104 protein-coding genes, 3 tRNA genes and 1 pseudogene (1 of these 108 running past the window's edge) are annotated in these 115,343 nt (G+C 64.3%); 60 read left to right on the top strand and 48 right to left on the bottom strand.

What is annotated here, in order from left to right:
- Window positions 1–740 carry the 5' portion of an ABC transporter ATP-binding protein gene (locus tag H578_RS0105610; RefSeq protein ID WP_022872713.1) on the bottom strand. It extends 196 nt beyond the left edge of the window, so 740 of the gene's 936 nt are visible here — the first part of the coding sequence; the start codon lies at window positions 738–740; its stop codon lies off the left edge, out of view.
- Between the two features lie 174 nt (window positions 741–914).
- On the bottom strand, window positions 915–2,246 hold the full coding sequence (locus H578_RS13580) for a DUF418 domain-containing protein (RefSeq protein ID WP_022872712.1): 1,332 nt from the start codon (window positions 2,244–2,246) through the stop codon (window positions 915–917).
- Window positions 2,247–2,327: 81 nt separating this feature from the next.
- On the opposite strand from H578_RS13580, the gene H578_RS13575 reads away from it, so the two are divergent.
- Window positions 2,328–3,872, top strand: a complete 1,545-nt coding sequence (locus H578_RS13575) for a glycosyltransferase family 87 protein (protein ID WP_022872711.1) — start codon at window positions 2,328–2,330, stop codon at window positions 3,870–3,872.
- Window positions 3,873–3,896: 24 nt separating this feature from the next.
- Here H578_RS13575 and H578_RS0105595 read toward each other — a convergent pair whose 3' ends face one another.
- The gene (locus tag H578_RS0105595; RefSeq protein WP_022872710.1) at window positions 3,897–5,321 is read right to left on the bottom strand and encodes a CCA tRNA nucleotidyltransferase; all 1,425 of its coding nucleotides are present in this window, start codon (window positions 5,319–5,321) and stop codon (window positions 3,897–3,899) included.
- 116 nt (window positions 5,322–5,437) lie between these two features.
- Here H578_RS0105595 and H578_RS0105590 point away from each other — a divergent pair, with 116 nt between their 5' ends.
- The 6 genes from H578_RS0105590 (at window position 5,438) to H578_RS0105565 (ending at window position 11,442) form a co-directional block, all read left to right on the top strand.
- The gene (locus H578_RS0105590) at window positions 5,438–5,932 is read left to right on the top strand and encodes an NUDIX hydrolase (RefSeq protein WP_022872709.1); all 495 of its coding nucleotides are present in this window, start codon (window positions 5,438–5,440) and stop codon (window positions 5,930–5,932) included.
- Window positions 5,933–5,962: 30 nt separating this feature from the next.
- Window positions 5,963–7,756 carry a murein biosynthesis integral membrane protein MurJ gene (gene murJ, locus H578_RS0105585; RefSeq protein ID WP_028463979.1) on the top strand — a complete coding sequence of 598 codons (1,794 nt, stop codon included), beginning with the start codon at window positions 5,963–5,965 and terminating at the stop codon, window positions 7,754–7,756.
- Window positions 7,757–7,837: 81 nt separating this feature from the next.
- On the top strand, window positions 7,838–9,748 hold the full coding sequence (locus H578_RS0105580; protein ID WP_022872707.1) for a discoidin domain-containing protein: 1,911 nt from the start codon (window positions 7,838–7,840) through the stop codon (window positions 9,746–9,748).
- A gap of 98 nt (window positions 9,749–9,846) precedes the next feature.
- The gene (gene trxB, locus H578_RS0105575; protein ID WP_022872706.1) at window positions 9,847–10,794 is read left to right on the top strand and encodes a thioredoxin-disulfide reductase; all 948 of its coding nucleotides are present in this window, start codon (window positions 9,847–9,849) and stop codon (window positions 10,792–10,794) included.
- Window positions 10,795–10,832: 38 nt separating this feature from the next.
- Window positions 10,833–11,159: a thioredoxin gene (gene trxA / locus H578_RS0105570; protein WP_022872705.1), complete on the top strand. Its 327-nt coding sequence runs from the start codon at window positions 10,833–10,835 to the stop codon at window positions 11,157–11,159.
- Window positions 11,160–11,262: 103 nt separating this feature from the next.
- Window positions 11,263–11,442 (top strand): hypothetical protein, encoded by a 180-nt coding sequence (locus tag H578_RS0105565; RefSeq protein ID WP_022872704.1) that lies wholly within the window; start codon window positions 11,263–11,265, stop codon window positions 11,440–11,442.
- A 55-nt stretch (window positions 11,443–11,497) separates the two neighbouring features.
- Here H578_RS0105565 and H578_RS0105560 read toward each other — a convergent pair whose 3' ends face one another.
- The 8 genes from H578_RS0105560 to rpmH form a co-directional block, all read right to left on the bottom strand.
- Entirely contained in the window at window positions 11,498–12,676 is a 1,179-nt protein-coding gene (locus H578_RS0105560) for a ParB/RepB/Spo0J family partition protein (RefSeq protein WP_022872703.1), read from the bottom strand.
- A gap of 112 nt (window positions 12,677–12,788) precedes the next feature.
- Entirely contained in the window at window positions 12,789–13,769 is a 981-nt protein-coding gene (locus tag H578_RS0105555) for a ParA family protein (protein ID WP_084709987.1), read from the bottom strand.
- A gap of 20 nt (window positions 13,770–13,789) precedes the next feature.
- Window positions 13,790–14,434, bottom strand: coding sequence for a 16S rRNA (guanine(527)-N(7))-methyltransferase RsmG (gene rsmG / locus H578_RS0105550; protein WP_028463977.1), 645 nt, complete (start codon window positions 14,432–14,434; stop codon window positions 13,790–13,792).
- Window positions 14,428–15,009, bottom strand: coding sequence for a Jag family protein (locus tag H578_RS0105545; RefSeq protein WP_022872700.1), 582 nt, complete (start codon window positions 15,007–15,009; stop codon window positions 14,428–14,430). The genes rsmG and H578_RS0105545 overlap by 7 nt, the downstream gene beginning before the upstream one ends.
- Window positions 15,006–16,010: a membrane protein insertase YidC gene (yidC, locus tag H578_RS13570; protein WP_022872699.1), complete on the bottom strand. Its 1,005-nt coding sequence runs from the start codon at window positions 16,008–16,010 to the stop codon at window positions 15,006–15,008. The genes H578_RS0105545 and yidC overlap by 4 nt, the downstream gene beginning before the upstream one ends.
- An 88-nt stretch (window positions 16,011–16,098) precedes the next feature.
- The gene (gene yidD / locus H578_RS13565) at window positions 16,099–16,560 is read right to left on the bottom strand and encodes a membrane protein insertion efficiency factor YidD (RefSeq protein WP_084709985.1); all 462 of its coding nucleotides are present in this window, start codon (window positions 16,558–16,560) and stop codon (window positions 16,099–16,101) included.
- Between the two features lie 16 nt (window positions 16,561–16,576).
- Window positions 16,577–17,002: a ribonuclease P protein component gene (gene rnpA / locus H578_RS13560; protein ID WP_022872697.1), complete on the bottom strand. Its 426-nt coding sequence runs from the start codon at window positions 17,000–17,002 to the stop codon at window positions 16,577–16,579.
- Between the two features lie 68 nt (window positions 17,003–17,070).
- Window positions 17,071–17,208 (bottom strand): 50S ribosomal protein L34, encoded by a 138-nt coding sequence (rpmH, locus tag H578_RS15895; protein WP_084709957.1) that lies wholly within the window; start codon window positions 17,206–17,208, stop codon window positions 17,071–17,073.
- A gap of 271 nt (window positions 17,209–17,479) precedes the next feature.
- Here rpmH and dnaA point away from each other — a divergent pair, with 271 nt between their 5' ends.
- The 14 genes from dnaA to H578_RS0105465 all read left to right on the top strand — a co-directional run bounded on the left by dnaA (window position 17,480) and on the right by H578_RS0105465 (window position 32,423).
- Window positions 17,480–18,979, top strand: coding sequence for a chromosomal replication initiator protein DnaA (dnaA, locus tag H578_RS0105525; protein WP_022872696.1), 1,500 nt, complete (start codon window positions 17,480–17,482; stop codon window positions 18,977–18,979).
- Between the two features lie 198 nt (window positions 18,980–19,177).
- Window positions 19,178–19,330 (top strand): hypothetical protein, encoded by a 153-nt coding sequence (locus tag H578_RS16175; protein ID WP_156837224.1) that lies wholly within the window; start codon window positions 19,178–19,180, stop codon window positions 19,328–19,330.
- 393 nt (window positions 19,331–19,723) lie between these two features.
- On the top strand, window positions 19,724–20,851 hold the full coding sequence (gene dnaN, locus H578_RS0105520) for a DNA polymerase III subunit beta (protein WP_022872695.1): 1,128 nt from the start codon (window positions 19,724–19,726) through the stop codon (window positions 20,849–20,851).
- Between the two features lie 19 nt (window positions 20,852–20,870).
- Window positions 20,871–22,079 (top strand): DNA replication/repair protein RecF, encoded by a 1,209-nt coding sequence (gene recF / locus H578_RS0105515; protein ID WP_022872694.1) that lies wholly within the window; start codon window positions 20,871–20,873, stop codon window positions 22,077–22,079.
- Window positions 22,076–22,630, top strand: a complete 555-nt coding sequence (locus tag H578_RS0105510; RefSeq protein WP_022872693.1) for a DciA family protein — start codon at window positions 22,076–22,078, stop codon at window positions 22,628–22,630. Before recF ends, H578_RS0105510 begins: the two co-directional genes overlap by 4 nt.
- 444 nt (window positions 22,631–23,074) lie before the next feature.
- Window positions 23,075–25,162 carry a DNA topoisomerase (ATP-hydrolyzing) subunit B gene (gene gyrB / locus H578_RS0105505; protein WP_022872692.1) on the top strand — a complete coding sequence of 696 codons (2,088 nt, stop codon included), beginning with the start codon at window positions 23,075–23,077 and terminating at the stop codon, window positions 25,160–25,162.
- 58 nt (window positions 25,163–25,220) lie between these two features.
- Window positions 25,221–27,800, top strand: coding sequence for a DNA gyrase subunit A (gene gyrA / locus H578_RS13555; protein WP_022872691.1), 2,580 nt, complete (start codon window positions 25,221–25,223; stop codon window positions 27,798–27,800).
- An 86-nt stretch (window positions 27,801–27,886) separates the two neighbouring features.
- Window positions 27,887–28,534 (top strand): DUF3566 domain-containing protein, encoded by a 648-nt coding sequence (locus tag H578_RS13550; RefSeq protein ID WP_022872690.1) that lies wholly within the window; start codon window positions 27,887–27,889, stop codon window positions 28,532–28,534.
- Window positions 28,535–28,613: 79 nt separating this feature from the next.
- A tRNA-Ile gene (locus tag H578_RS0105490) sits at window positions 28,614–28,687 on the top strand.
- 127 nt (window positions 28,688–28,814) lie between these two features.
- A complete protein-coding gene (locus H578_RS16475; RefSeq protein WP_022872689.1) occupies window positions 28,815–28,931 on the top strand; it encodes a DLW-39 family protein in 117 nt (38 codons plus the stop codon).
- Between the two features lie 12 nt (window positions 28,932–28,943).
- Window positions 28,944–29,016, top strand: a tRNA-Ala gene (locus tag H578_RS0105480).
- Window positions 29,017–29,302: 286 nt separating this feature from the next.
- A complete protein-coding gene (locus H578_RS0105475) occupies window positions 29,303–30,910 on the top strand; it encodes an AlkA N-terminal domain-containing protein (protein ID WP_028463975.1) in 1,608 nt (535 codons plus the stop codon).
- Entirely contained in the window at window positions 30,907–31,428 is a 522-nt protein-coding gene (locus tag H578_RS0105470; RefSeq protein WP_022872687.1) for a methylated-DNA--[protein]-cysteine S-methyltransferase, read from the top strand. The genes H578_RS0105475 and H578_RS0105470 overlap by 4 nt, the downstream gene beginning before the upstream one ends.
- A 59-nt stretch (window positions 31,429–31,487) precedes the next feature.
- Window positions 31,488–32,423 (top strand): DMT family transporter, encoded by a 936-nt coding sequence (locus tag H578_RS0105465; RefSeq protein ID WP_022872686.1) that lies wholly within the window; start codon window positions 31,488–31,490, stop codon window positions 32,421–32,423.
- A gap of 124 nt (window positions 32,424–32,547) precedes the next feature.
- On the opposite strand, the gene H578_RS15505 is transcribed toward H578_RS0105465, so the two are convergent.
- Together H578_RS15505 and H578_RS0105455 are read right to left on the bottom strand one after the other, a co-directional pair.
- Window positions 32,548–33,207 carry an MFS transporter gene (locus H578_RS15505; protein WP_342664307.1) on the bottom strand — a complete coding sequence of 220 codons (660 nt, stop codon included), beginning with the start codon at window positions 33,205–33,207 and terminating at the stop codon, window positions 32,548–32,550.
- Between the two features lie 19 nt (window positions 33,208–33,226).
- Entirely contained in the window at window positions 33,227–33,733 is a 507-nt protein-coding gene (locus tag H578_RS0105455; protein ID WP_156837222.1) for an MFS transporter, read from the bottom strand.
- Between the two features lie 82 nt (window positions 33,734–33,815).
- On the opposite strand from H578_RS0105455, the gene H578_RS13540 reads away from it, so the two are divergent.
- The 3 genes from H578_RS13540 to H578_RS15890 all read left to right on the top strand — a co-directional run bounded on the left by H578_RS13540 (window position 33,816) and on the right by H578_RS15890 (window position 35,975).
- Complete coding sequence (locus tag H578_RS13540) at window positions 33,816–34,715, top strand: LysR family transcriptional regulator (protein WP_022872685.1); 900 nt, start codon at window positions 33,816–33,818, stop codon at window positions 34,713–34,715.
- Window positions 34,716–34,917: 202 nt separating this feature from the next.
- A complete protein-coding gene (locus tag H578_RS0105445) occupies window positions 34,918–35,550 on the top strand; it encodes a hypothetical protein (RefSeq protein WP_022872684.1) in 633 nt (210 codons plus the stop codon).
- Window positions 35,547–35,975 carry a type II toxin-antitoxin system PemK/MazF family toxin gene (locus tag H578_RS15890; protein WP_084709955.1) on the top strand — a complete coding sequence of 143 codons (429 nt, stop codon included), beginning with the start codon at window positions 35,547–35,549 and terminating at the stop codon, window positions 35,973–35,975. Before H578_RS0105445 ends, H578_RS15890 begins: the two co-directional genes overlap by 4 nt.
- A gap of 552 nt (window positions 35,976–36,527) precedes the next feature.
- On the opposite strand, the gene H578_RS13535 is transcribed toward H578_RS15890, so the two are convergent.
- Entirely contained in the window at window positions 36,528–40,616 is a 4,089-nt protein-coding gene (locus tag H578_RS13535; protein ID WP_033420321.1) for a helix-turn-helix domain-containing protein, read from the bottom strand.
- 678 nt (window positions 40,617–41,294) lie between these two features.
- On the opposite strand from H578_RS13535, the gene H578_RS0105430 reads away from it, so the two are divergent.
- Entirely contained in the window at window positions 41,295–42,122 is an 828-nt protein-coding gene (locus H578_RS0105430; RefSeq protein ID WP_022872680.1) for an undecaprenyl-diphosphate phosphatase, read from the top strand.
- 80 nt (window positions 42,123–42,202) lie between these two features.
- Here H578_RS0105430 and H578_RS0105425 read toward each other — a convergent pair whose 3' ends face one another.
- Together H578_RS0105425 and H578_RS0105420 are read right to left on the bottom strand one after the other, a co-directional pair.
- Window positions 42,203–42,505 carry a metal-sensitive transcriptional regulator gene (locus tag H578_RS0105425; protein ID WP_022872679.1) on the bottom strand — a complete coding sequence of 101 codons (303 nt, stop codon included), beginning with the start codon at window positions 42,503–42,505 and terminating at the stop codon, window positions 42,203–42,205.
- 62 nt (window positions 42,506–42,567) lie between these two features.
- Entirely contained in the window at window positions 42,568–44,772 is a 2,205-nt protein-coding gene (locus tag H578_RS0105420; RefSeq protein ID WP_211215181.1) for a heavy metal translocating P-type ATPase, read from the bottom strand.
- A 284-nt stretch (window positions 44,773–45,056) separates the two neighbouring features.
- Here H578_RS0105420 and scpC point away from each other — a divergent pair, with 284 nt between their 5' ends.
- The gene (scpC, locus tag H578_RS0105410; RefSeq protein WP_022872677.1) at window positions 45,057–46,562 is read left to right on the top strand and encodes a succinyl-CoA:acetate CoA-transferase ScpC; all 1,506 of its coding nucleotides are present in this window, start codon (window positions 45,057–45,059) and stop codon (window positions 46,560–46,562) included.
- Window positions 46,563–46,673: 111 nt separating this feature from the next.
- On the opposite strand, the gene H578_RS0105405 is transcribed toward scpC, so the two are convergent.
- Window positions 46,674–47,357: a rhomboid family intramembrane serine protease gene (locus H578_RS0105405; protein ID WP_245554915.1), complete on the bottom strand. Its 684-nt coding sequence runs from the start codon at window positions 47,355–47,357 to the stop codon at window positions 46,674–46,676.
- Between the two features lie 209 nt (window positions 47,358–47,566).
- Complete coding sequence (locus H578_RS0105400; RefSeq protein ID WP_022872675.1) at window positions 47,567–48,112, bottom strand: peptidylprolyl isomerase; 546 nt, start codon at window positions 48,110–48,112, stop codon at window positions 47,567–47,569.
- A 143-nt stretch (window positions 48,113–48,255) separates the two neighbouring features.
- Here H578_RS0105400 and H578_RS0105395 point away from each other — a divergent pair, with 143 nt between their 5' ends.
- A complete protein-coding gene (locus H578_RS0105395; RefSeq protein WP_022872674.1) occupies window positions 48,256–49,026 on the top strand; it encodes a hypothetical protein in 771 nt (256 codons plus the stop codon).
- 191 nt (window positions 49,027–49,217) lie between these two features.
- On the opposite strand, the gene H578_RS0105390 is transcribed toward H578_RS0105395, so the two are convergent.
- The 3 genes from H578_RS0105390 to H578_RS13530 are packed head-to-tail and all read right to left on the bottom strand — an operon-like array spanning window position 49,218 to window position 50,987.
- Complete coding sequence (locus tag H578_RS0105390) at window positions 49,218–49,913, bottom strand: aminodeoxychorismate/anthranilate synthase component II (RefSeq protein ID WP_022872673.1); 696 nt, start codon at window positions 49,911–49,913, stop codon at window positions 49,218–49,220.
- Window position 49,914: 1 nt separating this feature from the next.
- Entirely contained in the window at window positions 49,915–50,079 is a 165-nt protein-coding gene (locus H578_RS16410; protein ID WP_022872672.1) for a hypothetical protein, read from the bottom strand.
- A gap of 2 nt (window positions 50,080–50,081) precedes the next feature.
- Entirely contained in the window at window positions 50,082–50,987 is a 906-nt protein-coding gene (locus H578_RS13530; protein ID WP_022872671.1) for a class E sortase, read from the bottom strand.
- Between the two features lie 102 nt (window positions 50,988–51,089).
- On the opposite strand from H578_RS13530, the gene H578_RS15495 reads away from it, so the two are divergent.
- Entirely contained in the window at window positions 51,090–51,425 is a 336-nt protein-coding gene (locus H578_RS15495; protein ID WP_022872670.1) for a cell division protein CrgA, read from the top strand.
- A 27-nt stretch (window positions 51,426–51,452) separates the two neighbouring features.
- Here H578_RS15495 and H578_RS13520 read toward each other — a convergent pair whose 3' ends face one another.
- The 9 genes from H578_RS13520 to H578_RS0105330 are packed head-to-tail and all read right to left on the bottom strand — an operon-like array spanning window position 51,453 to window position 63,262.
- Complete coding sequence (locus H578_RS13520; RefSeq protein ID WP_022872669.1) at window positions 51,453–52,208, bottom strand: type 1 glutamine amidotransferase; 756 nt, start codon at window positions 52,206–52,208, stop codon at window positions 51,453–51,455.
- Complete coding sequence (locus H578_RS0105365; protein WP_022872668.1) at window positions 52,205–53,623, bottom strand: Mur ligase family protein; 1,419 nt, start codon at window positions 53,621–53,623, stop codon at window positions 52,205–52,207. The genes H578_RS13520 and H578_RS0105365 overlap by 4 nt, the downstream gene beginning before the upstream one ends.
- Window positions 53,624–53,626: 3 nt before the next feature.
- Window positions 53,627–55,669, bottom strand: a complete 2,043-nt coding sequence (locus tag H578_RS13515; protein WP_022872667.1) for a protein kinase domain-containing protein — start codon at window positions 55,667–55,669, stop codon at window positions 53,627–53,629.
- Window positions 55,666–57,408 (bottom strand): protein kinase domain-containing protein, encoded by a 1,743-nt coding sequence (locus H578_RS13510; RefSeq protein ID WP_022872666.1) that lies wholly within the window; start codon window positions 57,406–57,408, stop codon window positions 55,666–55,668. The genes H578_RS13515 and H578_RS13510 overlap by 4 nt, the downstream gene beginning before the upstream one ends.
- A complete protein-coding gene (locus H578_RS0105350; protein ID WP_022872665.1) occupies window positions 57,405–58,862 on the bottom strand; it encodes a penicillin-binding transpeptidase domain-containing protein in 1,458 nt (485 codons plus the stop codon). Before H578_RS0105350 ends, H578_RS13510 begins: the two co-directional genes overlap by 4 nt.
- Complete coding sequence (locus H578_RS0105345; protein ID WP_022872664.1) at window positions 58,859–60,316, bottom strand: FtsW/RodA/SpoVE family cell cycle protein; 1,458 nt, start codon at window positions 60,314–60,316, stop codon at window positions 58,859–58,861. Before H578_RS0105345 ends, H578_RS0105350 begins: the two co-directional genes overlap by 4 nt.
- Window positions 60,313–61,977 (bottom strand): PP2C family protein-serine/threonine phosphatase, encoded by a 1,665-nt coding sequence (locus tag H578_RS13505; protein ID WP_022872663.1) that lies wholly within the window; start codon window positions 61,975–61,977, stop codon window positions 60,313–60,315. Before H578_RS13505 ends, H578_RS0105345 begins: the two co-directional genes overlap by 4 nt.
- A 1-nt stretch (window position 61,978) precedes the next feature.
- The gene (locus H578_RS0105335; RefSeq protein ID WP_022872662.1) at window positions 61,979–62,482 is read right to left on the bottom strand and encodes an FHA domain-containing protein FhaB/FipA; all 504 of its coding nucleotides are present in this window, start codon (window positions 62,480–62,482) and stop codon (window positions 61,979–61,981) included.
- 12 nt (window positions 62,483–62,494) lie between these two features.
- Complete coding sequence (locus tag H578_RS0105330) at window positions 62,495–63,262, bottom strand: FHA domain-containing protein (protein WP_022872661.1); 768 nt, start codon at window positions 63,260–63,262, stop codon at window positions 62,495–62,497.
- 362 nt (window positions 63,263–63,624) lie between these two features.
- Here H578_RS0105330 and H578_RS0105325 point away from each other — a divergent pair, with 362 nt between their 5' ends.
- From H578_RS0105325 to mutM, 3 genes are all read left to right on the top strand, one after another.
- Entirely contained in the window at window positions 63,625–64,164 is a 540-nt protein-coding gene (locus H578_RS0105325; RefSeq protein ID WP_022872660.1) for a YceI family protein, read from the top strand.
- A gap of 195 nt (window positions 64,165–64,359) precedes the next feature.
- A complete protein-coding gene (locus tag H578_RS15490; protein WP_022872659.1) occupies window positions 64,360–64,923 on the top strand; it encodes a GNAT family N-acetyltransferase in 564 nt (187 codons plus the stop codon).
- Window positions 64,916–65,911 (top strand): bifunctional DNA-formamidopyrimidine glycosylase/DNA-(apurinic or apyrimidinic site) lyase, encoded by a 996-nt coding sequence (mutM, locus tag H578_RS0105315; protein WP_022872658.1) that lies wholly within the window; start codon window positions 64,916–64,918, stop codon window positions 65,909–65,911. The genes H578_RS15490 and mutM overlap by 8 nt, the downstream gene beginning before the upstream one ends.
- Window positions 65,912–65,928: 17 nt before the next feature.
- On the opposite strand, the gene H578_RS13495 is transcribed toward mutM, so the two are convergent.
- From H578_RS13495 to H578_RS13480, 8 genes are read right to left on the bottom strand one after another with little or no spacing between them, the layout of a single operon-like run.
- Window positions 65,929–66,501 carry a Na+/H+ antiporter subunit E gene (locus H578_RS13495; protein ID WP_169558502.1) on the bottom strand — a complete coding sequence of 191 codons (573 nt, stop codon included), beginning with the start codon at window positions 66,499–66,501 and terminating at the stop codon, window positions 65,929–65,931.
- Window positions 66,498–68,282 (bottom strand): proton-conducting transporter transmembrane domain-containing protein, encoded by a 1,785-nt coding sequence (locus tag H578_RS0105305; RefSeq protein WP_022872656.1) that lies wholly within the window; start codon window positions 68,280–68,282, stop codon window positions 66,498–66,500. Before H578_RS0105305 ends, H578_RS13495 begins: the two co-directional genes overlap by 4 nt.
- On the bottom strand, window positions 68,279–69,973 hold the full coding sequence (locus H578_RS0105300) for a complex I subunit 5 family protein (RefSeq protein ID WP_022872655.1): 1,695 nt from the start codon (window positions 69,971–69,973) through the stop codon (window positions 68,279–68,281). The genes H578_RS0105305 and H578_RS0105300 overlap by 4 nt, the downstream gene beginning before the upstream one ends.
- Window positions 69,967–71,460: a complex I subunit 5 family protein gene (locus H578_RS0105295; protein ID WP_051130806.1), complete on the bottom strand. Its 1,494-nt coding sequence runs from the start codon at window positions 71,458–71,460 to the stop codon at window positions 69,967–69,969. Before H578_RS0105295 ends, H578_RS0105300 begins: the two co-directional genes overlap by 7 nt.
- Window positions 71,461–71,465: 5 nt before the next feature.
- Window positions 71,466–71,768: an NADH-quinone oxidoreductase subunit K gene (locus H578_RS13490; protein ID WP_022872653.1), complete on the bottom strand. Its 303-nt coding sequence runs from the start codon at window positions 71,766–71,768 to the stop codon at window positions 71,466–71,468.
- On the bottom strand, window positions 71,765–72,724 hold the full coding sequence (locus tag H578_RS0105285; RefSeq protein WP_022872652.1) for an MnhB domain-containing protein: 960 nt from the start codon (window positions 72,722–72,724) through the stop codon (window positions 71,765–71,767). Before H578_RS0105285 ends, H578_RS13490 begins: the two co-directional genes overlap by 4 nt.
- Window positions 72,717–73,049, bottom strand: a complete 333-nt coding sequence (locus H578_RS13485; RefSeq protein ID WP_022872651.1) for a cation:proton antiporter — start codon at window positions 73,047–73,049, stop codon at window positions 72,717–72,719. The genes H578_RS0105285 and H578_RS13485 overlap by 8 nt, the downstream gene beginning before the upstream one ends.
- Window positions 73,046–73,324 carry a hypothetical protein gene (locus H578_RS13480; RefSeq protein WP_022872650.1) on the bottom strand — a complete coding sequence of 93 codons (279 nt, stop codon included), beginning with the start codon at window positions 73,322–73,324 and terminating at the stop codon, window positions 73,046–73,048. Before H578_RS13480 ends, H578_RS13485 begins: the two co-directional genes overlap by 4 nt.
- 256 nt (window positions 73,325–73,580) lie before the next feature.
- Here H578_RS13480 and H578_RS0105270 point away from each other — a divergent pair, with 256 nt between their 5' ends.
- From H578_RS0105270 to H578_RS0105260, 3 genes are read left to right on the top strand one after another with little or no spacing between them, the layout of a single operon-like run.
- Window positions 73,581–74,567, top strand: coding sequence for a carbohydrate ABC transporter permease (locus H578_RS0105270; RefSeq protein WP_022872649.1), 987 nt, complete (start codon window positions 73,581–73,583; stop codon window positions 74,565–74,567).
- Window positions 74,564–75,409 carry an ABC transporter permease subunit gene (locus H578_RS0105265; protein ID WP_022872648.1) on the top strand — a complete coding sequence of 282 codons (846 nt, stop codon included), beginning with the start codon at window positions 74,564–74,566 and terminating at the stop codon, window positions 75,407–75,409. Before H578_RS0105270 ends, H578_RS0105265 begins: the two co-directional genes overlap by 4 nt.
- A gap of 27 nt (window positions 75,410–75,436) precedes the next feature.
- Complete coding sequence (locus tag H578_RS0105260; protein ID WP_022872647.1) at window positions 75,437–76,765, top strand: ABC transporter substrate-binding protein; 1,329 nt, start codon at window positions 75,437–75,439, stop codon at window positions 76,763–76,765.
- A gap of 193 nt (window positions 76,766–76,958) precedes the next feature.
- Here the strand turns inward: H578_RS0105260 and H578_RS0105255 are convergent, their stop codons facing one another.
- Window positions 76,959–77,564, bottom strand: a complete 606-nt coding sequence (locus H578_RS0105255) for a metallophosphoesterase (RefSeq protein ID WP_022872646.1) — start codon at window positions 77,562–77,564, stop codon at window positions 76,959–76,961.
- Window positions 77,565–77,681: 117 nt separating this feature from the next.
- On the opposite strand from H578_RS0105255, the pseudogene H578_RS0105250 reads away from it, so the two are divergent.
- Both H578_RS0105250 and H578_RS0105245 read left to right on the top strand, forming a co-directional pair.
- A pseudogene (locus H578_RS0105250) lies at window positions 77,682–78,401 on the top strand (dienelactone hydrolase family protein); the annotation flags it as partial.
- Between the two features lie 25 nt (window positions 78,402–78,426).
- Window positions 78,427–79,134 (top strand): LysR family transcriptional regulator substrate-binding protein, encoded by a 708-nt coding sequence (locus tag H578_RS0105245; protein ID WP_022872644.1) that lies wholly within the window; start codon window positions 78,427–78,429, stop codon window positions 79,132–79,134.
- Here H578_RS0105245 and H578_RS16725 read toward each other — a convergent pair.
- From H578_RS16725 to H578_RS0105230, 4 genes are all read right to left on the bottom strand, one after another.
- On the bottom strand, window positions 79,082–79,192 hold the full coding sequence (locus H578_RS16725) for a methionine/alanine import family NSS transporter small subunit (protein WP_084709947.1): 111 nt from the start codon (window positions 79,190–79,192) through the stop codon (window positions 79,082–79,084). The two genes, H578_RS0105245 and H578_RS16725, sit on opposite strands and share 53 nt — an antisense overlap.
- On the bottom strand, window positions 79,192–80,763 hold the full coding sequence (locus tag H578_RS13475; RefSeq protein ID WP_022872643.1) for a sodium-dependent transporter: 1,572 nt from the start codon (window positions 80,761–80,763) through the stop codon (window positions 79,192–79,194). The genes H578_RS16725 and H578_RS13475 overlap by 1 nt, the downstream gene beginning before the upstream one ends.
- A 123-nt stretch (window positions 80,764–80,886) precedes the next feature.
- Entirely contained in the window at window positions 80,887–81,612 is a 726-nt protein-coding gene (gene thiE, locus H578_RS0105235) for a thiamine phosphate synthase (protein WP_022872642.1), read from the bottom strand.
- 82 nt (window positions 81,613–81,694) lie between these two features.
- Complete coding sequence (locus H578_RS0105230; protein ID WP_022872641.1) at window positions 81,695–82,252, bottom strand: type 1 glutamine amidotransferase domain-containing protein; 558 nt, start codon at window positions 82,250–82,252, stop codon at window positions 81,695–81,697.
- Between the two features lie 289 nt (window positions 82,253–82,541).
- Between H578_RS0105230 and H578_RS0105225 the strand changes: the two genes are divergently transcribed.
- Together H578_RS0105225 and H578_RS0105220 are read left to right on the top strand one after the other, a co-directional pair.
- Complete coding sequence (locus H578_RS0105225) at window positions 82,542–83,633, top strand: NAD(P)/FAD-dependent oxidoreductase (RefSeq protein WP_028463963.1); 1,092 nt, start codon at window positions 82,542–82,544, stop codon at window positions 83,631–83,633.
- 56 nt (window positions 83,634–83,689) lie between these two features.
- Window positions 83,690–83,760, top strand: a tRNA-Gly gene (locus tag H578_RS0105220).
- A gap of 6 nt (window positions 83,761–83,766) precedes the next feature.
- On the opposite strand, the gene H578_RS0105215 is transcribed toward H578_RS0105220, so the two are convergent.
- Window positions 83,767–84,774 (bottom strand): alpha/beta hydrolase, encoded by a 1,008-nt coding sequence (locus tag H578_RS0105215; protein ID WP_022872639.1) that lies wholly within the window; start codon window positions 84,772–84,774, stop codon window positions 83,767–83,769.
- Between the two features lie 129 nt (window positions 84,775–84,903).
- Here H578_RS0105215 and thiO point away from each other — a divergent pair, with 129 nt between their 5' ends.
- From thiO to H578_RS0105170, 9 genes are all read left to right on the top strand, one after another.
- Window positions 84,904–86,103: a glycine oxidase ThiO gene (gene thiO, locus H578_RS13470; RefSeq protein ID WP_022872638.1), complete on the top strand. Its 1,200-nt coding sequence runs from the start codon at window positions 84,904–84,906 to the stop codon at window positions 86,101–86,103.
- 71 nt (window positions 86,104–86,174) lie between these two features.
- On the top strand, window positions 86,175–86,414 hold the full coding sequence (gene thiS / locus H578_RS0105205) for a sulfur carrier protein ThiS (RefSeq protein WP_022872637.1): 240 nt from the start codon (window positions 86,175–86,177) through the stop codon (window positions 86,412–86,414).
- A 56-nt stretch (window positions 86,415–86,470) separates the two neighbouring features.
- Complete coding sequence (locus H578_RS0105200) at window positions 86,471–87,271, top strand: thiazole synthase (protein WP_022872636.1); 801 nt, start codon at window positions 86,471–86,473, stop codon at window positions 87,269–87,271.
- Complete coding sequence (locus H578_RS0105195) at window positions 87,268–88,566, top strand: ThiF family adenylyltransferase (protein WP_022872635.1); 1,299 nt, start codon at window positions 87,268–87,270, stop codon at window positions 88,564–88,566. Before H578_RS0105200 ends, H578_RS0105195 begins: the two co-directional genes overlap by 4 nt.
- Window positions 88,567–88,635: 69 nt before the next feature.
- Window positions 88,636–89,583 (top strand): carbohydrate kinase family protein, encoded by a 948-nt coding sequence (locus H578_RS0105190; protein WP_022872634.1) that lies wholly within the window; start codon window positions 88,636–88,638, stop codon window positions 89,581–89,583.
- Window positions 89,576–90,427 (top strand): Cof-type HAD-IIB family hydrolase, encoded by an 852-nt coding sequence (locus H578_RS0105185; RefSeq protein ID WP_022872633.1) that lies wholly within the window; start codon window positions 89,576–89,578, stop codon window positions 90,425–90,427. The genes H578_RS0105190 and H578_RS0105185 overlap by 8 nt, the downstream gene beginning before the upstream one ends.
- Window positions 90,424–91,257 (top strand): glycerophosphodiester phosphodiesterase family protein, encoded by an 834-nt coding sequence (locus H578_RS0105180; RefSeq protein ID WP_022872632.1) that lies wholly within the window; start codon window positions 90,424–90,426, stop codon window positions 91,255–91,257. Before H578_RS0105185 ends, H578_RS0105180 begins: the two co-directional genes overlap by 4 nt.
- Before the next feature lie 180 nt (window positions 91,258–91,437).
- On the top strand, window positions 91,438–92,067 hold the full coding sequence (locus H578_RS0105175; protein ID WP_156837221.1) for a hypothetical protein: 630 nt from the start codon (window positions 91,438–91,440) through the stop codon (window positions 92,065–92,067).
- 135 nt (window positions 92,068–92,202) lie between these two features.
- Window positions 92,203–92,571 (top strand): PLDc N-terminal domain-containing protein, encoded by a 369-nt coding sequence (locus tag H578_RS0105170; protein WP_022872630.1) that lies wholly within the window; start codon window positions 92,203–92,205, stop codon window positions 92,569–92,571.
- A gap of 43 nt (window positions 92,572–92,614) precedes the next feature.
- On the opposite strand, the gene H578_RS0105165 is transcribed toward H578_RS0105170, so the two are convergent.
- On the bottom strand, window positions 92,615–93,928 hold the full coding sequence (locus tag H578_RS0105165) for an ABC transporter permease family protein (protein WP_022872629.1): 1,314 nt from the start codon (window positions 93,926–93,928) through the stop codon (window positions 92,615–92,617).
- Window positions 93,925–94,683: an ABC transporter ATP-binding protein gene (locus H578_RS13465; protein WP_022872628.1), complete on the bottom strand. Its 759-nt coding sequence runs from the start codon at window positions 94,681–94,683 to the stop codon at window positions 93,925–93,927. Before H578_RS13465 ends, H578_RS0105165 begins: the two co-directional genes overlap by 4 nt.
- 176 nt (window positions 94,684–94,859) lie before the next feature.
- Here H578_RS13465 and H578_RS13460 point away from each other — a divergent pair, with 176 nt between their 5' ends.
- The 8 genes from H578_RS13460 (at window position 94,860) to cydC (ending at window position 106,751) form a co-directional block, all read left to right on the top strand.
- A complete protein-coding gene (locus H578_RS13460; RefSeq protein WP_022872627.1) occupies window positions 94,860–96,155 on the top strand; it encodes a sensor histidine kinase in 1,296 nt (431 codons plus the stop codon).
- On the top strand, window positions 96,152–96,829 hold the full coding sequence (locus H578_RS0105150; RefSeq protein ID WP_028463959.1) for a response regulator: 678 nt from the start codon (window positions 96,152–96,154) through the stop codon (window positions 96,827–96,829). Before H578_RS13460 ends, H578_RS0105150 begins: the two co-directional genes overlap by 4 nt.
- Before the next feature lie 93 nt (window positions 96,830–96,922).
- Complete coding sequence (locus tag H578_RS0105145) at window positions 96,923–97,675, top strand: ABC transporter ATP-binding protein (RefSeq protein WP_211215180.1); 753 nt, start codon at window positions 96,923–96,925, stop codon at window positions 97,673–97,675.
- A 26-nt stretch (window positions 97,676–97,701) separates the two neighbouring features.
- The gene (locus tag H578_RS0105140) at window positions 97,702–100,461 is read left to right on the top strand and encodes an ABC transporter permease (RefSeq protein WP_156837220.1); all 2,760 of its coding nucleotides are present in this window, start codon (window positions 97,702–97,704) and stop codon (window positions 100,459–100,461) included.
- Between the two features lie 98 nt (window positions 100,462–100,559).
- Entirely contained in the window at window positions 100,560–101,987 is a 1,428-nt protein-coding gene (locus H578_RS0105135) for a cytochrome ubiquinol oxidase subunit I (protein WP_022872623.1), read from the top strand.
- An 81-nt stretch (window positions 101,988–102,068) separates the two neighbouring features.
- The gene (gene cydB / locus H578_RS0105130; protein ID WP_022872622.1) at window positions 102,069–103,139 is read left to right on the top strand and encodes a cytochrome d ubiquinol oxidase subunit II; all 1,071 of its coding nucleotides are present in this window, start codon (window positions 102,069–102,071) and stop codon (window positions 103,137–103,139) included.
- Window positions 103,136–104,881: a thiol reductant ABC exporter subunit CydD gene (gene cydD, locus H578_RS13455; RefSeq protein ID WP_033420320.1), complete on the top strand. Its 1,746-nt coding sequence runs from the start codon at window positions 103,136–103,138 to the stop codon at window positions 104,879–104,881. Before cydB ends, cydD begins: the two co-directional genes overlap by 4 nt.
- Window positions 104,865–106,751, top strand: coding sequence for a thiol reductant ABC exporter subunit CydC (gene cydC, locus H578_RS13450; protein ID WP_051130793.1), 1,887 nt, complete (start codon window positions 104,865–104,867; stop codon window positions 106,749–106,751). Before cydD ends, cydC begins: the two co-directional genes overlap by 17 nt.
- Window positions 106,752–107,147: 396 nt before the next feature.
- Here the strand turns inward: cydC and H578_RS13445 are convergent, their stop codons facing one another.
- Complete coding sequence (locus H578_RS13445) at window positions 107,148–108,296, bottom strand: ABC transporter ATP-binding protein (RefSeq protein WP_022872621.1); 1,149 nt, start codon at window positions 108,294–108,296, stop codon at window positions 107,148–107,150.
- Window positions 108,297–108,469: 173 nt separating this feature from the next.
- Window positions 108,470–109,006, bottom strand: coding sequence for a hypothetical protein (locus H578_RS13440; RefSeq protein ID WP_022872620.1), 537 nt, complete (start codon window positions 109,004–109,006; stop codon window positions 108,470–108,472).
- 201 nt (window positions 109,007–109,207) lie between these two features.
- Here H578_RS13440 and H578_RS0105100 point away from each other — a divergent pair, with 201 nt between their 5' ends.
- Genes H578_RS0105100 through H578_RS0105080 form a run of 5 tightly spaced genes read left to right on the top strand, consistent with a single transcriptional unit; the run spans window position 109,208 to window position 115,046 of the window.
- Complete coding sequence (locus tag H578_RS0105100; RefSeq protein ID WP_022872619.1) at window positions 109,208–109,705, top strand: CarD family transcriptional regulator; 498 nt, start codon at window positions 109,208–109,210, stop codon at window positions 109,703–109,705.
- A gap of 27 nt (window positions 109,706–109,732) precedes the next feature.
- A complete protein-coding gene (ispF, locus tag H578_RS0105095; protein WP_028463958.1) occupies window positions 109,733–111,106 on the top strand; it encodes a 2-C-methyl-D-erythritol 2,4-cyclodiphosphate synthase in 1,374 nt (457 codons plus the stop codon).
- A gap of 9 nt (window positions 111,107–111,115) precedes the next feature.
- Window positions 111,116–112,567, top strand: coding sequence for a cysteine--tRNA ligase (gene cysS, locus H578_RS0105090; RefSeq protein ID WP_022872617.1), 1,452 nt, complete (start codon window positions 111,116–111,118; stop codon window positions 112,565–112,567).
- Entirely contained in the window at window positions 112,567–113,556 is a 990-nt protein-coding gene (rlmB, locus tag H578_RS0105085) for a 23S rRNA (guanosine(2251)-2'-O)-methyltransferase RlmB (RefSeq protein WP_022872616.1), read from the top strand. Before cysS ends, rlmB begins: the two co-directional genes overlap by 1 nt.
- Window positions 113,553–115,046, top strand: coding sequence for a maltokinase N-terminal cap-like domain-containing protein (locus H578_RS0105080; RefSeq protein ID WP_022872615.1), 1,494 nt, complete (start codon window positions 113,553–113,555; stop codon window positions 115,044–115,046). The genes rlmB and H578_RS0105080 overlap by 4 nt, the downstream gene beginning before the upstream one ends.
- Window positions 115,047–115,343: the final 297 nt, after the last annotated feature.

Here is a 115,343-nt window from a genome sequence, read left to right as displayed (position 1 = left end):
ACATGGGTGAGGGTCACACCCCGGGCGCTGAGCGCATTCATCAGGTCAGTGGCCTGTTCGGTGCGGACCAGTACCCGCTGTTCGGCGCCGTCGGCGATGAACGATTTAATGGGTTGATCCGCCAGGATGCGACCCCGGCCGAGCACGATGAGGTGGTCGGCGGTTTGGGACATCTCGCTCATCAGGTGGGAGGAGACAAAGACGGTGCGCCCTTCGGCGGCCATCTCCCGGGCCAATCCGCGGACCCATCGGACCCCTTCCGGGTCCAATCCGTTGACGGGTTCATCGAAGATGAGCACCGCGGGGTCCCCCAGCAGCGCAGCGGCGATCCCCAGGCGCTGATTCATCCCCAGGGAGTAGGACTTGATCCGTTTGCCAGCCGCTGGTCCTAGGCCAGTGAGCTCGATGACGTGGTCGACCCGGCGTTTTTCGATGCCGTGGGTGGCCGCCAGTGTGCTCAGATGCTGCCGGCCGGTACGGCCGGGGTGGGTGGCCCCAGCGTCTAAGACCGCACCGACAGTGCGCAACGGGGCCGCGTGGGCGGCGAAGGGTCGGCCGTCAATGGTGATCGACCCGGAGGTGGGGCGGTCGAGGCCCACCGCCATGCGCATGGTGGTGGATTTCCCCGACCCGTTGGGACCAAGGAAGCCGGTCACCTGACCGGGGGCCAGCTGGAAGCTGATCCCGTCCACGGCGGTGGTCGAGCCGTACGTCTTGCGTAGGTTCTCCGCGGTTATCATCGTTCGCTCGCTTCCCGTTCACGTCACTAGCGTGCTTGGTGGCCGGATCACCGGCTTGCTCACTTCCTTACGCTAGGTCCGCCCCTGGGTGGAGCACATCCGCCCCAGGGCGGATCTTGCCGATGAGACGCATCGCGACTGACTCATCCCGAGGCCGCCCCGCGCCGAAAAGTGTTAGGCCTTATACGTCCATGCGCGGAAGGGGATCTCCACCGGTCCGCGCTTGAACCGTGCCAGCCACAGGTGGGAGAAGATGATCTGCCCCAACCAGATGAGCACGACGATCAGCCCGACCAAGCCGGCGTTGAGCTCCCCGGCCAACCCAAACCCGAGCCCGGAGAACAGCAGCGCCAACACCAGGGACTGGCCCAAGTAGTTCGACAGGGACATCCGCCCCGCCGGGGCCAGCACACGCAGCACCAGGTCGAAGGCCCCGGAGCGGAAGGCCAGCAGCAACAAGATGACGTAGCCGGCGGCCTGGAAGGGCCCGGCCGCCACTGCCAGGGTCTGTCCCAACATATGGGTGCCCACGCCGACGTCGAAGGCCGAACCCGGTGGCCCCCAGGCCAACCAGGCACCGATGAGGCTCACCGCGCCACCGGCCAGCAGACAGGGCAGCCCAATACTGAGCAGCCGGGCGGTGCTGAACTCCCCGGCCATGGTCCGTTCAATGATCCGCTCTCGGCCGACCACCAGTCCCACCAGCAGGCAGGCGAAGGCGAGAATGCCCTGCCCGAAGATGATATTGATGGCCGCCAGCGGGTAAGCGATCGCCTGGAACCCAAAGTAGGAGAGCACCCCGCCGGAGTACCACTCTTGCAGCAGGGCAGGATCCACCAGGGTGAACTTGATATCGGCGTCACCTTCCACCGTGATGGCGTCAAATACTGCCGAAAGTGCCCCGAGCCCCACAAAGAGCGTGGCCCCCACCGCGTAGAAGACCCCGGCGACGATCAGCGCCGTCTTGGTGCGGGTGTTCCGCATGGCGAACAGCAGCAGGCCCAGCAGACCGTAGGCCAGCAGAATGTCACCCATGAAGAGGAAGAACCCGTGCAGCACACCGAGCACGATCAGCCCCACCGAGCGTCGTTTAGCCCGGCGTTTGACGTCGGCCCCTTGCCGGTGGGCACTGGCCCAGGCGAGCACAAAGCTCAGCCCGAAGAGGAAACTGAACACCACATAGGACTTGCCTTCGAAGATCGCCGTGGAGGCAAACCGCACCAGCTGGTCTGCGCTACTCTCCGGCGGGTTGGTCATCTCCCCGAGGATGGCCTCCGGGGAGGTGAAGAACCACACGTTGACGCTGATGATCCCCAGCAGCGCCAAGGCACGCAGAGCATCCACGGCGTCGAGTCGACGCGGAGTCGCGCTCGCCTCCGGTGCCTGGGGAGGCTGCTGCCCCCACCCGGGGTGTCCCGGCTGTGGTGACGTACCCGCCCCGGTACGGGGATCGGAAGCAGGGTGGCCGGCGGCGTCGTGGGTTCCGGGCTGCTGGTGGTGTTCCATACCCGTTAGCCTACGGACACCCTGACATCATCGCCGTCATCCTCACGGATGACTCTGCCCCCGCCCATTAAGGTTGAGGTGATGACCCGGCGCCCTTCCCCCGAGCCCCCCGCGGTGGTTCCGCTGTCCACTACCGACCCACTGGTACGGCACCTGGCGGACCGCTGGGGTGGCCCGGCCGGGGAGCATCTGCGCGCACCGGATTCCACCGGGCGCCGTGGGAGCAGTTGGTGGACCATCCCCCGGATCCTCATGCTGTTGACCACAGTGGCGATTGTCCTGTCTGTGCTGTCCTCTCAGTACTGCCGGCTCAACGGTTGGGGCGGGGTGGGGGTCTACCACTACGGCTGTTACTCCGATGTCGCCGCCCTGTGGGGGACCCGGGACTTCGCCCAGACCCCCTGGGCACCGTTCAGCGAGCAGCACCACACCTTCGAATACCCGGCCTTGACCATGGTCTTCGCCTCGCTCGTCGCGGCGGTGACTCATGCGCTGGATACGCTCACCGGCGGGTATTGGGGGGAGCGCACCGGGCTGCTCTACTGGGATCTGACCTTCCTTCTGGCCGCCCTGGCGTGGATGATCCTGGTGCTGGCGACCATGAAGGCCGCCCGGCATCGACCCTGGGATGCGGTCATCGTGGCGGTCTCCCCAGCGATCATTTTCGGCATCGGCATCAACTGGGATATCTTCCCGGCCGCGGCCTTGGCCCTGGCGGTGCTCTTCGCCCAGCGACGGCGGTGGGGGCTGGCCGGGGTGATGATCGGCGTCGGCGTCTCCTTCAAGCTCTACCCGCTGTTCATGCTGGGGGCTCTGGTCACTCTGGCGGCCCGTCACTACCTCCGCGGGGATACTGAGGGGACCGACGACGACGTCGACCTCCCCGCTCTGGGCTGGTTCACCGGCTCCATGGTGCTCACCTGGGGTGTCATCAACGTGCCGGTGATGCTCATCAGCTTTGAGTCCTGGGCCCGGTTCTTCGAATTCTCCGCCGAGCGGGGGGCCGGGTATTCCTCGATCTGGCACGTGTGGATGACCCTCGGTGAGACCGGCCCCAGCGCGGAGACGGTCTCCCTGTGGAGTTTTCTGCTCTTCGCTGCGGCCTGTGTGGGGGTCTTCGCAGTGGGTCTCAGCGCACCGGTACCCCCACGGATGGTTCAGCTGCTGCTGCTGATCGTCGCGGCCTTCATGGTGTTCAACAAGGTGTATTCCCCGCAGTTCATGATCTGGCTGGTGCCACTGATCGCCCTCGCGGTGCCGCGAGTGCGGGATGTGGTGATCTGGCACGCCTTCCAGGTGCTGCACTTCTGGGCCATCTGGATGCATTTGGCCGATATCGTCGGCGACTACCAGCCTCAGCACAGCTTCGATCCGAACCTCTACGTCGCCGCGGCGATTGGGCATATGGCCGCCACCGGCTACATCTGCGCGATCGTGGTACGGGATATCTACCGACCCGAGCACGACGTCGTCCGCGCCACTGATCCCCGCACTAGTCTGCCTCCCGAGGGCACCGGTGAAGCCGGCAGCGTCCCCTCCACGAACACCCCACCCACCGGCACTCGAACCGCCGACACCTCATCCACCGGCACCTCGTCCGCCGGCACCGGGAAGCTCCGCACATAAAACCCGGCACCTGCGCGGTGTTTCCTAGAGGTTGTCGGCTGCCCAGCGCTTCAGCAGCACGCGGGCTTCGTCCTCACCCATGGGCCCGTGTTCCATCCGGTGGTCAAGAAGGAATCGGTAGGCCTTGCCCACCTGCGGGCCGGGACCGATGCCCAGGGTGTCCATGATCTGTTCACCGTTGAGGTGCGGACGGATCTTGGCCAGTTCCTCTTTCTCGCGCAGCTCAGCGATGCGCTGTTCGAGGTCGTCATAGGCCCGGGCCAGGCGGGCGGCTTTCTTCTTGTTCCGGGTGGTGACATCGGAGCGGGTCAGCCGGTGCAGTCGTTCCAGTTGGTCCCCGGCGTCGGTGACGTAGCGGCGCACCGCGGAGTCGGTCCAGTCCTGTTCACCGTAGCCGTAGAACCGCATGTGCAGTTCCACCAGGTGGCTCACCGCACGGATGGTCTCCTTGTCGAACTTCAGCGCCCGCATGCGTTTGCGGGTCATCTTCGCGCCGACGACGTCGTGGTGGCGGAAGCTCACTCCACCACCGGGTTCGAACCGCCGGGTCTTCGGTTTGCCGATGTCATGCATCAATGCGGCGAAGCGCAGGATGAAGTCCGGGCGCGGCACCGGACCGTCTTCATCGGTCTCCAGGGCTGTGGCCTGTTCCAACACCTGCAGGGAGTGCTGGTAGACGTCCTTGTGCCGGTGGTGCTCATCATCGGTGAGCTTCAACGCTGGGATCTCCGGCAGCACAATATCGGCCAGGCCGGTCTCCACCATCAGATCCACACCGTGGCGTGGGTGGGCACCGGTGATGAGCTTGACCAGTTCCTCCCGGACCCGTTCAGCGGAGACGATCTCGATCCGGCCTGCCATGTGGATGATCGCCTCCCGGACCTCTTCGGCCACACCGAGCCCCAGCTGGGAGGCGAAACGGGCTGCCCGCATCATCCGTAACGGGTCATCGGAGAAGCTCTCCTGGGGGGTGGCGGGGGTGCGCAGCCGCTTGGCGACGAGGTCGCGGACCCCGCCGTGGGGGTCGACCAGCTCCATCGACGGCAACCGTAGAGCCATGGCGTTAACGGTGAAATCCCGCCGGATGAGGTCATCGTCCAAACTGGTGCCGAAGCGCACCTGTGGTTTCCGGGAGGCGGGATCATAGGCCTCAGCCCGGTAGGTGGTGATCTCGAGCTGGTAGTCGGCCTTGCGCAACCCGATGGTGCCGAAATCCCGTCCGATCTCCCAGGTGGCGTCCGCCCAGCCGCGGATCACCTGGAGGATCTCATCGGGGGTGGCATCGGTGGTGAAGTCCAAATCGCCGGAGGTGCGGCCCAGAAACAGGTCCCGCACCGGTCCGCCCACTAGGGAGAGGTCGTATCCGGCGGCGGCAAAGCGTTCGCCGCATTCGACGACGACGTCGGGAAGCCACGCTCCATCGGGGAAGCCCTGGGGAAGATCAACCATAGCGACCACAGTGTCCCACAGCGGTGAGATCCGGCGTTTACATCGGCACCGTTAAAGTAGGAATCATGGACAAGGCAGGTGCAGCAGATGAGGCGCGGACGCCACTGACGGTGTCCATGGGGCAGCGCCGCAGCACTGCTGTGCCACAACCGCGCCTCAACGGTCACCTGCCCACTGTGGAAGAAGTCAGTGCCGGGGGGGTGGTGATCCGCCCGGCCGCCCGCGGCTTCGACGTCGCAATCATCGCCCGGTACAACCGCGGCGGACGGCTCGAATGGTGCCTGCCGAAGGGACACCCCGAGGGCAGCGAGACCTACCAGGAAGCCGCGGTGCGTGAAGTAGCCGAGGAGACCGGCATTGACGGCTCCATCCTCACCAGTCTGGGCAGCATCGAGTACTGGTTCACAGTGCCGACTCACCGGGTCCACAAGACCGTCCACCACTTCCTCATGGAGGCAGTCGGTGGGGAGCTCACCACGGAGAATGACCCGGACCATGAGGCGGTTGATGTCGCCTGGGTGAACCTCGAGGAACTCGAACGCCGGCTGTCCTTCCCCAATGAGCGGCGTATTGTCGCGGTGGCCAAGCAGGTCATCCAGGACTCGGTCTGATGCAGCTGATCCGGCTATAGTCAGCCACTGATGAGCCCCGCATCGTCCCCCTACCGTCCGCGGCACACTGGTGCCTGGCGCGCCCCTGAGCCGGAAGAGGAGACTGACTCCCCGCCAGCTGAGCCCCAGGAGGCTGCTGCCTCGCATCTGCCCAAGCAGGGAATGGCTGCAGCCAGTGCGCTCATGGCCGCCGGCACGCTGGTCTCCCGGGGGCTGGGGTTCCTGCGGGCCTTCCTGCTGGCGATCGCCATCGGCTCAACCACCCTGATGGCCGATGTCTTCGAAAAGGCCAACAGTGTTCCCAATGTCATTTATGTGCTGCTGCTGGGTGGGATGTTCAATGTGGTGCTGGTGCCTCAGCTCATCAAGGCCGCCAAACAGCCCGACCGCGGAGCGGATTACACCTCGCGTCTGCTGACCTTGGCGGTCATTGTCATGGGTGTGGCCACCGTGCTCATCACTGCCGCGGCCTACCCGATCATCAGTGCGCTGACCTTGGACTGGACCGAACCGATGCTGGCCCTAGGTACCGCCTTCGCGATGTGGACCCTGCCGCAGATCTTCTTCTACGGGCTCTACGCGGTAGTCGGACAGATCCTCAACGCGAACGCGAAATTCGGCTGGTACATGTGGGCCCCGGTGCTGAACAACATCATCGCCATCGGGTTCATCCTCACCTACATCGTCAGCTTCGGTGCCTACAGTGCCGAGGACAACCAGGCCGCCGAGTGGACCACCACTCAGACCATCTGGCTGGCCGGGGGCCACACCCTGGGGGTGATCGCCCAGGCGCTGTTGCTGCTGTGGCCACTGTCCAAACTGGGCATCGGGCTGCGACCTAAGTTCGGTTTCCGGGGTATGGGCCTGGGGCAAACCGGCAAGATTGCTGCCTGGACCCTGGGAGCCATGGCGGTGGGCAATATCTCCAACCTGCTGCATATGCGGTTGATCTCCGGTGCCACCGCCTCCCGTGAACAGATGGAAACCGGCGGTGCTGCCGTCCCCGGGGAGACCGCTGCGAATATTGCTGAGCTCATTGTGCTGCTACCGCATTCGGTGTTCGTACTGACGATCGCCACTGTGTTGTTCAATCAGCTCTCCCGGGCGATGGACCTGAAGCAGTACGACGACGCCATGGGGCTGGTCAACCGGGGTTTGCGGATCTTCGCGATCCCCATCATGTTCTCCGCGGTGGCGATGATCGTCCTGGCTGGGCCCCTGGGCCGGCTCTTCGGCGGCACCGCGGCCGATGCACACCTGGCCGGGGCTGCCATCGGCCAGTTGCTGGTGCTCTACGCCGTGGCCCTGCCGTTCCGCTCAGCGAACTTCTACCTGATGCGCACCTTCTACGCCGCTGAGGATGCCCGCACCCCCATGGTGGTGTACTCCATCTGCTCCGCGCTGAGCCTGGCGATCGCCTACACCGGGGCGGCGCTGCTGGCCAATGAGCATCTGCCGTATTTCATCATCGGGCTGTTCGGGGCGATCAACGTTCTCCAGTACGTCTTCTGGCATGTGCTTGTGGTGCGCCGATGGGGCAGCTTCGGTTTCACCGATGTGCTGGGGGCCTATACCCGGGCCGGGTTCGCCGCACTGGCTGCCGGGGCCTCCGGGGCGGGGGTTCTGGCACTGCTGGGCGGCTACACCTGGGGTTTCGCGTGGAGTTCACTGCCCACTACCATACTCAGCTGTGCCGCCACCGGGATCGTGATGGCCGGGGTCTACGTGGTAGCGCTGCGCGTGATGCGGGTCCGGGAGTTCGACGAGTTCCTGGAACCGCTGGCCCGCCGGGTCCCCGCCCTGCAACGGTTCCAGCGCGCCTGAGGCGGTGCACAGCGCGCAGATCAGCCCAGGCGGCGGTACGCTGGAGTGCTGACTCTCATTCTTTAGACCTCAGGAGGATCTGTGGCGCAGCCGTTCGGCGTCGGAGACGTGGTGGGGGGCCGATACCGCATCACCCACCACGTGGTGACCTCCGCGGATCAAGACGTCGTCTTCCAGGCGGTGGACGAGGTGCTGGACCGGGACGTCTCCGTGCTGCTGGCCTCGCGGGCCAATGCCAAACAGGTGGCTACCAGCGCCAAAGAACTGGCCACCGGTGCTCGGGATTCGCTGGTGGAGGTGCTCGACCTCGGTTTGGCTGATGAACGAACCTACCTGATCTCCACACTGGTGGACCCCAACCAGCTGCTCGATCTCGTGGTCCCCGATGCCGCCCCCTATGTGGAGCCGTATTACACCGACTCCCTAGGTTCTGAGATCTTCGGTCAGTCCCGGCAAATGGAACCGCAGACGTATGAGGACGACGCCGAATACTACGCTCGTCTACACGAGGAATCCTCCCGCTCGCGGAGCCTGCCGTGGTCTAAGCGCCCGGCGTTCCTGGACAAAGTCATTCCGCATCGGCTTCAGGACGACGACGCCGGACTCAAGCAGTTCGATGCCGGTTTGGGGCTGGCCTCTGACCTCGATGTTGTTGAGGCCGATCCTGCTGCCGACCAACAGGACGAGACCCTGGAAGCCGCATTCGCAGCCGGACCACCAGCGCCTGTGGCCGGTGAAGTCGCCAGTGGAGACCGGCTGGGTAGTGACGTGCTCGATGAGCACCTGCCGCCAGCGCCGGAGGAGCACACCGCGTCCGAGCAGCAGACAGCCCACACAGAGGATGCGACTGCGGATGAAGATCCCGATGCCACCCACGAGCCCGGAGAACACGTGGAGCATGCGCCCTCTACGGCGATCGCCACCGTGGGTTACACCCCCTCTGAGCACGTTTCGACGCCTACGGATGAGACCACCGTCGAAGGCGAGGAGGTCATCGACGATCCGCCGCAGTACCCGGATCCGGCCTATGATGTCGCCGATGTCCCGGTGGGTACGGAGGAGCCCGCACACCCGGTGACCCGACCTGCCGACGTCGTCGAGGAACCGGCCTCTGGCACTGCTGAACAGCAGCAAGCCGACCGCAGCAGCTTCACCGGACTCATCACTGCAGTGCCCGCCCGGGATCGCAGCAGTTTCCCCAGTGCAGACTCGGCATCCGCAGCCGGCAGCTTCGACGACGGCGGGTCGGAGGACCCCGGCTTTGATGAGTACGCAGACCCCTACGGGCGCAGCGCCTACGAGGATGACCAGCGCCCCGTCTGGCTGCGCTGGCTGGCGCCGGCGGTCCTGGGTGTTCTGGTGCTGCTGGCCGCGCTCATCGTCTTCTTCTCCCTACGCGGTGGAGCGGATGAGGCCGCTGAGGTACCCGAGGAGACCGAACAGCAGCCTCCGGCTGAGGAGGAGACCACCGGCGGGGAGGATCCTGACACCGAGGAGACCGGCGAGGCCACCGAGGAGGCCACCGAGGAAGAAGAGCCCGAGGAGGACCTGCCCGCTGCCGAGGTGGCATCCATCAGCCTGGACGCCGGGGCCGATGTGACCTCCTCCGGAAGTGCTGAGAACCTCGCCGACGGCGATACCGACACCACGTGGCAGACCTATTCGTATAACAACGCCGCCTTCGGTGGTTTCACCGACTCCGTGGAGTTCGTGGTCGAACTGGCTGAACCCACCGACGTCAGTGAAGTGACAGTTGTCACACAGGGTGGCTACTCGGGTGGTTCCTTCGAGGTGTATGTCAACGACGACGGCAGCCTCGGCGGCGAGCAGCTCGGCACCGGGGATTTCTCTTCCGCCGAGGCCGCTGTCAGTGGCGATGGCGTCGAAGGGTCCTACGTGGTGGTCAGCATCACCGAATTGCCCGCTGAGGACACCCCGACGGTTGGTGGTATGCCCTACCGGCTGAGCATCGGTGAGATCACTGTCGACTAGGACCGGCGCCGTCGTCGCAGGCTTGCGGAATGAGCACTTAATCCCCAGCGTTGTGTATCACTGGTACAGCGCTCAGACCATGTAAGGATTCATCACTCGTGACAGAACTGACACCTGACCAGGTGCACGACGTCGTCATCGTCGGCTCCGGTCCTGCGGGCTACACGGCGGCGATCTACACTGCCCGGGCGAACCTCAATCCGATCGTGCTGGCCGGGTCTGTCACCGCCGGTGGGGAATTGATGAACACCACGGAAGTGGAGAACTTCCCCGGTTTCCCCGAAGGCATCCAAGGCCCGGACCTGATGATGAATATGGAAGCTCAGGCCCGGCGATTCGGTGCTGATATCCGCCACGAGGACGCCACTGCACTGAAGCTGACCAGCGACATCAAGGAGATCACCACCGGCTCCGGTGAAGTGCTGCACGCCCGGTCGATCATCCTGGCTACCGGTTCGGCCTATCGTGAGCTCGGCGTGCCCGGCGAGAAGGAACTCTCCGGACACGGGGTGAGTTGGTGTGCCACCTGTGATGGATTCTTCTTCCGCGAACAGCACATCGCCGTGGTCGGTGGCGGCGATTCGGCCATGGAAGAGGCAACGTTCCTGACGAAGTTCGCCTCCAAGGTCACCGTCATTCACCGGCGTGACGAACTGCGTGCCTCCAAGATCATGGCGGACCGCGCTCTGGCCAATGACAAGATCGAGTTCCTGTGGAACCACGAGGTCATTCGGGTCGAAGGCGACGGAAAAGTCAACCAGCTGGCCCTGCGCAACACTGTCACCGGTGAGGAGTCCACCCTCGATGTGACGGGTCTGTTCGTCGCCATCGGTCACGATCCGCGGACAGAACTTTTCGCCGACCAGCTGGAACTGACCGCAGAGGGCACCGTTGAAGTCGAAGGCCGGACCTCGAAGACGACCCTGCCCGGTGTCTTCGCTGCCGGGGATGTGCTCGACCCGCACTACCGGCAAGCTGTGACTGCCGCAGGCTCGGGGTGTGTCGCCGCCCTCGACGTCGAAGAATACCTCGCCAATCTCCCCTGACCACTGTCACCGGACCACCTCAACGGAAGGATCACCTCATGGCAGATCTGAAGAATGTCACTGACGCCAGCTTCGAGCAGGACGTCCTCAAGGCTGATAAGCCCGTCCTCGTTGATTTCTGGGCCGAATGGTGCGGTCCCTGCCGCGCCTTGGCACCAGTGCTTGAGGAACTTGCTGAGGAGAACTCGGACAAGATCGAAGTCGTCAAGGTCAATGTCGACGAGAACCCAGGCACAGCCGCGAAGTTCGGCATCACCTCCATCCCCGCCGTCTACGGCTTCAAGGATGGTGAGCACGTAGCCAGCTCCATCGGCGCTAAGCCGAAGCCGGCGCTCGAGCAGGAGTTCGCCGACCTTCTGAAGTAAACAATCACATGTTTCACGTGAAACGGGTCCGGTCTCCATGGGGACTGGGCCCGTTTTAAATGACCTCTAGATGGCTACTCGACGTCATGACATGGAGGTGAGAATGAGCAAGCGTACTGGGAACCTTGGTCCCATACTGCTGGTACTGGCTGCCCCACTGTGTGTGGCGCTGTCCTACTTTCCTGTCTCACGCACTATCCAGGTTCTTCTATGGTCCCTCGCGGGCGGCTTGTTCATGGTCGGACTGGTGATGGTGTATCTCAATCAGCGGGACAACGCCTAATCCCGGTCCGTCCCACGCCATCTCACAGTTCGTCGAACGCCCACCGGTGGGACACTCAGCGCGGAACGTACGCCCCGAGTTCCTGCAGGATGCGTTCGAGATCCTCGACTCCCGCAAAATCAATGGCAATGCGCCCCTTCTTGGCACCCAAGGTGATCTTTACCTGAGTGTCCAATTTGTCCGTGAGTGCCTCAGCATACTCATCCAACTGCTCATAACGAGACGCCGTCGGCAGCCGGTCCGTTTCACGTGAAACGTCCCGCTGCTGGGCCGACTTCTCTGACTTCAGCAAGGTCGCCTGTTCCTCGGCGGCACGCACAGACAGGCCTTCGGCCACGATCCGCTGGGCCAGCTCTTCCATCTGCTCCTCGTTCTCCAAGCTCAGCAAGGCCCGGGCATGGCCCGAGGAGAGCACACCGGCAGCCACACGGCGCTGTGCCGAAGCGGGCAGGCGCATCAACCGGAGAGTATTGGAGATCTGCGGCCGGGAGCGTCCAATCCGTTGGGAGAGCTCTTCCTGGCTGATGTCGAAGTCATCCAGTAGCTGTTGGTAAGCCGCGGCTTCTTCGAGGGGATTGAGTTGGGAACGGTGAATATTCTCCAACAGGGCGTCCCGAAGCAGGTTCTCGTCCTGCGTCTGTCGGATAACAGCGGGGATGGTCTCCTTCCCCGCCGCCTGGGAGGCCCGCCAGCGGCGTTCACCCATAATGAGCTCATAGTGATCGTCTTCTAAGGGACGCACCACGATGGGCTGGAGCACGCCGATCTCGCGAATGGAGTGCACCAGCTCGGCCATCTCCTCCTCGTCAAAGACCTGGCGAGGCTGGCGCGGATTCGGCTGGATGCTTTCGACGGGGATGGCACGAAAGCTTGCTCCCTCGGATTCCTGCCCAGTCGGTGCCTCCTGTGCCTTCCGGGGGTTGAGCACATCCGGCATCTCTGCCCGGCCTCGCTGGGTGGCTCGGCGCGCGGTGGTCATCCGAGTCCGGGGGGCCGTCCGCGCGTTCGTTTCACGTGAAACGCGTTGAGTCTCCAGGTGAGACTTGGCTGAGAAGAAGACATCGATGGGGCGTTCGGGTGTGGTCGTTTCACGTGAAACGGGCTCGGCTTCGATCTCCGGTTCCACCGGCGGCACAGCGTGAGCCGTCGCTCCGGTGGCCTCAGGAGTCGTTTCGTCGGTGTTGATGAGAGCGCCAAGTCCCCGCCCGAGGCCGCGCCGTTTACGTTCTGCCATGCCCTCTCACTTTCACCGGATCGACATCTGCCGCCATTTTACGGCCACAACCTGACAGCGCCTGAGGTACGGCAGAGAATCACCTTGCGTTTCACGTGAAACGCGAACAGGCTCAGCCGCGCTGAACCAATTCCGCAGCTGCCTCAAGATACGCCAGGGCTCCAGTGGAAGACCGGTCGTAGGAGATCACACTCTGCTGATAGCTGGGGGCCTCAGCAATGCGCACACTACGCGGGATCTTGGTATCGAGGACCTCTTCAGGGAAGTGCTCCTTGACCTCATCGACAACCTGCGCAGCGAGGTTGGTGCGTGCGTCGTACATGGTGAGCAGGATGGTGGAAACACGTAGAGGCGGGTTCAGGTGCTTCTGGATCATCCGAATATTATTGAGCAGCTGGCTCAGCCCCTCGAGCGCGTAGTACTCACATTGGATGGGGATGAGCACTTCATCGGCGGCCACGAAGGCGTTGACTGTCAGCAGTCCCAGGCTCGGTGGGCAATCGATGAACACGTAATCCAACCGGGGTAGACCCTGCTGCTCCCGCTGGGTGACATACTCCTGCAGTGCGCGTTGGAGTCGCTGTTCCCGTGCCACAAGCGAGACCAGTTCAATCTCCGCCCCGGCCAGATGAATGGTCGCCGGAATGACCGAGAGGTTATCGACGTCGGGACACTCGGCGATGACATCAGCGAAGGTGAGGTCGTCGATGAGCACATCGTAGATAGACTCCGTCTCCGCCGAATGGGGGATGCCCAGACCTGTGGAAGCGTTGCCCTGCGGATCGATATCAATGACGAGCACGTGGAACCCGTGGTCAGCTAGGGCCGCGGCGAGGTTGACCGTGGTCGTCGTTTTGCCGACTCCGCCCTTCTGATTGGACACCGTGATGACCCGGGTCTGTTCCGGGGGTTCCAAAGTGGTTTCAGAGAGTTTCCGCCGCCGCTTGCTCTCATCGGCGAGTTCAGCCGCCAGTGGTGAGGCATCCAGGGAATCGAGTACGGAGCGCTCCTGCTCGGCGGAGGGAACATCTTCGGTCGCGGGCGTTTCACGTGAAACGGCACCGGCAGCTGGATCGTCAGCAGGTCTGTGCATCACAGCAGCCTCCTCCTTCATTAGCGGCGGCGGATGCGCACCACAGTCGTCGGTTCCTCGAGGATATCCTCTCCGAGCAGTTCCACGGTCGGCTGTTGGAGCTTGAATCGCTTGACCGCTTTGGCCGCGTTGTCCACTTCCTCCGCGGCGCTGCGGCCTTTGATGAGGAGCAATTCGCCGTCGTCAGCCAACAAAGGCGCCGTCAGGGGTATTAACTTCTTCAGTGCTGACACTGCGCGTGCGGTGACGACATCGGCCATCACCTCATCGGTCACTTCCTCCGCGCGCGCCCGGATAATATCGATGTTCTCCAACCCGAGATCACCAACAACCTCGGCCAGCCAGTCCACACGCCGCTCCATGGGTTCAATGAGCGTGAAGTGCGCCCCAGGTGCGGCCAGCGCTGCGGCGATGCCCGGCAAACCAGCGCCGGAACCGACGTCGGCCACTTCTGCGTCCTCGGCGAGCTCGGGGCCCAACACCGCACAGTTGAGCACATGGCGGGACCACATCCGCGGTACTTCCCGGGGACCGAGCAGGCCGTACTCCACACCCGTAGTGCACAGGTGAGTGACATAGCGCTCAGCGTGTTCGAGCCGCTCACCGAAGAGCGTCTCGGCGGCGCCGAGTTCAGCATCAGTCGGCTGCGGTACGGAGGTCACGATGCAGAGACCACCACGTGCCGACGCTTGCCTTCGCCCTCGGACTCAGAAACCAGTCCGGCCTCGGCTACGTAGTCGTGGACGATCTTGCGCTCATAGGCGCTCATCGGCTCCAAGTGCACCGGCTCACCGGTGTCCCTAGCCTCTTCGACGGCCTCGGCAGCCAGCTTCTGCAGCTCGTCATGGCGCTGGGCCCGATGGCCGTTGATATCCAGGACCAGGCGGGTGCGGTTGCCAGTGGCCGTCAACACCGCCAGACGCGTCAGTTCCTGGAGTGCGTCGAGGACTTCGCCTTTCGGGCCCACCAGATCATCGAGTTCGGCACTGCCTTCTTCGGCCTGGATGGAGATAAAGGTGCGATCCCCCCGAATCTCAATCTCCAGGTCACCGTCGAGATCGGCGATGTCGAGCAGTTCCTCGAGGTAATCGGCGGCCACATCACCCTCATCGGGGCCTTCTTCGGCTGCTTCGGTAAGTTCCTCGGTGTTCTCCACCAGGTGCGCCTCTTCGGGCGCCACGGTCTCGTTGCCCTCGTCGACGACGTCCTCAGCAGAGGGCGGATTGGTCTGTTCGGTCATCGTTGTCCCTTTTTCTTTTTCTTCTTCTTACGTTTTTTGGCCGGCTGTGCCTGGTGTCCTAAATGCTTGCCGGTCGGCTTGGGCTGCTCGGGCTCTTTGGACTTCCGCAGCTCTTCCCCAATGGGGGGCAGACCCTTCGCCGCACGCCGCAGATTCAGTTCCTTTTCGGCGTCGGACCCGGGTGTGGGGTTGTTCCGGATGACCCACCACTGCTGCCCGAGGGTCCAGAAGTTCGTCGCGGTCCAGTAGATGACCAGGGCGATGGGGAAGTTCACACCACCGATGACCATGGCCAGGGGGAAGACGTAGAGCATCATCTTCTGCATCTGGGCGAACTGTCCGGTCTTGGCCGCTTCGGACATGTTCTTGGCCATCAGCTGCTTTTGGGTGAAGAACTGGCTGCCGACCATGGCGATGATGAGGATGACCGCCAAGAAGACCACGTTCCAGCGAATGGGGTCTTCTTGGACCGCCAGCCAGAACACATCGCTCATCCCGACGCCGAAAATAGTGGAGTCGTCCAGGCTGGCGATCTCCCCGCCGGTCAGCGCGAAGTAGCCTTCTTCCCGGTACTGATTGGGCACGCTGGGGTCCCGGGTGGTGGCCCGGTTGAGCATCCAGAACAGGGCGAAGAAGATCGGCATCTGCGCCAACAGCGGCAGACAGGTCATAAACGGGTTAACCCCGTGCTGTTTGAACAGCGCCTGCTGCTCCGCGACCATCTTCTGCCGGGATTCGGGGTCCTTCTTCCCCTTGTATTTGGCCTGCAGCTTCTGCATCTCCGGCTGCACCAGCTGCATACCGCGCTGGGACTTAATCTGTTTGACGAACAGCGGGATCAACAGAGTACGGATCACCAACACCAGCAGGACGATGGAAATGGTCCACGTCCACCCGGAGTCGTAATCCAGCCCAAGCCAGGTCAGCACAGTGTGGGCGACGCTCAGGATGAAGGACACAGCCCAGCTGAAGGGCCACATAATCGCGTCTAGAAATGCCATGTATCTCTCAGAGTCTCAGACCGAGCGCAGTGCCTCGTTGGCTGCCCGGTGTGTATGAACGCGCACAGAACAGGCCCAGAGTACGGGATCAACCTGACTTCTCGTCCGGCTCCAGGGTCTCTTCTTCAGCGTCCATCGGTGGATGGTTTTGCTCTATGATCCCGGGGATCGCGTCCTCGCGCCAAATCCTGCCCGAAACAGGCACGTGGTCGATACCTCCACCGGACCATGGATTGCACCGCAGAATCCGCCACACAGTGTAGAGACTGCCGCGGATCAACCCGTGGGAGGTGACCGCTTCCAGCCCATAGGCCGAGCAACTGGGGTAAAAGCTGCACACCTGCCCGTACAGCGGCGAGATCAACAGTCGCCAAGCTTTGATGAACAGGATGAAGGGGTAGGAGGGCGCTTGGCGTAGCCATCCCCAGTGCCCGCGACGCAGCTCCTCTTCACCAGGAGCGGGACCGGGCTGCCCGGGTGTTTGCCCCGGTGCTACGTAATAGTCGGCGTGGCGGAGCCACCCATGGGCTGAGGCGGAGGTTTCCCTCATCTGGGGTGGCTGGTGCTCACCCATCATGCTCACCCATGGCACGGTGCTTGTGGCTCGGCTGTCCGCGGTGCTTCTCCCGGCCAGCAGCTTTTTTCACAGCCCGGCGCAGACCGCTGCTGAGATCTGTCACTAACACGGAGTGCTCTGCTGCGGCGGCAGCCGGCAGGGCACGCACGACGACGTCGATTCCACCGTTGCCTGGGAAGTCGTCCCTCTGGGCCATCAGTTCCGCGATGATGTGCCGCAGCCTGCGCGTGGTCCGGTGACGCATCACGGCATTGCCCACGGCTTTGGAGACGATGAAGCCGCAGCGCCAGCGCACCGGCCCAGCCTCCACCGGCAGGACACTCACCACCACGGTGCTTGTCCCAGCACGCGCGCCGCGTTTCATCACGGCAGAGAAGTCCCGCTTACGGGTGATCCGATGTTCGCGCGGCAGCATAGTTCAGCCTTGTGGATGCAAAAACGGCCCGCCCCGAAGCCGGTGGCGGGCCGTTATGTGCTGGCAGCTCAGGCGGAGAGCTTCTTACGCCCGCTGCTTCGGCGCGCAGAGATGATGGACCGGCCGGCGCGGGTGCGCATCCGGGAACGGAAGCCGTGCTTGCGGCTGCGACGGCGGTTGCTCGGCTGGAAAGTCCGCTTGCTCACTGTAGTACTCCCAAAGTGATGGATGTGAAAGTCTGGTTCAGTCCCTGGTCGCGCGGCCCAAAGGCGCGCGAAGTCGACAGGGTGACCTGTCAACACTACGCGCCGTCTTTGTCCTGAGTCAATTTGCTGCTGTGTCTCCACATGCGGATCCGCGCAAACTACGTCACACTGGGTGGTCGCCCACATCTTTCCCACAGCGAAGTTCACAACCTGTGGAATACTGTCTGGGCAATACCATGACGTCGAGACCCAGTGCCGGAGGATCCACAGCGTGTCGGAGGACGAGGAGACCAGCGTATCCGCCAAATGGCAGCAGGTGCTCACCGAACTGCGGGAGAACCACGGGATCACCGGGCTGAAGCTGACCGACGTCGGGCGCGCCGTCCCTCAAAGTGACCAACTCATCGGAGACACCCTTTTATTGGCGGTGCCCCATGAGCGGGTCCGTGAATTGATGCAGTCGACATTGCAGTCCCAGCTCTCCGGTGCTTTGCGGACCGTCTTCGGCAAAGAAGTGCTCTGCGCCTATGTCATCGACCCCGAGCTGGGCAAGAAACAGCAGCGCTCCGGTGATTCGGCGGCCACACCCACTACAGCCTCCCCGGAAACTGCCGGCGATCAGGCAGAACATCCCGAGCCGGCGCCGTCGTCTGCTGAGACCCCGCTGGTGATGTCACCGGAACCCGCACCGGCAGCACCGAGAACCTCTTTCGGCGTTCCACACAGCGGTGAGACCTTTGAGGCCTCTCGGTTGAACCCGCGGTATACCTTCGACACGTTCGTCATCGGGTCCTCTAACCGGTTTGCTCACGCTGCAGCCAACGCGGTCGCTGAAGCCCCCGCTAAGGCCTACAACCCGCTGTTCATCTACGGTGACTCCGGTCTCGGCAAGACTCACTTACTCCATGCCATCGGCCACTACGCCCAACGGCTCTACTCCGGGATCCGGGTGCGGTACGTGAACTCGGAGGAGTTCACCAATGACTTCATCAACTCCATCCGCGATGACGAGGGGGCCAGTTTCAAGCACCTCTACCGCAATGTAGACATCCTGCTACTCGATGACATCCAGTTCCTGGCGGATAAGGAACGCACTGTCGAAGAGTTCTTCCACACTTTCAACACGCTGTACAACAACAACAAACAAGTAGTCATCACCTCGGACCTGCCACCAAAGCAGCTCTCCGGTTTCGAAGAACGTCTACGATCCCGGTTCGAGTGGGGTCTCATCACCGACATCCAGCCGCCCGAACTGGAAACCCGCATCGCGATTCTGCGGAAAAAAGCCAATGCGGAGAATTTCTCCTGCCCTGATGATGTCTTGGAGTACATCGGCTCGAAGATCTCCACGAATATCCGGGAGCTAGAGGGTGCCCTCATTCGAGTCAACGCCTATGCCAACCTCAACAAGCAGCACGTGGACCTGGATCTGGCCGAGCACGTGATGCGGGATCTGATCTCCGATGACCACCTCCAGGAGATCACCGCCGAGCAGATCATCAACGCCACGGCCGAGTACTACAACTTCACCGTAGACGACCTGATGTCGAAGTCCCGCAGCCGCAATCTCGTCACCGCCCGGCAGATCGCCATGTACCTGTTGCGGGAGCTGACGGAGATGTCGCTGCCGAAGATCGGTCAGGCTCTGGGCGGGCGTGACCACACCACGGTGATCTATGCCGAACGGAAAATCCGGGAACTCATGGCCGAACGTCGTGCCGTGTTCAACCAGGTCACAGAACTGACAAACAAGATCAAGCAGCAGCGGTGAACTGAGTCGCCCTGGGCCGTCAAGTTCGTGGTCCACGGGTGTGGGAATCGGCGTCGTGCACAACTTTCACTGATGTAGTTCCGCTCCATCAGCGCCCGGCACGGGTTTTGACATCTCGAATCTCCACAGTTTTCCCCACATTTCCACAAGCTGAAGTGGAGGACGGTACACCCGCCTCGCACACCTGTGGAAAACCTCGTGGAAAATACAGTGCAGAACTGGTCGATGATTGGGGACGACGACGCCGAACCTGAGGAATCCGCATCACCATGCGGTTTTCTCTCCACCCCTCATGCACAACCACGCCGTGGACAGTCCACCGGTGAACTCACAGGCAAACTCTCCGGATGAGCGCGAAGAGGGCGGTTATCCACAGAATCCACACCCGCTACTCACACTTCTACCCTTTTCATCCATCAAACTCTCAACAACGCACAGTGAGCGCCCGGTAGCGACCTGAGGGTGGGGTGGTACAGCACCCTCCTCCTTCACTCGCCGTTTACCTACGCGAGCTCACGAAACTAGCTCGCGTAGGTAAACGCGCTCGCACAGGGGCCCCTGACGTTAGGGACCCGTGCAAACACAGGGTTCTGTTTGTGCGGGCCACGTCAGGGAGAATCCTCCGGGTGCTGTACCACCCCACCGTGCACCCATATCTTGGGGTTTTGTATCGTGCACACAGCTCATCTAGTAAGCTCAACCATCAGACACGACCAGTTTGACGCTTGACCTGAGGGAGACTCTGTGCAGTTCACCGTGGACCGTGACGTGCTGACTGAAGCCGTCTCCTGGGCAGCACGCGCACTCTCCCTCCGCCCCCCGGCACCTGTTCTCTCCGGGTTGTTGGTCACCGCGGAGAATTCCATCGTTACGATTTCTAGCTTTGACTACGAAGTCTCCGCGCAGCTGCACATCGAAGCCGAGGTCAGCACCGAGGGCACCGTCTTGGTCTCCGGGCGGCTGCTCAATGACATTGTGAAGTCCCTGCCGAACGCTCCGGTGACCCTCACTTTAGAAGACTCCAAGGTCTTGGTGACGTGTAAGTCGTCTCGGTTCACTCTGGCCACGATGCCGGTAGACGAGTACCCAGATCTGCCGGGTCAACCGGAGACTGCAGGCAGTATCGACGGAGCAGGGTTCGCCAAGGCTGTTTCCCAGGTCATCACCGCGGCTTCACGGGATGACACACTGCCCATTCTCACCGCGGTGAAGGTCGAACTGGAGGGGGATACCATCACCTTCCTCGCCACCGACCGATATCGCCTGGCGATGCGGGAGATTCACTGGTCGCCGGCACAACCGGATATCTCCACCTCGCTGCTCATTAAAGCCAAGACGCTCAACGATGTGGCCAAGTCACTGGCCGGCGGCGGGGAGTTGTCGATCGCACTGTCTGAGGATGACGGTCTGGTCGGGTTTTCCTCCGGTGGCCGTCGGACCACCAGCACACTGGTGGATGGTGACTACCCGAAGATCCGGCAACTTTTCCCGGAGGAAACACCCATCCACGCGGTGGTGCGGACCTCTGACCTCATTGAAGCGGCCCGCCGTGTTTCCTTGGTCTCAGAACGCAACGGTCATGTCCGGTTGCAATTCACCGAGGACAACCGGGTCACCCTGGATGCCGGCGTCGATGACAACGCCTCGGCCTCAGAAGTCATTGAGGCTCAGCTCACCGGTGAGCCGATCACTGTGGGCTTTAACCCGGCCTACCTCAACGAGGGGCTCAACGTGGTGGACACTGAGTACCTGCGGTTCTCCTTTGTCTCAGCCCCCAAACCGGCCATGATCACCCCGCAGGAGGCCCCCGATGGGGAGAACTCCACGGATTTCCGGTACCTGCTGATGCCGGTGCGCCTGCTCAACCAGTAGCGGGAAAGGGGGCCGTGTTGTGCGGCTGAGCCAGCTAACCCTGGAGAATTTCCGCAGCTATGACCACGCCCAGCTGACCCTAGAACCGGGCCCCAATGTGCTGCTTGGGTTCAACGGTGTGGGCAAGACCAATATCGCTGAGGCCGTCGGGTACCTCTCTACCTTGTCCTCACACCGGGTCTCTGCTGATGCGCCTCTGGTCCGCCACGGGCAAGACCAGGCCTTTATCCGCGCCAACGCCCACCGGGGGAACAGGGAAGCTGTCCTGGAGGTGGAGATCAACCCTGGGCGAGCGAATCGCGCCCGGATCAACCGGGGGTCACCGGTACGTGCCGCGGAGATTCTCGGCGTGTTGCGCACTGTGCTCTTCGCCCCGGAAGACCTTGAACTCATCAAAGGATCTCCCAGTGCCCGGCGGAAGTTCTTCGACACCCTGGTTGTCCAGTTGCGTCCTGCCCTGGCCACGGTCCGGCAGGAATATGAGAAGGTGCTGCGTCAGCGCAACGCCCTGCTGAAGTCCATCCGTCATGAGGGATTCACCCCCACTCATGAGTCCACATTGGCGGTGTGGGATCAGCAGTTGGCCACCTCCGGAGCCCGGCTGCTCCGGGCCCGGGGTGATGTCATCGCCGCGTTGCGCCCGCACGTCACAGAGGCCTACCACCAGATTTCGCAGAGTGTCCGGACTGCCCGGATGAGCCAGCTCAGTTCCTTAAGCGGATATGACGACGACGCCGGCGACTCCGGCGAACAGGATCAAAACCTAGAGAGCCTCACGACTGAGGAGCTCACCGAGGCCTTACTGCGCCGACTACACGAAGTCCACAAGCAGGAACGTGACCGGGCATTAACCTTGGTGGGACCGCACCGTGATGACGTGCGCTTCACCCTGGATGACACCCCGGTCAAAGGCTACGCCTCCCACGGGGAAACCTGGTCTTATGCCTTAGCACTGCGGATCGCTTCCTACCGTGCCCTGGCGGAAGATGACCCCACCGAAGGGGCGGAACCCATCCTCATCCTCGACGACGTATTCGCTGAACTCGATGCCCGGCGCCGGGCCCGGCTGGCCGATCTCACCGGCGAGGCTGAACAGGTTATCGTCACCGCTGCCGTTGACGACGACGTGCCCGAACACCTCTTGGCCAACGCCTACCGGGTCCGTTCCGTCGAACAGATCAGCAGCGTTGAACCCCACCAAAGCCCCCCGGCAAACTCGAGATCATGAGCTCTGCTGTTTCCCCGGAAGAACCGACCACCCCGGAGTACGAGGATGCCGCGGTGGTGCTCTATCGGCGGTTCCGCCGTGCCGCTGAAGATCGGGGAGAGTACCGGCTGCGCAAACCGCTGAGCTCCCATGGTTTGGCGAAGAACCCGCGCAGTACGGCCCGCGAGGCCAAGGCTCCGCGGCAACCCGGCGATCTTCGGGATCCCAAACCCCTGGGCGGTCTGGTCAAAGGCCTGATCCGCTCGAGGGGGTGGAGCGCCCCGGTGGCGGTGGGATCGGTCATCACCCGGTGGGATCAGTTGGTGGGGCCGAGCATCGCCGAGCACTGCACTCCGGAGAGCTTCGCCGACGGCGTCGTCGTCGTGATCTGTGATTCCACTGCTTGGGCGACGAACCTGAAATTGATGAAACCGCAGCTGATGGATGTTTTTGAACGCGAACTGGGTCCAGGCATTGTCACTGATGTTGAGATCCGCGGGCCCGCAGCACCTAGTTGGAAAAAGGGGCGCTACTCTGTGCGCGGCCGCGGTCCCCGTGACACCTACGGGTAAGAATCACTCTGAAGCGCCGGCTCGCCGGTGGAGCTGAATCCACGCGGCCACAGAGACGATTCCAAGCTCCAATGCCTCATCCCGAGAAAACCGAGTCCGCGCGGCCACTACGGAAAACCCCTCCTCCTTCACTCGCCGTTTACCTTTGAGAGCTCAAGAACCTAGCTCCCAAAGGTAAACGTGCTCCCACAAGGGATCCTCCGCGGTTTTCCTCCGTGGCCGCGCTCAAGGTATTCGAAGCGCAGGCGGCGCTGTGCCGCGCTGAGGGGGCCGCAGATGATCCCACCATCATGCTGCGGAGTCCGAATCGGTCCGAGCACACTTCCCGGCCCGCTCAGCGGCAGATAGCTGCTCAGATCAGCGCGCAGAAATGGGGAAAACCGCCCGTGGACCGGTAGACTGGCCCAAGCACTTCTGCCCACTTCAAGGAGACGACGACGCCGGATGGCTGAAAACACCACCCCGGAGGCCCAGGGAAACTACGGCGCCAGTGATATCACCGTCTTAGAAGGTCTCGAGGCGGTCCGTAAACGGCCCGGGATGTACATCGGCTCCACCGGTGAGCGGGGACTGCACCACCTGGTCTATGAGGTGGTGGATAACTCCGTCGATGAGGCACTGGCTGGCTATTGCGACCACATCCAAGTCACTCTGCAGGATGACGGCGGGGTGCGGGTCGAGGACAACGGCCGCGGCATCCCCGTGGATATGCACCCCACGGAGGGCAAGCCCACCGTAGAGGTGGTCATGACCATCCTGCACGCCGGAGGTAAGTTCGGCGGGGGCGGGTACCAGGTCTCCGGTGGTCTGCACGGGGTGGGTATCTCGGTGGTCAACGCGCTGTCTCAGCGGGTGGAGACCACAGTGCACCGGCAGGGCCACGAGTGGACGATCGCCTTCGCCAATGGCGGGGAGGTGACTCAGCCGCTGACCCAAGGCAAAGAGGTCTCTGACACCGGCACCACGCAGCTGTTCTACCCAGACCCGGAGATCTTCGACTCGGTGGAGTTCAGCTTCGAGACCCTGCGGGCACGGTTCCAGCAGATGGCCTTCCTCAACAAAGGGCTGCGGATCACGCTGCGGGACGAACGTCAGATTGAAGAAAACGTCGTCGTCGAAGATGAGATCGTCGACTCCTCCGAGCCCGCGGAGATCCCGGAGGGTGAAGAGCCGGCACCCGCTGAGCCAGGGGAGAACGAAGACGCCGTAGTCGAAGAGCGCGGTGCCGGGCGGGTGGTCGTCTACCAGTACGACGACGGCTTGCTGGACTACGTCAAGCACCTCAACTCCGCCAAACGCGCCGAGAATGTCCACGACGACGTCATCGCCTTCGAAGCCGAAGACACCGAGCGCGGGATCAGCGCAGAAATCGCCATGCAGTGGACCCTGACCTACTCTGAGTCGGTCCACACCTATGCCAACACCATCAACACCCATGAGGGCGGGACCCACGAAGAAGGTTTCCGCTCCGCATTGACGGCATTGGTGAACCGGTACGCCCGGGAGAAGAACTACATCAAGGAGAAAGAAGACAACCTCACCGGTGAGGACATCCGCGAAGGTCTCACCGCGGTGATCTCGGTGAAGCTTTCCGAGCCGCAGTTCGAAGGCCAGACCAAAACCAAACTGGGTAACTCGGAGGCTCGCGGTTTCGTCCAAGGAGTGGTTCACGAGCACCTCGGTGACTGGTTGGAGCGTAACCCAGGCCCGGCCAAGGACATCATCCGCAAAGCCCAGTCAGCGGCTCAGGCTCGGCTGGCTGCCCGCAAAGCGCGGGAGCAGGCCCGGCGTAAATCCCCGCTGGAGACCTTCGGTATGCCCGGGAAGCTGGCCGACTGCTCCTCCAAAGACCCCCGCGAGTCAGAGATCTACCTGGTGGAGGGTGACTCCGCCGGCGGGTCGGCTAAACGCGGCCGCAACCCTCGGACCCAGGCGATCCTGCCGTTGCGCGGGAAGATCCTCAACGTGGAGCGCGCTCGGCTGGACAAGGCGCTGTCCAATGCGGAGATCCAGGCGATGATCACCGCCTTCGGTACCGGTATCGGTGAGGAGTTCGATATCTCCAAGCTGCGGTACCACAAGATTGTGCTCATGGCCGACGCCGACGTCGACGGTCAGCACATCTCCACCCTCATGCTCACTCTGCTCTTTAGGTACATGCGTCCGCTCATTGAGCACGGCCACGTGTTCCTCGCCCAGCCGCCGCTGTACAAAATCAAGTGGTCCAATGGTGACCCGGATTACGTCTTCACCGACGCTGAACGTGACGAGGCACTGGCTGCTGGACGGGCCAAGGGGCGCAAACTTCCCAAGGAGCAGGGCATCCAGCGCTACAAGGGGCTCGGGGAGATGGATTACTCCGAACTCTGGGAGACCACTATGGACCCGGAGAATCGCACTCTGTTGCAGGTCACCATGGAGGATGCCGCCGCTGCGGATGAGATTTTCGCCATCCTCATGGGTGAGGACGTCGAGTCTCGGCGCAGCTTCATCCAGCAGAACGCCAAGGACGTCCGCTTCCTCGACATCTGACCGGCCGCCCGCCGTCGCCTTTATCTGATACCGACCGCACGTAAGGACACAGCTTCCAGTGAGCGAGAACCCGCCAGAGAACCCCGAGGCCGTCGACGGTCCCGTGCTGCCCGGAGGCCTGCCCGCCGACAAGGTCGAGCAGATCGACCTGCAGACGGAGATGAAACGCTCCTACCTCGACTACGCGATGGCGGTGATCGTCGGCCGCGCGTTGCCGGACGTCCGGGACGGACTGAAACCAGTTCACCGCCGGGTGCTCTACGCGATGTACGACGGCGGCTACCGACCAGATCGCAGCTTCAATAAGTGTTCCCGTGTGGTCGGGGATGTCATGGGCTCCTACCACCCGCACGGTGACTCGGCGATCTATGATGCCCTGGCTCGTCTCATCCAGGACTGGGTCATGCGCTACCCGCTGGTGGCCGGGCAGGGGAACTTCGGTTCCCCCGGTGACGATGGTCCCGCCGCACCCCGGTACACCGAGACCAAAATGGCCCCGCTGGCCATGGAGATGGTCCGGGACATCCACGAGAACACTGTCGATTTCCAGGACAACTACGACGGCAAGCAACAGGAGCCGGTTGTTCTGCCCAGTCGGTTCCCCAACCTGCTGGTCAACGGTTCCTCGGGGATCGCCGTTGGTATGGCCACCAATATCCCTCCGCACAATCTGCGTGAAGTCGCCGACGGCGTGAAGTGGTACTTGGCCAATCCGCAGGCTTCCCGGGAGGAACTGCTCGAAGCTCTCTTGCAGCGGATCAAAGGACCTGATTTCCCCACGGGTGCGCAGATCCTGGGTACTAAGGGAATCGAGGAGGCGTACCGCACCGGGCGGGGGTCGATCACCATGCGCGCGGTGGTCAACGTCGAAGAGATCCAGAACCGCACCTGCCTGGTGGTGACCGAGCTGCCGTACCACGCCAACCCGGACCGGCTGGCGGTGAAGATCGCTGAACTGGTCAAGGACGGCAAGATCTCCGGGATCGCTGAGATCCGAGATGAGTCCTCCGGGCGGACCGGTCAGCGGCTGGTCATCGTGCTCAAGCGCGACGCCGTGGCCAAGGTCGTGCTGAACAACCTCTACAAGCACACCCAGCTGCAGGAGAACTTCTCCGCCAACATGCTGGCCCTGGTCGATGGTGTCCCCCGCACCCTGAGCTTGGATGCTTTCGTCCACCACTGGGTGATGCACCAGATCGACGTCATCGTCCGGCGCACCCAGTTCCGGCTGAACAAGGCGGAAAAGGAAGCCCACATCAAGGTGGGTCTGCTCAAGGCTCTCGACGACATCGACCGAGTCATCGAGACCATCCGCGGTTCGGCCAGTGTGGACGAGGCTCGTGAGGGCCTGAAGACCCTACTCGACATCGACGACGACCAGGCCACCGCCATTGTCGATATGCAGCTGCGCCGTCTGGTGGGGCTGGAGCGGCAGCGTCTGCAGGACGAGTACGACGAGCTGATGCGCATGATCGCTGATTTCAAGGAGATCCTCGCCTCCGAGGATCGTCAGCGCGCGATCATCGGTGAGGAGCTCGACGGCATCGTCGAAAAGCACGGTGACGAACGGCGCACCACTATCCTCTATGGCTACGACGGCGATATGTCGATGGAAGATCTGATCCCCGAAGAGGACGTCGTCGTCTCCATCACCCGCGATGGCTACGTCAAGCGGACCAAGATCGATAACTTCCGTGCGCAAAACCGTGGGGGCAAAGGGGTGCGAGGGGCGCAGCTGCGCGCCGACGACGTCGTCGAGCATTTCTTCGTCACCACAACCCACCACTGGATCCTCTTCTTCACCAACCTCGGCCGGGTGTACCGCACCAAGTGCTATGACATCGCCGAGGCGGGCCGGGACTCCAAGGGCCAGCATGTGGCCAATATTGTCGCCTTCCAGCCGGAGGAGCATATTGCCGGAGTGCTCGCCCTGCGTTCCTACGACGACGCCGATTACCTGGTTCTGGCCACGAAGTCCGGTCTGGTGAAGAAGACCCGCCTGACCGACTACGACACTCCGCGCCAGGCCGGAGTCATTGCCATCAACCTGCGTGAGGACGATGAGCTGGTCTCGGCCAAGCTGGTCTCAGCCACTGATGACCTCATGCTGGTCTCCCGGAAGGGTCAGTCGTTGCGGTTTACCGCCACCGACGAGGCGTTGCGTCCTATGGGCCGTGCCACGTCCGGGGTGACCGGGATGAAGTTCCGCGACGATGATGAACTGCTTGCCGCCGACGTCGTCACCGAAGACTCCTACGTCTTCGTCGTCACCGAGGCCGGTTACGCCAAGCGCACCCACGTTGACGAATACCGGGTGCAGGGCCGCGGTGGTCTAGGGATCAAGGTCGGCAAACTCGTCGAAGACCGCGGCGACCTGGTCGGCGCGATGGTCGTCGAAGAGGATGATGAGGTGCTGGTGGTCATGGCCAGCGGCAATGTGGTCCGCTCCGCAGTCTCCGGGGTTCCGGCCAAGGGTCGCGACACGATGGGCGTGATCTTCGCCAAGCCGCGGAAGAACGACCGGATCCTCAAAGTGGCCCGTGCTTCTGGAGCCGCACTGGCCGCTGTCGGGGAAGAAGCCGGCGACGACGCCGAAACACCTGAAGCTGAACTCAAAGAACCTGAGGAAACCAGCTAGATCCATGCAGTACCGTGGGTCTCTGATATTCCACCGCCCCGGCTCCGGGGCCTGCAACGATGTGACAGCCCGATGGAGGAAAGCCAGTGAGCGATAGCAGCGGCGCCGACGATCAGAAAGGCCAGCGCACGGCCAACCGCTTTCCCGCGCCGCGGCCCCGCGCTTCTGCCCCCGCTGAGCAGGACACCCACGCCACCCGGCCGGTGTCAGCGTCCCGGCCTCGCCCGGCCGCACCACGCCCGCAGGGCCGCCCCCAGGCTGCTCCGCGTCCCACCGGACGAGTTCCACAGCAGGGCCAGCGTCCCAGCGGTGCCCGCGGGGGGCAGCCTCGGCAGCAGCTGGTGCGCCCTACCCCGAAGGCGAAGGTCCGCAAGGCTCGTTTGCTGGTCTCCAAGGTGGACGCCTGGTCTGTGCTGAAGATGAGCTTTTTGCTCTCGGTGGCGCTGGGCATTATGACGGTGGTCTGCGCGGTGACCCTGTGGACTGCCATGGACATCACCGGAATCTTTGACCGCATCAACAGCCTGGCTGAGCAAGTTCTAGGTACCGAAGGTGGCGGGACCGGCTTCCGGGTTGAAGAACTGGTAACTACCGGGCAGATCGCTTCCTTCGCGACGATCATCGCGGTGGTGAACGTCGTGCTGTTGACGGTGCTGTCCATGTTGGCGGCCGTGTTGTATAACTTGTCGGCCTCTCTGGTCGGCGGTATCGGCGTGACCCTCACGGACGACTGATCCGCTGAGCACGGGTTTGTCGGCCCTGAGGTGGCTGGTGTAATGTGTAGTGGTCGTCCGGACGTCGGGCGGCACATGCGGGCGTATAGCTCAGGCGGTTAGAGCGCATCGCTGATAACGATGAGGTCCGAGGTTCAAGTCCTCGTACGCCCACAGCGCCTCGTGAACGTGTGTTGTTCGAAAGCTTGCTTTCTCCGGATGCACACTGAAGCGGAGTGCAAGGTGGACTGAACTGTTCAAACGGTTCGGAACGCCCAGCTCCACTGACGAAAGGGACGCCGTGAAACGAGTTCTGCTGCTGGCTGCGGCTGTGGTCGGCGTCGTCGCCTATCGGGAGTGGAAGAAGCAGGAAGAAACCCGAGACGTCTGGTCATCGACCACGGACGAGGTCCGCTGACGTTTCACCCACGGGGGCTTGGCGCAATTGGTAGCGCATCTGCTTTGCAAGCAGAGGGTTAGGGGTTCGAGTCCCCTAGCCTCCACCGAATCAATGTTGGTGACGGGAATAGGCGACATCAGAGGATGTGGCTTGTTCCCCAGCGATAAGTAGGATCGTCCGAGGATCCGAATCGAAGGCAAATAGCACTCGCAGTGCCGGGCCGAACAGGATCATTAGTGATGCCCTGAGGCCATCATCAGTGCCGAGTCATCGAACGTGGTGGTGAACGAAGCATGCCCTGCGACCATCTGATGTCTCGTCGATTTGTCAGGCCACATAGGAGTCACATGTCCGATTTCCGCTGGACTTAGGGCTCGGCAGGCAGTGAGATGGACTGCATGAATCAGGACGTCGGGTTTGCGGAGAGGTATCGCGCTGTTCGAGCGCGGGATGCTCGCTTCGACGGGCAGTTCTTCTTCGCTGTTTCCTCCACCGGAATCTACTGCCGTCCGTCCTGCCCGGCCCGGACCCCGAAGCCGGAACACCTCACCTTCTACACCACATCGGCTGCAGCGCATGAAGCCGGTTACCGGGCCTGTAAGAGGTGTCTCCCTGAGGCTGTGCCAGGTACTCCGGAATGGAACCTGAGGCAGGATCTGGCAGGTCGGGCGATGCGCCTGATCCGGGAAGGAGCGATGAACCGGGGCGGAGTGCAAGCCCTCAGTGACCAGCTGGGCTATAGCCCTCGGCATATTCACCGCAGCCTTTCGGCGGAGCTGGGAGCTGGGCCTCTGGCTTTGGCGCGCGCCCATCGGGCTCAAACGGCACGCAACTTGCTGACGAGCACAGACCTGAGCGTCTCTGATATCGCCTTTGCTGCCGGGTTTAGATCACTGCGGCAGTTCAACGACACGATGCGGGAGGTCTTCGATGCCACCCCTGGCGAGATCCGTTCACGTTCAACCAGCGGCCCTAAAGGCCATCCTCCGGATCACCCAGAGGCTCCTCATCCGGGAAAGGGACAGGCTCCCATTGTCCTGTCCTTGGACCTTCCCGTACGAGAGCCCTTTGACGCTTACGAGGTGTTCGGCTTCCTCGCTGAGCGGGCACTGCCCGGTGTCGAATTCGCTCAACTCGCTGAGGACCGTCTGGTCTACGCGCGGACTCTGCCCCTGCCCTCAGGACCGGGCGCCATGGAAGTGACAGCCGATGGAGAAAGTGTCAGATGGCGCTTGAGCCTTCGTTGTGAGCTCACCTCGTTAGCCGATGTGCCGAACGTTGTGGCCACGGTCCGCCGGCTCCTGGACCTCGACGCTGACCCTGGAGCAGTCGACGCCGCCTTGAGCGAGGACCCCGCCCTGGCACCGTTGGCAGAACGCACCCCGGGGATTCGACTGCCAGGTGCTGCTGACCCGGAAGAATATGTGACCCGCGCGATCGTCGGGCAACAGATCTCGGTGGCCGCTGCCCGTACCCAGCTCAGCAGACTCGTCTCCCAGTTGGGAACTCCTTATGAGTCGGCCTTCACCGGTCTCACCACGGTTTTCCCGTCTCCGGAGAGAATCCTCCACGGTGTTCCGGATCCAGGAGACCCCGCTGAGCGGCCCCTAGACCCCCAGCGGCCTTTGAGGTTGACGGCCCGGTCCATCCGTACTGTGCGCCGGGCTGCAGAAGCGCTGGTCAACCGGGAGCTTCAGGTGCACGCCGGAATCGAGCCTGAGACATTGCGGAGTCAACTGACCGCCCTGCCTGGGATCGGGGAGTGGACAGCGGCCTATCTGTCACTGCGCCTGCTGAATCACCCGGATACGTGGATGACCGGTGATGTGGCTCTGGTCGCTGGAGGACGGGATCTCGGCCTCATCGATGATGAGACACCGACACCAGCTGCTCACCGGAAGCTGGCCAAACACGCCGAAGCATGGTCTCCGTGGCGGTCTTATGCCGCGATGCATCTGTGGAAGGCTGCCGTCCTCTCGAAAGGACACCAGACATGAACGGCCTCAGCTCAGGACAGGTCACCACCGCCGACGGCATCTTCACCGTCGTGGCTGATGATGCCCATGTGGTGGCCTCCGGATGGACTCAAGACCTTGAGACGCTGGTGGCACTGATCCATCCCCGTCTGCGTGCAGATCTCACGAGTCACACCTCTCCCGTGGTGCAGGAGGCCGTGAAGGCGGTCGTAGCCTATTACGACGGCGATGTGTCAGCACCGGCGCAGATCCCGGTCAGACAACACTCCGGTCCCTTCCGGGAGCGGGCCTGGGAGGTGCTGCGTGCGGTGGAGCCGGGGGCGCCACTGACCTATACCGAATACGCCACTCGCATCGGGAACCCCACAGCGGCACGTGCAGCGGCAAGTGCGTGCGCCATGAACGCAGCTGCCCTTTTCGTCCCCTGCCATCGGATTATCCGCACTGATGGCACGCTCGGCGGATTCCGCTACGGCCTTGATCTCAAGGCCAGGCTGCTCAGCAGAGAAACACAGCGGCGGCAGCGATCTCTTTCGTGAAAACCGCTACAGATGACTCCCCTGTTCCCTGGTCGAAGGCTCGGCGGGATGATCGTCCTATGAGCCTCCACACTGAACCTGCCCAACCCCCGGGCAGCACCGCATCTAGCGTCTCGCCTGTCCCTGCGCTTCCCGTCCTGGCCATCGTGGCTACTGTGCTGATGTGGGCTTCGACCTTTGTCATCATGCGTTGGGCTTCCGCCGACATTTCGCCCGGTCCGCTGGCGCTGATCCGGCTCATCGCCGGGTCCTTGACCTTAACTGTCATGGTGCTGTGGGTTCGTCGCGGCAGACTCTCGATCCCGCGCGGCAAGGCCCTGGGGCTGACGGTTGCTTTCGGCGTCAGCTGGTTCGCTCTTTACACGCTGGTGCTTAACTGGGCCGGTCATTACCTCGACGCCGGCACCGTGGCCATGGTGGTCAACTTTGCCCCGCTGATGGTCGGCATCGGAGCCGTGGTTCTGTTCAAAGAGGCCTTCTCCCGCCGGCTGTTCATCGGGATGCTGGTCTCGCTCTCCGGCATCGGGTTCATTACCGCCTCCGGCACCACCGGGCAGCTGGCCTGGACGGGGCTGATGATCGCCTTCGCCGCCGCGGTGCTCTACGCGGCAGGGATGCTGCTGCAGAAACTGGTCCTGCGCGATGTGGACCCGCTGACCGCCACGTGGCTGGGCTGTATCTCCGGCGCGGCGGCACTCTTGTTCTTCTTGCCTCAGACGCTCAACGAGGTCAGCGATATATCGACCGGAACCATCATCGGCGCGATCTATATGGGTATAGGGCCCACCGCCTTGGGATTCTGGTTCTGGGGTTACGCCATGAACTACTTCGCCACCGGACGGGTCGCCTCCGCAACTCTGGCCGTCCCCGCCCTCGTGGTGCTTATGTCAGCTCTGACCCTCGGGGAGCTCCCGCCGCTGCTGGCTATCATCGGCGGGGCGATCTGCCTCACCGGCGTTGCGCTCTCCCAGATGCGGCCGCGCAGCAGAAGATGACAAACCACGTGCTCCCGCTCAATCACCGGAGCTCTTACGCAGATGGACGTCGGCCTCGTGACGGGGAGCAAAGGTTTTCTAACCCGTGAACCATGTCCCGAACTCGCGCGGATGGGCTGAGCGATCATGGAGAGCGTTGCGCCGAGCTGACTGGGGCAAGCCATTGGGTCAATAGGGCGACCACGACAATGCCGATGCTGGTGATCAGGAATGCGTCGGCGTATCCGGTGGTGCCGATGAACCAGCCGAGGATGAGTGCGCCGACTCCGAGTCCGCCGTCGTAGGCCATGTTCCACACGGTGCTGGCTGTCCCTGATTGCGAGCGGCCCAGGCGGTGGACGGTGAGGACAAAGGAGTCGTTCTGACCAGCACCGAACCCAAGCCCGACAAGCCCGGCGCCGACGATGAGAACCGCTGCTGGGCTCTCGCGCAGGGCCTCTGAGGTCAGGGCCAGTCCTGCTGCTGTCAGCAGGACTGAGACAAACAGGAGCTTTCCGGGCTGGATCCGGTCGTCAATGATGCCTGATGCGAGTCGTCCTGCAATAAGCATCACCGAGGCCACTAACAGGGCCAGGGAAGCCTCCCCAGTGCTTGGCCCGGAGATGGGTAGGAACGTGGTGGTGGCCCCAAAGGCTGCCGCGGCAAGGAGGAACAGCCCAACTGGAACAGCAATCCGCCGTAGGTCCCTGAGACCGGCGAGTGTGAATCTGCCGTGGGCTTTTCCAGGGAGCATGAAAGAGAGGGCCGCAGCAACAAGGGATGCTGCACCTGAGAGCCAGAACACGAGGTCGAACCCGAGGTTCTCAGCGACCCAGACCCCCACCAGCCAGTGCAGCCAGATTGGGAAGTGCCGCCGCTGCCCCGTTCAGGGAAGCCGAGGATGAGAGCCGGCCGGTCTTAGCGAGATCGGCAGCCAGGGTGGCACCGGCGATGACCACCAGGGCAAACCCGACACCGCGGAGAACCGTCAGAGCAGTGATGCCCCCTATGTCTGTAGAGAGGGCATAGAACGGGGCAGGGGCTCCCAGAAGGACTGCTCCAAGGATCATCATCTCGCGTAACTGGAGCAGTCTGAAGAGAACAGGTGCTGCACATTGGGTGGCCACCGTTGCGCCCATCATCACTGCTGTGGTGCTTCCCACTGCGACGCCCTCCGCCCCGCCGCTGGAAGCCCACATCGGCACTACGGGCAGCAGCGCGGCATAGTTGAGAAACGCTAAGAAGGTCACCACCAACAACACCACCATCCCGGCCACCGGGGCGGGGCCACCTGATGCGGGGTGATGGTGGCGATGTTCTGGACTGCTCATGCCTCCACAGTGAGGCTTGCCCTGGTATCGTGTCCAACGATGAATCACGATCGATTCGATCGGTTATTTCGATAGGGGCGGTGTGGATACCCGGCTTTTGCGCAGCTTCTTGGCAGTGGCGCGTCTGCAGAGCTTCACTGATGCTGCTCTGGACCTCGGGTACACCCAATCCACGGTGACCAGCCACATCCAGAAACTGGAGCATCAGCTCGGCACTAGCCTGCTGGATCGTTTGCCTACCGGGGTTCAAGTGACCGAGGCCGGAGCGCGGCTCATTCCTCGTGCCGAAGATGTCTTGGACGCGGAGAATCAGCTCCAAGCTGTCACTAAGGAGGGTGAGGGCGAGATTGCTGGCACTGTGCGGATTATGGCGCCGGAGTCACTGTGCACCTACCGGTTGCCTGACCTGGTGACTGCTCTGCGAGACACAGAACCTGGTATCGATATATGGCTCACGCCGGGCGGGATCAATCACACCATCGAGGAAGTCCGGCGCGGCAATGTAGACCTTGGGCTCACCTTGGAACCTCAGCTTCCCGCCTCGGAGCTGAGAACAGAACTGCTCGGCTACGAGGAACTGGTCCTACTCGCCCCACCAGGCAGTGCGCCTGAAACCACTGTGACGTGGGATCGCCTGGCTCGGGAAGATGCCCTGCTTATCGAAGAAGGCTGTGGCTACAGCGATAACATCGCCGCGAATCTCCGCCACCGCGGTGAGGCGGCTGGGCGCCGATCGCACTTCGGCAGTATCGAAGCCATCAAACGATGTGTCGCCGTCGGACTCGGATGGGCCGCACTCCCTGCCATTACTGCTGCCGAACAGTTCACCGATGGCACTCTGCAAGTCTTGAATGGACCGGAGCTGCCGGACTGCGAAGTCCACGCGCTCATCCACCCACGCCGCTACCGCACCCCAGCCACAGACGCCGTGCTCAATCACCTACGCCACACCTGGAACCCGGACACGGAGACTTCGCACTGAGCGGCCACGCCTCGTGCAGATCACAGGCAGCGCAGCTGCCCCAAGCCCTTTGCGTCAGGGGCTTGGTAGCTCGGCGTGTTCTCCAGCTACGGCTAATATTGAAGGTTTGAGGCGCGCCTGTCCTCAGTGACGGTGTAGTAGACTATTCTGTTCAATAGGTTAAGATCCCTGTTCGATCAATGGGGTTGAGGAAGGGAGCGTCATGACCAAGTATCGTTATGCTGGCCCTGCCGCCTCCCTCATTGCTCTTTTGGAGCTAGCTGCACGGGAGGGAATCTCGGTCACACGGACGAAGCTCGCCAAGCTTCTGTATCTTGCTGACCTTCAAGCAACCGAAGATGGCCTTGCTGCTACCTCTGGAACTCCCTGGATCTGGTACAACTACGGTCCATGGGCACGGGAGTTAATCGTTGCCGAAGAGGCGTTGGTTCGAGAGGGCATTGCTGAGCGCGAGGTGGGTGAGAATTACTACGGGACGCCCCAGACGACACTTTCATTGAAACATGCGCCTCGGTATGCGGTTGACGAAGAATTCTATGAGTTGATGGCTGCTACAGTTCGTGAGTATGGGAGATTATCACCCAGTTCTCTTAAAGACTTAACGTACACCACAGCTCCGATGCTCGAAGCTCAGAAGACGCAGCGGGGTGTTCGGTTAGATCTCACGGGACGACGGCCAGTAAAGCCAATGGCAAAAACGCTTAAGAAACTTGCGAAACATCGCGAATCGCGCCAGCCCGTCGGGACTGTTCCCGAGGAAGTGCAGACAGGTCTTGTTGCTGAGTTCCGAGAGAATAAAGGCTGGATCAGAAGGGCGAATGAGAAGATTCTGTGAGGGCAGATTCTGTATTACGCCCAATTTTGGGCGGTATCTACCTAGTTACGGATGAGTCGCTCTCCTTGCCACCAGAGAGCAAGCGTCGTCTTCACAAGGAGCGACGGCCGTTTGTTGTGTTGTCCGGCCCGGAGACGAATCGAAATGAAGGCTGGCCACTAGTTCTTGGTTGTCCACTTTCCTCGCAGACCTCCTGGCGCACAAGTTATTGTGTCCAGATCAACAAGGGCGAGTTCGGACAAAGTAAAAAGACGTGGATACGTGTCCCCGCACTCCAACCGCTTGAGAAGGCCATGTTGGAAGATAGGGTAGGGCTCCTTGATGCAGCTCGTCTCGAGCTTGTGCAGTCCAGAGTTGTTGATTACATGGGTATGCTTGACGAAGGTGATGATGAAGAGTTAACCACTGAAGAGCCTTGGGCCTAATCGCCGAGTAGACCCCTCCTGTCCTTCTGACTCTTGACGTCAATCTCAGTATCTTTGTATTCACATTGGTTTACTCCTAGTCCCCAAATGATTTCCTGGTCTTCGTCCATACCGTGGCACGATGGATTCTGAATCGTCTGACGAGAGTCTTGACGCTGACTCCATTAGCGTGGGCTGTTCGCAAAGCGTCCACTTCTCTCGCAGTCAGCGGTGTTCGAGGTTGTCTCGTTGCCTCTGCTAACACGCCGATGAGGGAAGCACCTTGCTCAGGGACACGCTTGTCGCCCTCAAGAAGGCCCTGATTCCACGCGGAAACCAGCTTCTGGATGTGCTGTCGCCTGTTCCGGCAGTGCTTCATTAGGCCCACAATTTCCGTTCTGGTGAGGGCGGCGACCGGCTCAGCGAGTCGGCTCGTCGCCCTTTCGTCTTCGCTGTAACGTCACGGCCGACGACTTGCCCCTCGTCGGCCGAGTCTTACAAGCAGCGGCGAAGCGGTGATCTCGACGCTGCGAAAATGTAGATCTAGCTGACACTCAGCTCGCCCAGGAACAATTACCATTCGCGGGAGTCGAACACGTCACGATCGCGCTCTTGCTCGACAGCTCGGGCTCCCGACTCGCTCAGATCCCGGTAAAATGCTTCCGTCGGCGAGCCGGGGGGCAACCGCGATGCAATGGCCGCTCCTTCGTCACGCATGCGAACATCTTCATCGAATGGCTCCCCGACAGCGCCTGTTCGGGTGCCGGCGACCGCGGACGCCCACAGACCGCTTCTCATTCGCTTTAGCGACTGAGAGCCAAGACGAGCAGCGGCGTCGAGCAATTCTGAAACCATATCGACTTGGTCGAAGACCATGCTGGGAGATGCCTCTGAGAGTACTTCCGCGACGGTCGCACAATCCTCAGCTGTTCCGGTCTGGACGAACTTGAGCAACAGAGAAAGAACCGCATCATCGAAGGATTCTGCCGCCGCGGCAAACAATTCCTTGCCCATATGCCGGCGCTGCCAAGCCTCGCTAGAACCAATCCAACTCAGGAGCTCTGTCAGGTACTCTAAGAAGGCGGGATCGCGCCGAAGGTCAAGCGACCCGTGCCAGAGAATTGGGACAGGCCGGTATCTCGGGGGAGCGTCCTCCCGCTCCGCCAACTCAACTCGGCCTTGTAGCATCCGGAGGATCCGACGGGGATCTTCTGCGGACCTGTGTCGGAGGAACTCCTCGATCTCGTGGCCATCGAAGGAGATCATCCGACTTACTTCGGCCAAGAGCGACTCTTTTGCCTCTGGATCGAGCGCGGTCCAGGTCAGTTCGCCGCGCTCCCATGTTAGATACGACAGAACCCGGTGCGAGACCGCCGAGGAGTCGGCGAACGGCACGTTGCAGAGCAAGCTGCTGGCCGACGCGAGGTCGGACCTGGCTAGTGATGCGGCGCCGTCGACGACCGCCAGTCGCACGGCCGCATCGTCGTGTCTAGCCAACCCGTGGAGAATCTCGAGTTCGTGGGGCACGAGTGGGTAGTCGTAGCGGGTGCGTGCCGCTAAGCCACATGCGGCTGAGACGCGGATGGCGACATGATCGGCTTCGGCCAAGCGTCGATAGGTATCGATCAGTCGTTCAGGCATCAGCCTGCCCGACATGTCAATCATTGTTGGAAGAAGACTGATTAGGCTCGGATCATCTGATGTCACTGCCCTCGTTGCAATCTCGGGGAGGATGCTCGGCCGCTGTTGAGCCATCTCCGAGATCAGGCGGTTCACACCAGTCGGATCACGATCGGGATCCGTGCGCTCGACAGCGAGACGCTCCAGGACGAGATCGACGGCCCGGCCGTCGTCGCATTCATCGAGGACCCGGCGGGAGATTCGTGCGAGCATCTCCACAGTGACCTGCTGATGCTCCTCGAACGTCATGTCGCGCTCTCGTACGAGGTGCCCCCACCCATCGTGGACCATCAGCGCGACCTCAAATGAGAGGGACGTGGGTAGCTGAAGGAGAGCAGTTTCGGCAGCATCCTGGACCATCCCGGACCCGTAGTCAGCATGCCAGTGCAGCGCCTCCATCAGCGCAACAGCCACCGCGGGATCGAGCTCCGCGTTCGACACAGCCTGCGCAACCGCACCTGCCGTAGCGACGAAATCGTCATCCCAAGAGTGACGCTCATCGAGGCTCACCTGTCGTCCAAATACTCCGCGCGGGTACCTGATCGCGGATCCGATGAACTTCGCAGCCGCTATCCCTCGCCACGTATCAGGGTGGCCGAGTTCGCGGAACGCTAGATCCAAGGCTGACTGCCTAATCGGGCGCACGACATCCTGATTTAGTGAGAAAGGATGGAAGTGCAGCGCATTGTCGCGGAATGTCGTCGAATGCCCCTCGGTCTCAACGAGGCCCTTGATTGGAGCCAGTGGCGAGATTGAAGGAAAGTCTTTCGACCAAGAGATCGCCATGTTGAGCATTGCTCGGTTGAATGCCACCGGTTTGGAGACGTCGTACTCTGCGAGCTCTTGGAGTACTCGGAGTGGGTGACTGGGGTGTTGATGTGTCGCACGTCGATCCGACTGCGCCAGCTTCCAAAGAAGCTCGCAAGCATCACGGATGTGATCGAGGGAGTAGGTGGTCGGCTTGAGCACGTCCGGTATAGTTGCGAGAACGTCCCGCCAGGTTGTGTGCCACTGCCAGCCGTCGGTAGCAGGCGGATCCTCGTCCTCAACGGGATGGCAGAGGATTTTGTTCACTGCCTCGATCGTGCGCGACGGCTGATACTGCGCCACCCGCTTTAGCACGCTGAGCAGCTGGCTGTACGCGGCGACGCTGGCCGAGCTGCTGATCCCGGTCATCAGCGCATCCCAGAAGCGCGTGCTAAGGCGGACGACTTGTCGATCGATCTGCCAGTCCACCCGCGCCGTGTTCACGAACGCGTTCGCCAGGGCGTCACCGGTCGCCGCTTCATATAGGCGCTTGAGAAAGCCACTGTCTGTCCCCGAACGACGGTCGATCGCTGCGTCGGCGAGGATCACGTCACCCAGGAGATCGGGCACGATACGAAGGCTGTCGCCTCGGCGCAGAAGAGCACCCGATTCCTCGAGAGCGATCAAGTGAGGGAGTAGCCGGTCGAATGGCCGGCTGATCAGGGACTCAAGTGCCTCCCGGAACCCGACATTCCCGATTCTGAAGGGCTGGAGCGCAGCTACGCAGTTGAGTACCTCGCTGCGAGCGTCTGGGTCAGCGCCCCCGCTGGTTGGAACAAGAATGTCCTTGAATTTCAAGAGGACCTCTGACCTGATGTCTTCGTCCTGCTCCAACAGCCTTGGGTCCAGAGACCTGGTGCGGATCAGGAACCCGCCGACTGTAGTGATGAGTGGGCAGTCGCGCGATACAGAGGCAAGGCGCTCGGAGAAGATCTCGTTCTCCGGTCCCAGGGCCTGCTGAGCGAGCTCAACGACCGCGGATTGCGTCAGGTCGTCCAACTCCACGGTGTGGAGGTCAGAGAGGCGCATCGATATCCGCGCAAACTGGGCAGCAAGCTCAGGCCTGCCGTAAGGTCGGGTCGCGATCAGAACCTTCGCGCTGTCATTCCGGGCGCAGATGCCCGCAACGACATTCGCGCAGTCGTTTCGATCGTGAGCGTCATCGATGACTATGAGGACGTTCCCGCTGGCGGGGAGAAGCTCGAAATCGTGAGCTGTCGGCACGGCGCCTGCGGGGAGTAACCGCACTAGCCAATGACTTGCTTCCAAGGCGACCGCAACCTCTCGGATCAATCGCGTCTTGCCGATCCCGCCCCGCCCGACGAGAACCGAGACAGGCACCTCGCCGCCTCCAATCTCGTCTCGGAGCGAAGCGAGTTCGTTCGAGCGCCCAACCAATGCCCAATCGTGATTGAACCCACTTGTTCCAGTGAAAGTGGCGAAGAACTGGTCGGGGGTCTGCCATGAACTCGGCTCAGGAACGCCGAGGAACGACTCCCGATGGTTCGGGAAGTAGGTCTCGACGAAGCGCACCGCGGACTCCGGCGAGCTGACGAACAGGTTGGACCTCACCCAACGGGACAGATCCTCACCATCCCACAGCTGCCAGGCGGGCACCTTTGCGATCTCCTTGCGAGCGGCAGCGGAAGCCGTTGTGCGCGAGAGGAATAGGTAGTTGATGGTCGCCGGCACGTCAACCGCAGCGATTGCATCTCGGACCTGCTTGGGACCGAATTGACGATGACGCTTGCATTGCCCTTTGACGGTCAGCTCGCCGTCGACGAGAAGATCGATGCCATCTTGTTTCTCACCAGCCCCGCCGAACCGTGATGCGTGACCTTCCGGATGTAGGTATCCGAGAACCTCAGCGCAAGCGTCCTCAAAGCGCTCCGCGCTCAGCTCATGGAAAGGCAGAGTGCGTAGCAAAGGCCGCACGGGAACCGTCTCTGCCTCCGCGGAAGGGATGGAACTGTGGCCAGCGGCCTCGAGGACGTCCTCGACGCGCAGGTTAAGGGCACGGCCCACCTTCTCAGCCGTTGGGGGCCGCGGTCGACTGCCTCCGCTCTCCCAGCGGCTGACTGCCTGCTGGCCTACGCCAACGCGCCGGCCGAGCTCGGCTTGATCGATTCCGAGTCGACCACGAGCCGCGCGCAGCATGTCGCCAAGGTCTGCCATGACTATACGGTACGCAATAGATGCGTGCGAACGCGTTAAATGCGTATGGAAGTTCACCGAGTCGGGATGGGAAGCTGTGCCAAGCGTCGTACGTTGCGCCGATCCGCTCCGCCAGCGCCTTATCGCGGTCGAGGGTTGCGTGCTGGTAGATCACTATGGGCGCCTGGGAGGCGTTGCCCGCGTGGGCCTCGAGCTCGGCGCCGGTTGCGCCGTGTTGCCCAGCGACCGTGAGCGCTGTGTGGCGAAGGTGGTGGATCGTCAGGTCCGGCCGTCGGCCCCGGTCCTGACGGCCTGTCAGCACTGTTGTTGAAACGAGCTGACCGCGCCGGCTTTTGTCCGTCACACGTGTTTCGTGTGAGTCCACACCGTCATCCGGTGCACGTCGAACCGCCGAGAGACGGACATGACCCTCTCACCGTTCGCTCCTCGTCTCCTAGAGTTCGAGAGGACCCTCAGCTCATCGTCAGAGGTACAGTCGGGCGCGTCACCGATACGGCTTTTCGCCTGACTCCAAGCGGAACTGAGCCGCTCGAACCGCTGCCAGGTGTTCGGTTTTAGTCCACCCGCGTCCACCGAACACAGCACGAATCCGCGTCAGATAGCGGGTCCACACGAATATTGCCCCAAGTCGGGGACATTCCTCGCTCTGCAGTCTACGAAGCCCAGTAAACTCAGCAGGTGCAATGGATCGAAGCGATCATTCTGGGCCTGGTTCAGGGCCTGACTGAATTTCTCCCGATTTCGTCGTCTGCCCACCTGCGGATCGTCGGGGAATTCCTCCCCGGGGCTCAGGACCCGGGTGCGGCGTTCACCGCCATCACCCAGCTCGGCACCGAGGCCGCTGTGCTGGTGTTCTTCTGGCGAGACATTGTCCGAATTCTGAAGGCATGGTTCGCTGCCGTGTTCGGCCACGGTTCCCACAGTGACCCGGATGCGCGGATGGGCTGGCTGATCATTGTCGGCACTATCCCGATCGTGGTGTTGGGGCTGCTGCTGGAGGACTACATCATGTCCGCATTCCGCAGCCTGTGGCTGGTGGCCACCATGCTGATCGCCTTCGGAATCCTGCTGGGATTCGCCGACCACGTAAGCACCCAGCGCAAACCCCTGGAGCGGCTCAGTGTGCGCGACGGCATCATCTTCGGCTTCGCCCAGGCCATGGCGCTGATCCCCGGAGTCTCCCGCTCCGGAGGTACCATCACCGCGGGCCTCCTGATGGGGTACACCCGTGAAGCCGCGGCCCGGTACTCATTCCTGCTAGCGATTCCGGCGGTATTCGGTTCCGGACTCTACAAGCTGATCGGGGCCTTCGGTGAACAGGCCGGCCCCTACACGATGGGACAAACTATCCTGGCTACCGCGGTCGGTTTCGTGGTCGCTTACGTGATCATCGGCTGGTTCCTGACCTATGTGTCCCGCAACAGCTACAACCTGTTCGTGGGCTACCGGATCCTACTGGGTATCTTCGTCTACATCATGCTCAGTTTCGGCATCATTAACGCCTAGGTTCACGTACCGGTCGGGTCCGCCTGCGATGGCTGGTTGCTGAGGGTGCCGGGCCTGAAGGTGCCTCCAGCGGCGTCGGGTTAGGACTTCACCAGACGGGCGATGGCGTCGCTGGCCTCCTTGATTTTTACGTCAGCTTCGTCCCCGCCGGTTTGAGCGGCATCAACGACACAGTGTTTCAAGTGGTCGTCGAGGAGGCCGAGGGCGACGTTTTCTAAGGCTGAGGTGAGCGCGCTGATCTGGGTCAGAATCTCGATGCAGTAGGTGTCTTCTTCGACCATCCGATGGATGCCTCGGGCTTGGCCTTCGATCCGTTTCAGACGTGAGAGGTAGCGGGCTTTATCGGAGATATAGCCGTGTGTTCCGGTGTGCTCAGTGTCCATGGTCTCCTCCGGGGGCGGACAGGGGTTGGTCCCATTGTGCCCGGGTCGCTGAGCTGGGGTCATCAGGCATTCTCCGCCAGGGTGCGTGCACTGGTGTCCGGGCGCAGATCGAGGCGGCGTAGCAGCTGAGCATTGAGCGCGACGACGACAGTAGAGGCTGACATCAAGATCGCGCCGATGCTCATCGGCAACACGAACCCGATGGGGGCAAGGATGCCTGCGGCCAGGGGTACGGAGATGAGGTTGTACCCTGCGGCCCACCAGAGGTTCTGCTTCATCTTCCGGTAGCTGGCGCGGGAGAGCTCGATCACTGAGAGCACTGAGCGCGGGTCGGAGCTGGCCAGGATCACCCCGGCGGAGCCGATGGCCACATCAGTGCCGGCCCCGATGGCGATGCCCACATCGGCCTGGGCTAGGGCGGGGGCGTCGTTGACCCCGTCACCGACCATAGCCACCTTCTGCCCCTCCTGCTGGAGTTCGGCAACTTTGGCGGCTTTGTCCTCAGGCCGGACCCCGGCGAAGATTCGGTCGATGCCCAGCTCAGCGGCGACGGTGTCGGCGACTGCTTGGGCGTCCCCGGTGATCATGACTACCTGAGCGCCTACAGCGTGCAGCGCCTGGACGGTCTCCTTGGATTCAGGGCGGATCTCATCGGCCAGGCGCAGGGCACCGATCACCTCACCATCGGCCAGGACGTGAAGGATGATCGCTCCCTCGTTCCTCCATTGCTCGGCGATGGGCAGTTCGGCCCGGCCCTGCTCGGTCAGCAGGTAAGGGCCACCGACTTGGATCACGGTGCCCTCGACGGTGGCACGGACCCCGACCGCGGGTGAGGAGGAGAAGTCTCCGGCAGCAGGGACATCCAGGCTGCGGTGGTGTGCTGCGCTGAGGATGGCGCGGGCCAGCGGGTGTTCACTGTCAGACTCTGCAGCTGCGGCCAGGGTCAGGACCTCATCGCCGGTGTAGCCCTGGGTGGGTTCGATCCCGGTGACGGTGGGTTCTCCCTTGGTGAGGGTGCCGGTCTTATCGAACAGCACTGCATCCACAGTGCGCATCGATTCCAGGGCCAGGCGGTCCTTGATGAGCACCCCGCCGCGGGCTGCGCGTTCGGTGGCAATGGAAACCACCAGTGGGATCGCCAGCCCGAGGGCGTGCGGGCAGGCGATCACCAACACGGTGATAGTGCGCACCACTGCCGGTTCAGGCATTCCCAGCAGACTCCAGGCTGCGGCGGTGATCAGCGCAGCGGCCAGGGCGAACCAGAACAGCCACCCGGCCGCAGTATCAGCGATCCGCTGAGCCCGGGAGGACGAGGCCTGAGCATCAGCAACCAAACGTTGAATACCGGCGAGGGCGGTATCGCCACCAGTAGCGGTGATCCGTACCCGGATGCCGGAGTCGGTGGCCACCGTCCCGGCCACCACAGGATCCCCCTGGTCACGCCGAACGGGTTTGGACTCCCCGGTGACCATCGACTCATCCATACTGGCCGAACCATCAATCACCTCACCGTCAGCAGGCACGGAGGCCCCGGGACGGACGATCACGACATCACCGACAGCCAGGTCGTCCGGTGAGACCTTTTCAACGCCGTGGTCGGTGACCTTCTCCGCCTCATCAGGCAGCAGGGCGGCCAGCGAGTCCAAAGCTGAGCTGGTCCGGGCCAAGGAGCGCATCTCGATCCAGTGGCCGGCCAGCATGATCACCACCAGCAGGGCCAGTTCCCACCAGAAGTTCAGCTCATGATCCAACAGATGCAGGCTGGCACCCCAGGAGGCGATGAACGCCACCGTGATCGCCAGCCCGATCAGCAGCATCATCCCCGGCTTGCCGGAACGAATCTCCGAGACCGCCCCGGTGAGGAAGGGCCAACCACCCCAGGCATAGATCACAGTGCCCAGCACGGGGGAGACCCACCACACCCAACCCACCTCGGGCAGGTGGTAGCCGACCAGGTGGGCGAACATCTCATTGAACCCCACCACCGGCACCGCCAACACCAGCATGATCCAGAACAACCGCCGGAACTGCCCGACGTGAGCACCATGGTCGCCATGACCACCATGCCCTGCGTGGCCATGGTGAGCTGCGTGGCCATGCCCTGCAGGGTCGGAAGCAGCGTGTCCGTGGGCGCCGTCGCCTTTGGGATGCATTGCACTCCCGTGATGATCGTGGGAGTGATCGTGGTCAGGGGAAGACGCTACGTGGGGGTCGTGGTGGTGGTCTGCATGCTGGGGGTGACCGTGCTGATGATCTGTGGGGCGCATCGACGTCGTCTCCTTCATAGAATCTATACCCCCAGGGGGTATCTATACATATACCTGGTAGGGGTATCAGGTGTAAAACGGAGTCGCAGGGGTCACAGGCGCTCTCTGGCGCAGTGATGGGCGGTTGCTTGGCGATGCAAACGGTCGAAAACAGCCGATGAACGGTCCGTTTTGACAGATGAACGGGCCTGTCGAGATGCGTGAGCGTGACCTGAGACATAGAGTGGAGAGGTCTGTGCCGCCAGCGCAGCCTCTGTCCCCACCTAGAAAGAGCTGATTCCGCCATGTCTCGCATCACGTGTCCGGTTCTGAGCACCAAGGTGACCACCGCCGACGAGGCGGCGAGCTTCATCAGCGACGGCGACCGGATCGGCATGAGCGGCTTCACCGGGTCCGGGTACCCCAAGGCGGTTCCCAGTGCACTGGCCGAACGCGCCCGGGAAGCGCACGCACGCGGGGAGAGCTTCGGCGTCGAACTACTCACCGGCGCCTCCACCGCACCGGAAGCTGACGGGGTGCTCGCCGAGGCCGGAGCGATCCGCAAGCGCACGCCTTTCCAGTCTGACCCGGCTCTGCGCAAGGCCATCAACACCGGCCAGACCGAGTACGTCGATACCCACCTGAGCCACTCCGCCCAGCAGGCCTGGTTCGGGTTCTACGGGGACATCACCGTGGCCGTCATCGAGGTCTCTGCCATCCTGCCCAACGGTTTGTTGGTGCCCTCCAGCTCGGTGGGAAACAACAAGACCTGGCTGGACCTGGCCGATAAGGTCATCCTGGAGGTCAACTCCTGGCACCCCCGGGAGTACGAAGGCTTCCACGACGTCTACTACGGCACCCGGCTGCCACCGGAGCGTCGACCCATCGAGCTGTTCGAACCGATGCAGCGGATCGGAGACCCCTACCTGCGGGTCGATGCGGAGAAAGTCATCGCCGTGGTCGAAACTGATGCCCCGGACCGCAACGCTGCGTTCAAACCCGCCGACGAGACCTCCCGGGCGATGGCTGACCACGTGGTGGACTTCCTGCGTTTCGAAATCCAACAGGGCAGGTTGCCGAAGAACCTCCTGCCCATCCAGTCCGGGGTGGGCAATGTGGCCAACGCGGTGATGGCCAACCTGGCCCACAGCGAATTCGAGGACCTCACCGCCTATACCGAGGTCATCCAAGACGGAATGCTCGACCTCATCGACACCGGCAAGCTGACCGCTGTCTCGGCGACGTCGTTTTCTCTCTCCGCGGAACGGGCCGAGGACTTTAACCGCAACATCGAGTCCTACAAGGGTCGGATTCTGCTGCGCACTCAGGAGATCTCCAACCACCCGGAGGCCGTCCGTCGGCTCGGGATCATCGCCATCAATGGGATGGTCGAAGCCGATATCTACGGGAATGTGAACTCCACCCATGTGATGGGCTCTTCCATCATCAACGGGATTGGCGGTTCGGGGGACTTCGCCCGCAACGCCTACCTGAACTTCTTTGTCTCCCCTTCGACCGCCAAGGGCGGGGCCATCTCCGCGATCGTGCCGTTTGCCTCCCATGTGGACCACACCGAGCACGATGTGCAGATCCTCGTCACGGAGAAGGGACTCGCTGATCTGCGCGGGCTCTCCCCGCAGGCACGGGCGAGGAGGATCATCGCCCAGTGCGCCCACCCGGACTACCAGGACCGGCTGCAGGATTACCTGGACCGCGCAGTGGCGGGCAACCCCACTGGCCGCCACACTCCGCACTTGCTGGCCGAAGCGCTCAGCTGGCATGAGAACTACCAAGCTCACGGTCAGATGTGACCACTGACGACGACGTCGTCGTTTTCCACAGGGTTATCCCCAGTGTGGAGAACTACACGTGTGTAATTCCCACATATCCACAGGGTTATCCCCAGGGATTCACAGCGAGGCTTATGCGCTGGGGACGGTGAAGGCCCCGATGGTTGCCAGGATCAGGAGCACGACGCCGACGCCGGCAAGCCCCAAAGTGTGCCACAGGGTGCGCCCACGTCGGGGTGCGCGGACGATCACGAAGGCCACCAGGGCACCAGTGAGCAGACCGCCGAGATGACCCTGCCAGGAGATCCCGTCGAAGATGAAGCTGACCACCATGTTCACCGCAATGAGCGCAACAATCCCGCCGGTTTCCCCACCGGTGGCGCGCATGAGGATGAACAACGCTCCGAACAGGCCAAAGACAGCCCCGGAAGCGCCCAGGGTGGGCACAGCGGGGTGGGTCAGGAACAGCACGGCCACTGAGCCGCCGAAAGCGGACAGACCCAGCAGTGCGGCGAAGCGGGCACGACCGATGGTCGGCTCGATGACCCGGCCCACGAACCACAGGGCGAGCATATTGAACAGGATGTGCACCCCGGCCTGAGGGTGGTGGAGGATCGCTGAGGTCAGCATCCGCCACGGCTCAAAGGTCCCGGTGGCCACAGCGTGGGCCGAGGCATCCATGGGAGCAAACCACATCAATCGGGTGACATCTGGCAGATCCACACCCGTGAGTCGCTGCGCGGCACCGCCGTGTTGCCAGGTGGCCAGTTGCAGCAGGTACATCACCGCGCAGATCGCGATGACCGTGTAGGTCACCTTCGGTTTCTCATCCGCCCGGACAGCGGCGCCGAACTGCGTGCGCTGAATGGGGCGACGGGCTGCCGCCTGTTGGACGCAACTGGGGCAGTGGAACCCCACCGGGGCGGTGATCTGGCATTCCGGACAGACCGGCCGGTCACAGCGTTGGCACTGGATATACGCCGGCCGGTCTGGGTGGAAGAAGCAGACGTTCACCGCGGGGAAGGTCAGTTCGCCGGGGCAGCGGGAGCGACGTCGATGGTGGTGATGACGATGTCCTCAGTGGGACGGTCACGCATATCGGTGGAGACAGTGTTCAGCTGGTTGACCACCTGCTGGGAGGCGGTGTCACGGACCTCGCCGAAGATCGTGTGCTTGCCCTGCAGCCACGTGGTCGCCACAGTGGTGATGAAGAACTGCGAGCCGTTGGTGCCGGGACCGGCGTTGGCCATGGCCAACTTGTAGGGCTGCGTGAAGTCCAGCTCCGGGTGGATCTCGTCCTCAAACTGGTAGCCGGGACCCCCCACGCCCAGACCCAGCGGGTCCCCGCCCTGAATCATGAAGTCGGCGATGACGCGGTGGAAAACCGTGCCGTCGTACAGGGGCGTGCCGGTTTTGTCTTCCCCGGTCTCCGGGTGCTTCCAGGGCTGTTCGCCGGTGGCCAGGCCGATGAAGTTCTTCACCGTCTTGGGGGCGTGATTGCCGAAGAGGTCGACGACGATGTCTCCGCGGTTGGTGCGGATCGTGGCAGTGTGGGTAGCAATAGCGCTCATGAGGCCATTCTCGCACGGGCCTTGCTTTACGCACTCTGAAATAAACCTGAGTGAATCCGTATCAAGGGCGGCGTGCCATGGCAGTGGTCCCCCTTGCTCACGTAGGCTAAGCCCTGTCACCGATCCTGATTCGGAGGAAACGCATGTTCGGTAAGAAGAAAAAACCGAGCCACACCTGGGGGCACAAAGTGCTCGCCGGCGTCGACACTGCCGTGGAATGGGCCGCGCCCGCGGTGGGTACTGCCGCTAACTGGGCGGAGGACACCTACCGGAAAGGCGCTCCGATGGTTCAGGACGCTTCGGCCAAGGCTCTCCACGCCGTCGGAGACGGTGCCGCTGTGGCCGGAGAGCAGGTCAAGAAGGTCTCATCCCAGGCCAGCAAGGGGCTCAGCGGTCAGTACGACAAGCTGCCCCCCAAGGCGAAGAAGGACATCCAGAAGGTGCTGAAGAAGTACGACAGTGCCAAAGCGGATGTGCGCAAAAAGTACGTCCCCGCTGCAGCCGGTACCCTCGGCGGCTACGCGGACAAAACCGCCAAGCTCATCCACAAGGCGGAGGTTGACCCGCGGGTGGAGAAGGCGCTCATCAAGGCCACTGGCGATAAGAAGATCGTCAAGAAGCTGCGGAAGAACTCCGAGAAATACGCCAAAAAGGCGTCCAAGGAGTTGAAGAAGCAGCAGAAGGGCAGCGGCAAGAAGAAGGCCCTGCTGGTCTTCGGCCTTGTGGCTGCCGGTGTTACTGCCGGTGTGGCCGTGTGGCGGGCCTCCCAGCCGGTGGAGGACCCGTGGAAGAAGCCGGAGCCGGTCTCCAAGCCACAGCAGGACTCCGGTGCCCCCGGTGCTCAGGCGGAGACCAACGCTGACACCAAGCCGACTGAGGCCGAGGTTCCCTCGCCCAAGCCGGCCACCAGCTGAAGACGATGTCTCACCGCTGACCGCAGTACAGAGAAAAAGGACTCGGCAACTACGCCGGGTCCTTTTTCTCTGCGTGCGACCTCCCGATCCGAGTGAGGGTTATCGGTCACAATCCGGGTGGGTGACCTGCTGGTGACGTGCCTGCCGCGTGGTTCGTTATCACCGGGTGGTTTCGGCCTCTGCCGGCTCGGTCAGGGTGTGCTGCGGCTGATGGGGTTCAGCTGGGCGGCTTTCTCGGCGGCGCCGAGTTGGCCCAGGGATTCCAACCAGTTGCCTAGCATGCGGTATCCGCCTTCGGTGAGCACTGACTCCGGGTGGTACTGCATCCCCCACAGGGGAGCATCCCGGTGGGCCAGCCCCATGATGACGCCGTCCTCGGTCGTCGCGGTGATCTCTAGAACGTCCGGTACCGAGTCTGGAGCGACGGTCAGAGAGTGGTACCGGGTGGCCTCAAAGGTCTCCGGCAGCCCAGCGAAGGACACATGCCCAGTGTGCCGCACCGGGGAGGTCTTACCGTGCATCAACTCCGGGGCGTGGGTGACCTCCGCGCCGAAAGCCTCCCCGAGGCCCTGGTGCCCCAGGCAGACACCGAGCATCGGGGAGCGTGCCTGAGCACACCAGCGGATCAGCTCCACGGAGATGCCGGCCTCGGCGGGGGTTCCGGGCCCTGGGGAGATGAGCACACCGTCGTGTTCAGCGGCCAGTGTCTTCGCTTCAGCGAGGCTGACGTCGTCGTTACGGATCACGGTGGTCTCGGCTCCGAGCTCACGCAGATAACCGACCAGGGTGTAGACGAAGCTGTCGTAGTTATCGATGACCAGGATACGGGCGGTGAAACCCTCGGTGCCGGGGGTCGGACGGTCCTGCCGGTCAGAAGTGTCTGCCATATCAGCTCCCGTCCAGGGTGGAGTCATTCAGCGGGCTGTATTCGCTCACCACGGGGAAGACGAACTCCATGAGCACGAAGACGGTGGCGGCGACCAACAGCAGGGCCAGGATGATGCGCAGCCACAGGGGGCCGGGGAGCACCTCATTGAAAATCCAGGCGTACATGGCTACTCGTCTCCGGTGTAGAACAACTGGTCGATGCCCTCGTGGTGGGCGATGTCCTCGGGGGCCTCACCGCCGAGGGGGATGAAGTCCACGATCTCCGCGTGGTGGATGAGACGTTCGGCATTGGAGTACATCGGGTGGCAGGTGGTCAGGGTCAAGATGCCAGTCTCCGGCTCAAGGTCCGGTTCTCCCGGGACCGGGAGGAGAACATCGGTCTCGTTGGGCTGGACCACACGGCGTTCGGCTACCTCGTAGATGAACATGCCATCGCCGGCGGAGACCACATAGATCTGATCCCCGGTCTGCAAGGCATCCTGATTGCCGAGCATGGAGGCGTAGGTGTTCCGGTGACCGGCCACTGCGAAGTTTCCCAGCTCTCCGGGCAACTGGGTGTCTGGGTAGTGGCCGACTCCGCCGCGGTCAATCTGTTCACGTCCCACGCCGTGACGGATGGGTGCAGCCCAGTCCTCACCCAGGCGCGGGGCGTACATCACCCCCATGACGTCATCCCAGCCGGTTTGCTCGGCCATGTAGTCAGCACAGCCGATCTCGGTGCCGTCTTCGAGCGTCATACACACCTCGAAGTCGGCCGGGTCCGGCCCGCCGGTCTCCCGGGCGGGTGCCGCCTGCAGCCCGTCATCGGAGTAGAACTGTTCGAGGGTCTCCTGACGTTCGCTGTCGGCTTCGATCCCGGTCCACCACAACTCCCACACCACAAACAGCAACCCAAGCACACCCAGGGTGATGAGCAACTCCCCGATGCCGCCAATGATGGTGGAGGCGACACTGCGCCGTCGGCGCGGACGACCCCCGGAACGGGAGTCCCGACGCGAAGGCGGAGCCGGCGGACCGGACGGCGGGGCACCGCGCTGACCGGTGGCCGCGTGGCGGGGAGCAGTGACAGTCATAGGTCCTGTTCTCACAGTTGCGTAGAATGGCGCACAGCCGAACACTGACACGGCGGACGCCGTGCGGTTACAAGCATCGCAGATTTCAGCTGAGGAGTGCCAGTGCCAGAGTCCAAGCACCGGAAGAACCGCGGCAAGCGCGCCAAGGGCAGTGCTGCTTCCGAATCCGGAGCCGAGCAGCCCTCGGACTCCCCGCTGCGCGACTCCAGCGCGCTCGAGCTCGGAAAGGACCTCGAGGCCGAAGGCCAGCTACCCACCTGGTACAAGGCGACCATGGTGGGTCTGCTGCTAGTGGGTCTGCTGTGGATCGTCACCTGGTACGTGACCACCTCGGCGGAGGGTCTTCCCGAGTTGCCGCTGAGCGTGGGCGGCTGGAACATCATCATCGGATTCGTGGTCGCCATGGTTGGCTTCTTCATGATGATGCGGTGGAAATAACTCGCACCCTGATAAGCGCGCGGACGCTCAGCGCGGCCGGGAAGCCGCGGTGACTCGGGCCTTCTCCGTCAGTTCAGTCAAACTCACCGGCCCCAGCTGCGGGGCATCCAGAGCCCCCAACGAGTCCCCGTAACGGCGCTGCACCGCTGTAGCGATGAGGAAATCAGCCACCGCGGGATTCTTTGGCAGCAGCGCACCGTGAAGGTAGCTGCCCAGCACATTGCGCCACCGGGCGCCCTCATACCCGGAGTCGGCGTCATTACCGGCCCCTTTGCTCACCCGCCCCAGCGGCTGGACCTCGGCACCGAGCCGGGTCTGCCCGGAGTGGTTCTCATAGCCGATGATCCGGCCGAACTCCTCCGATTCGACGACGACATTGCCGATCAGCCGCTCATCGGTGCCGTAAGTGGTCACGTCCAGCACACCAATCCCCTGGATCCGTGAACCCGACCGAGTCTGAAAGTAATGCCCGAAGAGCTGATACAACCCGCAGATCATCAGCATGGGAGTCCCCGCCTCCGCCAGAGCGCGTAACCGGTCTCCGCACTCCAACAGATCCGCCTGAATAGTGTCCTGTCCGGAGTCCTGCCCGCCGCCGCCGATGAGAATATCGGCCTGCTCGGGGAACTCATCTCCGGGGTCATAGGAGTGCATGACCGGTTCGTAGCCGTACCAGGCCAACCGTTGCTTGAGCACTAAGGCATTGCCGAAGTCCCCGTAGATGTTCATATCCCGGGGGTAGAGCTGCACCACGTGCACAGGTTTGGGGGCAACGGGGCTCATGCGAAAGCCTCCACCTCGGTGTAGCGGGCCAGTTCACGGCGCAGGGTGAGCATCGCCGTGTACGTGCAGTAGATGCGCTTGGGCTCATCGGGGTGCTCAGCGATGAAGGAATCCAACGCGGAGGCGAGATCCGGTTCCACGGCGGCGACGGCGACGTCGTCGTACACCAGACGCAGGGCCATGTCATAAGCCCGCACCCCCGAGACCATCCGCACCCCACCGGCAGCCAACAGGCCGAAGGAGACATCCCACAGCCAGCTCATATCCCGCCCGTCGGCGTAGTTGTCATTAATGGCGATCATCGTGGCAGTGCCGGCATGCGGGAAGCTGCTCAGTCCCAGCCGGAATCCCGCCGGGTTCTTCACCAGCACCAGATCCAATGGCTGCCCGCCAACTGTCAACGACTCACCACGCCCGAAAGCAGGGGAGACCTCCGCCAGGCTGCGCAGCAGGGCCGTGTTGTCCCGGTCCTCCCCCAGGGCCAGGCGCACCAGGGCCAGTGCGGCGGCGGCGTTGTAGGTGTTGTACGCCCCGTTGACCCGCAGCGGGGTGGTGATCTCCTCCCCACCGATGCGGAAGGTGCCCTCCTGAGTTCCTAACCCAGTGAGGACGACGTCGGCGGCGACCTGTTTGGTCGTTCTCGCCTGATGCTGTAGGTCACCTGATACGGCGGAGGTGGGCGAGGTCTCCACAGCGGCACTGTCGGAGCGGGCATGGTGTGAACTGGCACTGTCTGACCGGGCACCGGGGGAAGCGGTGTGGTGTGACGGGCTATCGTGTAAATCAGCACTGTGCAGGTCGTCGTCGGAGGGGAAGTGGTGCTTGACCGCCTCTCCCAGCCCGAAATAGCGGACCTGCTGGTCGGTCAGGGCCTCAGCGATTGCCGCGACCCGCGGATCCTCCCGGTTGAGTACCACACCCTCCGTGGTGGCCTCGGCAATGGCCCGCAGCATCCCCGCGGTGGTGTCGATCTCCCCGAAACGGTCGAGCTGATCCCGCATGACGTTCAGCAGCAGGCAGTACCGCGGGGGGACCTGTTTGACGAAGTGCACCGCGTGGGCTTCATCGAGTTCGAGTACGGCGATGTCGGCCTCGAAGCCCCCGGTGATCCGCATGTCACCGAGCAGAGAGGCAGCCACGCCGCGGGAGAAGTTCGAGCCGGACCGGTTGGTGAAGACCCGCAGTCCCTGTCCGCGCAGCAGCTCGACCACCATCTTGGTCGTCGTGGTCTTCCCGTTGGTCCCGGAGACCACCACCACCCCGTAGGGCAGCGTCGTCAGTGTCCGGGCCAGAAACCCAGGGTCCAGCTTTTCCACCAGCAGCCCGGGGAAGGCGGAACCGGAGCCGCCACGTAGACGTACCGCGGCACGTGCTGACTTCCCGACGACGGCGGAGAGGGTAGTGCGCAGACTCACGGGTTATTCGTCCTCGGTGTCCTCATCGTCATTGCCGTTGTCCTCGTCATTGTTCTCGTCATCGGCGTCGTCGTCTTCGTCCTCATTGCCGTTGTCCTCGTCGTCATCTTCATCGTCTTCGTCCTCCTCCTCATCGTCGAAGGAGGCCTCATCGACCGCGTAGATGACGACTGTGGCGTTATTGGGAACCAGCTCGCCTTCGTCGACTTCCTCGCCGTTGATCTCTAAGCGGAAGACTTCCCCGGCGAAGCTGACATCCTCCTCATCAGGGTCGACGACTTCCCAGCGCAGATCGTGATCGAAACCGGCGGCCGAGAGGGTCTCCTCCACGTTGGCCCGCCAGTCACCGAGCAGACCGCCGGGCAGTTGCACCAGCCCAGTGGAGACCACCAGGTTGATCGAATCGCCCGGCTCCACAGAGGTACCGGATTCGGGGTCGGTGGCCACCACGGCGCCTTCGGGGTGCTCGGCGTGGTCTTCTTCGGTCACCTCGCCGACCTCCAAGCCGACATCCTCCAACGTGGCGGTGACGGCGTCGATGTCCTGACCGATGAGCCCGTCGGGCACGGTGACGCTGCCCGGGCCCTCGGAGATGTAGATGATGACCTCGGAGTTCGGCTCCAGGCTCGTTCCGGGCTCGGGGTCGGAGCGGATGACGTGGTCTTCTTCGACTTCCTCATGTGGTTCGGTCTCCGGCACGGCGGTGAGGTTGTGCTCGTTGAGTTCGGCGATCGCTTCTGAGCGGCTTAAGCCTTCGACGTCGGGGACTTCCACCTCAGTGGTGTCGGTCAACTGAGCGAAGACGAATACGGCTCCGACGATGAGCCCCAGGACCACCAGCACCCAGAAGATGGGCCACAGGACACTGCGGCGGCGGCGCTCCGGGGGTTGTTCCCGGTAGTCGGTGTAGTAGTCCTCGACGTCGGGATCTTCCGGGGTGCGCGCCGAGAGCGGCATCCCGACGACGTCGTCGAACCCGCTACGCCCACCGGCGGCGGCACCGGCGACTGCTGGCACCACGGTGGTGGCGTCCTCATCCACGCTGATGCCGCGCAGGGCGTCCTCGATGGCGGCGCGGAACTCTTCGGCCGTCTGGAAGCGGTCCGCCGGGTTCTTGGCCAAGGCCTTGGCGACCACGGACTCCATGGCCGGGGAGATCCTGTTGTTGAAATCGGAGACCGCCGGTGGTTCCTCCCGCACATGCTGATAGGCCACCGAGACGGGGGATTCCCCGACGAACGGTGGACGGTTGGTCAGCAGCTCGAAGAGCACGCAGCCAGCGGAGTAGAGGTCGCTGCGGTGGTCGACGACCTCCCCGCGGGCTTGTTCGGGGGAAAGATACTGGGCGGTGCCCACCACCGAGGAGGTCTGGGTCATGGTCTGGGCGGAGTCGGCCACCGCGCGGGCGATACCGAAGTCCATGACCTTGACATCGCCATTGCTGCACACCATGACGTTGGAGGGCTTGATGTCCCGGTGCACGATGCCGCGGTCGTGGCTGTACCCCAGTGCGGCCAGCACCCCGTCCATGTACTCGGCGGCCTCGCGCTCCTGCAGCGGGCGGCCCAAGGCCTGGGTGATCTTTTCCTGCAGCGGCGGGGAGATCGGCTGGGTGGCCTCATCCTCGTGCTCACTCACACCGAGCACATTGTCCTCCGTGCCGTCCTCCTCACCGGGCGGGGGCGGAGGCAGGGTGGCATCTCCGGTGGCGTTCGGGGTCCCGTGCAGGATGTGTCGGAGGGTGACCCCGTCGACGTACTCCATGACAATGAACGGGGTCTTCACCCCACCGTTACCGTCGACGGCGGTGGCTCCCGTGTCGTAGACACCCACAATATTGGGGTGGTTCAGTGAGGCCGAGGACTGGGCCTCCCGCCGGAACCGGGTTTGGAACTGCGGGTCGCGGGCCAAGTCCGGGCGCAGCATCTTCACCGCCACGGGACGCTCCAGGGAGAGATCGTGGCCCCGGTAGACATCGGCCATCCCACCGCGACCGATGAGAGTCTCGATGCGGTAGCGGCCGTTGAGGACGCGGTGCTCAGTCATGATGTGGATCCATCTGTGGTGGGCGTGGGCTCCGAGGCAGTCGGCGTGGCGGTTTCACCTGCGGTCTCCGGACTCTGGGTGTCATTGTCGTCATCGTCGTCGTCGCCTGGGTCGGGCCCGTCGGCGTCGTCGTCGCCGGTGTCCTCCTCCGTCGGGGTCGGTGTGGGCGTCGGGGTGGTCTGCGTTCGGGTCTGTGTCGGCGTCGGGGTGGGTGTCGGTTGTTGGGTTTGCTGCGGCGGAGCCTGCGTGGTGGGCTGCGGTGCCGGGGTGTGCTGGGCCGGAGGTGGTCCGGCTGAGTAGAACAGCGTAATCGTTGTCCCGGGAGGATACTCACCGCCGGGGGGGATGACCCGGGTGACGATCCCGGCCGGCTCCTGGGATTCCACGGATTCGGTTTCCACCTCGAACCCGAGGTCCTCGAGGATCTCAGCGGCCTCGGTCACCTCCAGTCCCACCAGATCCTCCTCGTCGAAGGCGATGGTATCGGGTTCAGCGGTCACCGTCTCGGTGGCAGCCTGGGTGGGGGTCGGCTCCGGGGTGGAGATCAGCTCGTCGGGCTCCTCGCCGGCGGCCAAATACGGCAGCAGCCACGCGGCCACCAACCCCAGGATGACCAGCAGGATGAGCGTGATCGCCGGCCACCGCCAACCGGGGTTGCGGCGTTCGGGGTGCTCAGCTGTCTCGGCGTCGTCGTCGTCGGGGCCAGACGCGAGGAAAGAGCCCTCGGGCTGTTCGGGGGTACTCGCGCTGAGCGCGGCCCCCGCTGTCGCTTCCCCCGGGCGATCACTCCCCGCAGAGTGCAGCGTGGCCGTGGGCGGGCTGAGGGAGCCGCCCATGCTGATGACTTGGGTGGCGGTTTCATCATCGCCAAGATCCAGATGGTGGGCCAGCTGCGGGACCGCGGCGAGGGCGGCCTCCGGGTCGTGGCGTAGCAGAGCCTCGGCGGCGTCGGCCATCTTCGTGGCGTTCTCCGGGCGCTGCTCTGGCTCCTTGGCCAGCATCGTCATAATGAGCGCGCGGACCGGGGCGGGAATGTCCTCGGGCAGCGGCGGGGGCGGGTCGTTGACCTGCTTCAGCGCAATGGCGATCTGCGACTCTCCGGTGAAGGGTCGGTGACCGACCAGGGCCTCGTAACCGATGACGCCGAGGGCGTAGATATCAGAGGAACCGGTCGCGTGCTGGCCGGTGGCCTGCTCCGGGGAGAGGTACTGCACGGTGCCCATGACCTGCCCGGTGGCGGTCAGGGGCACCTGGTCAGCCAGGCGCGCGATGCCGAAGTCGGTGATCTTCACCCGGCGGGTGGGGGTGATGAGCAGATTGCCGGGTTTGACGTCGCGATGTACCAGCCCCTGGTCGTGGGCTACCTGCAGAGCGCGTCCGGTCTGGGCCAGGATCGAGAGCGTCTTCTCCCAGGGAAGGGTCTTCTCCTTTTCCAGGATGACGCTCAGCGGGCGGCCGGGAACCAGCTCCATCACCAGGTAGCCGGAGCCGGCCTGTTCGCCGTAGTCGTAGATATCGGCGATCCCGGGGTGATTCAGCAGCGCGGTGTGCCGGGCCTCGGCGCGGAATCGGCGCAGGAACGCCTCGTCACCGGTGTACTCCTCTTTGAGGATCTTGATGGCCACAGTCCGGCCGAGGATCTCGTCATGGGCTTTCCACACCTCGCCCATTCCGCCGATGGCGATCCGCTCGGTGAGCTTGTAGCGGTCACCCATGGTGATGCCGACTGCTGGTCTCATTCGGCCATCACCGCCTGCAGGATTGCGGCGAAGTGCTCGCCGGAGAGCTGGCTGCCGCGGGAAAGCTCGGTGCGTTCGTACACCACGGTGACTGCGTACTGGGGGTCATCGGCCGGGGCGAAGCCGGTGATCCAGGAGTTGACCATATCGCTGCCGTCGCCGATCTCTGCGGTGCCGGTCTTGGTGGCGACATCATAGCCAGAGACATCGGCCCGCCAGCCGGTGCCTTCCTCGGTGGTGGCCACCATCATCTCGGTGATGTCAGCGGCGGTCTCCGGCTCCATGACCTCATTCAACACCTCTGGCTCGGGTGCATCGAGGATCTGCAGGTCCGAGCCGCGGACTGTGTCGACCAACTGGGGCCGCATCATCGTGCCGTTGTTGCCGATTGCCGCTGCTGTCATGTTCATCTGCAGCGGGGTCGCGGTGACGTCGAACTGCCCGATGGAGGCATAGGCCAGCTCCGAGTCGGCCATCCCAGTGGGGAAGCGGGACTCGGTGACGTGGATCGGGATGGCCAGCGGTTCGTTCCAACGGAAGCGTTCGGCCACCTCGAGGATGGGGTCTTCGCCCATTTCCATCGCCGCGGTGGCGAAGGGAGTGTTGCAGGACTGGGCGAAGATCCAGGTGAACTCGGCCTCACTGCGCTGGTGGCAGTTGCCCAGTCCGAAGTTCTCCAGTGTGTTCTCCGACTGGGGCAGGTCGATCTCGTTGGGGTTCTCCAGTTCAGTGTCCGGCTCGTAGTCCCCGGATTCCAGCATGGCCACTGTGTCGATGAGCTTGAACGTCGACCCCGGGGGGATCGGCCGGTTCACTGCCCGGAAGCCATAAGGGTCGATGTTCTCGGCGTCTTCGAGGTCACCGATGTTTTCGTTGAACTCCTCGCTGTCGTGCGTGGCCAACAGGTTGGTGTTGTAACTGGGTTTGGAGGCCATGACGATGACCTCCCCGGTGGTGACATCGGTGACGATGATCGTGCCGAGCATGTCATCGGGCAGCAGGTCATAGGCGTAGTGCTGCAGCTCCGGATCCAGGGTGAGTTCCACCTGGGCACCCTCCATCGTTTCACCGGTGACCAGGGAGGTCATCCGGTCGAAGAACTGCGCATCGGAGCGGCCCGTGAGGTACTCGTCCATGGCCCGTTCAATACCGGAGGCCGAGCCGCCGAACGTGGAGTAAAACCCGGTGATCCCGCTGTAGACCTCGGCGTCGTGGTAAACCCGCTGATACTCATACGGGGACTCGGGATCGGATTCCACGGATTCGGCAATCGGGGTGCCATCCACGGTGATGGGTCCCCGGGGTGCCCCGTAGTCCTGAATGACCTGCCGAGCGTTGCGACTGTCATTATTGAGGTCTGAGGCGAAGGCCACCTGGATGAGGCTCAGTGCGGCCAGCAGGGTCAGGAACATGGCCACCGAGACCAGCCAGGTGTGACGGATAGCGCGGTTCATCGGTGCTCACCTCCTGTGACAGCGGGTGTTGTGGCCGTGCTGTCCACCGGGGACTGCTCTCCGGTCTCCCGGCTGCGCAGCGGATCTTCCGTCCCGGAGGCACCGGCACCGGAGGTGTTCACCATGGGGCCGACGACGATGGGCCGGCGAGCAGCGTGGCTGATAAGCAGCACCAGGGCCACAATGATCCAGTTGGCCAGCAACGCCGAGCCGCCTGCGGCCAGGAACGGGGAGACCAGACCCGACATCGGTATCACCCGGGTGATACCGCCGACGACGACGAAGACTTGCAGTACCAGGATGACCGCGAAACCGGTGGCCAGCAGCTTGCCGAAGGAATCACGGGTGCCGATCCCGGCCCGCATGTAGCGGGAGAACAGCAACAGGTAGAGCAGCAGCATGGCCGCCAGGCCGATGAAGCCCAGCTCCTCGCCGAAGGCGGCCACGATCATGTCCGAGTTCGCCAGGGCGACAATATGCGGGCTCCCTGAGCCCAGTCCGGTGCCGGTCAATCCACCGTTGGCCAGACCGAACATCCCCTGTACTAGCTGGTGGGAGCCGCCAATCTCACGATCGTAGATGTCCTGGTCGAAGGCGTTGAGCCAGATCTCCACGCGCTGGCGGAAGTGCGGAACGAACCCGTACGCCAGGGCGGCACCGGCGGCCACCAGCACCCCACCGATGGCAATCCAGGAGAACCGGGAGGTGGCCACATAGATCACCGCCACGAAGAGCCCGAAGAACATCAGTGCGTTTCCGAGGTCGTTCTGCACGATGAGCACCCCGAGGGCGACCAGCCAGGCCAGGAACAACGGCGCCAGATCCTGCAGACGGGGGAAGGTCATCGGACCGATCTTCTTACCTGCCAGCAGGATGAGGTCACGGTTATTGGCTAAGAACCCGGCGAAGAAGATCGCCAGCGTGATCTTGGCCATCTCCGAGGGTTGGAAGTTCAGCGGTCCGATCTGCACCCAGATCCGGGCGCCGAATTCCTCCCGGCCGATGCCGGGCAGCATCGGCAGAAACAGCAGAATCACCGAGACGACCAGGGAAATATAGGTGATCGCCCGCAACCGCCGGTGATCGCGCAGCACCCAGAGCAGCACCATGGCCGCGACCATGGACACCGCGGTCCACAGCACCTGGCGAGGGGCCACCCCGGCGTAGGCGGGGGTGAGGTCCAGCCGGTGAATCATGGCGATCCCCAGCCCGTTGAGCGTCACCGCGATAGGCAGGATGAACGGATCGGCGTACTTTGCCCGCAGGCGCAGCACCAGGTGGAACGCCAGGGACAGGGCAGCCAAGGAGCCGCCGGCTACCCAGTAACGGGAATCGATCTCCTCTTCCAGGGTGATCCCCACCAGGACTTTGGCGCCGATGGCCACGGCCAGGGCCAGCAGCAGCAGCGCTAACTCCACGTTGCGGCGCGGTTTGGGGTGATCGTCCTGCTTCATGTGTCCTCACCCCCATTGTCCTCGGTGCCCTCGTCCGGTGTGGGAGTCTCATCGTCTTCGGTGGTGCCGGCGTCGTCGTCGGCTTCTTCGGCATTGTCTGGGTCAGTGGCATCCTCAGCGGTGCCGCCACCGGGGGTGCTACTGCGCAGGTTCTCCACGATCTGCTCGGCATGGCTGCGGGAGTCGGCGGGAATGCCACTGATGACCCGTTCCCGGTCAATGGGGCGCAGCTGGCTGATATCGATACCGGCGTGTTCGTCCACCTCGGAGAGGGTGATGGGCCCCAGGGACTGGGAGACCCCGTTGTAGATGGCGACCTCGCCGTCATCCTCACCGACGTAGTACTGGGTCTGGGTCCACACGTAGCCGAGGAAGCCGACGACGGCGACCAAGATCGCCATCAGGGCCACGAAAGTGGGCAGGAACCAGTTGCGCCGGCGGCGGGTGGCGGCGACGGCATCGACGTCGTCGGCATCCAGGGTGGGCTCTTCTTCCTCGGGGAGGTCCTCCGGTACCACGGGAACCTCGGTGCCGGAGGGTTCCGGGGCGGTTTCGAGTTCGTGCCCGCCGGCTTCACTGAGCATCTCCGAGTAGGTGTGCCGCACCGGTTTCAACGGTTGGCCGGTCAGCAGCGGGACCGGGTGTTCGTCCACGTTGCGGGGAATGACCGGGATCGTTCCGGTCTCGGCGGCCTCCACCGCAGCGCCCACCAGGATGTGCGGGCGCACCCCCAGGGTCCGGCGCACCATGGCGGCTGAGAGCGGGGAGAGTTCACCTTCATCCGGGTCGTGCCCGGAGAGGGCACCGGGGTTGACCACCGGCACCAGGTCCAGCTCCATGGTCTGGTCGCGGTCGTCGTCGAACCCGTAGTCGGCTTCAGCCGCGGCAACGGCCTCTTCACTCAAGGGAAGGGTGTCGGTGTCGTTGAGGTCGGACTCGTCGGCGTCGACGACCTCCAGGGCGATCACGGTGACATTATCCGGGGCCCCGCCCTCCAGGGTGAGGTTGACCAGGTCGTCGACGATCTGCTCGAGGGTCTGGGTGCTGCGTAGCTTCTGCTCGATGAGCCGGTCGGAGACCACGGCGTTGAGCCCATCGGAACACAGCAACCACCTCTCCCCGGCCTCCAGCGGAAAACTGGTGATGTCGAGTTCAGGGGAGGCGTCGACGTCGCCGAGCACGCGCATCAGCACGTTCTTATGCGGGTGGAATTCGGCGGCCTCGGGGTCCAGCCGCCCTTCGTCGACGAGCCGCTGGACAAACGTGTGGTCCTTGGAGACCTGGCGGAAACGGCCTTTCTTCAACCGGTAGGCGCGGGAGTCACCGATGTGGGCGAACTGGAGGCGGTCATCGGTAATCAGCAAGGCGGTGATCGTGGTCCCCATCCCGGCCAGCTTGGGGTTGGTCTGGACCAGTTTGGACAGGAACGCGTTGGCGGTTTGGATCTCATCGGGCAGCACGGTGTCCGGTTCAGCGAAACCCCGGGTATCCAGGTGCGCTAAGTCCAGCACCGTGGAGGCGGAGGCGATATCGCCCCCGGCGTGGCCGCCCATTCCGTCGGCGACGACGGCGAAGAAGCGTCCGGCGTAGCCGGAGTCGTCATTCTTCGAGCGCACCACACCGTCTTCGGAGCGTGCGGCGAAGCGGAACACCAGAGCCATGTCAGGTCCTCAGCTCCAGGACGGTCTTGCCGATGCGGATCCGGTCGCCGGGTTCCACTGTCGTGGCGCGGGTGAGCTGTTCCTCACCCAGCCAGGTGCCGTTGGTGGAGCCGAGGTCTTCGAGGAACCAGCGGGAGCCCTGCGGGAAGAGCCGAGCGTGCTTACCGGAGGCGTAGTCGTCGTCGAGCACCACCGTGCACTCCTGGGCGCGGCCGAGCATCACCGGAGCGGAGCCGAGTTCGACCTCGGTACCGACCAGCGGGCCTTCGGAGACCACCAATCGGCGGGGACGCGGGCGCGGGGTCTGGCCGGAGTGGTGGACGGTGGCCGGGGCGCCGTCGGAGGTGTCCCCGGACGGCGGCGGGACGGGGTTCTGGGGCGCGCGGGTCCGTGAGCGGCGGGAGACCATCATGTCCCGGCCCTGGGCGGCGATGATCGAGAGGATGAGGATCCACAGCAGCAGCAGGAGACCGAACTGCAGAACGGTGATGGCAAGTTCGCTCACGAAGATGTCCCCTTAGCCGAGCCGGAACCGCAGGCGCGCGTTACCCAAAGCGATGTGGGCACCGTCGTACAGCTCAGCATCTCCGGTGTCCGGGGTGGTCAGTTCCCCGTCGATATACGAACCGTTGGTCGAGCCCAGATCCCGGGCGTACCAGCGGCCGGCGTGGGTGAAGACCTCCAGATGCTTACGCGAGACCCCCGTATCGGAGATGGTGATATCCGCGCTGGAGGACCGGCCGATGACCGTGGGCTCAGCCCCCAGGGTATGGGTGGCGCCGTTGTACTCCAGCATGCCGACAGTGCGGCGGACTTCAGCCGCTGAACGTTCCATCCGGCTGGGCAACGTGGCGGTGGCCGCTGGTCCAGCCGGAGCCGCGTGGGAGGGCCGGGGCACGGAGACGGCCTCGTCCACGCTGCTCTCACTACGGGTTTCGATACTCATCTGGCCCTGCTTGAGCTCAGTGTTCTTCACGAAGGTGGCCTTCACCGGGCCGATGAGTGTGTAGCCCTGGGAGTCAGCGTGCCGGAGGATCTCCTCGCAGAGCTCCTCGGCCAGGGCGGTGCCGTATTTCTTCGCCTCGGCGAAGTCGGCCTCTGAGAGTCGGATCTTGTACAGGTTGGGTGCCAGATGGGCACCATTGCTCTGGGGCACGGACTCACGGTCCATGTGCCGGCGGACAGCTGTGGCGATCTCCACGGGGCCGAGGCTCCCTCCCTGCGGTGAGAAGGCGGTGCGGACAGCCTTTTCGATGCCGCGCTCCAATGAGTCGAGCAGTCCCACAGCCACCTCCTTTTGGGCTATCGGCGTGCTCGCGCCCATGGGGTTGGGGCACGACGCACTGCGGGCAGTGTCGCAAGACAGTCTACGTCCCACGCGTGGGGTAACCCCAGCAGGGGATCAGGCCCGGCTTGACGGTCCCTGGGCATACGGGGTGATGAGCCCGGGGGCGCTCTGCGGGGTGGACTGTTTTCCGGGAGGGGACTGACGCCGAGATGAGATTTCTTCAAATTTGAAATAAGCTGGCGTCCAGCTTGGTTCCCTACGTTCGAGGTGTACGTGACCGGCACGTACAGATGACCTCAAGCGGATCACCAGTTCCCCGCGAAACACGCAATGCGATCACGATCTTAAGGAGATCACCCATGGCACTTACCCTCACTCCCGGTACCTGGACCCTGGACGCCGCCCACTCTGAGATCGGTCTGACCGTGCGTCACGCCGGTATCTCCAAAGTGCGCGCGGTCTTCGAAGAAGCCACCGGCACCCTGAAAGTCGCCGAGGACGGCACCACTGACGTCAACGCCACCGTGAAGGCCGACTCGTTTAACTCCAAGAGTGCCGACCGTGACGCTCACGTCCGCGGTGAGGACTTCCTCAACGCCGAGCAGTACCCGGACCTGACCTTCGTGGCTACCGGGGTCAAGCCCACTGGTGAGACGTTCGACCTCACCGGCGAGCTGACCATCCGCGGTGTCTCCAAGGAGGTCACCTTTGAGGTCGAGTTCGGCGGCCAGGCGGTGGACCCCTTCGGTGCCACCCGCGCCGGTTTCTCCGCCTCCGCGGTGATCTCGCGGAAGGACTTCGGGCTGAACTGGAACGCGGCCCTGGAAGCCGGCGGCGTGCTCGTCGGCGACAAGGTCACCCTCGACATTGAGGCGGCTTTCGTTCACCAGGGCGAGTGATGGTCACCGGCGGTTGTCCCAGCCGGTGCACCACAGCATGACTCAGGGCCCTCGGGGGATCAGAATCCACCGGGGGCCCTGGTCTGTGTCCCTGGCGTGTGCCGTGGGCCTGTGTCCGGGCGGTGTCGAGCTGGTCAGAGGAGGGTCGCTGCGGGGCTGAAGAGCCCGTCACCGGAGACCTCCTAGACTGGAGTAGTGCGTGTTCGACAGCTGCAGACCGTGATCCGTGAGGCGAGAATCGACGACGCCGAAGCCTTGGGTGTGGCGCATTCGGTGGCGGCCGAAGAGGCCTACGGCCACTATTTCCCGCCGGAGTGGCTGGCCGCACGCAATACCCCGGCACAGCGCGCCGAACAGTGGACTGAAACACTGCGTTCCTGGACCACCGGGGAGACGCTGATCCCGGCCGATCAGCGCGGGCCCACCAGCATCGGTACCGCCGAGAGGATCTTGGTGGCCGAAGCCGGCGACCGGATCCTCGGGTTCGGTATCTTCGGCGCGGCACGGGAGGATGACGCCCCGTATCGACACGAACTGCATCGGCTCTACGTGCTGGCTGAGACCTATGGCAGTGGTCTCAGCGCGCAGCTGCTGAATGCGCTGACGGACGGCGCGCCCCCGCACTACCTGTGGGTCATGGAGCAGAACCACCGCGCCATCGCCTTCTACCGCAAACACGGCTACCGGGCCGATGGGCACACTGAACGACTACCCAATATCGGTCACCTCCCCAAGATCCGCATGGTCAAGGATGCCTGAGCTCCCTGAAGTTGAGGTGGTCCGCCGCGGGGTGGAGCGCTGGGCCGCCGGGCACCGGGTCACCGCAGTGACCGTCCACGATCCGCGCAGCCTCCGCCGTGACCCCGCAGGCCCGGAAGGTTTCAGTCGGCGGTTGACCGGCAGCCGGCTGGGCGTCCCGCAGCGGCGCGGTAAATACCTGTGGATTCCGTTGCAGGAAACCTCCGAAACCACCGCGGAGTCCGCAGCTGGTGGTGAGGAGTCTGCAGTGCAGTCGGCTCAGGACGCCGCGCTGCTGATCCACTTGGGGATGAGCGGGCAGGTGCTCATCGAATCCCGCAACGCCCCGGCGCAGAAGCACCTGAAGGTGACGGTGGAGTTAGAAACCGACGACGACGCCGGCACCCCTACGCGGCAGCTGAGGTTCGTTGACCAGCGCATCTTTGGCGGGATGCAGTTGTCTGAGTTGGTTCCCGCTCTTGGGCCCAACGCCCACCGTTGCGGAACAGTGCCCAAGGTGGCGGCGCATATCGCTCCCGACCCGCTGGAGCCGGTGGTCACCGCCGAACGTTTCTTCCGGTCCCTGCGTACCCGACGTTCCGGGCTCAAGCGGGCGCTGTTGGACCAGACGGTGATCTCCGGAGTGGGGAACATCTACGCCGATGAAGCCCTGTGGCGGGCACGGTTGCATTACGCCCGGCGCACCGAAACGGTCACCCGGGCGGAGGCGGCCCGCTTACTGGAGGCTCTCCAGCATGTGATGGAACAGGCTCTTGCAGCCGGGGGGACGAGTTTTGATGCCCTCTACGTCAATGTCAACGGGGATTCGGGGTATTTCAGCCGGTCCCTGCGGGCTTATGGCCAGGCGGGTCGGCCCTGCCCGCGCTGTGCGGTCTCTGATGAGCCCCGGCGTCGGGAGCGGGGCATCATCCGCCGGGAGAAGTTCATGAACCGTTCGTCCTATTACTGCCCGGGCTGCCAGCCTCGCCCCCGGCACGGCCGCTGGTAGTTCCCTTTCAGGACCCGTTAGGCCGTGGCGCGGCGGACACGGTGCTGCAAAGTGGCCCACTGTGCGGCGGGATTCAGCTCCAGCGCCAGGGTGTGTAACTCAACGTGAACGCCACTCTGGGGAGCGGGAGAACTCCTGCTGCCGGCGTCGTCGTCCTTGTGGTGTTCCGGCGGGTCCGTGGGGAAGGGGCCGCGTTGGATCATTGAGCCGGGCATCAGGTTCATCATCAACATCGCCAGGTGCCGGGCGTGCCCCGGCGGCAGCACCACCGGGGCCACCACGACGGCCGGAGCGATATCTGTGTGCGGTTTCGCCGCCCGCAGTGCCACATCCACCCCGCCCCGGGCCGACTGCCACAGGAACCACCCGATCAGCAGAACGGTAAACCACACTCGAGCCGGCCACCGATGCACTGACAGTCGTGGTCCCGGTGGGATGAGCTGCAGGCTCAGTGCCGTGGTCGCCGCCACGGAAATCACTCCGTAGGCCGCATACTCAGCCTCGAAGCCGGCCAACGCCACCCACAGCAGCCCGAAGACCACTGCTCGCAGTACACCGGAGATCCCGTAGCTCAACAGCACGCCGTTCACCACAACCACCCCCTGGCGACGACCACCACGGCCACACTGAGCAGCACCATCATCACCACACCGCTGGCTTCCCACCCACTCAGCCGGCGCTCGGTAGCCCCCACCCCGGAGCGTACCGACTCCGCCACCTGCCCCACCGCCGCGCCCAGGCGATCGGCCAGGCGCCCGGCCCCGGTGTGTACCCGGTGGGTGCCCTGCACCATCAGATGCCCACTGCGGACCGCCAGGGACTCTTCAGCCACAATGAGGTCCCCCGGTTGGACCGCCGAGCCGTCCGCAGAGCGCAACCGATGAGGCAACACCCCGCTCCGGGCAGCGGCCCACACCCCGACGGCCATCCCCAGCCCCAGCAGAATCGGCCAGGTCATATCCCACAGCGGGCCTGGCTCCCAGCTGAAGGTTCCGGCATCCAACCAGTAGATGCCGACCACCCACGGCACGGCCACCCCGGCGGCACACACCAGCAGCCAGGAGATCAGTTCCCCATCCACCCCGCGCCGGGCTTGACGTTCCGCGGCGAGCAGCACCCACCCGAACCGCAGCAGCAGCACGGTGGATCCAGTGGCCACCAGCGGCAGCAGATGATCGAGCCCGACGCCGGCGACGTCGATCCCCTCGACCGTCTCCTTAGAGACGTACTTGCCGAAAGCCCCTGAGGTCAACGGTGCCCCGGCCACTGCCAGCCCCGCCCCGGCTAACCCGATGACCACCAGCACTCCGGAGGCTCCCCGCCCGTAGTGCTTGACCACCGGCAGCCCGAGGAACAGGGCCCCCTTGGCCAACCCGTGATGCACCGCGTAGAGCACCGCAGCGGTTGCGGTGGCTGCAGCCAACTCCTCGGCGAGCAGCCCGACGGCGATCAGAGCGGCGATGAACCCCATCTGGGAGATCGTCGAATAGGCGAGCACCACTTTGGGATCCTTCTGCAGCACCCCGATGAGCGCGGCAGCGAAGGCCCCCACCAGGGCCAGCACCATCAGCACCCCACCGGCGGTTTCCACCGGCGCCTCACCCAGCGGCAAGAAGCGTAACCACCCGATCATGCCCGCCTTGACCATGGCCCCCGACAGCACCGCAGAGGCCGCCGGCGGGGCAGCTGGATGCGCCAGCGGCAGCCACACGTGCAGCGGAACGGTCCCGGCCTTCACCCCGAAGCCGATAAGCAGCAAGGTGACGATCGCTCCGGTGTGCTCCGAGGAAGCCACCGCCGCCGGCGCCTGAGCCACCAGGGCACCGCCCGCCGCTGCGATGAGAAGGAACGCCGCCAGGATCGCGGTCTCACTCAGCACAGACATCACCAGGTAGATCCGCGTGGCTCGGCGGGCCGAATCAGTGCGGTAATGGACCACCAGCGCAGCTGCGGAGAAGCTCATCAGCGCGAAGGCGAAGTAGAAGCTGACCGCATCGGCCGCCAGGTAGGTGCCGATATTGCCGGTGAAGCACACCAGCAAGAACCCGCTCAGCGCTCCAGAACCCCGTTCGGCGTCCTTGAGTTTCACCCAGGTGACGGCCATGAGCGCGGCCCCATAGAGCAGTGCCGCGATCAGGGTCAGGGCCCGGGCGTAGGAGTCGACGGCGAAACTCGCCCCGAACAACAACCAGGGCACCTCCAGGGTTTGTCCCGTGCCGGTGAGACTCAGTGCGGCCGCAGGCAGCACCGTCACCGGGGAGAGGATCGCGGTGGTGCGCCGGATGCGCCACGCCAGCGGTTCAGCGCACACCCCCGCCAGGGCGATCACCGTCACTGCCGCCAGCGGGAGCAACAGACTCAGCGCGATCACGAGAACACCCCCTCGGCGATGAACCGGGCGACTTCCAGCGGAGCGAAGGTCAGCGAGGCGGCCACCCCCACCGCCAGGGTGCACGCTGCAGTGACCAGGGCAGGGACTAACAGGGTCCGCGGCTCCCGGATGCTGACGTCGTCGTCGTGATCCTGTTCCGGAACCGCCGGGGCGGCATCGTGGACATCCCCGGTACTGCCCGCCGGTACGGTGACCTGCTGATCGGCGGAGAGATCCCCGCGCTGTTGACCCCCAGCAGGGTCATCAGAGCTCGATGAGTGTTCGGCAGCGGACTCAGCCGAAGGTTCAGCACGGTGAGGTTCTGCGAACCACAGCGCGTAGACCACCGGCAGGAAGTAGGCGGCATTGAGCAGCGAGGAGACCACCAGCACCGCCAAAACCCACGGGTGCGGGGAATCCAGGGCCCCTAAGCCCAGCTGCCACTTGGAGATGAACCCGGCGGTCGGCGGCAGACCGATCATACCGAAGGCTCCGACGGTGAACGCCGCTGAGGTCCAGGGCATCCGCCGTCCGGCCCCGCGCAGCTGATGGATGGAATGGGCCCCGAGAGATTCAGCGAACAGCCCCGCGCAGAAGAACAGGGTGATCTTCATGATCCCCTGGTGGACCAGATGCACCACCCCGCCGGCGGTGGCCGCCACGGAGAACATCGTCACTCCCAGCACCACATAGCTGACCTGGGAGACCGTGGAAAAGGCGAGCCGCTTTTTGATCTCGGTCTGCCGCAACGCCTGGTAGGAGCCGTAGATCACGGTGAAGGAGGCCACCACCAGCAGCGGGGTCAACACCCCCAGTTCCCAGGCGACCTCGATGCCGTAGACGTCATCGACCACTCGCACGATCCCGAACACCCCGGCCTTGACGACCGCCACGGCGTGCAGCAGGGCCGAGACCGGCGCGGGAGCCACCATCGCCATCGGCAACCAGGAATGCAGCGGGACCAGCGCGGCCTTGACCCCCATGCCACCGACCAGCAGGGCGAAGATCACCACGGCGGTGCCCGGGTGGGCAGCGGCGAGCTCGGCTACCTGCTCTGCCCCACCTTCGGCGAAGTCCACCGCCCCGACCTCCATGGTCAGCCACACCACACCCAGCAGGACGGCCACACCCCCACCGAGCGCGTAGCGCAAGTAGACCCGGGCGGCATGCACTGAGGCGGCGGTGCCCCAGTGGGCCACCAGCGGATAGGTCACCAGGGTCAGCAGCTCGTAGAACACCAAGAAGGTGATGAGGTTTCCGGAGAAGCTAATCCCCACCGTGGCGGTCACGCACAGGCTGAAAAATCCAAAGAACCGGGACCGGTGGGGTTTGCCTTCCAGGTAACCGATCGCATAGATCGTGGTGAGCAGCCACAACACCGCTGAGAGCCCGGCAAAGAACAGCGCCAGCGGATCCACCCGCAGCACCAGGTCGATGCCGGGAAGGAAGGGCGCGGAGAACTCCGGGCGCAGATCCTCGGTGACCACCGCGGGCACCAGCAGCGCGATGAGCAGTACTTTCAAGGCGGCAGCCAGGATGTTCACCCAGGAGCGCAGCCGCACCTGCTGCTCCGCCAAGGGGAAGATCACCAAGGCTGCCAGCAGGGAGATCAACACCATCACGACCGGAATGGCTGGCAGCAACTGTCCGGGAATGAGTTCCACGGCCGTGAGTCCAAGCGGTGTCACCACGGGGCGTTCACCTCCAGCAGCTCATTGATCCACACGCCGCCGAACCCGGTGACAATGGTCAGCACCCCCAGGGTGAGCACCGCCAATCCAGTGGGAGCCCTGAAATTCCGGGTCTCAGGGGGTGTCTCATGTCCGAGGAACTCCTCCATCAGCAGCGGGGCAATGACCCGCACTAGATAGCCGGCAGCCAAGAGGGTCCCGGCCACCAGAACCGCCAGAATCCACCACTGTCCGGCCTCCACCGCGGCGGTGGCCACCTGCCACTTGCCGGTGAAACCTAGGGAGATGGGCAGCCCAATCAGCCCCACCCCCACCAGGCCGATGCTCATCACCACCAGCGGGTGATGGTGCCCGGCCCCGCGGAGCGCTTCGATCTCATCAGTGCCGAAAGTGTCTTTCAGATACCCCGCCGCCAGGAACAGCCCCACCTTCGCCACCCCATGGCCCAAGGCCAGGGCGACAATACCGGCGAAGGCACCCTCGGCGGCGTCGGGATCTAACAGCAGCGGAAACGCCAAGAACCAATAACCGACCTGCGCCACAGTGGAATAGGCCACCAGGGGTTTCAACGCCGTCTGCCGCAGTGCCATGACGGATCCACCGATGACCGCGGCGGCACCGAGACCGCCGAGGACCCACACCAGGGTAGTGGCACCGGAGGAACCGGCCAGATCAGCGCCTGTCAGGTAGAGCCAGCAGCGCAGCACCACGAAGAGCGCAGCTTTGATGACCAGCCCGGAGAGCAGAGGGGAGACTGCACTGGGGGCCGCGGCGTGGGCAGCCACGAGCCAGGCGTGCATCGGCACCAGGGCCAGCTTCAGGCACAGCCCCACGGTGATGAGAGCCAGAGCCGTGACCGCCGCGGGGGCCAGGTCTTCCTCAGCGGCGAACACCCCCGCCGCCTGTTCAATGTCCAGGGTGCCGGTGGCTGAGACGATCACCCCCACCCCGATGAGGAACAGCAGCGAGCCCAGCACTGCGACGAACAGATACCGCAGACCCGGTCGCCAGGCGCTCCGTCCACCCAGGGCCACCAGAGCCACCGCGGTCAACCCCACCAGCTCCAGGCCCACATAGGTGTTGAACAGATCCCCGGAGACGAACACGGCATTCAGCCCGGCCAGGCACCCCAGCCACAGTGCCCATAAGCCCCGTGGAGTAGTCGCCGAGGCCGCCGCATACCCGGAGACGACGACGCCGACCGCGTGGGTGAGCACCAAGAACACCACAGAGAGCCCATCAGCGCGTAAGTGAATCCCCAAGGGGGCATCGAACCCCCCGAGCACCAGCTGAAGTGTCTGACCACTGGAGACCGCCGCCACGATCGGGATACTTAACCCGGCAGATACCAGCACCCCCACCAGGCCCACCGATCGTTCGGCCCGCGGGGCCAGCACGCAGAGCGCAGCAGCGGCCAGGGGCAGCAGCACCACGGCGCCCAGGGACTGCGAAGCTAAGAATTCCGAAGCCAAGAACTCGGAGACCATCAGGGTCACTGCCGACCCCCTGTGGCGTCGTCGTCGGCGTGTTCTGCAGATTCAATCCGACGGATCAGCACTGCACCGAACCCGGTAAACGCCACGGTGATGACCAGCCCGGTGATGACCAGCGCCGAGAGCACCGGGTCCGGCTCCTCAGCTCGGGCGCCGAGGGCCAATAAAATCAGCAGTGAGCCGATACCCACCACGTTCATTCCGATCAGACGGGCGATGAGATCACCGGTCAGCAGCATCCGCAGCATCCCCGCGACGGCCACCACGGTCCCCAACAGCAGGTAGAGGGCGGACAGGGTCACCGGCTCACCTCCTGTGGTGTCTGGGAGCTCGGGAGGTCCTCTGGCAGCATCCCGAGAAACACCGCATAGAGTCCCACGGCGATCCCCGCAGTGAGGAGTACCTCGATGCCCAGCACCGCGGCGAAGGCCCACTCCGGTTGCCAGGACAACCACGGTTCGCCCAGTACCGGGCCGATAACCCCGGCGAGGATGAACACCAGCACCCCGGCGACCAGCAGCGGCCGCAGCCACCGGTGCACCCCGGAGAGATCCACCCCGCCGGCGTGCAGAACAATGAGCATGGCGCACAGCACCGCCCCGGACTGGAAGGCCCCACCGGAGTCGGTACTGCCGGCGAAGAGCAGCCACAACCCGGTCATCAGCAGCACCGGCGCGGTGATCCGAGCGGTCCACTGCAGGCTGGGTCCCCAGCTACGCACCGGCAGGGCAGCAGGGCGAGGGCGATGCTGCCGCAGTAAGAGAGCGGTCGCCGCGGCGAAGAGCAGCACCGCCGATTCCAGCAGCGTGTCATAGGCGCGGAAAGCCAGTAGCACACCGGTGATCCCGTGTTCTACTCCGGTGGCGTCCATCTGAGCGGCCACCGGCTCCTCCCAGGCAGGCATCGTTGCCTCCACCCGCAGCCACACAGCACCGACGACGACGGCGACCACCACACCACAGATGATCCCCACCACGGCACGCACCCACCGGTATGCCGCAGCCGACGGTGGCTGCCCGGCGGTGGGGGAACTGGCAGTCAGATACACGAGCACGGCCCCCAGCAGACCGCCGCCCAGGGCCGCTTCGGCAAGGGCGACATCCACACTGCCCAGCCGCAGCCACACCAGGGTGACCACCACACCCAACAGCAGGAAACCGAACGACTGAGCGGTCCGGGCTCGGGGGAGCACCGCCACCGCCACGGCGGCCAGCACCGCGGCAGCCAGCAACCCGTCGAGCAGTCCCGCTTCAGTCATCCCCACCCCCAGCCGCTGTGTCCTCAACTAACTGCTGATCGCCGTCGTGCTCGCCTTCGGCCAGGATCCGCGCGGAGACCGACGCCGCCGCCAGCGCCGCCAGCCAGGTGATGACCAGCAGTCCCGCCACGGTGAGGCTACCCATCAGCAACGCCACCCCGGTCAGCACCAGGCCCAGCCCCACATTGTCCGCCTTGGTCAGCGCATGTAAGCGACTGCGCACATCGGGAAACCGGATCAGTCCCACCGTACCGGCGGTGAAGAACCCCGCCCCCACCACGGTGAGGATCAGGCCGCAGACTTCCAACACCGTCTGCCAGCTCACCGGGCACCGCCTGCCTGCACGGCGGTACGAATGGTGAGCCCGCGCACCGCCGCGGTGACCGCCGCCGTGCCGGTCAGGACCAGCGCCACATCGATGAACCGTGGTTCCCCGGCCAGTACTCCGAGCACCGCGGCTGCCGCAGCCCCGGTGGTCCCGGCCAACAGAATGACCAGCAGCCAGTTGCCGCTCATCCCCCGGCGGGCGCAGACCACCGCGGCGGTGAGCAGGTTGAGCACCAGCACGGCGAACACCAGGCCCAGCACAAGGTGTGTCACACGCTCTCCTTTACCGCATCGCTGCAGGTCAGCCGTCCTCCATACTGCCTTATCCGAACAGAGACAGGCTGTATGCTCGCTGATCGGAACACCACCACAGGCACAATGGTGCCAAGAGGGGGCCAGGCGTGGTGAACTTCCTCACAACCCCGGGGTCGTTCACTTTCTGTTCACCCACTGGACAGGTCCACGTCGATTCCAGCGCCTTAGATCGGTTCGATGCAGGAGGACGACAACGCAGAGGGGAGCGTGATGGATGACCGCACGACCGCGTGAGGACGCTCCGCCCACACCGGCGGAGACTACCCGGGCCGCACCCAGCCCCACCGAGGCCGAACTCGAGGCTGTCCGGAAACGGGCCCGCCGTCGTCAAGCGTCGAAAAATTGGTCACTCTTTCTGCTCTTCGCCGGACCGAACATCCTGCTGATCCTCGCGTTCATCTACTACCCGCTGGTCAGCAATATGTACTACTCCACCCTCGACTGGCGGCTGGGCTCCCCTACCGCCACCCCGGTGGGCCTGGAGAACTACCAGCGGTTTTTCACCTCCCCTTCTGGTCTGGAGGTCTGGCGGGTCACGGGGATCTTCACCGCCGGGGCGGTCATCGGATCGATGATTCTGGGGCTACTCATCGCCCTGGTGCTGAATAAGCACATCCCCGGGCGCACCTTCGCCCGGACTGCGATTTTCAGCCCGTATGTGCTCTCCGGGGTTGGGGTGGCACTGGTGTGGATGTTTATCTTTGACCCCCAGCGCGGGGCCCTGCTGCACATTCTCGATTTCTTCGGCATCAGCTCCCCACAGTGGTTCCTGGATCCGGACGCCAACTTGTGGATGGTCATCATCGTCTACGTGTGGAAGAACCTTGGCTACTGCGCGGTGGTCTTCTTAGCCGGACTGCAGTCGGTGCCACGGGACCTGCTGGAGGCTGCCACCATCGACCGGGCCGGAGCCATCCGCCGTTTCTTCAGCATCACCCTGCCGCTGCTGACCCCCACAGTCTTTTTCCTGCTGGTGACCAACATCATTTTCTCGATGACCAACGCCTTCGACATCCTGCGGGTGATGACCCCCACTGGTAACGGCACCAACACCATCATCTTCGAGATCTACTTACAGGCCTTCGGCCAGTACAACCGGGCCGGGTACTCCGCGGCCATTGCGGTAGTGCTGTTTGTGACACTGTTCCTCATCACCGCGGTACAGCTGCGATTCGTGGAGAGGAAGGTGCACTACCAGTGAGTAAAGCCTTCAGCCGCCGCAACCTGGCCGACACTTTGCTGACCGGGTACCTGCCGATCCTCATCGCCCTGCTCATCATCGTGCTGCCGTTGGCGTGGATGATTTCCTCGAGTTTCAAACCGGTCAACGAGATCGTCACCTTGGACCCGCAGTTCCTGCCGCAGGACCCCACTCTGGATAACTACCAGACGGTGGACCAGCGGATCCCCCTGTTCACCGTGGTGCAGAACAGCATCATCGTCACCACGGTCGGTTCGGTCATTAAAGTGTTGCTGGCCATCACCACCGCCTACGCGCTGGTGTTCATCCGGGTGCCCGGGGCCAACCTCATCTTCCTGGGCATTTTGGTGGCGCTGATGGTGCCACCGGAGGTCTCCATGCTGCCGAACTTCATGACCATTGAGGCTCTCGGCGGACGCAACACCCTATGGGGGATCATCCTGCCGGGGCTGGGGACCGCGTTTGGCACCTTCTTGCTGCGTCAGCATTTCAAGTCTCTGCCCACTGAGTTGTTCGAAGCCGCCGACCTCGACGGCGCCGGGCACTTTCGCAAGTTGTTCCAGATCGCGGTGCCGGTTTCCCTGCCGGCGATCTCCACGGTGGCGCTGGTGACCATCGTCAACGAGTGGAACAGCTTCCTGTGGCCCCTGATCATCACCGACACCCGGGACACGATGACCCTGCCGGTGGCGCTGAACCAATTGCGCAGTGTTGAGGACGACGTCGCCAGCTACGGAATCCTCATGGCCGGTGCGGTCATCGTCATCGTCCCGATGCTCATCATCTTTGCCATGCTGCAGCGCTACATCGTGGCCGGCCTGACCCAGGGCGCTGTGAAGTAGTCCACCCACTGAAGAAGGAGCACCACTATGACATCCCTGCACACTGTTCACCCCGCCTGGAAGGGAATCGCCGCCTGTGGCTTGGTGGCCCTGACCCTGACTGCCTGCGGCCCCGACACCAGCGGCGAGGGTGCGGCCGAGGAGGCTGCCGACACCGACTGGGAAGACGTGGAACCGGCAGAGTCCATCGTCTTTGCCACCAACCACCCCGGTGGCTCTGAGGATCAGGAGAACGAACTGATCGAGCAGTTCACCGAAGACACCGGCATCGAGGTGGAAGTCATCACCTCCGGGGCCAACTACGAAGAGACCTCCCAGTGGTTCCAGACCGGTGGCGGATCTAACGCTGATGTCATCGTGCTCTCGGATGCCACCTGGTTCCCCAACTATCTCAACGATGCGCTCGCCCCAGTGGATGAGATCCTCGAAGCCGCCGACGTCGACGTCGATGGTTACGTGGACGCGCTCTACGAGGACTACCTCTACGAAGGTAGCCACTACGGGGTCCCCTATGCTCGGTCCACCCCGTTGTTCTACTACAACGCCGACCACTACGAAGAGGCCGGTATCGACGGTCCCCCGCAGACTTGGGAGGAGGTCGCTGAGATCTCCCAGACCATTGTTGATGAAGGGGTTGCCGACTACGGCTACGCCTTCCCGCCCTCCAACGAGTACCCCGCCTGGGGCATGGCCAACCTGGTGTGGGGTTACGGGGGTGGCTGGTCTGACGAGTGGGACTTCTCCCTGGTCTCCTCGGATGAGACAGTTGAGGCCCTGGAGTTCGCCCAAGACGCGGTGCAGGATGGCTGGGCCAATGTGGCCGCCACCTCGCAGACTGATGACTTCGCCTCCGGTGTGGCCTCCCAGACCATTCAGTCCACCGGCTCGCTCGGTGGCATCTTGGATACCGCCGACTTTGAGGTGGGGACTGCGTTCCTACCTGACGGTCCGGCCGCTGAAGGTGAGACCCCCACTGGCGGGGCGGGACTGATGATCGCCTCGGCGTCGTCGCCGGAGGAGCAGCTGGCTGCGGCGATGTTTGTCGGTCACATGACCTCTGCTGAGTCGCAGGCGTTCTTCTCCGAGCACACCGGGTATGTGCCGTCTCACGTGGACGCGGATATGTCCGCGGTGTATGAGGAGCAGCCGCAGTTTGAAACCGCCGTGGACCAGCTGGAGCGTGCCCGGGTGCAGGACTTCGCCCGGGTGTTCCTGCCCGGGGCGGACCTGGAGTTGGCTGAGACGTTGCAGAGCTTGTTGACCTCCGGTGACGACGTCGCAGAGGAGATGGAACGGGTCGAGGCTGAGTTCGAGTCGCTCTACGAGTCCGATCTGGCCGACGAGCTCGAGGACTGAGCTCCCCAGAGCGCATCGCTGGTGGGGCCCTTAAGCCCCACCCACGCACCGGAACTCCGGGTGGTGAGTCGCTTCACGCGGCCCGATCACCCGGAGTTCCTTGTGTTGCTGGCCCCACTTATTGGGGCCTCAGGCTGTGTCACCGCCGGCAGGACTGGTGTGCAGGATCAAGACTGAGGGTCTTCAGTGTGTTTCATCCCTGTTCGACGATGAAGCGGTGGAGGTCTTCAGCGGAGACAGGGGTGAAGTCCCAGACGTCGACGCCGACGTTGACCTGCACTGTTCCGCGGGGCGAGTGGGTGCTCTTCCAGGAGTCGTGCACGTGCCCGCAGATCAGCGGGGTGCCGAGGTCCCGCAGCCGGAACTGGGCGTAGCGGTCCTCTTCGGTGTGGGAGTCCCCCGTGTAGGGGTAGTGGGAGAGCACCACGTGCAAGCCGTTGCCGTTGCGCCGGTACGGCGGCAGTGAGGTGCGTGCCTGGGAGACCACTGCGGAGAAGCCGGCGTCGAGGTACTCCTGGATGTGCAAGTGGCCGGTTTTCTCCGTGGGGGAGCACCTGTCATGGTTGCCGGCCACCAGGTACTTTGTGCCGTTCATCCGAGTGAGGTACCCCAGCCCGCGGCTGCGGTCCCCCATGGCGTAGTCGCCTAAGACCCAGACCTCGTCGTCGGGGCCGACGACGTCGTTCCACCGGCTGATGAGGACCTCGTCCATCTCCTGGACATCCCGGAAGGGCCGGTCACAGTACCGAATGATGTTCGCGTGCCCGAAGTGCGGGTCCGAAGTGAAGAACGTCGCCATACCTCCACCCTACGGACCACCGCTGATATTCGGACCTTCACCGTCTCCGGGGTCTTCAGTACCCTTAGGGAAGGAGAGCTGCAGCACAGGTAGTGATACAGCACAGGACCCACTGAGGAGAACTGTATGGCTGAGAAGACCCCGCATCAGAACACCACCTTCCCGCTGCCAGATGCCGATGTCACTGACACCGGCCACGGCTACCTGGCCACTCCGCCTTCGGGCTCGGGGCCAGGGGTGATCGTCATCCAAGAGTGGTGGGGGCTCACCGACCACATCAAGGACGTTGCCGACCGGCTGGCAGCCGAGGGTTTCGTCGCCTTGGCCCCGGACCTCTACGGCGGATGGATCACTCACGACGGCGATGAGGCCGGGGAGATGATGTCCAAGCTGCCGGCTGAGGAGGGGGCACGGCAGCTGGCGGGGGCTACCGACTTCCTGCTAGCCCATGAGGCCGTCACCTCCCAGACGGTAGGAGCCATCGGCTTCTGCATGGGCGGGGGCTTTGTGCTCGCCCTGGCGGCCCAGCAAGGAGAAAAAATCTCCGCGGCTGTGCCCTTCTACGGGGTGGGGCAGGCAGTGCCGGAGTCCTACACCGGGGTCAAAGCGGCCGTGCAAGGCCACTACGCCGAGCAGGACCAGATGTACCCGGTGGAACAGGCCCGCCAGCAGGAGCAGCAGATCCGTGACGAGTCCGGCTCAGAGGTCGAGTTCTTCTACTACGACGCCGGCCACGCCTTCCACAATGACGAAAACCTCATCGGTACCTACGACCCGGAGAAGGCCAAGCTCGCCTGGGAACGCAGCGTCGACTTCCTCCGCCGCAAAGTGGTGTAGGGCGGTCTCCACGTAACCTGGAGGCATGATTCTTGGGGCGATTCCGGGGGCGACACCGGATAAATGGGTGGCCCGCTGGCAGCAGCGCTACCCGAATCAACCGCTGACCGTGCAGTACTTCGACGAGGCCGGGCAGCTCCACCGGATCCGCGCCGGAACGGTAGACCTCGGCTACCTACGGCTTGTGGAAGATCACGCCGACGACGTCGACACCGACCTTTTCCACCGTGTGTGGCTCTACACCGAAGAACCTGTGATCTGTGCCGCCGCCGACCACTGGATCGCAGCGGCGGAGCACTCCGTCAGCTCCGAGGACATCGCCGATGAGCCCCGCCTCAACCCCGCAGACATGCTGCAGTGGGACACATCAGCCACCGGTGCCGGGCACAGCACCGCCAGCGCACCACCGGGAGTACACACCCCGCTGGCAGGATCCGCCTTGGCACGCGGTGAACGACTCGCCATAGAAACCGCAGCGACCGGAGCCGGCGTCGTCGTACTCCCCCGCTCAGTGGCCCGGATCCTCAGCCGAAAGGACATCGTCACCCGACGGGTCGACGGTCTCCCCGGCTACCGGACTGGACTGGCCTGGCTACGGGAGAAAGACAGCGACCAGGTTCAAGAATTCATCGGCATTGCTCGCGGACGGACCGCCGAATCCTCCCGATCCAGCCGGGCAACTACTCAGAAGCGTCCTCGGGGTGGCGCCAGAGGTGGATCATCGAGGCGATAAGCCCACCCCACACGGTCACCAGCGCAACAATCATCATCACAATGGCCGCAGTCCCCATCAGACAGTCTCCTCTTCGGACTCGATGTGCTCAGGATCCTCAGTGTGCATCGCCGAACTGCTCCGCCACGGCACCAGACTCAGGCCCGCCGAGACCACGATGACCAACGCCAAGGCACCCCAACCGAATGTGGCCACCACCCAGGTGTCGAAGCCGCCGTAGCCTTCGGTGATCTTGTCCGAGATGTCCATCACCAACAACACACCGAGGACCACAGGCAGAACCACGCCGATGAGGGTCTTCCAGATCGGACCCACCTTGAAGGAGCCGTAAGCGTTCAACGCGTCCCGCAACACATCCAGCTTCCGGTAGATCCAGGTGGCCAGCACCACGGAGACGAACGCCCCGAGCACGATACCGACATTATTGGAGAAGGCGTCCACCACATCGAGGATCGTCACACCAGAGACACCACCGATGAGCACGATGGACACCAACGCCGCCGGAACCCCGGCCACCAGCACCGACACCGGACGGGACCAACCGGTCTTGTCCTTCACCGCGGAGACCACGACCTCAAGGATCGAGATCAGCGAGGTCACCCCCGCCAGAGTGAGAGACCCGAAGAACAACACACCCACCAGGGCGGAGGCCGGAACCTCGGAGATGATCGTGGGGAAGGCGACAAAGGCCAGACCCAAGCCGGAGCTGGCGACCTCATCGACCGCCGTGCCGGCCGCCAGGGCCAGGAAACCCAGCGCGGAGAACACACCAATGGCCGCCAGCAGCTCGAAGGAGGAGTTCGCGAAGCCAACCACCAGGCCGGATCCGCTCGCATTCGACTTCCGCTTCAAGTACGAGGCATAGGTAATCATGATGCCGAAGCCCACCGAGAGGCTGAAGAAAATCTGCCCATAGGCCTGGATCCACACTGTGGGCGAGGTCAAGGCACCCCAGTCCGGGGTGAACAGGGCGTTGAGTCCAGTCGTGGCGCCCTCCAGGGTCAGCGAATAGCCCACCAGGATGGCGAACATCACAAACAACACCGGCAGGCCCACCAGTGAAACCATGGTCAGGCCCTTCCGCACCCCGGTGGCCAGGGCCAGCAGCAGCACAATCCACACCACGATCAGCGGCCACCCCACCTGAGCCACGAAGTCCACCGAGAGGCCGGAGCCTTCGGTGCCGCCGCCGTCGTACTGAAGGAATTCACCAAAGAAGAAACCTTCGGCGTCGTCGCCCCACGCCTGACTCAGCGAGAACCAGGTGTACATCGCCGCCCAGGCGACGATCGCCGCGTAGTAGATGGCGATCAGGAAACAGATGCCCACCTGGAACCAGCCAATGACCTCAGCGTTGTGGTGCATCCGCTTGAACGCCAACGGCGGGGAGCCGCGGAACTTATGCCCCACGGCGTAGTCGAACAGCAGGATCGGCAGACCGGCGGTCAGCAGGGCCACCAGGTAGGGGATGAGAAACGCACCGCCGCCGTTCTCATAGGTCACATAGGGGAAACGCCAGATGTTCCCCAGCCCGACGGCAGAGCCGATGGCCACCAGAATGAAAGCCGTGCGGCCGGAGAAACTCTCGCGAATACGGAACCCCGACTGACGTGCAGCAGTTGCACTCATCTGAACCCTCTCAAGGCATGCAGGATGGCGGCATAACGCTCACCACGTTTCGGATGGTGGAAATATACCGCGCCAGAGGGCGCAGCACACCGGGAGACTCCCGGGGTGTTCACATGGTGGACTTTAGGCGGGGAGGTGGTCCCGCAGGGCGCGTGCCGCAGCGGCGGGATCGGCGGCCTCCGTCACGGCCCGGACCACCACCACGCGGTCGGCTCCGGCCTGGGTGACCTCGGCGATGTTCTCGGTATTGATCCCGCCGATGGCGAAGAACGGTTTACCGGTCTCCAAACCCGCAGCCAGGGATACCAGCTCGGTACCGACCGCGGCACGTCCCGGTTTGGTGGGGGTCTGCCACACCGGCCCGGTGCAGAAGTAGTCGATGCCGGGTTCGGAGACCGCTTCACGTACCTGCGGCAGGCTGCGGCAGGAGCGGCCGACGACGACGTCGGGCCCCACGATCAGGCGCGCTTGGTCCGTGCTGAGATCCTCCTGACCGACGTGGAGCACATCCACGTCACTGAGGCGAGCGACATCGGCCCGGTCATTGGCGGCGGAGAGTCCACCGTGCTCATCTGCCACCTGCTTCAACAGGGTCAGCGCGGCCAATTCGGTCTGCACTGAAACCTGCTTATCCCGGATCTGGATGATGTCCACCCCGCCGGTGAAAGCGGCCACACAGAAGGTGCGCAGTGCCTCTAAGTCCAGTTCCTCCACGGGACCGGCCTCAGGCCGGGTGATGAACCGCTGCAGGTCGGTGCATACGTAGAGGCGGGCAGCCAGCAATCGTTCGCGGCGCAGCTGCCCCAGCTGAGTCAGTTCGGGGACCGTGGACGTCGTCGTCTCGCTCATGGGACCACCTTACGGAATGTGATGAACAAGGGCCCGCCGCTGGGATACCAGCGACGGGCCACAGGCAGACACCGGGTGCAGCTCAGGCTGCGACGGGACTGCGTTCAGAGACCAACTGCAGGAACGCCCGGTTGAAGTCCTCAAGGTCGTCAGGGGTGCGGGAGGTGACGAGGTTGCCGTCGACCACCGCGGATTCGTCCACCCACTGGGCCCCGGCGTTCTTCAGGTCTGTGCGCAGGGCGGTGTAGCTGGTCATCCGACGGCCGGAGACCACACCGATCTCGGTGAGGATCCAGGGGCCGTGGCAAATGGCCGCGACCGGCTTGTCGGCGTCGAAAAACGCCTTGACGAACCGCTGAGCGTCCTCATTGATGCGGAGGGTGTCCGCATTCAGCGTGCCGCCAGGCAGCACGAGCCCGTCATAGTCGTTGGGATCGGCGGCGGAGAGGTGGACATCGACATCGAAGTGGTCGGCGTGCTCCCAGTCGCCCTTCATCGCCTGGAGCTGCTTCTCCTCCGGGGAGACGATAACGGGGGTGCCGCCATGCTCCTGGATAGCAGCCACAGGTTGGGTCAGCTCGGGCTGCTCCACTCCGTTGGTGGTCAGGACAGCGATCTTCTTACCAGTGATGTGTGCCATCGAGAATCACTCCTTATGGTGCTTCTCTTGGAGGTTCGGCCTCTTCGACCGCTTCCGAGTCTCAGAGTAGAAGCTGGGTCTGGCCGAAGGCGCTACGCAAGCTCAATAGTTGCTCAGAGTTTGACCGTTGCTCAGAGCACGTGAGCTGCCTGGTCGAAGCGTAGGCGAGCAGCGCGGGGCGATATCGACCGGTTCGTCGGTGAAGGTATGGGTGGTGTGCGAGCCGGCGAACAAGCGGTTGAGGGTGTGACAACCACAGACATGACAAGCTGGGGGGATGACGCACCGTGTGACGGTTATTGGAGCCGGAATTGCCGGAGCTGCGACGGCCTTCGCCCTGGCCCGGCGTGGTACTGAGGTGACCGTGGTGGACGACGCGGCCGAAGGCCAAGCCACGGCTGCCTCCGCCGGAATCATCTCCCCGTGGATCAGTGCGGTGGAGGGTGCCTTCTATGAGCTGTACGCCGCCGGGGGTGGGTACTATCCCACGTTGCTGGAACAGCTCGACGCCGCCGGCATCAGCCATACCGATTACCGCCGGACTGGATCGCTGATCGTGCACCGAGACCCGGGCGTGCTCGATGAGGCCGAGGCGCGAGTCCGTGCCCGGGCGGCACGCGCCGGTGACGTCGCCGGGGAGGTCCAGCGCATCGGCAACAGTGATGCCCGGGAACTGTTTCCCGCCCTTGCCGAGGACCTCTCTGCGGTGTACCTCAGCGGTGGTGGACGCGTGGACGGCCGCACCCTTCGAGACGCCCTACTGACCGCCGCGACAACGTACGGGGCACGCCGTATCTATGGGCACGCACGGCTCTCTGCGCAGGTGGGAACAGTGGAGGTCAACGATGAGAAATACGCCGCCGACGACGTCGTCGTCGCCTCCGGTGCATGGTCGGCACCACTGCTGGCCGACCGAGGAGTGACGCTGCCCGTAGCCCCGCAGCGTGGGCAAATTACCCACCTACGGCTCGAGGGAGTCGACACCTCCATGTGGCCGACCGTGTCTCCTCTGGCACACCACTACGTGGTGGCCTTTGATCGCGGACGGATCGCTGTTGGTGCCACCCGGGAGAGCGGGGTTGGTTTCGACCCCAGGGTGACTGCCGCGGGTCAACTCCAGGTACTGCAGGATGCGCTCTCTGTTGTGCCCGGCGTGGCGGAGGCCACCCTGATCGAAACCCGCGTGGGGCTGCGTCCTCTGGGCACCATGCCTGTGGTGGGACAAGTGGGCGATGACAGGCTGTGGGTGGCCACCGGTTATGGGGCCGCCGGGTTGACGATCGCCCCGCTGCTCGGCGATGCCCTGGCCCGGGCCATCCGGGGTGAACCTGCACCGGAATTGGACGGACTTACTCCGGCAGCGGGCACCGTCAACGAGTAGTACACTGTTCCTCACGCCGCCACGGTGGGACCACTCGCACTCATGGCGGCGGCCAAGCGGGCGTAGCTTAATGGCAAAGCTTCTGCTTCCCAAGCAGACGACGCGGGTTCGATTCCCGTCGCCCGCTCCGATGTCACAGCTGCTGTGCGGCTGGCCCTCGTGGTTGGAGTGCTCGGCGGATGAAATCGTCCCGCACTGCGGACGAAGCCCGGGAGAGGCTAGCGTGCGGGACCATTCCGTCGAAGCCGTGGAAGCCGCCTCCCCACATGTGTAGATCCACGCTGACTCCGGCGACTGAGAGCCGATGAGCGTAGTCGAGGATCTCATCACGGAAGGTCTCAGAAGAACCACAATCCAGGTAAGTGCGGGGAAGGCCGGAGAGGTCCTCGGCCCGGGCCGGAGCGGCGTAGGGGGAGACATCATCTCCACCGCGGGACTCGCCGAGCAGTGCGCTCCAGCCGAAGAGGTTGTCGTTACGGTCCCAGACGCCGTCGTCCTCCAGCATCTGGCTGCTGGGGGTGACTCCTCGGTCGTCCAGCATGGGGCAGACCAATACTTGGTGGGAGAGTGCTGGATACTGCCGATCCCGGGCCAGCAATGCCGTCGCTGCCGCGAGACCGCCCCCGGCGCTGGTGCCTGCCACCATGAGCTTATCCGGGTCAATGCCGAGTTCGGCGGCATGCTGGGCAGTCCAGACCAGTCCCGCATAACAGTCCTCCACCGGAGCCGGATGGGGGTTCTCAGGGGCCAGCCGGTATTCCACGGAGACCACGGTGGCTAAGCCATCGGCGGCATACGGAAGGAACGTTTCGATCCCGGTTGTGCGGTTACCGACGATCATGCCGCCGCCGTGGATGTGGTAGATCGCGCCCAGGTGTGCCGTGGCCTGCGCGGGCCGCAGAATCAGCAAGGTGACATCTGGTGCACCATCGGGCCCGGGTACGTTGCGTTCTTCAACGGTGACACGTCCGCCGGCGGTGAGGTCAGGCGGTTCGACGCCGGGGAGCCCGTCATCCATGGCCTGACGCATCTGGGGCAGGGTCTCGGCAGAGAATCCCGGTAGCGCTTTGCGGATTTCGGGAAGTACGGAGGAGAGCTCAGGGTCGAAGGGAGGGCGGGAAACCGGGGGCGTGGCGTTCACGATGAAACTCCTTGGATAGCAGGTACTCACATGCTATGTGATGTCAATCACATAGTGGTACCAGCTGGCTGGCTCAGGTGAGGCGGTTTCCCCGCCGTGTGAGGCTGACCGCTTCAGTAGGCTGTGCCTATGGGCAGCGCATGGAACACCGCGGTGGTGGGAGCCGGTATTGTCGGCCTGCTCACCGCCTGGCAGCTGCGGCTTCAAGGCCATACCGTCACGGTGATCGATCCCGAGCCCGCCACGCAGGCCTCGTATGCGGCAGCGGGGATGCTCGCTCCGGTCAGCGAAGTGCAGTATGGCCAGCAAGCCCTCTGGGATGTGATGACCGCTGCCCAGGCTGAGTACCCCGAACTCATCAAGACCCTTCAGCAGGCCTCCGCTCAGCCCACCGGCTACCGGGAGAACGGGACTCTGCTCGTGGCCGCCGACACCAGTGACCGGCAGGCGGTGGCCGATCTGGTCGCCGTCCAGCAGGGCGCGCAGATGGAGGTGACCGCCCTGACCTCCAGTCAACTGCGTCGCAGCGAACCGGCGCTGTCCCCTGGGCTGGCTAAAGCGTGGTCGGTTCCCGGTGACCATCAGGTCAATCCTCGGCAGCTGGTCCGATGTGTCACTGAGGCGTTGAACGCACCACTGGAGTTTTTCCCTCAGGCTGGTCCCCCGGCTCATTGGACGAGGAAACGAGTCCTCCGGGTCGAGCAGACACCGCCCGGGATACGGGTGGATTACGACGACGCCAGCGGCTCAGTCTTCGACCGGGTCGCCCTGACGCCCGGGTTGGGTTATTCCCAGATCAAGGGCATCTGTGAGCACTACCCGCTGCAGCTGCGCCCGGTGTACGGGGAAGTGATCCGGCTGCGGGTTCGCCCCGAACAACTCCTCGAAGGCGAGGAGCACGTGCTGAACTCCACTATTCGGGCCACGGTTCGGGGGCGGTCGGTCTACCTGGTGCCACGGGCCCCCGAGGATCCTCTCGAGCCCCTCGGTCTGGTGGTCGGGGCCTCATCCCGCGAAGACGCAGTGGCCGGCACCCACGCGGGAAGTGTGGCCGAGCTGCTCGAGGACGCCATTGCGGTCCTGCCTGCGGTCCGAGAGATGGAAGTGGTGGAGATTACCACCCGTGCCCGTCCTGGTACCCCGGATGACCGACCCTATTTGGAAGCAGTGACCGAAGATGGCGCCGTCGTGATCTCTACCGGTTACCACCGGCACGGGATCCTGCTCGGCCCGCTGGCGGCCCGGCTCACCGCAGCCCTGCTCAGTGGGGAGGAGCTCAGCGATCACCAGCGTGCCCACCTGGCGGTGACCCGCCTCCGGAGAGACTGAACACGTCTTCACCGCAGCCTCCGGGAACAAGCTTGGAACAGCTGACCCTCTGCTGGTGTTGAATAGAACCTATGCCGACCGTTCAGATCAACGAAGAGCGTGTTGCCCTCCCTGACGGCGCCACCGTCCTCGACGCGGTGGCTCACACCACCGGCCGGGACTTAACGGAGGCCGGAACCCCCACAGACGGTGGCCGGCTGGGCGTGGCGGTCGCCGCGGCGGGGGAAGTTCTGCCCCGCGGGCAATGGAGCCGCACGGCGCTGAGCGAGGGTGACGAGCTAGAAATCGTCACCGCTGTGCAAGGCGGATAACCCCGGTGGACCACGAGCAGCCGATGATGCGAACAACCGGCGAACCAGGAGAGACCATGAGCGAAGCCGAGACTATCCCTGCCGTGCAGGTCGGTGACTACATCCTGGAGTCCCGGCTCATTATGGGCACCGGAGGCACCACCGACTTAGCGGCCCTGGAGCGTGCCCTGATCGCCTCCGGCACCACCCTGACCACGGTTGCGATGCGCCGCTACAGCCCGCAGACCAAGACCTCCGTCTTCAGCCTGTTGGAGCGCCTGGGGATCGATGTGCTGCCCAATACCGCCGGCTGCTACACGGTCAAAGACACTGTGCTCACCGCCGAACTGGCCCGGGAAGCCCTCGAAACGAACCTCATCAAAGTCGAAGTCATCGCCGATGAGCACACCTTGCTGCCCGACGTCATCGAAACCCTGGAGGCGACCGAACAGCTCGCCGACCGAGGGTTTATCCCCATGGTCTACACCTCCGATGACCCGGCGGTGGCCTTACGCCTCGAGAGCGCCGGAGCCGCAGCTGTCATGCCGTTGGGCTCACCCATTGGCACCGGGTTGGGGATCCTCAACCCCCACAACCTGGAACTCATCACCTCCCGGGCCTCGGTGCCCATCATCCTGGATGCCGGTATCGGTGCCGCATCAGAAGCCGCCCAGGCCATCGAACTCGGTTGCTCAGCGGTGCTGGTGGCCTCGGCGGTCACCCGGGCCCAGAAACCCGAACAGATGGCTCACGCTGTGCGGTTGGCGGTCGAAGCCGGCTACCGCTCCCATGCCGCGGGCCGTATCCCCCGGCGGGAGCACGCCCAGGCCTCCTCCCCCATGGAGGGAATCATCAACCCGGTGGAGGACCTCACATGAGTCTGGAGAAATTCAACCGCTCCCAGATGGAGCGGTTCCAACGGCACTTCTCCTTGGCCGGTTTCGGCATCGAGGCCCAGTCCCGGCTGCTGGAGTCCCGGGTTGTGGTCGTCGGCGCCGGAGGGCTCGGCTCCCCGATCCTCACCTACCTGGCCGCCGCGGGAGTGGGCAGTATCGATGTCATTGACCACGACGTCGTCGACCGCAGTAATCTCCACCGGCAGGTCATCCACTCCGAGGCCAGTATCGGTGCCCCCAAGACCACGTCCGCCGCCGAGGTGATGCGCGGGCTGCATCCTGAGCTCACCATCACCGAGCACCGCGAACCCATCACCGCCCAGAATGCGCTGCGACTACTGGAACCGGGGGACCTGGTGGTGGATGGTTCCGATAACTTCGCCACCCGGTACGTGGTCGCCGACACCTGCGAAATCGCCGGACTGCCGCTGATCTCCGGCTCCATCCTGCGCTACGCCGGCCAGGTGAGCATGTTCTGGAGCCAACCCACGGACCAGCACTGGCCCCGCGGTGGACGTGGCCCCGGCTACCGGGACCTCTACCCCGAAGCCCCCGACCCCGGGGAAGTGCCCACCTGCGCTGAAGCCGGCGTCTTGGGTGTACTGCCCGGGGTGGTCGGTTCCCTCATGGCTGCTGAAGCCGTGAAGTTCCTCGCCGGAGTGGGGGAGAGCCTGCTCGGGCGGGTGCTGACCTATGACGCACTCAGCGCCCGCTTCCGGGAACTCACACTCAACCCCGATCCGAGCCGGGAACCAGTCACCAGTATCGGCGCCGACGTCGAAGGGCTCGGGGGAGGCCCCCAAGAGTGTGACCTGACACAGCCACAGCAGCATGAGAGCACCGAGGCGCAGGACCACCAGCAAGCAATCAGCACACCACAAGCAGCCACCACAGAAGAAGCAACCGACGACGACGCCGAAGACCTCGACTTCAATCCCTTCACCGGGGAGCCGAAGACCGCCGATGACCTCACGCCCCGCCAGTTGCGGCAGCTGCTGGACAACGGCAGTCCGGCAGCGATCATCGACGTGCGTGAACCCCACGAATGGGCCGAAGGAGAGATCCCCCAGGCCGCCAAACTACCGATGCTCGACCTCTTCCGAGGTGAGCAGGTGCCCGGGCTCGACGAAGCTGACCAGGAGCACCCCGTCGTCGTCTACTGTGCCCACGGGATCCGCTCCCAGCAGGCGGTGCGGATGCTCAAAGAACGCCAACCCGGGCTGCCGGTGCGCAACCTGCTGGGCGGCTATGAGCTCTGGCGTCAGTACCAGAGCTGAGCCGGCACCGCACACCGGAAAGTTGAGCCGGATCGGCTCAATATCGCAGGTTTCAGGTAGTTTAGAGACGTGAGTTCCCACCTGGCGGTCATTGGCGAGTGCTTGGTAGACGTGGTCCACTCGGAGACGTCTGCTCCGAAAGCGCATGTCGGTGGCAGCCCCTTCAACGTGGCGGTGGGACTGGCCCGTCTGGAGCATCCGGTGCTTTTCGCCGGCCGCCGCGGCGATGACGACTACGGCCGGATGATCGCCCGCGCTTTGCGTTCTCAAGGCATCACCAGCCTGCTTGACGCCGACGAGCTGCCCACCTCCGTGGCCTCAGCCACGTTGGACCCCACCGGGCAGGCCAGCTACGAATTCTCCCTGGACTGGGTGCTGCCCGGCACTGAGGACCTGTGGACAAAACTCCAAGGTCAGCAGCAGGAGCTTGAACACCTGCACACTGGTTCGGTCGCCTCCATGGTCCAACCTGGCGCGGGCACGGTGCGGGAGGTGCTGTGCCGGGCTCGTGACGTCGCCACCACCTCCTACGACCCCAATTACCGGCCCACGCTGGTGCCAAACCGGGAAGAGGCCCGCCGTCAGGTCGAGGAGTTCGTCGCCCTGGCTGACGTGGTGCAAGCCTCCACCGACGACCTGGACTTGCTCTACCCCGAACGCAGCCACACCGAGACCATGCGGGCGTGGCTTCAGCTCGGCCCCGCCCTGGTCACGGTGACCCGCGGACCCTCCGGTGCCATGGCTCTCAGCGCCAACGGGTTCGCCGAACAATCGGCATATCCGGTGGAAGTCGCCGACACTGTCGGGGCGGGGGACTCCTTCATGGCCGCCACCCTGTCCAGCCTGCGCTGCCGGGGGTTGCTGGGAGCCCAGCACCGGGACGCTCTGCGGAGCATCAGCCAGGAAGATCTCGCCAGTGTGCTCCGCACCGCAGCCCATGCTGCAGCGATCACCGCATCACGGTTTGGTGCCCAGCCCCCGACCGCCGCTGAACTCCGCTCTGCGCAGGATGACTGACCCCGGCCAGCCGGTACGGCTCATCGCCAGCGATATTGACGGCACGATCCTTCCCTACCGGCATACCGCCACTGGCACACTCTCCCCGCGCACTGTGGAGGCTTTCCATGCCGCGAGCGAAGCCGGCGTCGTCGTGGTGCTGGTGACCGGCCGCCCGCTGCGTGACCTGCGCCCCATCAGCGAAACCCTCGGGGCTGTGGGCCCGGTCATTGCCTCCAACGGGGCGCTGCTCTACGACCTCGCCGCCGAATCGGCGCTTATCACCCGGTCCATCCGCACCGAGACGCTGTTCACCGTCACCGAGGAGCTGGCCCGGATCGCCCCTGACGCTCGGTTCGCCGCGGAGACCACCCAGAAGCTCCACATGGAAGAGGCCTTTGCCGCCGGCTCCTTCTGGTACGACGACGTCATCGACCCTGATGTGCTACGCATCGGTCCCATCGACCACACCCTGACCCAGGACCGCCCCCAGGTGTTGAAGCTGCTGGCCCGCACCAGCACCATGGCCCCAGAGGAGTTCCTGCACACTGCCCGAGCCCAGGTGGGTCAGACCCTGACCGTCACCCATTCGGCCCCGGGTGTGAGTCTGCTGGAAATGTCCGCCAAAGGGGTGACGAAGGCCTCCATGCTGCAGCGGTTCGCGGAGCGTCTGGGCGTGGCCCGCGAGCAGATCGTTGCTTTCGGGGATATGCCCAATGACGTGGAGATGCTCCAGTGGGCCGGGACCTCCTGGGCGGTGGGATCGGCCCACCCGGCAGCCCGCGCTGCAGCCGACTACGTCTGCGGTGACTGCGACGACGACGGCGTGGCCCAGATCATCGAACAACTCGTGGAGGCCCGGTGAGCCCATACCGCCGTTATCCCTACCGGAACGTGCCGTACCTGCTGAACTCCCAGCCGGGGCGGCTGCACCACTGGCCGTTGGCTTTTGTGCACCGCGGTGGCATGCCGGAGGCGGAGAACACCCGAGCCGCCTTCCGCCGGGCAGCGGAGCTGGGATACCAGTACATCGAGATCGATGTGCGCACCGCAGCCTGCGGCACCCTGGTGGTCTTCCACGATGAAACCCTGGACCGGACCACCAACGGAACCGGGCCGCTGAGCGAGAAGACCTGGGACCAGCTGGCCGCGCTGCGGGTTGGTCGCCCCGGGGCTTATACCGAGCCGCTGGTGCGCTTCGATGAGCTGCTCGCCGAGTTCCCGGATACCCACTTCAACGTGGACCTGAAGGACTCAGCCGCGGTGGAACCTTTCTGCGCGGCCGTGGAGAAACACCAGGCCCACCACCGGGTGCTCGCGGCCAGTTTCAACGACGCCCGCCGCCACCGGGTCAACCAGGTGCTCTCCACGCCCGTGGCCACCTCCGGCGGGTGGGTGGCCATCGCGCTGATTGTCGCCCTGGGTCCGTTGGGGTTCCTGGGCCGGATATCCCGTCGGGTGGCGGAGATCGACTGTGTGCAGGTACCCATCGAGCGCGGGCCGGTGCGGATCGTACGGCCTCAGTTCATCGAACGCTGCCACCGGGCCGGGCTGCAGGTCCACGTCTGGACCGTCGATGATCCCGAGGAGATGCACCGGCTGCTGGACCTCGGTGTCGACGGGTTGATGACCGACGACGCCGAAGCGCTCGCCGAGGTGATGCGCGCCCGGGGTCACTGGCCCCAGCGCGGATGATAGGTAAGCAGACTGCTACGAGTTTGTCGGCTCTGCTCATCAACCGTGAAGTGGCTGCTACTGGTGGTTCCTTCAGGGGGTGCGCACATGCCACCCTCGATGGCATACGTGCATCAACGTAGTGACCACGCCTCACTCGTACGACGTCGCCAATGTGAACGAGTACTACTAAGGAGTCACATGGAACCGCGTAGAATTCGATGCTCAGCCGTTGCTGCTGTTGCTTTGCTTGGACTAGCAGCATGTGGCGAGGATCAAGAAAACGAAACCGCAGCCCCCAGCGGGGAAACAGTGCAGCTCGAACCTGACTACCCGAGCTACGACCAAGAATCCATGACCGCCGAAGCGGTATTGATTGCGTCGGGCACCGTCATCGCAACAGAGCACACCGTGCTTACTCCCACCTACGAAGGTGACACCCCCGAAGAAAACCCGCTCCTTGGCCTCTCTGAAGAAGAGAAGCAAGAAGCTATGGAACAAGATGAAGGTGTTCCGGCCACAGCGATCACTTTCCGCATCAACGAAGTTCAGAAAGGCGATGCTTCCCCCGGAGATGAGATCGTTATTGTCCAGACCGGCGGAATGGTTGATGGAATTGAGTACGAGGCATCTGGCACCACCATCATGGAGGATGGGGTCGAATACCTCGTCTTCGCAGGCGAAGGTAATGACGGTACATACAACGTCCTCGGAGGCTCAGCTGGACTTTACCGAGGCAGCGGCGATACCTACGAGGCCGTAGACCCCGAAGCGCCTTTCGACTCCATCTCGGAAGATGAGGCCGAATCTCTGGCTGACGAGCACCAGTGAATTGGAGCATAGCCCCTAGCTCATCGCGAGTGTGGCAAGAAACAAGGTCCTGGTGATCTCGGAGCCCTTATCCCTCCTTTGAGACGTGGACGATTCGTGGAGCCAACTTTCAGCGCCACTGCCTACCGTTGAACCATGGAGTACGTGGCAGAGAATCTCTCCAGCCTCTCCACTGTGGCACCGATGCTGCCCTGGTGGGTCAATACCCTGGGCATCGTCTATATCGCCGCAATGGTGGCCGCCTTGATGGTGTTCGCCCAGACCCGCCATCGTTCACCCAACGGCCTACTCTGGGTGCTGGTGATCGTCCTGCTGCCTATCCTCGGGGCGCTGATCTACATCGGAGCCCAGGTCATCGCCTACCGCAGCAATCCGGAGAACCCGCGCCCGTCCAAAGGACGCAGCGAAACGATGGCTCCGGAAGAAGTGGCCGAACACCAACGGCAAGAAGAACAGCAGCGGCAGCAGCACCAGCGGTCCCGGCCCGGAGACAAGGAACGCTGAGGGTGGGAACACGAGAGCTTGGGCACGCTGACAGTCCGGGCACCTACCGGTGACTGAAGGCAACTGAGCGCAGGGTCGGCGTCGTCGCGCTCATTCCTCCCCGGATCATCACCACGCCGGCCACCAGCACTAGCGCCACAGTGGCCACCGCGACCGGAGCAGTCAGTGCGGCGGCTCCCACGATCGGCAACGCCACCACGCAGGCGGCCCCCACCGCGATGAGTAGCACGGCCGCCAGGGACCTCATGACCGACAGGATCCGGATGCGGCTGAGGTGGCTCAGACTGAAGCCCATGGCAGCCAGCCCGGAGTACAACTGACGGCGATCCAGAATCTCGGCGGTCTGGTTCAACCCCACTGAGCAGGCCGTCATGAGGAAGGCGACGGCCAAGGTCAGCCACACTCCCCGTTGCACATCGCCCAGTAGCATCAGGTCCTCTTCCCCCATGTACTCAGGGTTCGCCGCCCCGACCAGCGCCATGCCGCATCCGGCGATCACCCCGATGAACGCAGCCACTGCCACCCCGCCGACCTGCCGCCACATCTGCTGCGGAGCCTCCAACACATTCCGGGCAGCCACCAGCCGCTCCGCGGTCTTCGCCCGCCGGTGGTGAATCAGGGTCACCAGTTTCAACACCCAGGGTCCCACCAACTGCACCGCCAGCAGCGGAACCGCCAGGAACGCGAATCCCACCACGGCGGCGAGCAGTTCGTTGGGCACCGGCACAAAGACATAGAGCACGAACACAACGACGACGCCGGCTAAGGCCACCACAGCCCGGCCCCACCACACTTTCTGACTCACCTGACGTGTGCGGACCCCCAGTGGAGTGATCTCCACCCGGCGGAGCCCGGTCAGTGCTGCGGCGAAGGCGAAAACCACCAGCACCGCGCAGGCGGCAGCCAACAACCCCGGTCCCAGCCACAGGCCATCCACCCCCATGGGCGAGCCGGCAAAGGGCAGCAGCCCCACCGCGGGCATGAGTGCGGTGTAGAGCAGTGCCCCGCCAGCGATCCCGGCAGCGGCCAGGGTGCCCGCTTCAGCCAAGACCAGACGGCGTAGCTGCCCGGAACCGGCTCCCAGGAGGCGCAAAGCGGCCAGGCGCTCATCGCGGCGCCGAGCCAGCAGGCGGGCAGCCGAATGCATTAGCGCCAGCATGGGAATGACCAGCAGGATGAGCGCGGCGGTGGCGTAGACGAAGTACACATCGGCCAGCCACGGGTCCTGAAGCCGGTAGAAGTACATCGCCCCGCCGAAGACCATCAGCCCGATCCCACTGGTCAGGGCGAAACCCGCCACGGGAAGCAGCCACACGGAGCGGTCAGTGAACACCCGGGATAACAACATCCGGATCATCGGGCGCTCACCTGCCCACCAGCGTGCTCTTGCAGCGTGTCAGAGACCACCCGGCCGTCTTCCAGCCGGACTAGACGGGAGCACTGGGCGGCGACGTCGGCGTCGTGTGTCACCACCACCAGCGGAGCGCCCCGGGAGACCGTCGAAGCCAGCAGGGCGTGGAGCACCTGCTCCGAGGTCGCTGAGTCCAGGGCGCCGGTAGGTTCATCAGCGAAAACGATCCCCGGGGAGGTCACCTGAGCTCGGGCGATCGCTACCCGCTGGGCCTGACCGCCGGAGAGCTCCCCGGGCCGGCGGTTCTCCATGCCCGCCAAGCCGAGACGTGCCAGCCAGGCCGCCGCCTGCTGCTCGGCCTCCTTCCGTGCCGTGCCGGAGAGCATCAGCGCCACCGCGACGTTCTCTACGGCGGTCAGTTCCGGCAACAGGAGACCCTCTTGGAAGACGAAACCGATCTGCTCACGCCGCAATCGGGCGCGGGCCTCGGCATGACCAGCGGAGACCACGACCTCGGCACCGTCGGCTCCGCGTAGGATCACGTCTCCGGCATCGGGTGTGAGGATCCCGGAGAGCACGTGCATCAGAGTGGTTTTCCCGGAGCCGGAGGGCCCCATAATCGCCACCGACTCCCCGGCGCGCACCTGCAGGCTCACCCCATCGAGGGCGCAGGTGGTGCCGTAGGTCTTCACCAGTCCCTCAGCGGTGAGTACCGGGGAACCCAGGGCAGGCGGAGTGTTGTGTACATAAGGATGGTTCATCGCGGCCAGCTCCTTTCATCAGGGATCTCAGGCGCCATCTGGCTGACCTGATGGGGTCCCCTTCAGCCTCGCGGTGGCCGGGCACTGAGCGCATCGGAGTACAGGCGGAACTTCTCACCACCGGGATCATCCTGTGGTCGGAGGTCCCTGCTGCGCCGGGTTCATAGACTGAGGCCATGTCCGCTGCCCCGCACACCCCGCCGCATGTGGCGGTGGTGCGGTTTTTTGAGGCCCGGCCGTGGCTGACCGACACGCTGTTCAAAGTGGCTCCGCTGGCGCTGATGGCCACATTCATCTGGCTGATGGGGTGGAACACCTACGGGTTCTTCGGAGCTGAAGTCCACCCCGGGCTGATGTTCCTCTTCGAGATGCTCTGCGTCCTCCCCTTAGCGTTCAGCCGCAGTCGCCCCGCGGTGGCCGCAGGCGTGGCCAGTTTCGGTGCCCTGTGCCAAATGCTGAGCTTCTTCGGCCCCGGGGTCTCAGTCATCGCGGTGCCCCTGATGGTCCACGCCTGCGCTAAGTACGGCAGCCGGCGGGTCTCGGTGATCTACCTGTTGGTAGGGCTGATGGGGGCCGTGCTCATCGGCATCCACCAGGCGGTGACCCTATGGACCTCCCAGCCGCCCGGCACGACCACCTACCCGGATCTGGCCTGGCTGGTGCCGATCACCATCTTGACGACCGGATTCAGCGCCGCAGTGGTGCTGGTGGCCTGGCTGTTGGGAGACCTCGCTGGCCGTCGCCGCCGGGAGCGCCACGCAGTGGAGGAAAAGAACCGTCTGCTGGAGCGTGAACGGGACCAGGAAGCCCGGCTGGCCGCCGACGCCGAACGGATGCGGATCGCCCGGGAGATGCACGACGTCGTCTCCCATTCGATGAGTGTGATGATCGCCCAGGCCGATGGTGGCCGCTATGTGCTCAGCCACGACCCCGCCCGCGCCGGCCGAGCCTTCGAGACGATCTCCGAGACCGGGCGGGAGGCACTCACCGAGATGCGGCGGATGCTCGGTGTACTCCGTGACGAGCAGGACCAGCTGGCCACCCGGCCCGCCCCCGGGGTGGAGGACCTGCCCGGACTCATCGACGATGTACGTGCCTCCGGCGTGGAGGTCCAGCTGCACCTGGCTCCGCTGCCACCGGTGGTGGAAGGAGTGGGACTGGCGCTGTACCGCATCACCCAAGAAGCGTTGACCAATACGCTCAAACATGGGGGACGGGACGCCACCGCCGGTGTGTGGTTAGGCACCGACCCGGCCACCGCCGAGCTGGTCCTCGACATCCGGGACACCGGGCAGGGCGCGGCCGCCGCCAACGACGGCGCCGGTTCCGGTCTGCGCGGGATGGCCGAACGTGCCCAGCTCTACTCCGGACGGCTCACCGCCACCCCCACCGAGCACGGCTTCGCCGTCCACGCCCGATTCCCCCTCGCCGCAGTCAGCCCGCAATCCCCCTACGGTCAGGAACCCCGATGACGATCTCCGTTCTGCTTGCTGATGACCAGGCCCTGTTGCGCGCCGGATTCGCCATGGTCATCGACTCTCAGCCGGATCTGGCCGTCTGCGCTCAAGCCGGCACCGGAGGTGAAGCGGTGGACCTGGCCCGCACCCACCGCCCCGATGTGGTGCTCATGGACATCCGGATGCCGCAGATGGACGGACTGGAGGCCACCGCCGCCATCACCGCCGATCCGGCCCTCAGTGGCACCCGGGTCATTGTGCTGACCACCTTCGACACCGACGAATACGCCCTGCAGGCCCTGCGCGCCGGAGCCAGCGGGTTCCTCCTCAAAGACGTTCAACCCGAAGTGCTGCTCGACTCGCTGCGCACTGTGGTCACCGGGGGTGCGGTCATCGCACCGACCACCACGCGCCGATTACTGGACACCACCCTGCTGGGCTCGGGAGCTCAGCGCAGCCCCACCGCCGAACAGCAGGCCACACTGGACCTGCTGACCACCCGGGAACGCGAAATCCTCACCGAGATGGCCACCGGGGATTCCAACACGGAGATCGCCGCACGGCTCTACCTCTCTGAGGCGACAGTGAAGACCCACGTCGGCCAGGTGCTGGCCAAGCTAGGGGTGCGCGACCGAGTCGGTGCGGTGGTCTTCGCCTATGAAGCCGGCGTCGTCGGCCCCACGAACTGAGTGCACAGCAGCACAGCTCAGACCACAGGATGAGACCGAATTCGGACCCCAGGCGGATGTGCCGGACCCGACGGTATCCGTAGCGTGGAGGTCATGATGACCACGACGCCGGCGCCAGCAGTGCGCGCTGAGGAACTCACCAAACAGTACGGCACCGGGGAAGCGGTGGTCCGCCCGCTGCAGCGGCTCAGCCTCCAGGTGCCGCAGGCCTCCTACACCGCGATCATGGGTCCCTCCGGTTCGGGGAAGTCCACCTTGATGCACGTGCTGGCGGGGTTGGATACTCCCGACGCCGGGACGGTCACTCTCGGCACCACAGAGGGTCCGGTGGAGTTGACCGGGCTCAGTGAGAAACACCTGACGCGGATCCGCCGCCGGCACATCGGGTTCATCTTCCAGTCCTACAACCTGGTCCCGGCGATGACCGCCAAGGAGAACATCCTGTTGCCCTCATCCCTGGGTGGTGGGCAGGTGGACCGGTACTTCTATGATCTGGTCATCGAACGGCTCGGGCTGACCGACCGGCTGCACCACCGCCCCTTCGAGCTCTCCGGGGGTCAGCAGCAGCGGGTGGCGGTAGCCCGGGCGCTGGCCGCCCAGCCGGCGGTGATCTTCGCCGATGAACCCACCGGCAACCTCGACTCCCGCACCGGAGCTGAGGTGCTGGCCCTGCTGCGTGCCGCCGTGGACGAGTTCGACCAGACCGTGGTCATGGTCACCCACGACGTCAACGCCGCCGCCGAAGCCGACCGCACGGTGCTGCTGGCCGACGGGCAGATCCTCGAAACCCTGGAGAAACCCTCCGCGCAGATGCTGGCGGCCACGATGATCGGTGCACAACAGTGAACGGCTCGGAGCGGGGCAAGAGCTCAGTGTCAGTGAACGGCTCCGTGTTGCGGGCGAATCTGCGGTCCTCGGGCAGACGACTCATCGCCGCGGGGATCGCCATCGGGATCTCTGTGGCGTTCATCGTCGCCGGGCTGCTGATGATCGACTCCTTCACCCGGGCGATGACCGAGCAGGCGGAGGCCGAAGCCGCCGGCACCGACCTGGTGGTCGACACCACTGAGCTCGTCGGGTTCGCTGATGAACCGGAGTACATGGAACGCGACGACATCGGCACCCCGGCCGATGAGACCCTCGCGCGGGCGGTGGAGGATATCGACCAGGTTGCCTCCGCTGAGGTGGTCCGCCGCGTATGGCTGGACTTCACCTCCGAGGAAAACCTCGACGGGAGCCTCTCAGCTGCCACCCTGAGCCCCTCGATGCAGTACGAGGTGCTCGACGGCCGGGACCTGGTCGAGAGTGACACTGACCTGGCTGATGGTGACCCAGGGGCGCTCATCAATGAACAAGCTGCAGAGGCTTACGGGCTGGGACCCGGTGACACCCTCACCGCCGTGCATGGGGTGTGGACAGGTGAGGGTGAGGATGCCGAGGACTTCACTGAAGTCACCCAGGAATACCAGGTCGTCGGCGTCGTCGATCTCCCCGGCACTCCCCGAGCGCTGCTGACCGAGGCGGGGATGCAGGCGCTGCCGTTTAACCCGTTGCCTCAGGAGATCCGGGTGGTGCTGACCGACCCGGGCGCCACCGACACCCAGGAGGAGGTCCAACAGCAGATCATCGAACGGATCGTGCACCTGGTGGAGACCGGGGAGCTTGAAATCCCCGACGACGCCGACCTCACGCCCCAGGAAGGCGACTTCGGGCAGGTGCAGGTGGCCGGGATGACAGTGGCCACCCACCAGCAGGTCGTCGACACGTGGGTCGCGAACATGACCGGTGATGTTTCTTTCCTCAGCTACATCGCCCTGGGCTTCGGCGGAATCGCGGTGCTGGTCTCAGCCCTGGTCATCACCAACACGTTTCAGGTGCTGATCGCCTCACGGCAGCGCACCTTCGGGCTGCTACGTGCCGTCGGCGCTGACCCGGGACAACTGCGCCGCGCGACCCTGGCCGAGGGCGCCATCCTGGGACTCATCGCGGGACTGGGCGGTGTGCTGCTGGGCTGGGCAGCAGCAGCGGGGCTGACCCTGCTTGCCCGGGCCACCTTCGCCCCGGAGACGCCAGTGGCATTGCCCGCTGTCACCGCCATGGGTGTCGGCCTGGGCCTGGGACTGGTTATGACAGTCGGCGCTGCCCTGCTGCCGGCCATCAAAGCCGGACGAGTCTCCCCCATGGTGGCTCTGCGTCCAGCCGATGTGGCCGCACCTGAGGCCGGGGTGTCCTGGCTGCGACTCACAGCCGGGGTCCTGCTGGCCACCGCCGGTGCCGCTTTGACGCTATATTCAGCGCTCAGCCGCCCAGAGACCCTGCCCAGCGGGGTCCCCGCCCCCAATGTCGACCCGGTGCTAGGCCTGCCGCTACCGCTCCTTGGTGCCACCGGGGCCCTGGTGGGATTTCTCGGAGTGCTGCTGGTGGCCCGAGGTGTCATTCCACCACTGGTCGCGGCTGCCGGTCGGCTCCTCGCGGTTGTTCCGGCCTGGCGAACCACCGCCCGACTCGCCGGACAGAACGCCCGCCAGGTTCCCGGGCGTACCACCGCCACTGCCTCGGCCCTGCTCATCGGGGTCACCCTCGTGGCCTCTTTCACTATCGGTGCAGCCACCGCGCAGAAGGTCATGACCGAGGAACTCGCCGATTCCTACCCGGTAGACGCGGTGGTACCAGTGGATCCCGCCGCACTGGAGGACGTACTCGCCGAGCGGGATATCACCACGGTGGAGGAGATCGCCGGTTTCCCCGGCACTGAAGCATCCGCAGATGGGCAGGCAGATGGTCAGGCAGAGGACACCACCGACGACGCCGGCGCGGCTGCGGCACAGATCGTCGTCGCCTCCGCCGAAGAATTCGATGAGATCACCTACCGCCCCGGGGTCCTACCCGGAGAGGGTGAAGCACTCATCGGCTGGGGCCTGGTGGAACACATCGAAGACGAGGACCAGCTGCACTTCAGTGCAGGGTCTGAGGAGCTCACGCTCACCGTGGAGGAGGCGTGGTGGTTACCACCCACGGCGGTGCTCATCAGCGAAGACACTGCGCCGGCGGGGCTGGACACCGACCCCGAGGAGGGCCTGAGCTTCCTGCGGCTGACCGAAGGGTTCACCGACTCCGATGTCCATGCCCTGGCCGCTCACCTCGACGACGCCGCCACCGAAGGCACTCAGGTGGAGGCCGACCTCACCGGGGCCTACGCCCGGGCCGGTTACACCGAGGTCATCGACATGCTGCTCATGGTGGTGCTCGCCCTGTTGGGGGCCAGCGTCGTGGTGGCCGTGATTGGGGTCAGTAACACGCTGAGCCTGTCGGTGTTCGAACGTCGCCGCGAAGCAGCCCTGCTGCGGGCGGTGGGGATGAGCCGGGGTGCCGTCGGCTCCATGGTCAGTATCGAATCGGTGCTGCTGGCCGGTGTGGCCCTCGTGCTGGGCACTGGGCTCGGGGCGTTCTTCGGGTGGGCCGGAGTCAGTTCACTGGTCACCAGTGAGGACTGGACAGTGAGTCTTGCCATCCCCTGGCTGCGCGTAGGGGCTCTGTGGGTGGTCACGGTACTAGCGGCCCTGGTGGCTGCCTGGTGGCCGGCACGGTCCCTGGCGAAGACCCCACCGGCGGCCGGACTCAGCCAGCAATAGGGGTGGTTCTCGGTACCAAGAACCCTCCTTCTCAGTGACCGGGATCACGTTTTCTACACTGTGTAGAAAAGTTCTTCTACATCGTGTAGAAATAAGCCATGGAGGAACTCTTCGATCCGCTCTCAATGGCGAGGTGGCAGTTCGGGCTCACCACCCTGTACCACTTCATCTTCGTCCCCCTGACCATCGGCATGGCGCTGATGGCGGCTATCTTCCAGACCGCCTGGTACCGCACCGCGAACATCACCTACCTGCGGCTGACCCGGCTGTTCGGCAAGATCTTCCTCATCAACTTCGCCATGGGCGTGGTCACCGGAATCGTCCAGGAGTTCCAGTTTGGGATGAACTGGTCGGAGTACTCCCGCTTCGTGGGGGATGTCTTCGGCGCACCTCTGGCGATTGAAGGTCTGGCGGCTTTCTTCCTGGAGGCCACGTTCATCGGACTGTGGATCTTCGGGTGGAACAAGCTGCCGGCCCTGGCCCACTTGGCCTGCATCTGGTTGGTCTCCATCGCCAGCATGCTCTCGGCTTACTTCATCCTGGCCGCCAACGCGTTCATGCAAAACCCGGTGGGGTACACGATGAACGAAGAGCGCGGCCGCGCGGAGTTGACCAGCCTCTGGGAGGTGCTCGTCAATCCGGTGGTGCTCGCCGCCTTCCCGCACACCATCTTCGCGGCGATCATGTTCGCGGCCACTGTGATGATCGCCGTCGCCGCCTGGCACATGCGCCGTGGCCAGCACACCGAGGTGATGCGCCCGGCACTGAAGACCGGATTGTGGACTAATATTCTGGCCTTCATCGGGGTGGCGGCCACTGGGGACCGGCTCTCCCTGGCCATGGTGGATGCCCAGCCGATGAAGATGGCCGCCGCCGAGGGGCTCTATGAGACCACTGAGGCCGCCAGTTTCTCCCTGTTCACCCTCGGCACCCCCGACGGCGCCAGCGAACTGTTCTCCATCCGCATCCCCTACCTGCTCTCCTTACTGTCCACCCACACCTTCGACGGCGAAGTCGAAGGCATCAACGACCTGCAGGAACAGTACGTGGCACAGTTCGGTGCCGGGGACTACACCCCGCTGATCTGGGTGACCTACTGGTCCTTCCGCTGGATGATCGGCTTGGGGATCGTCTCTGCGTTCATCTCTGCCCTGGGGTTGTGGCGACTGCGCAAGAACGCCAAGCCGATGAGCCCCGCTCGCACCGACCGCTGGTGGCGCATCCTCATCTGGTCGGCCCCGCTGCCACTGCTGGCCTCCCTGATCGGCTGGGTGTTTACCGAGATGGGACGTCAACCGTGGATTGTCTTCGGCCTGATGAAAACCGAGGCCGCAGTCTCCCCGAACGTCGCCGGCTGGCAGGTGGCCCTCTCCTTGGCCGCCTTCACCGTGATCTACGGAATCCTCGCCGTCGTCGAATTCAAACTCATCCTCAAAACCGCCCAAGAGGGTCCGCCGGAGATCACCGACGACGACGCCGAGGAAGGGGAGGGTAGCGGACGTGACCAGCTCGCCATCGTCTACTGAGATTTTCGCCGGCGGTGCGCTCTTCAGCGCCTCCCACGGCACCCTTGGCACTGACCCCCTCCGGGAAGAAAGGTCCTGACCGTGGACATCGCACAGATCTGGTTCATCCTGGTGGCCTTCTTCTTCGTGGGCTACTTCGTCCTCGACGGCTTCGACTTCGGCGTGGGGATGGCGCTGCCACTCATCGGCAAGGACGACACCGACCGACGGGTCATGATCAACACCATCGGCCCGGTCTGGGACCTCAACGAGACCTGGGTCATCGTCGCCGGGGCGGTGCTGTTCGCCGCCTTCCCCGAGTGGTACGCCTCCCTGTTCAGCGGGTTCTACCTCCCCTTACTGCTGATCCTGCTGGCATTGATCGCCCGCGGGGTCAGCTTCGAGTACCGGCACCAGCGCAAACACCGGCAGTGGGCACAGAACTTCGACCGCATGATCATCATCGGCTCCGTGCTGCCGGCCTTCCTCTGGGGTGTGGCCTTCGCCAACGTGGTCCGCGGGGTTCCCATGGATGAAAACCACAACGTCGTCGGCAGTCTGTTCGACCTGCTCAACCCCTACGCCCTGCTCGGTGGGGTGACCCTGACCCTGCTGTGCCTGGTCCACGGTGCCATCTTCATCGCCCTGAAGACTGATGGTCAGATCCGCATCCGTGCCCGACGCCTGGTACTGCAGGCGGCAGTCCCCACTGTGATCGCAGCCGCCTGGTTCCTACTGTGGACCATCTGGCTGCACACCGGCTACGCCCCCGACGCCCTTCAGGCCGCCGGCTCCGACCGGGCCCCCGGGGTGGGCCTGGTCTGGGTCATCCTCACCGCCGCAGCTGCCGCAGTCTGCCTGCTGGCCGCGGTGGCCCTGACCTGGCGCGGTAAGGAAGGCACAGCCTTCACCGCCATGGCCGCGACCATCGGCCTGGCCGTGGTGACCCTATTCCTCTCCCTGTTCCCCAATGTACTGCCCTCGACCACCGGAGTTGGTGGACTCACCATCGCCAACGCCAGCTCCTCGGACTACACCCTGGGGGTCATGCTGTGGGTGGCCATCATCATGACCCCCCTGGTCATCGGGTACCAGGGATGGACCTACTGGGTCTTCCGGCGTCGTCTGACCCGGGACCACATCCCGGCGGCGGAGACCGCTGAGGCGGCATGAAACCGCTGGACCCCCGACTGCTGCGCTACGCCAGTGCCGCCCGTGGCTTCCTGGTCACCGCCGTGGCGCTCGGGCTGATCCAGATCCTGTTGACTCTGGCCTTCGCCTGGCTGTTGGCCGCAGTTCTGACCACCGCGATCGGAGCGGTCACCGGCCCGCCCATCAGCGACTTTCCGGTGCCTGGGGACGTGCCGGTGACAGTGATGCTCACCGCTGCTGCCGTCGTCGTCGGACTGCGGGCCCTCACCGCCTGGGGGATGGAGGTCACCGCCGCCCGGGCCGCGGTGGCCGTGAAGAGCCAGCTGCGCCAACGCACTGTCCACGCACTGACCACCACGGTGGCAGCCGGGCGCGGCGATGCCATCTCCGACCAACGCCACGGCGCCCAGGCGGTCACTGTACTTGGCAACGGCCTCGACGCCCTGGACGCCTACTTCGCCCGCTACCTGCCCCAGCTGGTGCTCTGCGCGGTGGCGATCCCCATCCACCTGGCCGTGCTGGCGATCTACGACCTCACCACCGCGGTCATCGTGGCGATCACCATGCCGCTGATCCCGGTGTTCATGGTGCTCATCGGCTGGACCACCCAGACCGCCCAACGGCGGCAGCGTCAGCGGCTGAGCCGACTGGCCCGGGCCTACCTGGACCTCGTCGAAGGCCTGAGCACCTTGAAGGTTTTCAACCGGCAACACCACCAGCGGCAGAACCTCGCCCAGATCAGTGAGGCACACCGCCGCAGCACCATGAAAGTCTTACGGGTCAGCTTCCTCTCCGGATTCGTCCTGGAGTTGGCCGCCAGTCTCTCCGTGGCCCTGGTGGCAGTCTCCATCGGGGTGCGCCTCATCGACGGCAGCCTGGGTCTGTTCGTGGGGCTGTTCGCCCTGCTCATCGTGCCGGAGGCCTACGCCCCGCTGCGCCAGGTCGGGGCCAACTACCACGCCGCCGCTGACGGTGTCGCTGCCGCTGAGGATGTCTTCGAGATCCTCGACGCCGCAGAGACCACCGCATCCCGTCAGGAGCACGACGACGCCACCACCCTCACCCGCTGCCCCGCCGGGGCCGTCACTGCCCTGCAGGTGCGAGGTCTCAGTGTCCACCGCGGGGGCCGTACCGTTCTTGAGCCCGTCACCGCTGAGCTGCCCGCCGGGGCGATCACCGCCATCACTGGACCCAGTGGTGCCGGTAAATCCACCCTGCTGAGCGCCCTGCTCGGACTGGTGGAACACGCCGGCACCGCCGAGTTGAGCTGTGGCGATACGCACTGTGCGGACACACGCCACGGGGAGCGTCACCGGTGGCCCTTACGGCGGGACGATATCGCCTACGCCGGTCAACGGCACGGCCTGCGCGCCGGCACTGTGCTGGAGAACATCACCCTCGGTGATGAAAACCCGGACGCGGACCTCGCCCGGACTCTTCTGGCCGAGCTCGGACTCGGCAGCCTGCCTCTGGAATCGGAGCTGGGGGTCCACGGAGAAGGACTCTCCGGCGGGCAATCCCAACGGCTGAGCCTCGCCCGCGCCCTCTACCGCGCTCGCCGCCGGGACTGCCCCGTGCTGCTCTGCGATGAACCCAGCGCTGCCCTCGATACCGGGACCGAAGCCGAGGTTCTCACCGCGCTGGAAGCCGAAGCCCGCAGTGGGCGCATCGTAGCGGTCATCACCCACCGTCCGGGGCTCATCACTGCTGCTGAGCACCGTCTGCCCTTGGGAGAGGAGACCGGCCATGTCCTCGCCGGCTGAGCTCCCTGCCGACTCCTCGACGCTGCCAGCTCACCCTCGGACTCGTCCCAGTCATCCCGCCCACAGTGCCCGCCTGCCCCGGGCCGGCCACCGAAGTGCTGAGGCCCTCCAGCGGCAGCTCGCCGCCGCCCGACCCACTGCTGGGCAACTGGCCCCCGGCATCGCCTTCGGCATCCTCTCCGGGCTCAGCGCAGTGCTGCTCATCGGGCTGTCGGCTTACCTCATCACCCGGGCCGCCGAACAGCCGCCCATCCTCTACCTTGGCCTCCTCGTGGTGGGGGTCCGCGCTTTCGCCCTGTCCCGTGCCTTCTTCCGCTACCTCGAACGGCTCAGCACCCACGACGCCGCCTTCCGTCTGCTGGGAACACTGCGCACCGATATCTTCGCTCGCCTCGAGCCGTTGGCCCCGGTCCGGTTGAGCCGCCACCGCCGCGGAGATCTGCTCACCCGGGTCGTCACCGACGTCGACCAACTCATCGACTGGCCCGTGCGAGTCATCCAGCCGCTGGTCACCTCCACCACGGTCGTCCTGGTCACCCTGCTGTGCCTGGCCTACTTTTCCCCGACCGCCGCCGGGGTGCTAGCGGTTATGCTCGCTGCCGCGCTGGCCTGCGGAACCGTCATCTCCGCAGCGGTGACTGACCGGGCCGAAGCCCGCACCGCGGGATTGCGCGGGCAACTCGCAGACGCGGTCACCGACCTGGTGACCGACCTCGATGTGCTCATCGCCTACGACGCGGTGGACACCCACGTGGAGAAAGTCCGCCGCGCCGATGCGCAGCTACGAGCCGCCGCACTGTGCACCAGCTTCGGTGCCGGGTTGGTGGCCGCCGCCATGGCACTGGCCGCTGGGCTCGCGGTGGTGCTGACCCTCGTTGTCGGACTGCCTCAGCTGGTGCCCAGTGACCCCTTGGGCCCCGGATTCCGTCTGAGCCCTGGAACCATCGACGGGCCGGTCCTGGCTCTGCTCGCCCTGGTCCCCCTGGTGGTCTTCGAGGTTGTTGCAGCCGTGTCCGCAGCCTGGACCGCCCGACGTCGGGTGCTCGCCAGCGCTGAACGCATCGCCGCCATCGCTCCACCGGTCGAGGGCGAGGCGGTGGACAACCAGGGGGCGGATAGCGCCCCGGTACGTCAGGCGCGGCGGTCCGGAGCCGCCGGAACCGTCAGGCGCAACCGGTGCCTGGCTGGTCGTCGATCCCCTCGCGCGGGGGAGGTGATCCTTGAAAACTTTGCGGTGTTCTGGCCCGGTTCCCGCCAGCCGGTGAGTGCACCGGTGACGGTGTCCCTGCGCCCGGGAGAAAATCTGCTGGTTACCGGTGCCAGTGGGGCAGGCAAAACGGCCTTCGCCTATGGGTTGGTCGGGTTTGTGCCGCATTCCGGTGACTACCGCATCAGTGGGTACGACGCCGGCACCCTCACCGGGGAACAATTGCGTCGCCGAGTCTGCCTCATCGAGCAGAGCGCCCATCTCTTCGATGGGACCCTGCGAGCCAACCTCGCGTTGGCACACCCGGAGGGACCAGAAGCCGCCACCGATGAGGATCTCCATGCCGTGGTACAGGCGGTGGGGCTTACCGAGTGGGCGGCTTCCCGTGAGGGCTTAGACACCCGAGTGGGGATGAACGGGGAGCTGATCTCCGGTGGACAAGCCCAACGCATCGCCGTCGCCCGCGGACTGCTCAGCCGGGCAGAGGTGCTCATCCTCGATGAACCCACCGCCCACGTGGACCCCGCCGCAGCAGAGACGATGCTCACTGAATTACTCGATGCCACAGCCGAACGCACGGTGGTGGTGATCTCCCACCTTCCGGTGGATCCGCACCGAGTGGACCACCACCTGCAGATCACCAGAGCCGACTCTGAGGGGTAATCCCACCCTGAAGCCTCCTCGGCAGGCATCGGTACTTCCCCTCAGACAGGCGAAAGCCCCGGGATCCGTGCGGGATACCGGGGCTTTCGATGTTTCAGATAGCGGGCTTGCTTACAGGATGGCCCAGAGGATGATGATGATCGCGATGATCGTCAGCACACCTCCGCCAATGTAGATACCGCCGCCGCGCATATCCGATCACTCCTTACATCCATATGGGGTGCAACGTCCGGGCACCTCGTGCCATGACCCCACACAACCGGCCTGACCTGGTCGTATGCTGGACGTGTACTCCAAAAGTCGTATGAAGATACGCGAAGGGCGCTGAAGCGATATGCTCCAGCGCCCTTCGTTCCGTATGGCGGAAGACGAGCCGAGGTGGCGTCGTCGTAGGTTTTACTCTTCGGCGTCGGCGAGGGCCTCGACGTCGGCCAGCTGAGCTTCCGGAGTGTTCTCCGGGATCTCGCCGTTGAGTCGCAGACCGGTGTTGACGTCGAAGAGGTGGACGTACTCAGCGGCCGGCTTGATGTGCACGGTCTCGCCCTTGGCGGGAGGACGGCGGCCCTCGACCCGGACGATGAGCGGCTGGAAGGTGTTGATGCCCTCCGGGGAGCCGTAGATATAGGCGTCGGCGCCGAGCTCCTCGACCACGTCGACGACCATCGGCAGACCGGTGCCATCGGTGGACAGGGACATGTCCTCCGGGCGGACACCGAGAATGACCTCGTCGGCCTCAGTCTTCTGCAAGGCGTTGTCCGGGATGGTGATCCGGTCATTGCCGACGATGATGTCCTGGCCATCACGGGCCACCTTGAACAGGCTCATCGCGGGGGAGCCGATGAAGCCGGCGACGAAGACGTTGGCGGGGTTGTCATAGAGGTTGCGCGGGGTATCCACCTGCTGGAGCACACCGTCCTTGAGCACGCACACCCGGTCGCCCATGGTCATGGCCTCGACCTGGTCGTGGGTGACGTAGACGGTGGTGGTCTGCAGCTCGCGGGTCAGCGCGGCGATCTGAGTACGGGTCTGCACACGCAGCTTGGCGTCCAGGTTGGACAGCGGCTCATCCATGAGGAAGACCTTGGGGGAGCGGACGATCGCACGGCCCATGGCCACACGCTGACGCTGACCACCGGAGAGCGCCTTCGGCTTGCGCTCCAGGTAGGGAACCAGGTCGAGGATCTCGGCGGCCTTGCGGACCCGCTCGTTGCGCTCCTCCTTGGCGACACCGGCGATCTTCAGGGCGAAGCCCATGTTCTCAGCCACTGACATATGCGGGTAGAGCGCGTAGTTCTGGAAGACCATGGCGATGTCGCGGTCTTTGGGCGAGACGTGGGAGACGTCCTCGCCGCCGATGAGGATCCGCCCCTCGTTGATCTCCTCGAGGCCGGCGAGCATGCGCAGGGCGGTGGACTTACCGCAACCGGAGGGCCCCACGAGCACGAGGAATTCCCCGTCTTCGATCTCGAGGTGGAGCTGGTTGATGGCGGGGCGAGCACCGGGAGTGTAAATCCGGCTCGCGCGGTCATAGGTGACAGAGGCCATGGTGTTTCCCTTTCACGGGCAGGTACGTGCCCGACGATCCGTAGTGAAGGTTTCTGGCGTCTTCATGGGTAGCAAGCTGTGTGCTCGCTCACAAAGACAGGTAGATCACACCACACCCCGTGTCGGAAGTCCATTCTGAGCGTGTCACAGCTCACGTAGTGGACGTAAGCGGCCTACTCCTCGTCGTCGTGGTGGGCGGCGCCGCCGCCCCAGGTGTCCGGCCCGTGCTCAAGGTGCTCCCACATGCCCTCATCGGCACCTTCGGGCACCAAATCCCGGTACTCCGCCATGCCGCCGTCAAGCACTGTGGCCCCGAAGGTCTCCGTGCTGCCGTTGACGGTGGCGGTGACCTCTTGCATCTCACCGGGAGCCGCGCCGATAGAGGAAACGATGAACTCCTCATCGTGCTCCAGGTTGACCGCCTCGCCGGGGTCCAGGGAGACGCTGAAACTGTCGGTCTCGATCTCGAGTTCGACCTCGACGGGCTCCTGGCCGCCGTTGTTCACTAGGCCGAGCATGCGCGCCGGTGCACCCTGCTCGGAGGTGACGAAGGTGATGTGACGCAGCTGGACGTCGTCGACGTCGAACATCACGCCATCGGATCCGGAGTACTCATGGGTGGTGGCCTGATAGTTCACCGCGCTGCAGCCGGTCAGAGCCAAGGCGGCCAACAGCGTTACAGCAGCGGTGCGGCGGGAAGCGAGCGTCACGTCGGAGTCTCCTCTAAGAAGGGGTTATGCGGGTACGACGGGTCGTTGGCACCAGGTTACTCGATCGCGGGGAATTTCTACTCGACGTAGAAGAAAGATTGCGCGGCGAACCTTAATGTGCTGGATGTCAGTGGGACGTCACGACACGCCGATCCGCCTGTCTGCGTGCTAAACTGGACGGCGGGAAAGGGGAATAACTACATGAATTTCGAAGTCGGCGAGACAGTTGTATACCCGCACCACGGCGCAGCCACCATTGAAGAGGTGGAGATGCGTACGTTTAAGGGTGAGGAGAAGACCTACCTCACTCTACGGGTTTCCGAAGGTGATCTGACCATTAAAGTTCCCGCTGAAAATGTTGACCTGGTCGGCGTGCGTGATGTGGTCAATGAAGAAGGCCTCGAGCAGATGTTTGATCTGCTGCGCGCCGAGCACACCGAGGAGCCGACGAACTGGTCGCGGCGGTACAAGGCGAACGTCGAGAAGTTGGCCTCCGGTTCCATCAACAAGCTAGCCGAGGTCGTGCGCGACCTGTGGCGGCGTGAGAATGACCGTGGTCTGTCCGCCGGGGAGAAGCGGATGCTTTCCCAGGCCCGCCGGATTCTGGTCTCCGAGCTGCGGCACGCCCGTGACTTGGAGGAGGACGCCGCCGAGAAGCTGCTCGACGATGTTCTCGCTCAGGCGGAGAAAACCGCCTAACGCATCCGGCGGCATAAGGACTGCACCATAGGAGATCATCGCGGTCTCGTCGTCGTCGCGGCGGGCTCCGGCACCCGGCTCGGATACGGGATGCCCAAAGCAGCCGTCACCCTGCACGGGCGCACCATCCTGGAGCATTCCCTCGACGCCATCAACGGCGCTCGGGGTGAGGGCGCCATCAATGACCCTTTGCGCTGCGGTGTCGTGGTGCTTGTGCTGCCGGAGGATCCACAGACCTTTGAATACTTAGCCGCTGCGGGGCATCGCGCCGCCGCCCGGCTGGGGATCGAGGTCATCCTGACTTCAGGTGGGGCCAACCGTGCCGCCTCTGTGGCCGCCGGGGTCAAGCGCCTTGCAGAGTACGCCCGCAGTGCAGGATGGGACCCCCAGCAGGTCACCGTCCTCATCCACGACGCCGCCCGACCCCTCACCCCCGCAACGGTTTTCGCTCGCGTGGCCGCACACGTGGAGGCGGGGCACCCGGCCGTAGTCCCCGGGCTGCCGGTCACTGACACCATCAAGCACGTGCGCCCTGCCGGTGAGGCCGAACCGGTCCTGTCCACTCCCGCGCGCGCCGGACTGCGCGCCGTCCAGACGCCCCAGGGGTTCCGGCTTACCGTGCTGCAGCAGGTCCTGGAGTATCTCGCCGGCCTGCCCGACTCCCAGGCTGAGCGACTGACCGACGAGGCGATGATCGCCGAGGACTTGGGGCTCGACGTCGTCGTCGTCGAAGGCCATCCGCAGGCGTTGAAGATCACCACCGGCGCCGACCTCAGCCTCGCTGAGCGCATCCTGGCCGAGCGCACCGCAGAGGCGCGGGGGCAGCAGCGCCCCACGGAAACCTCCTTGACCGCAGGCTCTGACATCACCCCCGCTGCTAGACCACCTGCTGAGGAAGTGATGCCCGCAATTCGAGTCGGCATTGGGCACGATGTCCATGCCTTCGACGACGCCGGCTCCCCTCGCCCGTTGTGGCTCGCCGGGCTGCTCTGGCCGGGTGAGCGAGGACTGAGCGGGCACTCCGATGGTGATGCGGTCGCCCACGCCGCCTGCGATGCCCTGTTCTCCGCCGCCGGACTCGGCGATCTGGGAGCCCACTTCGGCACAGACCGGCCGGAGCTCGCTGGAGCGTCCGGTGTCCGGCTGCTGAGCGAGGCCGTCGGCATCATCCATCAAGCCGGTTACCAGATCAGCAATATTGCTGTGCAGTTCGTCGGCAGCCGTCCGAAATTCGCTCCCCGGCGTCATGAGGCCCAGCAGGTACTCTCTGAAGCAGCGGGGGCTCCGGTCTCGGTGGCAGCCACGACCTCTGATGGACTGGGGTTCACCGGGCGTGACGAGGGCATTTTGGCTACCGCGACCGCGGTGATCGTCCCGGTCGCATTCGGGCGCGCGGGTTAGGGTATCTGCGTGGCACTGCGACTCTATGACACCAGGACAGCGGAAATCCGTGCGTTCGAACCCCTCGTGGCGGGGGAAGTGTCCCTCTACTACTGTGGCGCCACCGTGCAAGGGCGCCCCCACGTGGGGCACATCCGTTCGGCCGTCTGCTTTGACATCCTCACCCGGTGGTTGGAGCACAGCGGGTACCGGGTGATGACCGTGCGTAACGTCACCGATATCGACGACAAGATCCTCGAAAAATCCGCCCAGTCCTACGCTGCGGGCTTCGAACCCAGCGAGGACTACCCCGCCGCTGAACCGTGGTTCGCCCTGGCTTACCGCTTCGAGCAGGTCTTCGCCGAGGCCTACGCCGCAGTGGGGGTGCGCCGGCCCACCTATGAGCCCCGCGCCACCGGCCACATCACGGAGATGCACGCACTGATCCAACGGCTCATCGACGCCGGTCACGCCTACCCCGCCCTGGACGACTCCGGAGATGTGTACTTCGACGTGAGGTCCTGGCCGCAATACGGAGAACTGACCCACCAGTCGGTGGAGGATATGCAGGATGCCCCCGACGCCGACCCGCGCGGTAAACGCGATCCCCGCGACTTCGCCCTGTGGAAAGGTCACAAGGATGATGAGCCGCTGACGGCGTCGTGGGACTCCCCCTGGGGGCGTGGGCGACCCGGCTGGCACGTAGAGTGCTCGGCGATGTCCACCAAGTACTTGGGCGCCCAGTTCGATATCCACGGCGGCGGACTCGATCTGCGTTTCCCTCACCATGAGAACGAGCTGGCCCAATCGGCTGCGGCCGGGGACGGGTTCGCCCGGTTCTGGCTACACAACGGCATGGTGACCATGAACGGGGAGAAGATGTCCAAATCAGTGGGCAATACGATCTCCCCGGATGAGATGCTCGCTCGGGCGCGGCCGCGGGCGGTCCGCTACTTCCTGGGGCAAGCGCACTACCGTTCTCAACTGGACTACCGCCCTGGTTCGCTACAGGAGGCCCAAGCCGCCGTCGAACGCATTGAGAACTTCCTGGACCGTGCCCTGCCGCAGGGCCATGGCGCCGGGGTCTCCGGCGAGCTTCCGGAGGCCTTCACTGCCGCGATGAATGATGACCTCAATGTTCCCGCAGCCCTGGCGGCCTTGCATGAGACCGTCCGGGCAGGCAACACCGCCCTGGATGCACAGGATGCGGACACCGCCCGCTCCTGTGCCGGACAGGTGCTGGGCATGCTGGATGTGCTTGGCCTCAATGACGTGCCAGAACCCGGTCACGACGACGCCGGCGGCGCCATGGAGGCGCTCAGTCACCTGGTCGAAGCGCAGTTGGCTCAACGGGCCGAAGCCAAACAGACCAAAGACTTTGCCCGCGCCGACGCCATCCGCGATGCGCTGGCTGCCGTCGGCATCGCCGTGGAGGACACCCCCGACGGCGCCACCTGGTCTCTGCGGGGAGGTCACCGCTGATGGCCAAAGATTCCCGTCCGAAGTCAGCGGCGGTGCGCCGCGGATCCAAAGGCCCGCAGGTCGGCAGCGGTGGCCGGGGTAAACGCAAGCTCGCAGGCCGTGGCCCCACACCTAAGGCCGAGGACCGGGTCTACCACAAGGCCCACCGGAAGAAGCAGCTGGCCGAACGGGCCCAGGCGAAGCAGGCCGCGCGCCCGCGGACCCGGGGCTCGGGGCGCGGTGCTGAGGATGTAGTGGCCGGGCGCAACGCTGTTCTTGAGGCCCTCACCGCCCGGATTCCCGCTGAGCAGTTGCTGGTGGCCACCGATATCGACACCGACCGCCGTGTGCGTGAGGCCTTGCAGCACTGCGCGGAACAGGGGATCCGAGTCAAGGAGGTCAGCCGCCGGCAGCTCGACTCCACCACCGGTGACGCTGTGCACCAGGGGCTGGCACTCACCCTGCACCCCTATGAATACGCCGAGGTCGCTGATCTGTTGGACGAGGTGATCGCCGATGCCCAGGCCGGGCGGTTACAGCACCCGCCCCTGCTGGTGGCCTGCGACTCGATCACCGACCCCCGCAACCTCGGTGCGATCATCCGTGCTGCCGCAGCCTTTGGCGCCCACGGGGTGATCGTGCCCGAACGGCGTAGCGCTCAGGTGACCGCCACCGCGTGGAAGACCTCTGCCGGTGCTGCGGCCCGGCTCCCCGTCGCCCGTGCGAAGAACCTCACCCAGGCGATCAAGCACGCCCAGCAGGCTGGGTGCTTTGCGATCGGGCTCGATGGCGGCGGTGAGATGACCCTGCCGGGACTGAAACTGGCTGATGAGCCGCTGGTCGTCGTCGTCGGCTCCGAAGGTCGAGGGCTCTCCCGATTGGTCGCTGAGACTGTCGATGCCACAGTCTCCATCCCCATGACCGAGGCCGCCGAGTCGCTCAACGCGTCGATGGCCGTGGGTGTCACGCTCTATGAGATCGCCGTCTTGCGTCAGGGGGTGCAGCGATGACCCGCCTTCGTGGGGAAGAACAGCCCGGTTTCCTGGACATCCTCGGCAACTGGTTACCGCACCAGCCGTGGTTCCCCGTACCGCGCAGGGGGCGCCGGCGCCTGGAGCGGGTGGGAGGATTGCGTCTGCCCACGCCGCCGGGTGATCCCGACGCTCGGGTTTTCCTGGAACTGCACCTGTTCGAACTCGAAGACCCGCAGACCCCTGAGGTGCTCTGCGTGCCCATTGCCTTGCGGTCGCGTCCTTCTGCGCTGGCGGGAAAGAGCGCTTTCATCGGCAAGCTCAACTCCCCGGAGGAGGGTGAGCTGTGGGTCTACGACGGCGCCCGGGACCGGGCTTTTCTCGCTGCATGGTTGGAGATGGCCCGCCGCGGGCAAGGCAGCCGCAACGGCCGCTCCCGCGGGGAGGCATACTCCGGATTCGACGCCTGGGAGCCTTTTACCGTCGGATTGAGCCGTGAGATGGCTGATCCGGTCTTCGAGGACACCACCCGCACAGTGGTAACCCCTGAAGGGGCGGGGGAAGAGGACTGGGAACGTCGCGTGGCCGTGGATCTGTTCCGCCGACCGAACCCGGAGCGCAGCGCCGAACTCGAGCGGGTGTTGACTCTGACCGAAGCGCGCGCGACGACGACACCCCGGGTCCTGGGACTCATCGACGGGTCCTGGGTGGATCGCCGGGAGAGTGCCCACGGCACCCGTATCTGGTCTGCCGGGGATCTGGGGATTATCCGCGAAGCTGCTGAGCAGGCACCCACTGCCTGGACGCTGGCGCACACTGCCTTGCAGACCGGGGCGAACTTTAAGAAGACCGCTCGAGGGTTAGGCCGTGCGTTGGGAACTCATCACGCGGATCTGGCCGGAGCCTTCGGGGCGCATCCGCAGACGTCCGAGCAGCTGAAGACGATGTCGGCCAACGCGCGGGCTGCCCTGGCGCAGCAGTGGGAGGCGGTGCGCGAGGAGTTCGATGAGGACGAAGCCGCCGATCTCAACGAAGTCATCGACATGATGATGATGCAGCTGCGCGATGCTGAAGAGCCCCTCACCCTGCAGCAGATCCATGGCAACCTGGGGATCGAACAACTCCACCAGGTCAGTGCAGAGCGGTGGGTTGTGGCTGACCCGCAGCACATCGTGGAGCAGGCATTGGGATTACGCGACGTCGTCACCGCCCTGATGTCCCTGGCGAACCTGGTCATGGAGATTGCTGCAAGCAATACACCTCCACCGGGCGACGACCTCGATGAGTCTGAGACCGAGGAATCTGAGGAGCAGGAGTCCCAGGCCCCGGCTCCGGTGAACTTTGGGCAGTGGTACGAGGAGGTCAATACCGCTTTCCTCGAGGGATACCGGGAGTCCGACGCCGACAGTGCCGGAGTGGACTCAGTGTTCTTCCGGGCAGCCATGCTCACTGAGGCATTGGACCTCTTCCACCGGTGGAAGGGGCAGTGGGTCTTCCGCCCGAGCATGCTCATGCAGGTCGATCAGTGAAAACCTGGCCCGCAGGCGTCTGTGTCCCGCGGGGTTGCACGCGCTGACCGGAGGGTGCTAAGTTATATGTCCGCGCCGGGGCGAGATTGAGAGACCTCAATCAGGCCCCAGCGATCTGAGGATCATCACGATCCACCGCTGATCTAACTTCCGACGAGAAACGCTGAGTTGACACTCACGGATCGAGTCGGGTAAGATAGAAAAGTTGCTTCGGAGCGATTCAGAAGGTTTTCTTCTGATGGTGCCGGATGTACTCGCTGTTTGAGAACTCAATAGTGTGCCAAGTTTGTTGATACC

It is taken from the genome of Nesterenkonia alba DSM 19423, assembly GCF_000421745.1.
Taxonomy (GTDB): domain Bacteria; phylum Actinomycetota; class Actinomycetes; order Actinomycetales; family Micrococcaceae; genus Nesterenkonia; species Nesterenkonia alba.
The sequence above is the reverse complement of the archived record's forward strand: the minus strand, read 5'-3'. Positions and strand labels throughout refer to the sequence as shown.

What these genes read in the sequence shown, in the direction of transcription:
- H578_RS0105255 (WP_022872646.1), bottom strand. Translation starts at nt 77,564, where the DNA reads ATGGCGACGTTCTTCACTTCGGACCCGCACTTCGGGCACGCGAACATC.
- rlmB (WP_022872616.1), top strand. Translation starts at nt 112,567, where the DNA reads ATGGCCAAAGATTCCCGTCCGAAGTCAGCGGCGGTGCGCCGCGGATCC.
- H578_RS0105195 (WP_022872635.1), top strand. Translation starts at nt 87,268, where the DNA reads ATGAGTCTGGAGAAATTCAACCGCTCCCAGATGGAGCGGTTCCAACGG.
- H578_RS0105170 (WP_022872630.1), top strand. Translation starts at nt 92,203, where the DNA reads ATGGAGTACGTGGCAGAGAATCTCTCCAGCCTCTCCACTGTGGCACCG.
- H578_RS0105145 (WP_211215180.1), top strand. Translation starts at nt 96,923, where the DNA reads ATGATGACCACGACGCCGGCGCCAGCAGTGCGCGCTGAGGAACTCACC.
- H578_RS0105270 (WP_022872649.1), top strand. Translation starts at nt 73,581, where the DNA reads ATGACCGCACGACCGCGTGAGGACGCTCCGCCCACACCGGCGGAGACT.
- H578_RS0105260 (WP_022872647.1), top strand. Translation starts at nt 75,437, where the DNA reads ATGACATCCCTGCACACTGTTCACCCCGCCTGGAAGGGAATCGCCGCC.
- H578_RS0105595 (WP_022872710.1), bottom strand. Translation starts at nt 5,321, where the DNA reads ATGGTTGATCTTCCCCAGGGCTTCCCCGATGGAGCGTGGCTTCCCGAC.
- yidC (WP_022872699.1), bottom strand. Translation starts at nt 16,010, where the DNA reads ATGGCATTTCTAGACGCGATTATGTGGCCCTTCAGCTGGGCTGTGTCC.
- H578_RS0105245 (WP_022872644.1), top strand. Translation starts at nt 78,427, where the DNA reads ATGATTCTTGGGGCGATTCCGGGGGCGACACCGGATAAATGGGTGGCC.
- H578_RS13510 (WP_022872666.1), bottom strand. Translation starts at nt 57,408, where the DNA reads ATGAGACCAGCAGTCGGCATCACCATGGGTGACCGCTACAAGCTCACC.
- H578_RS0105420 (WP_211215181.1), bottom strand. Translation starts at nt 44,772, where the DNA reads ATGCGCCCCACAGATCATCAGCACGGTCACCCCCAGCATGCAGACCAC.
- thiS (WP_022872637.1), top strand. Translation starts at nt 86,175, where the DNA reads ATGCCGACCGTTCAGATCAACGAAGAGCGTGTTGCCCTCCCTGACGGC.
- H578_RS0105165 (WP_022872629.1), bottom strand. Translation starts at nt 93,928, where the DNA reads ATGATCCGGATGTTGTTATCCCGGGTGTTCACTGACCGCTCCGTGTGG.
- H578_RS13445 (WP_022872621.1), bottom strand. Translation starts at nt 108,296, where the DNA reads ATGGCCTCTGTCACCTATGACCGCGCGAGCCGGATTTACACTCCCGGT.
- thiO (WP_022872638.1), top strand. Translation starts at nt 84,904, where the DNA reads ATGGGCAGCGCATGGAACACCGCGGTGGTGGGAGCCGGTATTGTCGGC.
- H578_RS0105175 (WP_156837221.1), top strand. Translation starts at nt 91,438, where the DNA reads ATGGAACCGCGTAGAATTCGATGCTCAGCCGTTGCTGCTGTTGCTTTG.
- H578_RS0105465 (WP_022872686.1), top strand. Translation starts at nt 31,488, where the DNA reads ATGAGCCTCCACACTGAACCTGCCCAACCCCCGGGCAGCACCGCATCT.
- H578_RS0105470 (WP_022872687.1), top strand. Translation starts at nt 30,907, where the DNA reads ATGAACGGCCTCAGCTCAGGACAGGTCACCACCGCCGACGGCATCTTC.
- H578_RS0105545 (WP_022872700.1), bottom strand. Translation starts at nt 15,009, where the DNA reads ATGACCGAACAGACCAATCCGCCCTCTGCTGAGGACGTCGTCGACGAG.
- H578_RS13535 (WP_033420321.1), bottom strand. Translation starts at nt 40,616, where the DNA reads ATGGCAGACCTTGGCGACATGCTGCGCGCGGCTCGTGGTCGACTCGGA.
- H578_RS13505 (WP_022872663.1), bottom strand. Translation starts at nt 61,977, where the DNA reads ATGGCTCTGGTGTTCCGCTTCGCCGCACGCTCCGAAGACGGTGTGGTG.
- H578_RS13475 (WP_022872643.1), bottom strand. Translation starts at nt 80,763, where the DNA reads ATGAGTGCAACTGCTGCACGTCAGTCGGGGTTCCGTATTCGCGAGAGT.
- H578_RS0105445 (WP_022872684.1), top strand. Translation starts at nt 34,918, where the DNA reads ATGACCAAGTATCGTTATGCTGGCCCTGCCGCCTCCCTCATTGCTCTT.
- H578_RS0105390 (WP_022872673.1), bottom strand. Translation starts at nt 49,913, where the DNA reads ATGGCAGACACTTCTGACCGGCAGGACCGTCCGACCCCCGGCACCGAG.
- mutM (WP_022872658.1), top strand. Translation starts at nt 64,916, where the DNA reads ATGCCTGAGCTCCCTGAAGTTGAGGTGGTCCGCCGCGGGGTGGAGCGC.
- cydD (WP_033420320.1), top strand. Translation starts at nt 103,136, where the DNA reads ATGAAACCGCTGGACCCCCGACTGCTGCGCTACGCCAGTGCCGCCCGT.
- H578_RS0105200 (WP_022872636.1), top strand. Translation starts at nt 86,471, where the DNA reads ATGAGCGAAGCCGAGACTATCCCTGCCGTGCAGGTCGGTGACTACATC.
- cydC (WP_051130793.1), top strand. Translation starts at nt 104,865, where the DNA reads ATGTCCTCGCCGGCTGAGCTCCCTGCCGACTCCTCGACGCTGCCAGCT.
- H578_RS0105560 (WP_022872703.1), bottom strand. Translation starts at nt 12,676, where the DNA reads ATGGCAGAACGTAAACGGCGCGGCCTCGGGCGGGGACTTGGCGCTCTC.
- H578_RS0105100 (WP_022872619.1), top strand. Translation starts at nt 109,208, where the DNA reads ATGAATTTCGAAGTCGGCGAGACAGTTGTATACCCGCACCACGGCGCA.
- H578_RS0105510 (WP_022872693.1), top strand. Translation starts at nt 22,076, where the DNA reads ATGAGCTCTGCTGTTTCCCCGGAAGAACCGACCACCCCGGAGTACGAG.
- H578_RS0105350 (WP_022872665.1), bottom strand. Translation starts at nt 58,862, where the DNA reads ATGAACCGCGCTATCCGTCACACCTGGCTGGTCTCGGTGGCCATGTTC.
- H578_RS13515 (WP_022872667.1), bottom strand. Translation starts at nt 55,669, where the DNA reads ATGACTGAGCACCGCGTCCTCAACGGCCGCTACCGCATCGAGACTCTC.
- H578_RS0105080 (WP_022872615.1), top strand. Translation starts at nt 113,553, where the DNA reads ATGACCCGCCTTCGTGGGGAAGAACAGCCCGGTTTCCTGGACATCCTC.
- H578_RS0105285 (WP_022872652.1), bottom strand. Translation starts at nt 72,724, where the DNA reads ATGACTGAAGCGGGACTGCTCGACGGGTTGCTGGCTGCCGCGGTGCTG.
- yidD (WP_084709985.1), bottom strand. Translation starts at nt 16,560, where the DNA reads ATGAGGGAAACCTCCGCCTCAGCCCATGGGTGGCTCCGCCACGCCGAC.
- H578_RS0105590 (WP_022872709.1), top strand. Translation starts at nt 5,438, where the DNA reads ATGGGGCAGCGCCGCAGCACTGCTGTGCCACAACCGCGCCTCAACGGT.
- H578_RS0105565 (WP_022872704.1), top strand. Translation starts at nt 11,263, where the DNA reads ATGAGCAAGCGTACTGGGAACCTTGGTCCCATACTGCTGGTACTGGCT.
- H578_RS0105150 (WP_028463959.1), top strand. Translation starts at nt 96,152, where the DNA reads ATGACGATCTCCGTTCTGCTTGCTGATGACCAGGCCCTGTTGCGCGCC.
- H578_RS0105555 (WP_084709987.1), bottom strand. Translation starts at nt 13,769, where the DNA reads ATGCACAGACCTGCTGACGATCCAGCTGCCGGTGCCGTTTCACGTGAA.
- H578_RS0105425 (WP_022872679.1), bottom strand. Translation starts at nt 42,505, where the DNA reads ATGGACACTGAGCACACCGGAACACACGGCTATATCTCCGATAAAGCC.
- H578_RS0105185 (WP_022872633.1), top strand. Translation starts at nt 89,576, where the DNA reads ATGACTGACCCCGGCCAGCCGGTACGGCTCATCGCCAGCGATATTGAC.
- thiE (WP_022872642.1), bottom strand. Translation starts at nt 81,612, where the DNA reads ATGAGCGAGACGACGACGTCCACGGTCCCCGAACTGACTCAGCTGGGG.
- scpC (WP_022872677.1), top strand. Translation starts at nt 45,057, where the DNA reads ATGTCTCGCATCACGTGTCCGGTTCTGAGCACCAAGGTGACCACCGCC.
- murJ (WP_028463979.1), top strand. Translation starts at nt 5,963, where the DNA reads ATGAGCCCCGCATCGTCCCCCTACCGTCCGCGGCACACTGGTGCCTGG.
- rnpA (WP_022872697.1), bottom strand. Translation starts at nt 17,002, where the DNA reads ATGCTGCCGCGCGAACATCGGATCACCCGTAAGCGGGACTTCTCTGCC.
- H578_RS0105135 (WP_022872623.1), top strand. Translation starts at nt 100,560, where the DNA reads ATGGAGGAACTCTTCGATCCGCTCTCAATGGCGAGGTGGCAGTTCGGG.
- H578_RS0105345 (WP_022872664.1), bottom strand. Translation starts at nt 60,316, where the DNA reads ATGAAGCAGGACGATCACCCCAAACCGCGCCGCAACGTGGAGTTAGCG.
- H578_RS0105400 (WP_022872675.1), bottom strand. Translation starts at nt 48,112, where the DNA reads ATGAGCGCTATTGCTACCCACACTGCCACGATCCGCACCAACCGCGGA.
- H578_RS0105325 (WP_022872660.1), top strand. Translation starts at nt 63,625, where the DNA reads ATGGCACTTACCCTCACTCCCGGTACCTGGACCCTGGACGCCGCCCAC.
- H578_RS13465 (WP_022872628.1), bottom strand. Translation starts at nt 94,683, where the DNA reads ATGAACCATCCTTATGTACACAACACTCCGCCTGCCCTGGGTTCCCCG.
- H578_RS0105475 (WP_028463975.1), top strand. Translation starts at nt 29,303, where the DNA reads ATGGACTGCATGAATCAGGACGTCGGGTTTGCGGAGAGGTATCGCGCT.
- H578_RS13460 (WP_022872627.1), top strand. Translation starts at nt 94,860, where the DNA reads ATGTCCGCTGCCCCGCACACCCCGCCGCATGTGGCGGTGGTGCGGTTT.
- H578_RS0105230 (WP_022872641.1), bottom strand. Translation starts at nt 82,252, where the DNA reads ATGGCACACATCACTGGTAAGAAGATCGCTGTCCTGACCACCAACGGA.
- H578_RS16725 (WP_084709947.1), bottom strand. Translation starts at nt 79,192, where the DNA reads ATGGGGACTGCGGCCATTGTGATGATGATTGTTGCGCTGGTGACCGTG.
- H578_RS13530 (WP_022872671.1), bottom strand. Translation starts at nt 50,987, where the DNA reads ATGACTGTCACTGCTCCCCGCCACGCGGCCACCGGTCAGCGCGGTGCC.
- H578_RS0105455 (WP_156837222.1), bottom strand. Translation starts at nt 33,733, where the DNA reads ATGAGCAGTCCAGAACATCGCCACCATCACCCCGCATCAGGTGGCCCC.
- gyrB (WP_022872692.1), top strand. Translation starts at nt 23,075, where the DNA reads ATGGCTGAAAACACCACCCCGGAGGCCCAGGGAAACTACGGCGCCAGT.
- H578_RS16410 (WP_022872672.1), bottom strand. Translation starts at nt 50,079, where the DNA reads ATGTACGCCTGGATTTTCAATGAGGTGCTCCCCGGCCCCCTGTGGCTG.
- H578_RS13575 (WP_022872711.1), top strand. Translation starts at nt 2,328, where the DNA reads ATGACCCGGCGCCCTTCCCCCGAGCCCCCCGCGGTGGTTCCGCTGTCC.
- H578_RS0105395 (WP_022872674.1), top strand. Translation starts at nt 48,256, where the DNA reads ATGTTCGGTAAGAAGAAAAAACCGAGCCACACCTGGGGGCACAAAGTG.
- H578_RS13520 (WP_022872669.1), bottom strand. Translation starts at nt 52,208, where the DNA reads ATGAGCCCCGTTGCCCCCAAACCTGTGCACGTGGTGCAGCTCTACCCC.
- trxA (WP_022872705.1), top strand. Translation starts at nt 10,833, where the DNA reads ATGGCAGATCTGAAGAATGTCACTGACGCCAGCTTCGAGCAGGACGTC.
- H578_RS13580 (WP_022872712.1), bottom strand. Translation starts at nt 2,246, where the DNA reads ATGGAACACCACCAGCAGCCCGGAACCCACGACGCCGCCGGCCACCCT.
- H578_RS0105295 (WP_051130806.1), bottom strand. Translation starts at nt 71,460, where the DNA reads ATGGTCTCCGAGTTCTTGGCTTCGGAATTCTTAGCTTCGCAGTCCCTG.